The following is a 109503-nucleotide window of genomic DNA, read 5'->3' as shown; positions in this document are numbered from 1 at the left end:
CAGAAATTCGAGGTGGATATTGCCGTTGATAACAATAACTAAAGGCATTGAGATAGCGGCTACGTTGTTGTGCAAACTTTATGTCTAGGGAAGTATTCGGAGACGGCGGTGCGAACAGCTCTTCTTCACTGTGAGTCAAGGAACCCACCCCAATAATAATATCTTGACTGCCGGTTGATAAGCGCACCGGAGTTTGCTGTGCCGTCGGACGAGTTGGACAAATCTGTTCCTGAACCGAGCGAGCTGTATTTCTTCGAACATATTTATAAAGGTGATCCATTTCGATCAACCCTTCTGGATTCGCTGCTTTTCCCTTTAGTCCCTCCACTAAATAATGGGTGAAAATCCCCCCCAATCCTGACACTTCCCAGGATTGCTGTCCTTCTTCACAGGACAGTAGCGCGAAAAAATCCTTGCCCGTGCTGCTCGCATATTGATTGAGATTTTCCGTGAGCTTTTGCCCAATGCCTGGATTAACCTCCAGACCATCGTCATGATTATCGCCTAGGGGAGGGTCTTGATCCAATCGCTCCAATCCGGCAGAACCTCGACTCCTTGCCCTAAATTGCCCAATCGTACTGCCACTATGACAAGCATCCATCACAACCACCTGACGGCTAGCCTTCGATGCATTGAGTTGACTGAGCAGATGACGAATTCCCAGACCTGTTTTCTGTAGGTTATCTGTTTGTGTGGTACTTAGGCAGAGATAGAGCTGATCATCCGACCCGATTTCTCCGTGACCAGAGAAATACATGAAAAGTGTATCCCTCGGCTTTACGGACTGGACAATAGTCGCGAGTTCTACTTCTACATCTTCCTTCGTAACAGGGCGATCGCCGCTTGCACCGTAGAGAGATCGAATTTCCGATGCCTTAAAGTCTTGAGTTGCTATTTTTAAAGCATCTTCCAGCTTTTGACAGTCAGACGCAGCGCAGGATAGAGGTTTCAATCGAGTATCTGTATAGGCATCAATCCCAATCAGCAGCATCCAGATGCGTGCCTTCCCCTCTTTCAGGAAATCTAGATATTCAGTTAGATCATCTCTCATAGCCCTCTGCACCTCAATACTACAACCTAAAACCCTGAAGACGGTCTTTTATCATCCTAAAAACGTTGTTATGAGCTTAGAGTAGCTCGGAACTACATCCATGTAACGGCATTGACCCAGTGTTCAACTTCCTTGCATTTGCTTAACAGGCCGTCTCTTCAATGTTGCCCGGATCCACATCGACGGGCATCAGATAGTCGTGACCTTCATGCAGTTTGCCATGGTCGGCAAAGAAAAACCAGACATTGTCTCTCGCCTCCAAAAACGGCTTCTGAAACTGCTCTCGGAAAAAGCGCCTGAGGTTTGCATAGGTGGGCAGCGATCTCATCTCTCCCCGAGGCGTCTCGATGGGCGGCGAATCATCGGCAAAGTAGAACACCTGCTCAAACTTGACCGTGGGGAGAAAAAAATCTCGCACGGCCGCATCCTGCACCGCATACTGAAGCGGCTGGAGGTTTTAGTATTCATTAATCCCAATGCAGATAGCCCAATTTTTACTCATTGTCCACATCTACAAGTCTGCCTGTTGCTACCAAACCAACCTTGTTCGTAGAGTGTTGCTTCGAGGATGGATCATCTCTTGAACATTAGTAGAATGAGCACTTACTGCTAAATACTCAACTATCAACGTCGTTACGATATAGTTCGAGCCAATGGCTTTTGTGAGTGGTAACCATTCACTCCCCCCTGGCTAAACCGCTACAACCGTTAATTTCTTGTTCAAAAGTAGGGGGTGCGAAAGATTGTAAGTCATCCCCACCACATTCTGGCAGTTTTCTGAGGGATTGCAAAGCGCTACTTGAAGGTTTCCCACTAATTGGGCTGCCATCTAGGCCTCCATGGCCTATTTGCGATGAAACCCAGTTGCCATAAGCACATTTGATGTCAGTATTCTATTTCCGCCGTTTGAAGCTTTAGATCTCGCTTCAACTCCTGCCGAATCAAGGCAAACCGCTGCACATCTGCCTGGGTCAACCAGGACTCAATCTCGTAGAGTGTCTGTCCATTATCTCGCTGAGTGCGCAACGTCAGAATCGTCTCCGGCAAGTGGTGAGCATCGCCCCTGAACTCGATATTTAGGTCGCGCCCCCGCTCCACAATCGTGTAAAACTGCTTGCCCTCGAAAACCCGCTGCCCCCGAACTTGGTCGCGGCAAAACCGCTCTAGGAGCAGCACCGCCGTCCCCGCAATTTGTTCCTGGGTCTGACGGTCAACGGGGATCGGTGTTCTGGGTCGTGGCGAGTTCACGTCAAGTCATTGATGAAAGGATTCAGCCCCGCCATGATAGCGGCATCATCACCCAAGAACTCTCGCAGCGGCTGATCCACCGGCCCTGAATCAGTCAGAGTTGTGACGGGTTCTGTTGGGATAGATGCCATGGAGCCCTTGGTTGATGGTGACTGGCGTGGATGTGGCTCGCCCCCTGGGATCGCTACCCTAGGGAGCATGACCGGAGCATGGAGGGCCTCTAACTCCGGCAGGAACTGTTCCTTGATTTCTAAAATCTGGGATGTCAACTGCTGAATTGATCGCATCGCCTGCCGTCGAATTTCATCCTGGGGAGCCTGAACTGCTGCCATCGCGTACGGCCCATAGCAACCATTCAGCGCCGATCGCATTCGGGCATGGAGGTCATGGCGCGATCGCCCCCGGCAATAACCAATCACCGCCACATCTAGTTCATCCCGACTGGAGTATTGAATTCGGGCTTTCGTTTCTGACATTTGGGTCATGTTTCTGAGTCCTTATCTCTGGTGGCTTGGCTTGGCGCTGTACATAAACGTTTTGAATAACCCATAGACATCGGCCCAGCGGACGCTGGTGATCAGGTCAGGTTCAGCCGTGCCATCCTGATTCCGCAGCACGTCGGTGATCTCCTGTCGCAGGGTCTCAGCCCAGGTGATTTGTTGAGCGAGTCCGCGCTGGTCAAAAAACTGCTCCAGCTCTGGGCGAATGACATAGGCAGCACCGCCGCCCACAATCACCTCCACCTCCGCCGAGGGCAGCCACTCTACCAGAAATTGATGCACCCGCTCTAGATAAAACTCTCGGGCATAGCTACAGACCTTCGCCAAGTCGAGGGCTTCCTTGCGTCCTGGGACGTGAAAGGTAGGGTGCCCCTGCAACACCGCTTCCAGCAGAGCCGGATCATCCGGGGCGACACCCGGCAGTTCAGTGGCACACTGCTTCAGGTATTCCACAAACCCTGGCCCCTGGGAGGTGCTGTTGGTTTCCTGGGGCGTGCTGCCCTTCTCGAAGGTGAGGATGGAGAGATTGCGGTGACCAAACATCAGGACGACGACGGTGGAGTCTCGAATTCCCACCCCAGATCTGGCTAACTGCAACCCCTTAGCCAGGTAAAGCCCAGCCCCTTCTGGCTGCATCTCGATACGCTCTAGCTGTCCAGACAAAGACCGGCCCCGAAAGTTGAAGTCGGCGATCGCCCCCAGAATCTGGGTCTTCAACTCCTTACGGTCTTGCCAGTATTCCTCCAGCGGCAGCAGCAGACCCAATTGAGCGGTGAACTCACAATGTGAGCTATCGGAGTCCTTAGCTGCCAGAGTTTTCTCAGCGATCGCACCCAGGGTAGCCAAGATCTTGTAGACAGCGCGATCGCGTTTGGGTAGAGCCAGACCCGAGTCACCTTTTTGAGCGATCGCTAACGCCCCAATGGCATAGGCACTATGGCCCACCATCACATAGGCACTGTCCTCCGGTTCCTGGCTAGTTAGCCCGCCTAGCATCAATCGGTCGAGGCGCGAGGGGTTCAGGCGAGCCACTTGCGGGTCGAGGTGCAGCAGGTAGGGCTGGTTCTGCCAGTAGAGGCACTTGGTGGCAGAGCTGCCCATGTCGATATAAGTCTGGATCATTTGGGTCATAGTTTGAATGCCAATGACAATATTGAATCAACATCTTGAAGTTGCAAGAATGCTTCTCAGTTTGTGGATAGATATCTGTATTCTGAATCGCTAGCTTTATTCACGACTTAATAACGACTAAATTGTTATCTTCAGCAATGTTCATCATCGTTTTGATAGCTGGTGAATTTTATTCACGACTTATTCACGACTTTTCTATTTAGCCTTTGGTAAAGCCTTAGAGTCACTGAGTCATAAACGACTTGATCACGGCTTATTCACGACGTGCCGGTTAATATCTTCCATGAGGGACGAGAATTCATCATCTAGGTGATGAATAAAAACAAACTTTGCAGCTTGCCAGGCTGAGCAAACGTAATATTGTCTGTGGGCTAAAACAGAGATACTTGCTCCCTATCCCCTTGCACAAAATGCTCTGACAGCAGCCTGATGGGCTGCCCTTGGGGGCTACGCCACTCCACTGCGTTTCGTTGCTCCGCGTTCCACACACCACGCCCAGCCCTGGGCAGGGGATTGCTGAAACCCAGCATTATCAGAAGTTCCAGATATGGGAGCCAGTGTTTAATCATGGACGACTCACTAACGAATTCACGGAAAAGCTCATGGGTAAAGGATTTAGCGTCTCGCTGCCCCTCGAAGAGGCGGCAATGGTCGAGAAAGAGGCTAATCGGCTGGGTCTACCTGCCGCCAGCATTATTCGCCTGATGATGCGCGATGGTCAGCAGCGCCGCGACCTGGAACGGCAGGTGGATGACCTGAAGGCTCGGATGGAGTTGCTGCAAGTGCAGTTTCAGGGGCTCCAGATTTTGCTGGAGACCATCGCCCTAGAGCAGGCCAATGCCCGAGGGCCGCAGGCGCTGGAAAATCGCAAGGCGCTGATTCAGGAAATCCGCAAGCGCCAGGGTTTGGTGGAAGGCTAGGAGGTCAGCCATGCTCAGCCTAACGGTGATCAGCGCCAACCAGGGCGAAACCTACTACACCGCCGAGAACTACTACACCAGCGAAGAGAACCAGGCCCATTCAAGCTGGTGGGGCCTGGGGGCCAAGGGCCTGGGGCTAGCGGGCCAGGTGCAGGGAGGCGACTTCAAAAACCTGCTCCATGGTTCCCATCCTCAGGGGCACCAAACCCTATCGGGTCGAAAGATCGACCCAGAGCGCCATCGAGCCGGGTTGGATTTGACCTTTAGTGTGCCCAAGAGTATCAGCCTGGCGGCCCTGGTCGGCGGCAATGAAGCGATCGAGCAGGCCCATCGCACAGCGGTTGTGCGAACTCTGGCCATCATCGAGGAGCGCTATGCCCAAACGCGGGTACGGACGCCGGAGGGGCGGAAAGCCATTAGCACCGGCAACCTGATCGTCGCCCAGTTCCACCACGACACCTCCCGCAAGAAGGATCCGCAGCTGCACACCCATTGTGTGGTGATCAATGCCACGCAGCTAGATAATGACCGCTGGCAGTCGATCCACAACGACATTCTCTTCAAGCAGCAAAAGCTGTTGGGGATGATGTACCAGAACGAGCTGGCGGTGGAGGTGCAGAGATTAGGATATGCCATCGAGCCCAGGGCAAATGGTCAGTTTGAACTCCGGGGATATCGACCTGACGACCTCCAGACTTTCTCCAAGCGGCGGGAGCAGATTTTGGCGGCGGTGGATGAGGACGCGACGGCCCAGGAGCGAGAGCTGGCCACCCTGATGACCCGTGCGCCCAAGGGGAAAGAAATCCCTAGAGAAGAGCTACGAATCTACTGGCAGCAGCAGGCCCAGGCGCTGAATCTGGAGCACCCTCAACCCCAGCTAATCGATTGGCAGAGCCAGCCGAAGCAGGCTACCCAAGCTGGGCTCACCCACTGCGCTGAGCGAGAGGCGGTGTTCCAGCGCGAGCAGGTAGAGCGCTTTGCCCTAGAGAACCATCTGGGGCAGCAGTACTTTGATGAGGTGCAGCAAACCTTGGATACCGATCCAGAAGTGATTCACACCCATGACCAGAGGCTGACCACTCAGACGGCGGTACTGCGGGAGCTGGAGACTATTCGCACGGTGCTGGATGGGCGAGGGGATGTGGGAGCTATTGCCGCTCCGATACTGGTAGAAGCACATCTGCGTGATCAGGAGCTGACCGAGGGCCAGGTGCAGGGGGTGATGTTGGCCTCTACAAGCCGCGATCGCTTCATTGCTTGGCAGGGAGTGGCTGGGGCGGGGAAAAGCTACGCCCTAAACCAGTTTCGCCAAATTGCCGAGTCTCAGGGCTACACTGTCCGAGGCTTTGCCCCCAGTGCGGAGGCGGCGAAATCCTTGGGCGACTCGGCCCAGATTCAGCCGGTGGAAACGGTGGCGGCGTTGCTCTGTGCTCAACCGGCGGAGCCCAACCCAGCTCAGCCTGAGGTCTGGGTGATAGATGAGGCCGGGCTCTTGAGTGCCAAGGATGCGCTGGCCCTGGTGACCAAAGCCCAGACACAGCAGACCCGAGTGGTTTTGGTGGGAGATACCCGGCAGCTGTCGGCGGTGGAGGCAGGGAACCCGTTTAAGAGTTTGCAGCAGGCGGGGATGGCGACAGCCTACCTTACCCAGTCCTTGCGGCAGAAAAACCAGCAGATCAAGGCGGGGGTTGACTTGATTGCTGCCGGGGAGATTGCGGCGGGAGTGCGGCAGTTGAAGCCCTACATTCAGCAGGTGAGTAGTCAAGAGGCAAGGGCAGAGGCGATCGCCCGCGACTATCTTGCCCTGACCCCTGACGAGCGAAAGAAGACCCTACTGCTGGCTGGCACCAACCAAGAACGGCTTGCGATTACCCAACTGGTACGAGAGGGCCTAAAGACAGAAGGAACTCTGGGCCAGAGCCTGACGATGAAGCGGCTGAAGGCGAGAGATTTGACGGAGACCCAGGCGAGCTATGCCCACCATTTTCAGCCGGGGCATGTGCTGATTCCCCAGGCCAGCTACAAGCGACTGGGGTTGGAGAAGGGGCAGCGCTATGAGGTGCTGGCGACGGATAGCCACAGCAATGGGCTGATGCTGCGGGGACAATCGGGGGTGGCGTTGCAGATGGATCCAACTCAGATCCGGCGGAAGTCGGTGTATGAGGTGGAGGAGATGGAGATTGCGGTGGGCGATCGCCTGCGGTGGACGCGCAATGATCATACTCTGGGGCGGCGCAATGGCCAGGAGTTTGAGGTGGTGGGTTTGGAAGATGGACAGGTGCTAATTCGCTGGGGCCAGAAGGAGGTGGGATGCTTCGAGAGTTCGGAGCTGGCGCATCTGGACTATGCGCTGGTCAGCACGACCCATGCGGCCCAGGGCAAGTCGGCGGAGCGGGTGATTGGGGCGCTGGATCGCTATGTGGGGCGGGAGAGCTTTTATGTGGCAGTGAGCCGGGTGAAGCAAGAACTGCGGCTGTATGCGTCGGAGGATCTGGAGCGGCTGATTGAGCGGGTGGAGCGATCTAGGGCGAAGGAAAACCCTAGTGATAGTCGGCTTTCAGAAATTAAGCTGGAGCTCAGCGTTCAGATATCAGGCTCGTCACCAGAGAAGCATTTAGTCCAGAAAACGACAAGCCAAGTTGATTTAGAGCTCTAGCTCTAGAACATTTTGACTGGTTTGTGTACTTCATTAGGGTTTGTCCCAATAATCAATGCATGTATCAGTCATTGGCTACGCCTTTTTTCCTTCTCACCAGAAAGCATACCTGACGAGTTGGTACTTCTAGCACCAGTCTTGTAGTCGGTAGACGGGATACAGTTAATCAAAGAGTCACAGCTATCTATCTGGGAAAACAGGCAGTTAAAGACTGTGATGAGCCCAAAAGGCAGATGGTTTATAGTATGCAGTATATTTTCCCTATGGCTATGTCTAAAATCTTGATTCTGGCAGCAAACCCCAAAACTACCTCTCACCTGCGCCTAGATGAAGAATTGCGCGATATCCAAGAAGGACTGCGACGTGCCCACCATCGGGATCGCTTTACTCTAGCTCAACGATTAGCCGCCCGTCCCCGCGATATCCAACGTGCCATGCTGGATGAAACCCCGCAGATTGTACACTTTTCTGGACACGGAGAGGGCGAAGAAGGGTTGGTTTTTGAGGATGAGGTTGGACAGGTCAGGCTAGTATCCGGTGAGGCTTTAGCAAAACTATTCTCTATATTTGCCAATGCAGACGAATTTCCTGAGCCGATTCACTGTGTTGTACTCAATGGCTGTTATTCCCAAATCCAAGCTAAAGTCATTGCTGAGTATGTTCCTTACGTGATCGGCATGAGCCGTAGCATTGGAGATCGCGCCGCCATCGAGTTTGCTGTGGGCTTCTACGATGCGTTAGGGGCTGGACGTTCTGTAGAGTTTGCCTTTGACTTGGGCTGTGCTGCCATCGAACTGGCAGGCAAATCCGAATCCGCCATCCCCATTCTACTCAAACGCTCTACTCCCTTTCCCCTTTCTTTTGGAACACCCCGCAAGCGGGAAGACACTATCGAATCTAGGTTCCATTCCCCTCTTCCCTCATTATCCCCATCCCCCGTCCCCCAAACTCGCACTGAACTTTATCAATTCCTCCTCGCCCTTCCCACTCCCCAATTTGAAGCGGTTTTATATGCCCTCAACCCACCAAGGGGTAATATCTCGCCCGCCAGTGCCCCTCAAGGTCAACGGATACCCGAATTATTGAACTGGTTAGAAAGTCCCATAGGCCCAGGGCTAGAATCGCTGCAAAAAGCCATCGAACCAGTCCTTAAACCCTCACCACCCCTTTTAGACATTGATGATCCACGTCTAAAGGGGCCAGCCCGACGGCACCTTCTCCAATGGGGCTTAAAGCGGGGTGCTGTGGTGGCGATCGCAGTCACCATTGCAAGAATTTTGGGTGGTTTTGAATTTTTGGAGTTGAAAGCTTACGACCACGTACTTACCGCCAGAATGCCGGAGCCGATCAGTGATCGCATCATTGTTGTAGAAGTCACTCCGGAAGATGTAGAAACCCAACCTCCTAATAAACCTAGGACGCTAGCCGATGATGTCAATGACGAAGTGCTTATTAATGCAATCAACCAACTACAGGAATATGGTGCACAGATAATTGGCGTTGACTGGTATTTGCCACCAGATTTGGAAACCTGGACTGAACCAGCCTTAGCAGCGTTCCAATCACCAGTCAACAGCAATCTGAATTTAGACCCACTTACTCAGGCTAACCCTGCACCACCAGCCATCATCTATGGACTGTGCAATCAACCCTACTACAGTTCTACTAAAGAATGGCAAGACTCAGTACCACCGCCATCTGCCGAGGTTATTCCCCCAGAGCTTGTTGGCTTTAGCAACTTTGCAGTCGATACCGATAGGGTAATGCGCCGCCATTTAGTCGGTAATGGTTTGCCTGAATTTGAAAAGGCGACCTCTGCATGTCAAGCAGAGGTCGCCTTTAACGCCTTGATTGCGCTCCACTATCTCAACGGTGAACCTGCAACCATCGAGCCAGTCATTCAAGATGATATTGAAGCTGCTCAGACAGACAGCCAGGTAACAAGAAGCCAACCAATCACCCTTACTGACCTACCGGATATCTTTGATCCAACTCTCATCGAGCGTATTAACGCTTACATGTACGGCGGATATTCTGCTATCGATCCAGGAGCCTTTGAGCTGATGCTCAACTATCGAGAACCAGCAGGCAACAATTTGCGGGCAGCATTCACTCATGTTTCTATCGCGGATTTACAGCCTGATGTGGAGCAGCCAAGTACTTTTACAGAGCAATTCGAAGACAAAATAGTTCTGATTGGTCTCACCGATGAAGACCGCGCCAGCGATAAATTTTTGACTCCTTACGGCGTTACTGTTTCTGGCGTGACGCTGCATGCTCATATGGTTGATCAACTCATTAGTCTTTTTCTGGGAGAACGGCGGCAAATTTGGGTGTGGCCTCAGTGGGGGGAGTGGCTCTGGATAGCGGGCTGGGCGATCGCGGGAGCGTTGCTAGGAACTGTTGGGCGAGAGCACCCTCGATGGCTAGTCACTTCCTTAATAGGGGGAGGACTATTAATTTATATAGTTTGCCGACTCACTATGGGGTTAGCTGCAGGATGGATTCCGATGATTCCTCCCATGGTGTCTTTTATTTTGTCTAACGGAATAGTGGTTTATACTGACCTCAGGCTTCGAGACCCATTCGTAGAACCAGCAAAGTCCAATCGACGAGGCACTAATCCATGATGAGTCGTACGCGGTTGATTTTTCCAATCTTAGTTTTGCTTGGATTGATGTTGGCGATATCTCCTACGATGGCCAGTCCTGATTTTTCTTCACCACCCTTATATGCTCAGTCTGACAGTCAAGAAGGGTTTTGGAGTGATCTGTGGCGACGGCTAACTTCTCGACCCAGCCCCACAGCCACTAGCGGTTCTACTAGCCAAGGCGGGGCTAATCATGATCGCTGCCTCTATACAACCGAAGAGTTGCTCGCCATTGTGCCCGTCTCAACGGAAACCGGCATTCCCTATCTGGAACCTGTACTATCTGGCTACCCCACTTGGTGGTTCTATGTACCCTACGAAGGTAATGGCCGGTTGCAGGCAGAGTTTGTGCTGATCGACGACGACGAGATTATCCTATACGAACATAAAACCTTGGTACCATCGACCTCAGGATTAATGCCTATCTCTTGGAATGAGGATCAACCACCTCTCACGCCAGGGCAACGCTACCGTTGGGTTTTCTCTATTCTTTGTAATCCTGGGAATCGTTCGGGTGACGCTACTGTTAATGGTTGGATTCAGCGCGTCACTGCAGACGAAGCCGCCGCACTAAGGGATGATCTAAACGATACTCAGCCCACCTACTTAGCGTTGGTAGACTCCCTTTACTGGTTTGACCTGCTAGCGGAGGTAAATACTCTCAAAACATCAGACCCACAGCAGTTTGCCCCACTATGGGATTCGCTTTTATGTCAGGTTTATGCCCAGTCCGATCGTCTCACTAACCTGTCGGACAACTGCCCTGGCTTATTTACCCCTTCCCTACCAGAACCCAATTAACGCTCTTTCCAATCTCCTTGTAGATCATCTGTCTCTGTTGTTCAGACTATTATGACCAAACCACTGCCCAAGCCCCCATCTCGTCGCTCAAGTTCACTATGGCTCAGAGCCTGCGGAGTACTACTGTCTCTGTTAGTCTGTTGCTATTTACTCGCCGACGTGGCACAAGCCTTTAACCCTGTTCCACAGCGAACCATTCAGTCTTATTCCCATACTGGGCCGTCCCTGCTCAATCACACTAATTCCCAAACCCTGGCTCTTACAACTCAAGGTCGCCTAAGCCCCACTCTTTCCAACGGTCTAGAGGGCAGAGGGCTCGATCAAGACAGTCAACTGTTTACCCAAGATAAACAAGGCATCCCAACTGGAGGTGAGGGCGAAACCACCGAAACGAATTCAGAGACTCCGGTGTTAGTTGCTGAGGTGGTCATAGCAACCTCCAACGGGGAATTGCCTTCCGAACTAAGGGATTCAATCTATGAGGTCGTGCAAACCCAGCCAGGTCAAACTTCTACCCGTTCCCAGCTACAAAACGACATCAACGCCATTTTTGAAACCGGATGGTTTTCTAACGTGCGCGCCGTACCATCCGATACACCTCTGGGGGTTCGGGTGACCTACGAAGTCACCCCCAACCCAGTGCTGCGATCGGTGCAGGCCCCTGGCACCCAGGTGCTGCCTCCTGAACAAATCGATGAAATCTTTGGCGATCAGTATGGCACGACCCTCAACCTACGCCGTTTGGACGGCGGCATTCGCAGACTCAATGAGTGGTATCAAGCCGAAGGCTACATTCTGGCTCAGGTTGTAGATGCACCGGATGTCAGTAGCAACGGTGTCGTTATCCTAGATATTGCCGAAGGGGTGATTGAAGATATTCGGGTGCAGTTTATTGACGAAACGGGTGAAACCGTTGATGAAGATGGTGAGCCGATTACGGGCAGAACCCGCGACTTTATCGTCACCCGAGAGCTAGAGGCCCAGCCCGGTGATGTTTTCAACCAAAACCAAATCTCCCAGGATCTACAGCGAGTCTTTAATCTTGGCATCTTCGATGATGTGCGGCTAGCGCTTGCCCCAGGCAATGATCCTCGTAAGGTCGATGTCATCATCAACTTGATTGAAGGAAACATGAAGTCATCTGCCCTAGGATTGGGTTGGAGTAGCTCATCTGGAGTCTGGCTAGCATCAGAATTTCAGGAAAATAATTTTTTGGGTCAGGGGCAAACAGCAGTACTTGATGCCCAACTTGGCTTACAATCAACGACATTCTCCGCATCACTGACAAGTGCTGGTAGTACAAATGGAAATCCATCTGTGCCAGCCAGTATGATTGATGCTGTAGAAGCGTTCCAGAGTGCAAAAAATCGAACATCAGATCGCGCTGAATTCTCTGTTGAGATTTCTAGCAATATAAACACAACCTCGATAGAGACATCCGAGAGTGCCCAAAGTCAACCACAGGAAAATATATTCTCCATTGAAAACTGGCAAAGGAGGCTTAGCACATTAGAAGAATTACTGAATCTATCTCGAATTGAACAAAATAAGCCATTGGAAGTCTTGACGCTTGCTAACTTAAGTAAAGTACTTTCTGTATTAAATGGTCTTCCGGACAATTCAGATGATTTATCTGAATTGGTAGCGGAAAATAATGAAGTAGCTCTCTCCATTTTGCAAGACCTAAAAAGCCCTGGACTAGAAGCATACTTTCTACTAAATCAGTCTGCACTTACCAGAAGACAAAGTGAACCTCAAAAAGCCCTAAAGAACTATATAAAATCCTTGAGTCTATTAAGAAGTAATCAATCTCAGTTAAGTTTGGCAGATTTAATGGGTCAGGATTTTCTTGCCGCTCTATCGGATGAGTGGCAGCTTGATCAACCTAGAGCTGAGGCAGCTGACGTGAGTCCTATTTTGGAAGCCGTTAGGATCGGGCTCTTACTAGATACAATTTTCACTTACAGTGTTCTTGGTGACTATCAGGCAGGCATCTATGTAGCTAATTCTCAAGAGCTGAAAAGACCTGCTCAATACTTATCAAGCTCTTTCAGCAATTTCTTGAGCAATCCAGAAGAAATTAGAAGAGTTCTAGGTCTAAATGAGACGAGTTTGAATCTTCAATCAGATTCATCTTTTGTCGAATTGCTTGGAAATTGGTTTATTCCCGATGGTGTTCAATTAGCGCGTAGAGTCGCAAACACTATACTTCAGTCCATTCCAGAATCTTATCGGCTTCAGGCGTCTAGGCTTCTTTTCTTTGACTTCAACGAGTTATCGACTGCTGCCAACTATGAAGCTGAGCTTGACGCTTTAGAAATCCTTGTTCGAAAACAAGCAAATGATCTCGTTTATCAATGTTTACTTTTCATTACAAGTGATCCCATACAAAATGAGGTTGCACAAGATGAGTTCTTTGATACTTTTCCAGAGATAGTTCCACTTCTGCAAGAAATCAACTCCATCTTACCTTCTGCATATTACGAAGAAACTCAGGAATGGAATCTAGAGGGTGTTGAAAGAATTATTGACATATCAATACCTGCCCTCCTCAATTTTTGGAATAAGGTAGAGCTGGAAAGTTTCGTTGAATTCGATTTCGGGGATGGGACTGAAAGAATAAGCGGAAATCAGCCAGAAGACATAGAAATTTTTGTTGAAAGCCTTGATATCTATCTGGAATATATCTTGGAGGGCATTATTTTGGGTCGTGTCTTGGATGAAGATACTCCTGAGTATCAGCAACAGCAGTTGGAGTTAGCTCAGACAGCTTTAGATAGATGGAATAATCAGACTAGGACAAGAGCATTTGAAGGTTTGGAGTGGATCAACGGTCTTTTCCTTAAAAATATTGCGGACTCCTATTTCAAGTTAGAAAATTTTTCAGCGGCAAGTGAGGCTTATAGTTCCGCTATTCCTATGCTTTATGAGGCTGAAGAATTTTATCGGTATCTTCAGGAAGGTAGTAATGACGTTACTAGTAGTGCTGTTCTTAGCTTTTTGAGTCGCTTTTTGCAAACAGCTGAAAATACTTTGAGTCCCGAACTAGTCGATGGATTTATAGTTAACTATCTGGTAGATTCTCAATTTACCGCCTCACTAAATTCTGCAGATGCGCATCTCTTTCTAGAGCAACCTGATGTAGCGAGGCAGCTATATGTGGATGCCCTGAATCTGAGCGAAAAAATTGGATCAAATCAGCTAGGAAGTTTAGTTTATCAGCAAACTGAACGAGCAGAGATTTTCTATGGCATTGCCCTGGCAGAATCAATGCTAGGAAACCAGGAAGATGCTAAAGCGGCCATCAGCGAGGCTATTCAGTCTAATGAGTTATCGTTCCCAAATGAATCATTGTCGGGCGGATCGGGAGTCGTCTCCTTGGGCTTTGAATATGGATATGGCATTCCGTACGAGGGGTCTATATCCGCTAATCTGAACTTTGAAGCTGAAAATCCTTGGCTGTCAGTTTCTGCCGATGACAAACCGTTGGCCGAACGTCGATGCGCAACAGTGACTCGGTATTTTGCTTGCAGGCAGAGATATTTTGATTTGTATATCAGTTTGCTCTTGCAACAGCACCAGGAGAATCCTAATGCTGGCTTCGATATCCTAGCGTTTGAGGCAAGTGAGCAAGCTAAGGCATTCAGTTTCGAACGACCGTCTATCAGTGATTCTACTCAAGATAGGTTTGCTCCTGCACAGTCTCTGCCTGATATCCAAGCGGCGATCGCAGATGACGATACGCTACTCTTACAGTTTTTCCTGGGGGAAAACGACAGCTATCTATGGTTATTGAACGGAGATGGTGATCTACAAACTCATGTCCTTCCGCCCCGTGCAGTGATCGAGGAAAAGGCTCAGGCGTTTTACGAGATGCTGACCTCCCCGATTGGGCGAGTTCGCCCAAAAGCCACTACCGAGATCGGTACGGAATTGAGCGATATGCTTTTTGCTCCAGTTGCCGACCAACTCGGAACCCAGCGCTTAGTTATTGTCGCAGATGGCTTCTTACAATACCTTCCTTTCAATGTTCTGCCCAACCCTAACCCCGACAATAGTCCTTCTGAATCTGCTCGTCTGGGTGAATATGGACAGATTCTCAATCCTCTCTTGCTCGATCACGAAATCATTCATCTTCCCTCTGCTTCAGCTTTGGTAGCGCTACGGCAAAATGCTCCTAATCGCCCTCAAGCGGACAAAGAATTGGCTTTCTTTGCCAATCCTGTCTTCAATCATCGGGATACCCGGGTGAATGAAGTCAAGGCTTTCGACTGGGCTGCGCCGATGGCTCCATCGGAATTATCTGAGGTTGAGGTTCTCTACAGCCAAATTCCAGCTACTGAGCAGGAGATCGATGCGGTTTTAGAATCTGATTGGATTCCCGCAGACCAGGTTCAAAAATTCTTTGGGTATGATGCTAGCCTTGAATCTGCGTTAGATCCGGCATTAGGTGACTTTCGCATTGTTCACTTTGCCTCCCACGGTATCTTTAATAGCAAAGCGCCAGAGCGATCGGGTGTTGTTTTGTCAGGGATTAATGAAGATGGGGTAGTACAGGCCGGGTTGTTATCGCCAACCTATGCGTTCAATGAAATGGACTTATCCGCTACAGAGTTGGTGGTCTTGAGTGGCTGCCGCACCGGACTCAGCCAAGGCCAGGTAGGACGAGAGGGCGTGACCGGACTCACTAACGGTCTGTTCGATGCCGGAGCTGAGCGCATCGTCTCCAGCCTCTGGAGCGTGCGCGACGATGCGACTCGCGAGCTGATGAACCGCTTCTATCGGCTCATGCTGGATCCTGATAGTCCGATGCGACCCGCTGAGGCGCTAACCGAAGCCCAGCGATCGATGTGGAACGAGCCCCGCTGGCAAACGCCTTATAACTGGGCTGCATTCACCTTACAAGGGGTTTGGGAATAACCGAGTGATCTCTTCTCATGGCGATAAATCTTCCACACATGGAGGTGAGGTAACTTTCGTAGCTCTATCCAATCGATAGCGATTTTGAATCCGTGACACTTCAGCGCAAAACCGACTCAGATCATCCCTAGTCAAGCATTCTGAAGTGACCGTATCCCCCTGAGCCTGCAAAATAACACCCCGGCCACGAGCCTGTACAGTCAGCTCATGCTCCTCAGCGACGATTCGATAAATGTGTCCCTGTACCCAAATTTTGGGCTCTACCACTGAGCCATCTCCAGCCACCTTCCCATACGTTAGCTGATAGGCATGAGCCAGAATTTCTCGGGACTGGCGAACGAATGTTTGAATCTGAGCCGTTGAGATTGCAGGATTATGGATTCCTGAAGCTTGGATGACAGCATTTTGCCTCTTTTGAAGCTTGCTTCTGGTTAGAACACGATGGTTCTCCCTAGCGGTAGCCTGGATAGACTGCCTGATACTGCTAGGACACAGCTCTTGATAGACTCCTCGGTCTAGTTTCCACACGCGCTTCCAAGCGCTAATCTCACCCCCAGCAAAAACCGCTGCCGGGGTGCAACTGCCTGGATCGACAATACTCTCCATAATCCGCTCCACCCGCTCAGCGTCAATTCCCAAAGCAGCCCCTGCTGCTCGCGTCAGTTCCTTGGTATTGCCGCTAATCGGCACTCGGTTCTGGGCAGCCCAGTTCTCCCAGCCATAGAACTCCCGCAGGGCATAGGTCAGCGAGTGCGATCGCGATTCTAATGGACTATCTCCATGCAGCACAGCCTGGGCCTTCGCTGTGGCTAGATCCTCCAGCCGCAAGACTCCCGGTTGAGCAGGCTGAGACTGGATTCGAGGTCGAAACTGGCGGGATTGGCTTTGCTCTCTTCGACCACTCACCGGGTACAGCCCGATCGCATCCAACCGCTCCACCCAAACCGGCGGTACCCCCTGCACATTGACATAGGCGTTCCCACTGGGGCCAACCGTCGGCGCGAGCACCGTGAAGCGCCCCTGCCCCAGAGCCTCCCCCATGTGTTGGCCACCCACCCCATCCAGCGAGAAGTTGGTAAACGTCTTTTCATGCACCCGCACCGCTAGCCGCCAGCCGCTGCTGTGGGTGCGCTCGGTAAACGTCTGCTGTAAGAGCGGGTATTGGCTGAGCCAATCGGAAATCCGCTGGTCACAGTCCTGCTGCGACTCAAACTGCTTCACATCCACATCGACCCAGACAATATTGTGCCAGCCACCTAGAGTGCCGATGCCATTATCGGGGTTGGCAAACCAGGTCTGAAGCTCAGCCTGAGTCGGCAACTGATTCTGGTAATAGGTATGCCGGATCAGATGGGGCATCCCACACTGATCAAGAAAACTGGGGTTCTTGCCGGTGAAGGCGGGCACCAGAGTCCCGTCCTTGTCGCGTTTTAGGCTGCCATCCCGGTTTCGGGCCGGGTAGCACATTGGGTCTTGGGCTGGGGCCACGGGTAGCGGCGGCAGCCCCTGCTCCCGGAGCCAGTCAAATGTGGCGCGAAGGGCTGGGTTCATCGACTTGTCCCGCTGGGGTTTGAACGATCCATTCCATGGGGTGGACAGCACCCGTGACCAACTCCAGGCGGTTGACTGTGATCTGCTGGTTCACCTGGGCATAGACCAACACCCCATCCCAAAACATCTCCAAGCGATCGGGTTCGCGCTCTGCCGTCCATTCCACATCGAGCTGCATTTCATCGCCCTCCACATGCACGGCCTTTTGCCCATCGCACAAAATCACGATGGACTGGGGGCGGTAGTCAGCGGGCAAGGGGGTAAGGGTCATCATCGTTCAAGTCCTCCTGATGTCGGGGTGGGAATACGGTCTGATTCTAGGCGCTGCACAAATCGCTGAAACCGCTGGCAGTCTTCAGCCGTTACCGCCGTGCGCTGAATCTCCCCCTGGGCCATCTCCAAAATGGTCTGGGGTTGAGGCGTCACTCGGCGGACGGTGAGTCGGTCAGCGGTCTGCTTCAGGTCGTACACCTTGCCGCGAAACTGGGTCTGCCCGATCACCGACAAGATTTTTTGGGAAGCTTGGGCCACATATTCGCCCCGCTGCTGCAACGCCTGATATTGGGCTAGATCTTGAGCCATTGCCTGCTGTAGGTTTGACGCGAGGTTAAAGCCGTTGCCATTGGCTTGTTTGGCTGAGAGGCCCAACTGCTTGATCTGTTCTAGGTGCAGCGGGTCGTGGCCTAAATCGCGGGCAGCTCGGTACCAGTCGCGTAGGGTCTCGACGGCTGAACGCGGCAACGGTTTGACTATAGTCTCCAGCGCTGGATCATCTGCTACTGCTTGCTCCTGCTGGGCGATCGCTGAAACAGTTGAGGCAGGTAAGGGTTGTGTTGGCGGATCTACATTCACCTCTGAGGATGGCGCAGTTGGTTGAGCTTCTCCCGCCGAGTCAATCCAGTCTGGATCGGTGGTCTGGTGTTCCCTATGTCCATTTTGGTTTTCCCCATTGAACTGGTCGAGGTCCAACAGGTTTTGTACCTGAAATTCAGGCTCCTCAGACGCTGATGCTGGGGTCTGGGGTTGAGGAATCGGCTCAACAGGAGCTTGTCCAGGTACTTCTAAAGTTGGTTCCGAGCGTTGATGGGGATGTACCGAGATCGCCCCTTCCCCATCTGCAATCACCACCTCCCCCTGCTGGGTCAGCCTGTCCAAATACTTGTGCAAACTCTCCACCGGAAACCCCGCCACCGGCACCCGCCCGAGTTCCTTCACCCCAGACTCCATGCTGGTACCAATCATCTCCAGATGCTCGATCAAGGGCCGAGCCCCCTCAAAAAACGCCTCATAGAACCGCTGATCTGGCGACTTGACCAGTGCGATCGCCTCGGGATACTGGTCTTTCACTTCCAGATACTGCCGCATATCACTCGGCATCCGCGATCGCTCATCCCCCGTTTCCTGTTCCACGGCGGGTGCTGCCTGGGCCTGTAGCTGAGCCTTAGCAGCTTCTGCAAAACCCTGCTGCACAATATTTTTCGAGAAAATCCGGGCAAAGGCGCGGTCGGGCAATCTTGACTCTCCACCTTGCAAACTCTGTACCGCCGTCTCCTTAAACTCAATGTGCCCCTGGCCCCGCACCTGAAATACCATCTCCGAGTCGATGAACATATCTCCATTCTGGGTAAGGTAATGGGTCAGGTACAGCTCATCCCTCTGTCGTTCCACCACCAGCGGAATAAAGGGCTCATTCTCGATCCGCAGGTGAAACTCCTGGGAAGTCATGACCTCCTGCTCAATCCCCGCATTCCTCAAAAATCGCAGAATCCGCTTTTCCAGCTGCCCCATTGGGGGCGGATTGGGCATAACTGGGGACGATTCGGCAGCTACAGGCACAGGTTTAGGCGTTGCTTGAGATGGCTCTCCCTGAACTTGATTCCCTACGGTTGAAATAACTGGCTGAGCAACAACCGGAGGTTTTGCCGCTTCCACCTTTTCCAGCGTCGGCAACGACACCCCCATCAACTGTCGCGCCACCTCCTTAAACTCAAACGCCGCCAGGGTGTAGTTCCGCTGATGCATCACCACCCCCAGCACCCGCTCCAGTCGCTCGGGTGGGATAACAACTTCCATGCGATCCGCTACGGAATAAAAATCCGACCCCGCCGCCGCAATCAAGTCTTCATCCAGGTAGTACCGCCCCCCAGCTTCCTTTGATTTTGGCGCTTGCAGAATAAACCCGTCCCCCGCCTGCTGCGGCTTCAACAAGAACAACTCATCCAGCGTCTTCACCGTTCCCCTCCGGTTAGTCAATTCCGTGAGGAATCGAAACACCTGCTGTGGCTCCTTCAAGGCCACCGGCTCCTTAGTCAGCTCCGACTCAATATCAAAGCCCTTGGGCATAATCAGCCCTTGGCAGACCTCACCCCGGTAGTCGGTATAGTTCACCAACTTACCGTTAGAGTATTTCTCGAAGGCCTTGATCAGGTTGCCGGTAAAGATTTGCCGGTTGACCCGTCCTGCTTCCTGTTGTTGATCAAACAGGGAATAGACGCTATTGCCAAACCAGTCCTCGGTCTGAACTGTGGCAGCGATCGCCCCCGATCGCCCGGTGTTGAACTTGGAGAAGGGCACCGTAATTTGCCGAGCTGAGTCTGCCACCAAAATCCTCAGCTTCCAGCGATTCGGTGCCGCCGGGCTCCCGGATCGCTTTTTGACATCTGCCCCCGCCACCACTCCATAGAGAATGGTCTTACTGGCAGGCGTCACCAGCCGCAGCGGTGTCCCCGGCACAAAAGTTTCCAGAACACCAGAGATATGCATGAGCTGCTGCTCGATGCGGTCATTGAGTTTCTCAATCGCTTTACTGTCTTGCTTTTGGGCTACTGCCGCCTGCCGGTAGCGGTTGGTCTGCACTTCCAACTCTGTAATTGTCGTCGCTACCTGCTGTCTCGCCTGCGCGGCTACAGCGTCCGGGTCGTGATCCTCCAACGACCTCACCTCCGCCACCCCCACCGATTCCCGCACCACATTGATCGCCTGAAGCTGGGTCAGCGGCTTGCTCTCACTCTTGGCCTCCACCAACTCCAAATACACCGGCCCCGTGAACTCGCTGGCCGTCTCACTGTCATCGGCCATCACCTCCATCCGCGCCAAGGGACGAGCATCCAGATCCAGCTGATCCGCCTCCAGAATATTCTCCCCCATCGCCCGCGCCTGATCCACGAGGTCGCGGTACTCCGACTCAATCAAGCTGTAGACGGCTTCTTGTTCAGCGATGGGCAGCAGCGGAATCCGTCCCGTCACCTTTTTAATCAGCGCAATATCCGAGGCATCATTCTCGGCTTGAGCAGCAGGAAAATCCAGTTTGGCGTTCAGTTCTGGATCATCCGTCAACAATTCCGTCACCACCTGCTCACCGTAGGAATTCATAAAATCCACCACGGTGTTGAGGGAAATGTCGGTCTCCCGTGCTGCTGTGGTGTTGGCATTTAGGCTGGCCATCTTGCGACAGAGGATCGCCCCCGGTCGCTTTTCCGCTGGGAGATCCCCCATCAGCAGCGTGTAGTTGGGTAGCGCCACCTGCCCCGTGCGATGCACCCGCCCCAGCATTTGCATAAACACGTTGATGTCCCGCTCCGCCTGGGCCACAATCATGTGCCGAGGCCGCTGGTCAGCAAATTTCTCTGAGGCATGGAGCGAAATCCCGGTCGAGCCTGAACAGTTCAGCAAAATGACATCCGCATCGCCGGCATTGAACTTGGCCACCGCATCGATCTTGCCTTTGGCGGTGGTCTCCTCCCCCAGCCGCACCTTGTAAGCCATAGAGCCATCGGCCCCATACTCAATCCCCGATTTCCGCCCGGTAACTTCCGTGACCCGATACCCGGATCGCTCCAACTGCTGCTCAATGTAGTCGATAGGACTGATAGGAATGCCGCTGAAGTCACTCTCGCGGATACAGTCCAGGGCTTCTTCATAAGCCAAAACAGCATCAGCTCCAAGCTGCCCATCGGTGAGGCGAAATCGGGTAGCCTTGCCCCGGTAGTCTTTGATGATCACATCCCTGGAGCGCTCTAGATACCGCTCCAATAAATCCCCAAACGATAGACTTAGCCCATCACCGGGCGATAAATCTTGGGACTCCGCATAGGCTTGGATGAAGCTGCCCATGGTGTTAGCAACGGTAATCACCGGCTTTTCACCCCGATTTAGGGCCGCAATAGCCTCCTGCACCGTGGCATCGGCCTTTTGGGCCAAGAGTCCCTGCTCAATGCAGTTGTGCATCAGCGATGTGAAATTGGTACTTTTTGCCCCCACATCCCCGATCGCCCCATCCTCCCCCAACGCTTTCGCCTCAGCTTTCATCTCCTTACTGATCGCCTTCACCGCCTTCTGCTTAGCCCGATCAAAATCCTTGATGGCCCGCATCGCCGCTGAAAACTCATCGGCCACCTCTCGGTCAACAGGGACAGTTTTAGCCTGAAACGAAATGCCCTCGTAAGACCGCTCCCGCCTGAGCATCTGCCCCGAGGCCACAAACTTGCTAGCCACAATCTGCTGAAGCGGCACCCCACCACGAGTCAAGATGTTCTCCAATGTCGTCATACTGCTAACCCCCAGCCGCAGGTCAGTGCGACGAGCATAGAGATCCATCACATCAGCCCGCTTGGCATAGGTCGCCGACGAGTAAAACACTCCTGACGACAGGTCGATCAACTCCCGCACAAAGTCAGCCCGATCCGGTGGCCCCGCTTCTTTCCACCCGCCCTGACTGCCCCCTGCCTGGTGGGCCTCATCCAAAATTAAGATGGCATTAGGAGCCATTTTACGGAGAAAGTTTCGGCGTAATGGTTCCTTCTTCCCCACCGTTTGGAGCTGGCTATAGGTAGTGAATACGGCACTGTAGCGGCCTAGGTTGCCCTGCTGAATCATCGCCTGCATTTCCGCCTTCTGCTTAGCGGCTCCTGCTGTCTTCAACGACGCCCCATTGGCCAAGGGAATCTCGGTGCTGCTATCGGTAATAAACGGTGTAAACCGTCGCATTCCGATATCGTCTACATCGCGCATCATGTCGGCGTAGAGCGGTTTGTCTTTGGTGATGAACAGGGCGATCTTGCCCTGCTGCTGGGCGTAACGCATGATGCTGGCACAAATCCGGCCCTTGCCAATACCAGTCTGGTCACCCGTAATGAAACCCGCTCCCCGCTCGATATTGCTAATTGCCAGAGCCGATGCATCCACCTGCTCTGCGCTGAAGTAGCCGTGCAGTTCAGCCATGGAAGCATAGCCCAGGCGGATGGCCAGGTACTCGTCAATATCGCCGTGGTGCTGCTCGAATCGCTCTAGCGCCTGCTGAGCTGCACTGGCCATGTTGAATGGAATCAACGTTTGGGTCGAAATGCCTTTGCTCTTCGGCACATAGACCACCTGCCGGGGCTGGACATCATAGGTGTCTGCCGACGGAGTCTCAGGGCTATCGGTTGAAAGGGAAGTATTCATGATGGAATCTGCCTGAAGTGCTACAGATGCTACAGAGTCAGTTCGCTCAGCCACGCTTCCAGAGCGGTCTCGTCGTGGAGGCTCAGCCAGTCCAGATAGTCTGGATCGCTGGTCGTCACGGGCATGGCTGGAAAACTTGCCCCGTAGTGACTCAGCCGTTCCTGAAACCGCCAGTTGCTCAGAATCAAGGTCTCCGCCCACTGCTGTCGCCACTGTTCCAGGGCGAAGTCCGGATCGTCGTCCAGCTCCAGTAACGGAATCTCCTGGGCCGAATCCAAGTCGCTGAGGGTGCTGGCCAGGAATTGCTGAGTCTCCGGCTGAGACGTGACGGACACCCAGTCCTGAATCATTTCGTCCAGCCGAGTTTGCATCAGCTCCAGATAGGTCGCTTCGCTCAGCTGCTCCAAATCCGACGGCACCTTGACGATGAACAGCAGCCCCAGACTCTCCAGCGTCCAGAGGTTGGGAAAACTGGGGTACTGGCTGTTCATGAACGGGTACGTCCAGGGTGAAACGGGCGTGGTGGGTAGGTTCATGGGGAATTAACTCCTTCAGTTCAGTAAACGACCTGTAGATAACCGGAACATCGGCAGCGGGTAACGGGCGTTCTGACCGTCCTCGGCCTGCAATCACAATCAAGTCAATGGGAAAGCCTGCGCCCTGCTTGCGGTACAGATCACCCCAGATAGAAATGTGTTGGGTAACGACGTACTGTTGGTACAGGGCATAAAAGAAACCTCGACTTTCCAGGGTGTTGTAGCGCTCAGACCGCAGTTCTTCGTCTACGCCCAGCTTGCCGCCCAGGATCAGAACGGCGCGACCATGGTCTTTCATCGCCCCTAGAGCTTGGAACGAGATTGCCTGATCAATCTGAGTCGTTCCCCGCAGATTGCTCGGCAACCTGAACCGTCGTCGCTGACCCTGCACGTCTCGCACCACACCAAAGGGAGGGTTAGCGATCACCACATCGTGCAGGCATTCTGGCTGGTACTCTGCCGCGTCATGCTCCGTGACGGTGTAGCCTTGAGCCCGCAGGTCAGCGGCCCGGTCTGGATTGAGTTCATTGACCGTCACCAGGTTAGGGTCAGTGCCCACCAGCAATGCGCCGTGACCAGCCGAGGGTTCATAAACGGTGGTCTCTGGGGTCATGCCCGCCAGGGTAGAGGCTAGAAACGCGATAGGGATGGGCGTGCTGTAGGCCTGCTGCAGAACGCTGGTCGAGGAGCGCACATTCAGGGCTGGTTGGCGATCATGTAGATCAATCAGCCGATCATAGGTGTCGTGAGTTGTAGCCGAGGCTTGAAGAATCTCCTGGGCTGCTCGCACCACTGCCCCCTCCACCGCTTCATCTACCTGCTTCGCCAGTGCCGTGCCAGGCTTGACCGGCTTGCCCAACACCAGCGCCGCCTGGTGTCGAGCGGCGGTGATTGTCGTAAACCCTTCACCTCCCCGAAAGTGGGAGGCGAAGTGGTTCACGAGCTGCTGTTGGGTGTCCTCGACCATTCCTACTCACCGATGGACAAACCCACGGCGCGGCTACGTTGTCGGCTGTGCAGAGGTGTCACTGTCGCCGGTTGGTGCATCTGCAAGTCTTGGCTAAGTTCCCGGTCAATAAAGCGAAAGTAGGCCACATCCTTAGATGTGAGATCAGACTTGATTTTGCCGTTGTCGATACTGAGAATCTGCCCCCGTTCTCCCGCCTGAATTTTCAGACGATTGGGCGTCTCCTCAATCCGGTACTGACTGCCTCCTTGGAAGACTCGCTTGCCCTGTATATTGGGGCGACTACCGGTGACATCCAGCAGTTTGCGGGCAGTTTTCGCTAGGGCCAGGGCCGTGAGATCGCGGGTGATGCCCATATCGCCGGCTGGCGCGAGGTTGCCCAGCTGCCGCACTCGCATGGGAGGCTCTGGGGACAGACCCTCCACTCCCTGGATCTGGATTTGCTGACGGGCTCGCATGAAGTCGGCTTCTTGGGATGCCACCATATCGTTTTTAAGAATGTTCAGCCCCCAGCGAGTTTTACGGGCCGTCATCAGTTCAATGCCCTCACGGTCTGAGACGGTAACCATACGACCCTTGCCACTGATCACATAGTTCTCAGCCACGTAGAAGCCTCGACCAGGGCTGTGAGTGGTGCCATACTTCTGGAGCAGATCCACCGCCGTGGAGGCAACCTGCCGACTGCGGATATTGGCCGCCAAGGCCACCACCCGTTCAGTCAACTGCTGAGATGACCGCCGCATCACCCGTGTGGTCTGCTGCATCCATTTCTGGGTAGCTTTTTCCACTACCTGCAGATTCTGGCGTTCCAGCACGTCGAGGATAGAGACCACCTTGGGGACAGCCATAGCGAGAGGCTGAGCGGCAACTCGGGTGGATGCAGGCTGGCTAGCGGGTTGTTGCTCTGGTTCTGCATCTGTCACAAGAGCCGGAGTTTCCCTAGGCTCAGGTTCCGTTTCTGCCTCTGCTGAGGACATAGGCGACGGTAGAGGAGCTACAGCCTCATCCGCCAGTTTGGGATCTGCTGCTGTTGATGCCTCCTGGACGACCTCAGGGGACGACTCTTCCATCGGGCGGGATTGAGGCATCTCTGTTATTGGTTCCTCCTGAAGAACCTCCGAGGGAGCCCCTTCTACCTGATGGGCCAGATCCGGCCCTAACCGGTTGGTCTCAACCGCCCCCTTGCTCATCCGGTAAACCAACTCATCTCCAGCCTTGATGTTGATCGTCCCCTTGGCTCCGGTAGTTGCCTCAGCACCCGCTTGCTGAGGTGCGTCTACCGCTGCCTGGAGCAGCTTCAGCATATTGGCATTGAGCTTGTTGATAGGGTCTTTATTGGCATAGCCCTCACGGTAAACAATCTCGCGACCCATCTTGATCTCGATAGGCTCGGCGACGGCTTGGGGCAAATCCACGGCATCCTCGGGGTGAGCATTTTGTGCTTCAGGTTCGGGATCTTGCTCCTTGTGTTGAACTGCCTGTAGCCGCTCGCGCAGCATCTGGATAAAGGCCTGTACAGCCTCAGCGGTTGATTGAGCTGTGGCCGCTGCCATTTCGCTAGAGGCCAGGGTAGTGTGAGCATAGTCCTGCTCAATTTGTTTGGCTTCTCCGGGATTCACTACAGCTTGCATGGCTCCTCCTTTAAGAGGTCTAGGTTTTCTAAATCCATTAGGGGCATGGTTTTGATGCGGTTCATCACCTCTAAACCTTGAACTGAAAAGTAGGCAGTGTCGCCATCGATCAACCACTCCACTAGGGTTGGTGTGTAGTCGGCATCCACATCGGGGTACTGGTACTGGATCTGACCATCTCGCCAGTACAAAACCGTCACATCGTCGTACAGCACTTCAATCTCGCGGGGCACGTAGTCAGCACCCAGAGGCGGCTGATCGAGCACCAACGCTAGGTCAGCGGCGATGGTAGGGCAAGCCAATAGGGCCGTGACCGTCTCCACGGGCAGCTTCTCCCGTAGGGTTTGGGCCAGCACGAGATCAGGGGATTCAATTGTTGTCGTCATCAGGGTTCTCCTAAAGTAAACTGCTGTACTTGTCGATCAGACCAGCGGGGTCGGGGTAGGCCGAATGAACCGGAGCTTGAGGTTCAGGTAACAACGCTTCCACCATCTGTCTTCGCCTTTCTAAATCAGCGGCAGTGGGCATCCGCTGGGGGCTGCGGCGCACCAGGCGAGTGTGGATTTTGGCCCACAGGGCTTCGCTGCCCTCACTGGCCTGCACATCGGCCTTAGGAATCTTGATCGCCTGCAGAATCGGGATGGCGGCTTCCCCTCGGGAGGTAAAGCCGGGGTTGATCAAGATGCATTTGCCCGGCGGCAGGCGCAGAAACTGGCTAGGTTCAAACAGCTTGCGGGTGCGCTCCTGGTCGGAAATGGTGGTGCTGGATTTACCGCCGCCGCGATTGCGCGACTTTTGCTTATGCTGGATTTCTTCGTCCCCCAGAAAGTCGGAGAACATGCGGGCTGCTTCGTATTCCTGGGGGTTGAAGACCGCTTTGGTAGCACAGGCTCCCAAGATGGCGCGGGCCAGCTCACGACCGTAGGTTTTCTCTAGCTGCACCAAGTTTTGAAAGCCGAGAATGACCGCCAGCCCGTCCTCTCGGTTTTCATTTAGCCACTGCACCAGGGTGGGAAGGTAAAGAGTGGGCAGCTCGTCAATGGCGACAATCAGGGGATCTCGCCGACGCTGGGCCACATTGCGGGTGACCAGCATGTGCAGCACTGTGGCCACCAGCGGCCCCACCACATCCCGTCGCTCCCGATCCATCCCTAGAATCAGCAACTGCTTGCCGGTTAAATCGAGAGGGATAGAGGTTTGACCGCAGAAGGCTCCCAGCACCCCTTCTTTCATAAAGCGGGTGAAGGTCTCGCTGGCGCTGCCCACAATGCCGCTGGCGGTTTTCTCGGCATCTTTCACCCCAATCAGCTGGTTAAAGGAGACTCGAATCCAGCTGTTCATACCTTGAGCCGCCGCCACCCGGTTGCCCAGGTTGGTCAGCCCGAGCACCGCCTGGGCGGTCATGATGTCGGGATATGGGGTGGACTTGGCCAGCATCAGCAGTGCCTCTGTCAGTTGGTCACCAGCGGCGGAGAAGAAGCCGTCTTCGTTGCTCTGGGTCATCAGGCGAAAGTTTTTGTTGAGCACCGTAGCGATTTGCCGGGCCATCTCGGCATCGGACTCACTGCGCAGGAAGTCGATGGGGTTGCACACCTCGGATTCGGGAAAGCCGGGGGCCAGCACCCGCACGTCGTAGCCCAGCTTGGCGGCATAGGCGGCATGGCGAGCGCTTTGGGTCGGATACTTGAAGTCATACATCACCACCGGCAGCCCCTGGTCAAGGGCGGAGCGAATCAGCGGGTCAATGACGCTGAAGGTTTTACCGGAGCCTGGCCCACCGCAAACAGCGATGCCTCGCTGGAGGTCGGGCAGGTATAGAGACCGGGTATCTTGCTTGCGAGTGGGCTTGCCGATGTAGAGGGAAACTGCGTTGCGCTTTCGCTCCTGAATCTGCCTTGCCGCACGCTTGCGGGCAGCGGCTTTCTCTGGGCCGCCACCAAAGCGACTGGTAGCGAGCTTCCCTTTCTTACCTTGACTCATCAGGGAAAAGGCAGCAATCAGTACCGCACAGCCCAGTAGAGTAAGCCCTTGGCGAGACTGGAGTGAGGTAAGAAGCTGAGAGATAGACTGAGTAGATGATGAATCAACCTGCCCCAGACGTAAAGGTTGTTCTGTGTAGTAACGCATCAGCGCAGCACCTCATAGCTATCGGGGGGTAACTCAATGCCCAGTTGCTCCAGCGCCCAAATGTATTCCTGGGGAAACTGGCTGCGGGTACCGTCGGGTGCCGCCGTCAAATATTCAGTCAGCTGCTCCTGATAGGCATCTCGCCCGCCCTGTTCTTGCAGCACTTGGGTGTAGCGCTGCAGGGCTAACTCGCGGGCCACGTTCAGTGGGATATAGTGACTGAGCACCGGGTCATCCTCCGGCAGTAGCGACCGGCAGGTGGCTTGAGTATCCAGGTAAATCAGCACCTCCTGGTAAGTTTCGCCTTCACTGACCCCAATCAGGGCGTAGCTGCCAGCGGTCGTCTCCACCAGGCCCCAAAGGTTTGGGGCTTGGGTTTGGGCAGGCAGGCAGTCATAAACCGCCTCTGGAATGGGGTCAGATGCCCGAACCAGATTGATGCCCACAACCGAGATTAGACTGACCAGCAGCAGGCAGAGTCCTGCTAAACCCGCAAAAACAGTACGGTTAAGTCTCATCGCTACACTCCTTAACTGAGATAAGTCATGGGGTTTTGGGGCTGACCGTTCTGGCGCACCTCAAAGTGCAAATGCGGCCCGGTTGACCAACCGGTACTGTTGGCGCGACCGACCGGATCGCCTTGGGCAATGATGTCGCCCTCACGCACAAAAAATCCTTGCAGATGGGCGTAGTAGGTCTCTAAGCCATTGCCGTGGTTGACAATCACGAGCCTGCCATAGCCACTGGTGAGGGAGCCGCTGATATCCGCGAAGGTGACCTGCCCGCCGTCCGCCGCTCGAATAAGGGTGCCGGTAGGGGTGCCAAAATCGGTACCGCTGTGGAGACGGCGATCGCCATGGATGGGATGGGTACGATAGCCAAAACTACTGGTGACTTCATAGCCCGGTGCCGGGTGAATCAACTGTCCGGTAGCAGTTCCAGGCGATCCTGAAGCTCTAGGTGCTGGCGTTGGTGTGGGTGTGGGTTCTCCAGTCTGCGGGTCAATTCCTTTTGCCGCTGCAACGTCGGCTGAATCGGTAGTGGAAAGACCTTCCTGGATTTGACCCAAAAAGACCATGCCCTCTTCCTGCACCGGCAGCCAGGGAATGGGGCCGATGAAGTAGGGGGTACAGCCTAAGTCCGCCAACAGGTTGCGAACGCACATGCGGAAATATAACCCGGTTTCAGCGGTACCGGAGGCCTCATCGGTGTCGAGCACCGCCACCTTGAAGGCATTGCCAAAGGGATGGCGACCGGTAGGTTCTAGACCACCGTTGGCGGCAGCTAAGGTTCCCCGCCCGCCGCGCACCTGCTGGTACTTGCCGGAAACCCACTGGGTACCTTCCACCAGGGTGGGTTGACCAATTTCCAGGTGGGCGCAGTTAGCTTCACAGGGCACATTGAACCCCTCCACATAGCTGCCGCTGATGGTGTTAGTTCGGTTGCCTTCCGCCGCGCCAAGCACTACATCCACCTGGCCTACCACCACGCCCTGCTCCACGATGGGGTTGGGAAAGTTGGCGAAGGGGACATCGGCCAGGCCGGGCACCTGGTTGATAACCGACTGCTGCCAGTCACGGAAGCGTTCCAGCGGAGCCTCCATCAACCCTGGAATGTCGGACAGACCGTACTGCTCTAGGTTGAGGTTTCCTAGGCTGAGGGACACTAAGTCCTCATCTTGAAGCACCTCAGCGATCGCAGTTTGTGGATCGACGTCTCCCTGAAGCAGGTCAGCGATCGGGGGCACAGATTCCACTGGGCGACTGGTTAGATCCGGCACCGCCTGCACCAAGTCCTCCAGGGTTTGCCAGGCCACTAGGGCAACATCCGCTAGCCGTAGGGCAGGCCAATCCAGCCCTACCAGGGTAGCAATCTCGTACAGCGAGAACTGCTGGAGTTGGAAGCTGTCCTGAAAATCACCCAACTGCATGTACTGGTCTGCGGTTTGCCCTGCCTGCCAGACTCGCGATGGGTCGTAGCCCAGCAGACGGATCAGATCCGCTGGAGCCTCGAAGGAACCAGACTCCAGCACCGCAGGCAGGCTGCGCAGAGTAATCTGCACCCAGTCGGGCTTGATGCCCAACATCTGATCCTGAATCACAGGCACCGGTGTTCCTGGCTGGAGGCTGGAGTAGGCCGGTGGCACCCGCCAGCTATGGAGGCAGATCGCCAACATGAAAACAAAGATCCCGATTACAGACGTCCATCGCCGCCTACGCCTAAACAAGTATGGGGTCATGACGTTTACCTGAGTAGAGAAGCTAGAGATCGGTAGAGTTCAAAGGCGGGTCATCGCGGGCGTTAGCTCCCCACTGCGCCAGACGGGTGATCAGGTCAGGGGAAACTCCAGCTTGGTCTGCAGCAGCAGGCACCGCTAGACCACCCTGGGCTAGCCGCAAAAAGGTTTGCAGCCGGTTCCACAAGTCCTGGTTTTGAGCGATCAGTCCTCTGGCTGCAGCCACCTGCAGCCCTCGGCGCACATCTCCCGGACTCAGCAGTGGATCGATGGGGGAGGTGGGGTTAACCACGACGGTGTGGTAGTCGGGTTCGCCGGTACTAAAGGCAATGCGAAATTCGTAGAGACGGCGATCGCCCTCAGTCGTCTCGGTGATCACCGTCAGCAGCGTACCGCTGGCCCTAGGCAAATTCTCAAAGGCAAGCCCCTCAATCCGTCTTAGATGAACCACGGAAGGCCGCCCCGAGACACAGTCTGAGGCAGCAGCGGTAGGGCAAAGCGGTTCATCAAAATCCAGGGCCACTCGGGACGGATCATCAATCCACACCCGCACGATGCTTTCATTTGTCGGAATAAAGCTCAGGTTAGTGCCATAACCGGGCCAAAGGTGAATGACAGGAGCCTGACTGCCGGTTAACCCTTGGGCATGGCTGGCAGAAATAGAATAAGCTGACTGAGCTTGGGCGGGGTAAGGTAAAATACCTGTCAGAGAAAGCGTCCCCACGACCATCCAAGGCGTCCAACGTGTGTTCATAGCGCCACCGTTTGATTCACGTACACATCGACCTCAGTGCCGGTTGGCAAATGCCAGATGACAGGGCGATTCAAGAGTTCATCCAGGGCCGCCTGATTTCGGGTCTCCATCTGCCCCAAGAGCTGCTCAAAAGCACCTTCCAGCATCCCAGCCAGAAGATTGGCATCTCCAGCATCTTGGGTGATCGCGCTACCTCCGGCAGAGGTAATGACTGAGGAGGTTCTGGGTCGATTCACTAACGCCATCGCCCGAGATAAGCCAGCCATGGCCGCCATCGTGGCATCCATGCGAGCGATGTCCATTCCTGGGTCGTCATACTTCTGGGCTATTAGAGGTGTGCCTTCTACCCCTCGCAGTTGAAGGGTTCCAGCGGGCAGAGGGGTTTCTTGCCCACCCTGAATGAATGAGACCACCGTCAGCTGCACTAGGCCGCTGTCTGCCACCGATGTCACCTGTACCACCAGTGATGTGTCTGCTGGTAAGCCGATGTCTCCAGTGGCGGTCAGCAGGGGTTCGGTCAACTGCACCACGAACTGAGACCTGTCTGTCTCGGCTGCTTCCGCCCAGATTAACGGCGTTTCCAGTACAGCTGAAGCTTGGCTGCCAGTCAGCACCAGGGGCGATGTCGGGAAAGATGTCACCGGTTGACCCTGGAGAATGGCCGCTTCTTCGACATGGTTGATGTCAGGTGGGGATGATCTGCTGACTTGAGCTACTGCCCCAGGAACGGACATTGGAGTCGTTGTCAGAGGTGGTGAAGAAGGTTGAGTGTCCACCTGGGGTAAGGGGCTCCCTTGTCCATAGCTGCCCACCTGGGACAGCGCTAGCCACCGTTCCATGGGATCGACTGGATCAACGACTGCCTGGGGCACCGGTTGGGCAGCGACGGGACGGGTTGAACTAGGAGGGGCTGGAGTCGGTCGAGGCAGGGGCGGGGCGGGTTGAGTCGCCACAGGCTGGGGCGGCGGGGATGGGGGTGCTGAAGACAACTCGGGCGTTTCTCTAGCGGTTGGCGCTTCCGGTGCAGCCGTTTGCTCTTCATTGGCTAGGGCCTCCAGTTCAGCCTGTTGACGTCCCAGTGCTAAATCCGTTAGCAGCTGCCCCCGATCATCGGTGGCACTCATCTCGGTTTCTTCGACCATAGGGGCTGGAAAATCGGCTTGCGCTTCTTCAGTCGGTGGAGAGTCATTCTTGATCACCCCGCTGGTGAAGACCGCTAAAACCCCAATCACCAGACCGGTTCCAGCAGCGACAACACCTAGCTTGGTGAAGGGGTTAGCCGCCAGGGATAGTCTGGGCTTTGGATCCCTTAAGGCCTGTCCGTTGATATCTTCGGCATCCAGTAGAGGTTCCGTTTCCGATACGGTGTGTGCAGATACAACCTCCTGTCCCGGTTCAGAGGCCGGTTCGGGTAGGTGGAGACCCACTAGGTCAGCCATCTCTTGGTCGTCCCATGGATGGTTAGGTATGGTCATGACAAGTCCTCCCGTTCAAGTTCACGGATGGCATAGATTTGCAGGCCGGTTTGGCGAATGCTGTAGATGGCCTGCTCCAATGGGGTATCGCCATCGGGCACAGCTGGCGCGGTGACAGCTTCTACAAACACCTCCCGGTTGAAGGGAATCGCCTGGCCCAGGGCATTGGCGTCGTTAAACACATAGAGATGAGCCACCACCGCTACCTTCCAGCGGCCCTCCCCAACTACCTCGGGACTGCCGACGTGGTTGATCACCATCACCACCTGACTGGTGCCGGTGAAGACGCCTGGCGGCGTTAGTTCAGCTACCCGCTTCAGAAAGTCCTGGCGGAAATCTTCCGAAAAGGCGAAGCTGGCCTGCCAACTGGCGGTGGCAATGTTGCGTCTGCCCCGTTCCACCTCAATTGGTAAACCAGGGTCAGCCCTGGGCTGAGTAGCCTCGTCTGCCGTGGTTGCAGGCAGGCTGCCGCTCCAGTTGAACATCAGCACCAAGGTGTCGTTGACGAAGCGGCGGATCGTGTCTGGTGTACGCTCCCGAGATCCCATAGTGCCGACTCGAATCGCCTGTCCGTTCTGTAGCTGCACCAGAGTGGGGGCATCCTGGCGGCTGAGACGGCTCAGGGCACCGGTTTGGACAAACAAGATCACCAGTATCACCAGCTGCAATCCCACGCTGCCCAAAACAAAGAGGGGCAGGTAGTTTGTGTTGCGTTTTTCAATCAACTGCACCATGGGGCATGTCCTTCGGAGTGAGGGATGAGTGAGATCAGCGACGCCTGCGGTAGGCCCGCCGTCGGGCCGAGGAGCCAGGGGCACGGGCAATGCCACCCATGGCACCCGTCCCCGCAATTACCCCAGCGGTACTGGTCAGGGCTCCAAAAACCGTCATGCCACCGCCGGACGCCAGGGCTAACGAGAGAATGGGAGCCAGCAGGCCGAGAAAGAAGGGGGCAATCAGCGGATGGGAATCCCCGGCATTCAGCACCGCCAGGGAGACCAGACCCGAGAGGATGTTGAAGCTAAGTTTGGCAATGGCCAAAGAAAAGAAGCCTGTGAGCCAGGCGAACAGTGGTTTGGCTCCCACCGGCAGTAAGGAGCCGCCCACGGCGAGTGGCCCTAGGGTTGCTGTTAGCAACAGCGAAGCTTCAATCAGCCACTGAAAGGCGATATGCAGTGCCATCAACAGGCCTCGGGTGACGGTCTGAACGCCCGAACCCACCAGCGCTCCCCCAAACCGCAGACCTGAGTCGAGGGGATTATCTCCAGCCTGAGCCGCCTCCAATGCACGGGATAGGGCATTGGGATTGCCGGTTCTAGCGCGGTAGTCTTCAATGAACTCACGGGCTTCAATCGCTGCTAGCTCAATGCAAGTCGCCCGCTCTTCGGGGTTTTGCAGTTCATAGCACTGGTTGCGGCGCTGGATGATGGTCTGCTCCACCGACCCTTCCAAGACCGCCGCCTGGTAGGCCTCTTGTAGGCGGATATCGGCTGCTGCGTAGGACAGGACGTCTTGATTAACCTGGTTGATGTAGTTGCGGATGTCTAGGGTGATGGCCGCCAAGCGATCGCCGTTGTTGGAGAGCAGCACAATCACCAGCAGCGGCCAGATGAAGTCGGCGTAGGCGCGGCTGCTTTCCCCTTCCACCATCTGCCGCGTCCACTGGGTCATGAACAGGAGCAGGGTAGCGACGGCAAACAAAACCCCCACCCGAGCCAGGGCAACGTACAGGCCCCCCTGAAGCACACTGTCCCAGAGCTGGTTCCAGCTTTCAGCCACCGCTTCAGATGCAACCTGACCGCCTTCAATGATGTCGGCGGTGTCGCGGGGTAGCTGAGCAATGGGTGACATGGGCCAGTCCAGCAGCATAGTGATTTACATCCAAGTTGACGTCATGACGCACAGACGTCTAGAACAAACGAGCCTGGGCACTAATTTGCAGCGTATCGAGGGCATTACCCAATGCTTGCAGGCGACGGGCACGGGCCTCTTGATCCAGGTTTTGCGACATGTTGGCCAGGTTGAGGTTGGTCAACTGAGCATCCTGGCGAGACTGCAGCAGTTCTGACTGCACCGCCCCTAGAATCTCTGTCTGACGGGCATTTTGCTGCGCCATCTGTTTGATTGCTGCCTGGGTGGACACAGCGGTCTGGGCCGAGTCAGCGTGCTGCTGCACCTGGCCGATGGTGTCTTCAATCCAGGTGATTTTGTCGCGGGTGGCCGCTTGCCCGGTTTGCCCCAGAACTGCATCGACCTGGGCGCGGGTGATCTGCCGGTCAACTTCATTGGCAGTTTCAATGCCTGCATAGATGCTGTCAGACTGGGCTAAATCGCCCTCCAGGATGGTCGCCAGTTCCGTCGAGATTTCAGAACGTGCCCGATTGGGGTCAACCAGACCTAGATCACCCAGAGCGTTTTGGATGACGCCCTCTAGATCGCCGGGCAGCGGCGTGAGCAGGTCAGAGATGGTTTGTTCGACATAGGTTTTGCTGGTCTCAAAGGCCTGGCGGAAAATGCTGAAGATATCGGTCAAGGTGGTATCCACCTGGGAGGCGGCGGCAGGTTTTATGGGTGCTACCAGCAGGGTGGTAGCCAGGATGGGAACAAGGGCAATGCGAAGGCGAGGGTTCATGAGTGACCTCCAGTGGGTAAAGAGTAAAAGGACGACAGGGGCACTTCAGGGTGGGGATTGTGCTCGGCAAACCAGCGCTCGGTGATCACCGATAGGGGTTCCCCCGACTGAATCGAGAGCACCAGCAGTCGGGCAAATTCTGCTAGGCCGGTGAAGGGATCGGGGGCATGGCGCAGCACTAAGTCTCGGGTCGCCTGCTCATCGGGGTTGTTGGCCACGGCGGCCAGTTGGGCGAAGGCAGGATAGTAGCGGCAGTAGGTATAGAGGCCGTTGTTATCGAGTAGCCACTGGCTGTAAATGCCCTCCCGTTTGGGAAAGAAACTCTCGCTGGCATTGCGGCTGATGACGGCCTTGGGATATTTGAGAATGCACTCAAAGCTATCCACCGCCATGGGCTGAATGCGACCAATCAGGCGAGTGGTCAGGTTTTGAAAAATCTTGGCGCTGGCGGGCGATTTATGGACGGTATCGGGATCTTGAGCTGAGATGATCACCCGAATCCCGGCCTTGGCTCCGTTGGCGCAGAGTCGGCCAATCAGGGCTCCAATTTCGTCAAACTCAAACAGGATGGGGGCTTCATCGATGAAGAAGATAGACGCCGGAGCTTCTAGGGCACGCCGCAGGGCAGCGGCATAGGCGGAAAGCGCCAGCACGGCAGCATCTTCTTCGTTGGATAGATTGCGCAGGGCAAAGACCAGCAGTTGGGCATCGGTGGGAAAGCTGGAGGGAGCAGAGATAGCCCGTCCTACTCGGCTGGAGAGCCAGAACCGCAGCCGCAGCTCAATCATGTTCAGGGCTGCCTCAATGTTGCCGCCCACCTGGTTCAGATCCAGCTTTTCAGGTGTGCAGAAGGTGAGAAAATCTGCCAGGGTGGGCATGGTGCTCCAGGCCGCTGAACCCAAGTGTCCTTCCATCGCTTCCAGGTAGCGTCGCTGAATCAGGGCATCAGCAAAGAAGGCATTCAGGGCCAGCACCAGAATCGAGCGAATGGTCTGGGTCATCACCGAGCTATTGGCCCCGGAGCCCACAATCATGGTCAGCAGTGCCGACTCTAGGAACGACTGAAAGTCGTCGAGGCGTTCTTTGCGCTCGTCACCCGGCAGGTGACGGAGATCGGGCAGCTCGAATAGATTGTTGGACTCACGGGAGATGTCGAAGTAGGCCCCGCCCACCAGCTGGGTGTAGTCGGTGAAGGTGGAGGAGCCATCGGGCTTAGGAAAGTCGAGGGCTACCACTGGAAAGCGGTGGGCCAGGGCTTGAGTCAGGATGCCGGAGACCAGTACCGATTTCCCAGCTCGGGTGGTGGCAAACAAGCCTAAATTCTGATGCTGGTTGAACAAATCCAGGTGGATGGGTTGGCCGCCTTCTTCAGCAATCAATTCAAAGCCGCTCCTATCGCAGGGCTGGGTCACCACCAAGGGCATCAGCCCCGGTGCTTCGCCAGTCAGATAGAGCTGCCGTCGCCCAAAGGGCTTTGTCATCAACGCTTCCCAGACAATCGGCAGCGTCTGGAGCCATACCTTCCAGGCGTAGTCCTGCTCGCGCTCCACCCAGGCGGGACGGCGAAAACAGCTCTGAATATAGCGGCAGGCTTCATCTAGCTGCTCTAGATTGGGGCGATGCACCAGAAACACAACGGCGGTATGAATCGGCAACGCTCCCTCGAAGAGTTCTTCCTGGGCCTCAATCGAGCGCTTCATCTTTAGCTCAGCGGCTACATCCACCGAGTTGCTGTCTTCAGCTAAGGCAGCCGTTAGGTTCGACTGCTTCAGCATCCGCTGCACGGTGGTCTTCACCAGGGTTTCATTGGCCCGCGTTAGCTGGCAGAAGATTTCGGTATCGGCGACCGTCTCGCGGGAGAGGATCTCCCATAGGTAGCGCAGTTGGGCCGACTCACTGGCCCAGCCTCCTGGCTTTTCGAGGAAGGTGAGGGGAGCGGCATACTGGCCTTTGACCTTGACCCAGGTTTTCCCAGCCGTGGGTACTCCTTCCCGCGTCAGTAGCGTAGTACTGTGAATATCGGAGTTGACCTGCTCCTGTAGGCCGTCCTGATCCAGGATGATCAGCTGAGGGATATCGATGGGGTCGCTAGCGTTAAAACGATTCCACAGCAGGCTCCACAGATCCCCTTCTCCCAAAGGCTTCACCGAGAGTCCCATCTTGGTCGAAAGCACCTGCTCCCAGAGCAGAAAGCCATCGGTAAAGGCCTTAGTGATTACCGTTTGCAGGCGCTGATTTTTGGCTTGGCGCAGCTCACCCGTAAATGACTTCCACAGGGTTTCGCCCCGGCTGATCACCTTCTCGATGATGTCCTGGGCTCCTTCAGCGCCCGTTTGGACGGTGTAGGTAACGTACAGCCGCAGAAACTTGGGTTTGCGCAGGCCCTGCTGGGTAAGTTGCTGGACTCGGGCACGTTCAGCGGTGAGCAGGAACTTGAGAGCCTTGTTGGGGGCAGTATGGGTGAGTTGGGCTAGATCCTGCTGTCGCCTGCAGTCTGCCGAGAACGACCCCAGATGGATCGTCAACCGCTCACCGTTGGGCAGATCCTTCAGCCCCGATTCCAGTTGACTCAAGACCGTCTCTACCTGGTCATCAGTCAGGGTATTATGGATGCCCCGACAGTCAAAGCCAAACACAAAGCAGAGGTGTTCGCGGTTCTTACCTTTGGCCAAAACGTAAGCGCCAACCTGTCGCCCCCGCAACTCAATCCGCACCATAGCGGCAAGGTTGAGCGCATCTTCAAAGGGTGTCAACGTGCTGACGAACTGACTACCGAGCTTGAGTCGGTGTTTGCCGATGGTCTGTTTCATCGTGGGTAAACCTCAGATATCGGGCATAGCCGCGACTCCAGGTGGGAGTCGGCACAAATTTTGCGGTGAATGTCCAGCTCTGCCCCCCGGTGAGAATCCACCAGGTAGACATGCCCCAGGCAGCTATGAATCCAATCGAAATCCAGCTAAGGCTGAACCCGCGACCCACCAGGTAGGACGCCCCCGTAATGCAGAACCAGGGAATAATCTGGTCGGCTGGAATCGGGCCTAGCCGGGGTTGCGCCCCCAGAATGGTGTTAACGGGACGAAACTTAGGTGCCATAAGCCGCTAGCAATCCTGGAAAGACGGTATAGAGCTGAATGCTTGATCTGAATGGCCGACCAGCGACAACTAGCCGGTAATCAGCGACGTTAGAATATCGCCAGCAGTGACGGCAATGATGATAATCAGCGGCGTGCGGGCAATCGTTTGCCAATCCTCATCGTTGCGAGCGCTGTTGATCACCCGCACCAGCGAGATGCCGACGTAGAGCAAAAACAGACCCCGCAGGACGTTAAACACCAGGGGAATGGCGTCGCCAGCAGCGGTGCCGAAGTTGGTGGTCATCCAGGTTTCAGCATTGCCGAAGAACTGGGCCTGGGCGGGATAGGCCAGCAAGGTCATTAGCCAGAGCAGCCCTAGACCCAGGAGCCGACCAGCCTTGCGCGTAATCCCTCGGACTTTAGATGCCCGTCTAGACCAAGGATGGGAGGGGAAGGTATGCCGCCAGGCAAGGCTAGTCAACCCTGCCACAGCCGGTACTACCAGGAAGGTGGGGCCGTGAATGAGAACATTTAGAACAAGACACGAGAGCGCTACGACCAGTAGCGACCGATTTGGAAGAGGGATGACCCGATCTACCATCCGTTCCATCAACGGAACAATGTAGAGAGTTTTCATAACTTAAATGGGTTGAGTTTGACAGATGATGGAAGCTTTTTGAATCAGCTAGGTTAAACGACTCGTATTCCCACTAAGGAGTGATCCACTCCACCGAAACCGCGAAAAGATTTGACCAATATAACAATATTTTCCAGTGATGGGAAAATGAAAAGCTAAATTTTAAGTCGAGATTAGATCAATCGAAACCCATGCCTAAAGCCTATACAAGACAGCAGATTTCGTGCCTAGTCCTGTAATCTTGTGTGATAGTCATCAAGCTATTGAATAATGTCTAAAATAGCTGAAAGAGGGAATACTTTTTATACCTAGTTCATCTATAACCACTATTGCTTGAATATTTTAATGTTAATGATAGACACCATTAATTACAGGCAAGAGCTCTATAGTTGCAGTCGAAATCTATCTATAAAAATTGTCACCCGTGACGTCATCCTATGTTCTTTGTTTCCCCTTTTCCGCAGATAGATTCAGCTCAAGAGTCAAGCTTTAACTGACGAAATAATGTGACGACGGATGAACAGGCACAAATATAAACGTATTGACGTCAATACGTCTTAACGTCTCTAATTTCGTCAGCTTCAATGGCGGTAGGGGCTCGGATGAGTCCGAGGCATTGAGCAGGGATTAGGGGCTGAGCGTTTACGCGTTGGTCATCGTACTGGGAGTGAAACACATCTATGAAGACAGTGAGTTGTTTATCACTCTCTGGGGGACAAGGGAAAACGTCGGTCTCACTGCTGCTAGGCAAGCTCTTGGCGCACCAGGGACAGAAAGTGTTGATGGTGGATGCTGATCCGCAGGCGAATCTGACCTTTTATCTAGGCCATGACGTTCAGGCAAGTGAGCCTACGCTGCTGGAGGTGCTGAAGCGTCAGGTGGAAACGGCAGATGGCATCTATCCGCTGGCGGCAACCAATCTGTTTCTGATTCCAGCCGATGAGGGGCTGCACAAGGCCCAGGAATACCTGGCGACCAGCGGGATGGGGGCTTTGGCGTTGCGCTATGCGTTGGAAGCGGTAGGGAATGTGTTTGATGTTTGCATCATCGACTCGCCGCCTCAGCGTACCCAGATTTGCCTGTCGGTGGTGGGAGCCTCGGACTGGGTGCTGATTCCAGCGGAGGCATCAACCAAGGGGGTGAATTCCCTATTGCGCAGCTTAGAACTGCTGGAGGAAATGGGGCGACTGCGGGCGTTTACAGGGCAGGTGCTGGGAGTGCTGCCGTTTCGCGATAAGTGGTTTGGCCGGTCTCAGGCAACCGATAGCCGAGAGGCGATCGCCGCCATGCAGCAGGTGGCAGGCTCACTGCCGGTGTTGCCGTCCATTATGGAGAGTGAGCGCTACAAGCAGGCAATTCGGCAGGGGCGGCGGCTGTCAGAGATGGGGCACGCAGACCTAGAATTTCCGTTGTATCGGGTGATTGAGGTGTTAGAGCAGGAGGGAGACAATGGCTGAGGATGCGCTGGAACGGTTGATGCAGCGGCAGCGCCCGAGCGTGCCGCCCCGTACCGATGAATTAGAACCGCCTATGAAGTCTCTTCAACAGTCGGCATCTGGGGGGCATGGGTCAGGATATAGTGACTCTAGCAAGTCTACAGGTGTTGACGTCAATATGTCTGTGAGTCGAGATGATGAGGCGGAGTTGCCGCAGCTCGTGCGGACAACAACCCGGTTGGAAGAAGAGATTGATAAGGCCCTGCGCCATCTCTGTATGGATGAGAAGATCACCAAGGAGGTGTGGTTTGAGGCAGCGTACCTTTACTTGGTGGAGCATCCCAAGGCGATGCAGGCGGTGAATGGAATGGCGAAGGAGCGCTACCAGCGGCGGAAGCGAGCAGCGGATTTGAGGAAGTTAGAGACGATGCAGAAGCGGTTGAGGGGCTAGACGATTACGTCGGAACTTGCTAAGCGAACAAATGGGAGCCAATGAGGAGTGATGATTTTAGAATTCAGGATTTTGATTACCCCGGAGCAGGAGGAGGTGTTTAGTCTGCTGAGGCGCGATCTTAAGTGTAGATTAACCAGGAAAGTACCAAACTTACTAAACAGTGTCTATCTTTTCAAATTCTTGTAGAGAAAGTCACTGTTTAAAGTAGGAATCTTTTCAAGACTATTACTCCCATACCATAGGGAAAAACATAAAACATTCATCAGTTCAAGATGCACTATCCATAACACTTCGTGAAGTGAAGCTACCAAGATTACATCTAATTAACGCTGACCTTTACGCTTCATGCTTAGACCGTATAGATAGAGTTCAGCAACTGCATAAACTCTAGGAGGCGGATCCCTGGGACGAGAACGTTCCTTCAAAATCCCAGCTTCCACCATATCTTTGATCAGAAGAGATAACTCGCCTCCTGACACACTCAAAATTTCGGCCAACCTCGTTTCGTCGATAGGAGATCTCTCATCGCGCATTCTGCTTAGAAAATCGCGAAGTTCTGGATATTCATTACGTACTTCATCAACTCTTTGTTCTGAAACATAAGGAAAAGCCTCAATGAGAGATTTTGGGCGCAAAACAATTTCAGGACTATACTGTGTGGAAAAACTTGATTCCCTGTTTACTGCTTCTTGAAGTAATAAGATTAAGCTCCGAGGAAAGCAGTTTTCATTAGTGTCGGAGATGCGTGTACGCACCCAATTATATGTATAGGCTTTTTTCCCACTTCCCATGCGCTCTCCCCAAAGTGGATAAAGGCCTTTTCGCAACTGATCCAGACTAGCTATTTCAAGTCTTTCTAATGTTAAACCTAAATCTTGTTCTAAAGTACAGCTCAGGCTTGAAGAACTTTGTAGTGACTGACGTAGGACAAGCTTCCACAAATCAGACTCTTCCCACTTGAGTTGAAGTGATCGACCTGCATAATGGCCTTTATTCACAAAATTAAGATTGCTCCAGATATCTTCTCTCAAAAATATCTTCGGAGAAATGCGCTTCAAAGCTGTCCCGCTCTCTAACCACCATGCTAAAAGAGCTTCGAGTGCCCGTCTTCGGCGCTCGTAGCTCTCTGCACCAGATCCAAACCCTACATCAAGTTCATCATATAAAAGCCATACATACTTATTGTGTTCGTTTAGCCAGAGGTCAATAATTCTTAAATCGTCAATGGCTTGTGGAACTGAAAGTGGAGACTGAGTCCGTCGAACAAACCAAGAGATAATAGCAGACTGAGTAAGTTGTTCTTGATTGCTAAAACGTATTAGGTCATCATCTATTTGAGTAATATCAAGCAAGTCTGGACAATTAATACAAAGCTGTAAAAGAGCATAATTCAACCAAAAAACATCCCAAGAACTTTCGCCAACTGCTTGTTCATAGCTAGCAAGATTTTGACTATCTAAAATTGAGCTCCCTAATCTCGACTGACCATGGCCCGCCATAAAAATATGATCATTTAAGCCGAATTCATCATTTGAAAGTTCTCGTGCTTCATTAGGGCGCTCAACGAAGAGCCTAAACAAAATACTTTTACCGGTTCCCTTAGCACCTCTAATTAACCAGGTGCGATCACGAAGAAATTTAGGGAAGTCTCCTGTACGTTGAAAGATTGTTGGTATATGCTCTGCTTGAAGCTCTTGTGCTGTGGATGCAATAAATGTTAATTCTTCAAGAATTAATTCTCGATTGCCAGCAACTATTGGAGGTTCCAAATTTCTTGGCTCTGGTAAGCTTGCGTCAATAGCATCTGCAATTGGCAAATAATCACTAGTAAGACTTGCTTGCGCTCCAATCAAGTTTGGTAGAACAGCGATACCAGGATTGTAGAGAATTTTATAGTAGAGTTCTCCAACATTAATGTCACCAGGCAAACCCCAATGATCAGTTATCCAATCTTCAGCTTTAGAGATCCAACTGCTCAGTTGATCTTCGGGAAGAGCAGGCATTGGTGTCAGCAGAAAACGAAGATCAGGCTTGCCTCGATATTTGGATTGTTTTCTAGCAGCTTTTATTACCCAACGTAATCCATCGAAGCTTTGATCAGTTGGTGAAAAGCACACTATCCCAGTATCTGCCAAATCCAACAGAGCAACTGCTCCTGTATCATTGAAACCAGGTCGAGCATCAATCAAAATAACGTCAGGGTCTATGTAGTTTTTGATGTCATCCAATAGTTGTTTTACTGGATTCACCTGCCTTTTATAAAAAGATTGCCAAGCTCTACGATCTAACTCAGCCAATTTGTGTACATAGTTTTCATCATAATCGCCAGCTGAAACCAGGAAAAGTTCACCGCGACTAGCTAATTCAACCTGACGAATACAGTCTTCAATTAAAGGGACATTTTCTTCTGGGGTCAGAAAACGTTGATATATATAGTCTAGAACACCATATTTCTGTTCATCCAAAGAGTCTGGCTGAAGTAGAACTGAAATGCCAGGTGCTTCAAGATCAAAATCAATGATCACCACTCTGCGATTTCTTTGAGCTAATAAAATTCCTACTAGTCCTAAAGCTGTAGAGCGACCAACTCCGCCTTTGAAAGAGTAAAAAGTAACGATTTGGGGACGGTCTGGCACGTCTTTATCGATGCCAACTTCCTGCTGTAGATCCGGCGCATCTAAAATGTCAGACCAAAGAGGTAACCGAATACTAACAGATGGCTCGTCTTCGAGTTCCTTTGGGGTTAGCAGATTATAGCTAGCAATGGGATACTGACCAAGATTCAGATTAACTAAATCAAGTATAGTGTCTACTTTCTCTTCGCGTTCTATTTGAGGCTTTCCTTCAAACGCATTTGTAGTTACTTGAATTGTCAGCCATCCTAACGACGATTCTTTGACGGAGACGCTTGCCTCTAAATCTTCAGCTGATAAAGCCTGTAGCAATTCACTTTCTATTTCTAGCGGCGTAGGTTTATTACTTATCATGAAGCTTCTCCCTGCTTACTCAATAGCAACTTATGCCAGATCTCAACTGCATGAATAAATTTTGTGCTATCTACCTCATAGCCTAATTTATCAGAGTATCTTAATTCATTATTAATCCACTTTGAAGTAATAATATGCCACGCGTCTTTATACTTGTTGGTTATATCTAGGCTTATTGTGCGCTGTAGGCCAGGCACTTTACCAAATAAATTGTGCAGGTTATGCAGACTTGCTCCCTTTACACCTTGCTTGAATACAGAAGTGTCTTTAAAGTTATTTGCGTTCTCCTCGTAACATATGAGTGACTTCAGCGAGCATTCAATAGCATAGCCTCCCATATATACCGCTCCTCCCCAACGCTGACAACTATGTAATGCAGACGCATCTTCGAAACGACGTCTTGATGCTCCTAATTGACAGCGTCTGTCGTAAGTGTCTGGCAAATTTGGTACTCCTTTTAAATCAATAAGCAGGTGATCAGTAAAACCTGGCAGTACTTCAATGAGATTTGTATGTGACAAAATCTTCAATGCCATATTTTATAGTATGCCTCAACCTCACAGCCTGTTCTTGAGCTACACGTTAGCTCAATTAGGCCATATGCTCGATGGCATCCTAGGTGAAGATAGCCACCTGATCCGAATCCGCCTGTTGCTGCACCTGGCCGATAGTGTCTTCAATCCAGGTGATTTTGTCGCGGGTGGCCGTTTGTCCATCCTGGCCCAGCACCGCATCGGCCTGGGCACGGGTGAGCTGCCGGTCAACTTTGTTAGCCCGAGTCAGCTGGCAAAAGATTTCGGTGTCGGCCACCGTCTCGCGGGAGATGGTCTACCAAACGTGATCATTTCCTAGTGTTAGGCTTAAAGTCAATAGCGGTTGCTTTCCTCCATCTTCCATGCAAATCGTCCTTCCCCCTGAACTAGAGCAACTCATCCAACGCCAGCTCGCCGCTGGCAAATACCAATCTGCCCTAGAGGTCATCACAGCAGGCATACACCTGCTCGACCAGCAAGACGACATCTATCAAGGGCGACTCCCCGAACTCCAGCAAGATGCCCAGATCGGCTGGGAAGCAGCCCAGCGAGGCGACCTAGTCGAAGGCCCTTCCGCCATGGCCCAGATTCGAGAAAACCTGCGGTCTCGCCACGCCTCCGCCGAATAATGACCCCTCAGTTTTACCTGACCCAGCCCGCTATTCAATACATTGAGGCCATTGCAGACTACATCGCCGGTCAAACTGGGCTCCAACAGGCCGAGCGCTTCCTCTCAAAGCTTGATGCCAAATTCGCCAGAATTACCCAATTTCCTAATCTGGGGCGGCCACGCGACGAAATCCTCCCAGAGCTGCGCAGCCTCTCAATGGAGAGCTACCTCATTCTCGGCGTTGCTTAACGCAAGTATAATTTGCCCCCTCAGCCCCCCAATTTTGGGGGGAGCCAGAGTCTCAAAGCCCCCCAGAATTAGGGGATTTAGGGGGCCATGCGGGGTGCCCTGGTTGTAGCCTTTTAACTCAAGGGCTAGGTCAACTTCTTCACCTCTGTAGATGTTGTTGACCTCGTACCCATCGTGCTTGTTGCCCAAGACATCGTATGAGAAAGTCTCCCAGCGGGTCATAATTTTAGCCATTACTCCTCTTTGCTCTTGCTAACACTAATGGCTTGCTGCAGTTCTCGAAGCAGGACAAGTACTGTTCGGTCCTCACTTGATAAAAAGGCTTGGTCACTCAAAGCCTTCACTGACTTATCTACGGTGGGTACTAAATGGTCGGGAAATTCGATCTGCATGTGATCTCTCCTACTTGAGCAGTGGTCATTGCATCATTGAGAGCGCGTTGTCTCGCATCCTGATGCTCTTTTGTGCAGCCGTATACTACGTTCAGCCTATAACCTAACTCTTCTAATTCTTCTTTGAGATTAGTGAACTCAGGCTCTGTGCACTCGGTGGTCATCAAGAAGATTGCTTTAAGGCTGCACGCGCCGTGTTGGCCTACGTGCTCGTAGCTTAGGCGGTGTTGCTGAATGGCAGTATGAATTTGCGAAATCCGGAAGGAGTTTTCAAAGATTTGAGCCGTCGCTTCATACCCTGAATCAGCAACGCCTCATTCTCCATACCGTAACCGAATCTAGAGTAGACATCTTGCGAGTCGTCAGTGGCTACCGAGACCTAACGAGTTTGTTCACAGACAACGACGAGGAGTAATCGACTTTCGGTAGACACGGTAGACGCCCGGTAGACAGGGTGTCTACCGGGCAAAAGCCTTTATCCACAAGCTCTTCAGCCATTTCGGTAGACGGTAGACACTTTCCTAGCAATTCCCCATTGGCAAACCCTGTCTACTTGTCTACCGTTTCGCTATAACCCTTGCCCATCAACACTTTCAGCGGTAGACACCCCGTCTACCGTTTTCTCAAATCTGTCTACCGCGTCTACCGTTGCCCGCCACCGCAGCCGATTCCCTATCCCCTGGGTTTCCCCATACCCCATCGCCTCCAGCTCCAAAAAATGAGCGCGAATCACCTCCACCCCCACCTTCCGTAAGCTGCGCTCATAGTTGCGCACATCCTTCGCCCGCAGCCAGCCCCGCACCCGCGATAGCTGAATCAGCTTCGTATAGACCGGCTCCAGCGCCCCATCCACCGTATTCCCGTCCGCATAGAGCAGCTTCACCTGGCCAATGAACCAACGTCCCAGCTTAATCGCAGCCCTCATCTTCTCGGCATCTACCGCATTAGCCGGTAGCCCCCCGTCCATCACTGCATTCAGGCAGTGGAGAATTAGCGCCAGACGCCCCGTATAGCCCTGCATTTTGGAATACACCGCCTGTAAACCTGGGTGGGTCTCCGTCACCCGCAGCTGATCCAACTGGTCATACCAGTCTGCAAATAGAACCTTAGCCTCAGGCGTCAATCGGTAGCACTGGGGAGACAGCCCCTCCAGCTTCTGGTAGAGGCTATAGAGCCGCTCCGACACGTCATAGCGAACCGTCCGCCTGGGAAAGGGCGCAGGCTTCAGCGGCAGCAAACACCACAAAAACCTAGCCCACTGTCCACTGGCATCCGAGCAATCCCCCATCATCTCCCGCAGAATATCGGGCTGAATTGTCCCCGTCAGACTCAAGCTGGTGCGCGGTAGGCTGATGCGCAGGCCACTGGCCCGATCCACTTTCAGCCCTGAGCCATCAAAGGCTGTTAGTAGCGATTCTTTATCGTTCCCTCGGCCATTGCGGTATTGGTTCTGCCCCTTGAACAGACCTGCCAGCTCATCCGGCGTCACCAAAATGCCCCGCTCTGGTTGTTGGGCTTGAATACGGGCGATCGCTTCCCGTGTTGCATCGGAGGTGTGATACTCCCGTGGCATTGGCTTCCTGGGACGAAGGCCCCTCTCCTCTGCTCGGGTCTGTTCCCATTCCCGCAGGTCAATCTCATACTCCGAGGCGGCATACTCATACTCCTGATCCGCTTCCACCTGGAGTAGTGAGAGCGGCCCCAAAATCTGCCGCTGAATTGGGCTCTTCTTACTGCCCGAAGGGGCCACCAATCCTGTGAAGATAATCGGTGGCACTGAGAACCCCATCCCGGCATCAATCTCTAGCTCTGTGCCTACCCGTAGCAAAGATGCCGCAACTGGCAGCAACGTCACCAGCATCGCCGCTGGCGTCGCGCCGATCCAGGCAGCAATCTGCTCCAAGGGTTCTGCTAGATCAGGATGAAGGTAATCCCGTAGTGCCAACTGGTAGTCACCGATTTTGAGCAGCCGGTGAATCTCGGCTCTGCGGTCGTCCCGCTCCTCGATTTGCTCCAACTCCATCTGCACCAGGCTAACCAGGTTACCAATATCCTTGGCCGATAGCTCCGTCTCCTGATGCCACTGCACCACCTGCGCGGCCAGGGCTAGTTCGGTGGGACTAGTGCCCAGATAGGTACGAATCTGGTCTTGTAGGACTTGTACCGACAGTCGCTTGGGGTCTTGAGTTGAGATGACCTCCAACTGCCGTCGATCTTGCACCGCTGCCCGAATCTGCTCCGCTGTAGCCCCATCGTGAATCCAATCCACCACATCCAACCCACCATGCTTGGGCAGGTTGTGCCAGCGTAAACTGTCTGGGTAGGGATAGCACCACTGGGCCAAGGGAAAGTCTTGGGCCACGTCCTCCATGTGGGCCATGCCGACCTGATCGCGATCCGGGCACAGCACCAAGCTCGCATCCTGCAAATCCTGACGGTAATCGCCATAGCTGCGGTACTTCTTGGAACCGCCCAGAGTCGTGGTTGCGGGAATGCCGATCGCCCACAGGGCATCAGCACAGCCTTCCCCCTCCACCATCCAGATGGGTTGACCGATGGATATGGCATTCTGAACATCCCGGTAGCGGTAGATCGGCACCTGGGCTTTAATGTCAGGGGTTAGTCCTTTGATCCACTGTTGCCCGTTCCAGTGGTACTGCACAAAAAACTTCGCACCGTTGCCCCGATCTACCCGCGTCACTTTCACCAACGGCTGCCCGACACGGCTGGGATAGAAGTAATCCTGCCGCTGCTGGGGTCGAACCGGCTTCTCGGGGGAGGCGGTGGCTGCAAAGTATTGCCCCCACATGCCATCGGCTGTTGCACCCCGATAAACGTAGCCATCTACCGCTCCATCCTCGTCTACGTAGGTGTGGCAGAACACGACCTCCTCATTCCAGCGGCAGTCTTGGTCTTTGGTGCGTCCACAAATTGGACAGGGGCGCGATCGCCCCGAGTAAATGTACTGTGCCATGATTAGCTCCTCAGGTTAGGAGCCGGGCCATCACCATCAACCTACTATTGGGCTCAGTAGATTGCCCAATCAGCTTTTTAGTCTTGGATATTACCCATGACTTTGCTATAGTTGAAAACAAATATTTCAGTAGCAGGTTAATGGAGGAAGTGATTCTGACCAACCACTTCAAGACGTTGATTAACCCGGCTGCAAAAAGTCAAAAAAGAACTCGGCACCCTGGCTAATAAGTAGTTAGGGTGTTTTTTCAATCAATCTTGAGCTTAAGGAATGAGGCTAGAAAGCTATCAACAACTTGACTAAACTCTGAAAGCCCTATTTGCTGTTTTTCAGCTTCGATGAGTTATTTCGAGTACCGGGCTGAGATGGTTTTTTACGATTACTCAACAAGCTGGACTGGTAAATTCTAATGGCCCGCTGGTGAGCGATTGGGTCATGACGATTGTGTAGCCAGTCTTGCATCAGCTCAAGGTTGTAGCGAATGCAGCGGCTGTTAATGCGAACCCAATGGATGCCCTCGATCAGCACCCCCTGCAACCGATAACGCTTCAGTGTCGTATCGCTGAGCTTGAGGTACTGGGTAGCCTCCTGCTTGCTGATGAATTGGGCCATGGTTTACTCTTCCTCGCTTATACCGCTGGGGCCAAATCTCATGGGGAGGCAGGCCAAGTTTGCTCGCCACCACTTGCTCAATTCGGCGCGATCGCTGTCGAGTCAAAGCATGGGAGACTGCTGAGGTACCGATATTCAGTTCTTTCGCGATGCTAGTCAGAGTCCAGCCCTGCTTGCGCAGAGCTGCTTTAATATCTTCTACATGCATAGAATGGTCTAACTCCATCAATATATCGATGACGTTAGCAATAAATAAATTGCATGTCAAGCGCTATAAATTGCGATCGCAATTAATGAATGTAATCCTATGACTAATCCATTACCTAATAAGGCGCAGGTGAATACCACAGACCTTGATCAGTTTCCTGCTCGCCTGAAGCAAGCTGTTGGCGACAAAAGTATCCGAGGCTTTGCCAGAGATTGTGGCTTTTCTGACACTGTGCTCCGCCAATATCTCAATGGTCAAAGTGAACCCACCCGCCCGGCATTGCTCGCTATAGCACGCACAGCTAATATCAGCGTAGAGTGGCTGGCAACAGGCCAGTGTGTGACGGCTCCTCATGACTTATCTCAAGCGTTAGCTGAGAAGTACACTTATAAGGAGCCACTGGCATTTGAGACGGATTGGCTACAGACAGAGTTCCCTGATTCATTTGAGAATCTGATGCTAGTCCAGATGGTTGATGACAGTATGGAGCCTACCCTTCCGATAAAAGCGCTGGTGCTTGTAGACACCACAGATCGAGATCTGGGGGCGGTAACCCATGGCATCTATCTGCTCAAACTGGATGACCGAATTTTGGTTAAACGCCTGCAATATGTTGCGGAGAAGACGATTCGAGTTCTGAGTGATAATGCGGCTTATGAAACTTTCTCCCTCGTCTTGTCGAGCCCATCTAGTGGATTAAGCCTTATGGGTAGAGTTATTTGGGTTGGCCACAAATTACATCTCGTATGACTTTTGTGAGAGTTGACATTTACTTATTGATGTCTGTCAGGCTGAATATTATTCCTTCTAATTCTGCCAAGCTAAGATCTTTTGTCGTGCAGCATTGGCTTTTGCCTGTGCCACCTGAGCTTGAGTAACGCCTCCAAGCACCGATGCCACAACTACACCCATTGCTCAAAACTAACGCTGTCGAAAAAACGTGAGTCTCCAACGGAGGGGGCGCGGTAAGACGTAGCCTTTGCTCCCTCCAGCAAGTGCTTGCCAAAGTTGGTGTCTAGGTCATGACAGATAGCGCTCCTCGGCAACCATCAACCCCTAAAAGAACGTTGGCACCTCAATCTGACTAATTAAGCCAGCATAGTGCTCCAACAGAATTTTAGGATCATGGCCAGTCAGCTTGGCGACCTCAATCACCGACATCCCCTTCGCCAGCATGTGGCTAATGAACGTATGCCGGGTGTTGTACTGGGTACGATACAGCCCGTTTTCTTGAGTCATGCCGCACTTCTTCAAAATGCTCTGCCAGGCCCGATTTAGGAAGTTGGTCGCATCAATCGGTTTGCCCTTGGGACTGGGAAAGACCAGAGTATCGGGCTTGTAGTCTTCAGGGCGAATGGCTAACAACAGGTTCTGTAGATCAACATTGCACGGGAAAAACCGCGCCCGATTCGTTTTGGTAGCTTTTCGCAGGCGAGCCGTTCCGGTGCCCTTACGTACCAGGGTTTCGTTAAACGTGATTTCAGTACAGTCGCGACGAATATGCTTCCACTGGAGGCCTATGGCCTCACTGGTTCTACAACCTGTCATAAATAGGAAGCGAACATAGTTAGTGTAGTGAGCATAGTAGCGGTCGTCGCGAAAGGTACCGATAATCTGCTTGATTTCTGCCTCGCTAAAGGGAGCAACTTTGAGCGGTGGCACCGGGTGACACATCTCCGTCAGCCCGGTAAACGGGTTTTCCCAACTTGCTTCCACCAACTTATTCTGCTGCACCCAGTTGCCAAAGTCATTCAGGATGATCACCTGTTTCTTAATGGTGGCAGGGGAAGCACTTTGTAGCATAAACGTGACGAACTCTTGAGCTTCCCGGCGGCCAAGGATCTTATGCCCGAAATTACGCACTTTTTTGGGAATAGGATTATACATGCTCACGATGGTGAAGGGGCTCTCTAGCCGCTGCCCCTTATCTTCTACAAATTTGTCCCAGTGCTGCTGAAAGACATCGGTATAGATCTGAGACGTCTCAGATCTAGGCTCAAGCACTGGAGGTGGATCCTCAGGCTTGTATTTTTGCAACGTGGGGTCAAAATTGCCGCTCAGCATGTCTAACTCAATCTGCTGGGCCTTTTGTGTTGCGACCTTGCGGTTGATGATGCTATCTGGCAAGCCAACCGACAGGCAGTAACGCTGGCTCTGGTAACTCCACCGCAGCCGTAAGCGCTCGGAGTAAACTTCGACTTTAACTTGTCCTTTAGCCATAGTTCAGAGTGGGGGTCATGTACATCGCCTGTACCCTTGCCGTTATTTACGGTGATCCCAGACCCCATCAGTCCGCCTTTCGTGCCCGGAGGTTTATACCAATTTCGTACCAGTTTTTACCTCTAAACTGCCCCAAAGTGACCCAACATCACGGCCGCGTTGCTAAAGAGCAATCAACATCTTGATGGCTGAATCCTTTTCGGGAAGAGCGTTTGAGACTGAAACGCTTGAAAGCGGGTGATGGGACTCGAACCCACGACATTCAGCTTGGGAAGCTGACGTTCTACCACTGAACTACACCCGCGAAAACTGCCGCGTCTAGCATTATGCCATGTTTTTCTAGGCTTTGGGTGCTGTGAACCTACATTTTACGATCGCCCCTGCCCAACCCGTGCGCGAAAACAATACAAAGGTTGTCTCAGGTCACAGCCAAGCACCATCGGCTGCGTTAACGTGACACTATGTAATGCGTCCGTAGCCCCCTGCTTTCGGATTGCCATTGCCAATTTATGAAGTCGAGGGCGATCGCCTTTCTTGAATGATTCCGTGGTTTTTTGCCTTGTTAGTCTGTTTTTCTTCTATCCTTAGGAAAAGCGATCGGATAGTCACGGCAGCTAGCCTCTTGGTCACCAAGACAAGGATCCCGATCACTCACCTCACTCATTCACTGACGTCTCTCTTCATTGGTGGGCATTCAGGATGTTTAACGCTACCGAACTGCTAATTGACAGCTTCGTTCAAGATCTAAAAGATGGGTATCGTCGGGCTTACGGCAGCCTCAATTCCGACTATGAAGACATCATTGGTTGGGTTGGGTCGATGGCGCTTGAGAATATCGCCAACAGCGATGCTCTCTACCACAACGTCGAGCATACGATTTTGGTAGCCCTCGTAGGACAAGAGATTCTACGGGGTAAGCACATCCGTGAAGGTGGCGTTTCGCCCAGCGACTGGCTGCATTTCATCATCTCCTTGCTATGCCACGACATCGGCTATGTGAAGGGTGTATGCCGGCAAGACAAAGAAGGCGTCTATGCCACCGGGCAGGGCGGCAAGATGGTCAAATTGGGCATGGGTTCATCCGATGCATCTTTAACGCCCTACCACGTCGATCGCGGCAAGCTGTTCGTGGATGAGCGGTTTGGCAACAACAGCAAGATCAGCGCTGAAATTATTAAGCGCAACATTGAGTTAACCCGCTTTCCGGTTCCCAACGAGGCGGATCACCAAGACACCACCCACTATCCCGGCCTCATTCGAGCTGCGGATTTGATTGGGCAGCTCAGCGATCCCCGCTATCTCAAAAAAATTGGGGCTCTATATTACGAGTTCCATGAAACCGGTGAAAGCAAAAAGCTAGGGTATGAACATCCTGGCGACCTGCGGCGCAACTATCCCAAGTTTTACTGGAACGTGGTCTATCGCTACGTCAAAGACGGAATGCGATATCTAGAACTCACCCAGCAAGGGAAGCAAGTCCTAGCCAACCTGTATTCGAATGTGTTTGTTGTTGAACACGACATCCATGCCTTAGAGGACGTGATTTCGGCAAGCTAGGAGAGGATTCTAGACAGCATCGGGTTACATCCAGCGTTGCAAGCCGGCCCCCTCCCCCAAAAGGCTCCTACCTACCCATCCCACACCTGTGACCACAGTCCTGAAACCCCTGCCTAGTAGGGTGCTGCACCGTCTCATAAGGCTTGGATGTGCGCCGCCGCTTTAGCGGAGCCATACCGCAGGCTCCGCATCTTGCTCACTAGGGCGCTACAACAACGATGGTGCCCAGTTGCACCAATCGAAAAATCTCATCAATGTGGTGATCCAGCATGCGGATACAGCCATGGGACGCTGCTTGGCCAATGGAGCTGGTGTCGGGGGTGCCGTGCATGCCTACCCAGTTATAGCCATCAGTCCAAAAGCCAATCCAGCGATCGCCCAGGGGGTTACTGGGATGCCCACTGCGTACCACCTCTCCGGTGAGGGGGTTCATCCAGTCTGGGTTGGCAATCATTTGCGTCACCTGAAATTGACCGACGGGCGTTTGCCAGCCCTCTCGCCCTACGGCAATCGGGTAGGTCTGTAGGGCAGTGCTGTTTTGGTAGAGCGTCAGCCTGCGATCGCTGAGGCTAATTTGCACATGGGTGACTGAGCCTGGGCCATAGCCATCCAGCCCATAGCCATCCACGTTGATAGGGGGTGGAGGTGCCACCTCGGGCGAGGGCGTCGTTGGCTCATTCAAACCAGGCTTGCCCGCATACCCAGCCGATCCGTACAGGAGAAGGGCGATCGCCACCCCGAAGCTCAAACCTATGCGTTGTCCAATAACCATACCCGTTTCACGACTCCAGGGATACTCATGCGATGCAGTGGCAGTTTTGCCTCTCTAAAGATATACTTTGCTGGCCGGCGATCGCCAATAGTTGCTCTTGAGACCCTAGGTCTAGGCTGCATCCTGTTGTCCACCGCAAGTTCCTGTAACTATCATTAACCTATTGGGAATGCTAATGGAGAACCATCAGGAGCGATCGCTAACCCAATATCCCAACCCGGATTAACGCGCACATTTTTATAGTGAGGAAGAGTCAATGGGTATGACGACAAACGTATGCATGAGCGTCTGCACCCTTGCGGCCGCATCTGTTCTCTTTGCTGGCCCTGCTGTTGCCCAACAAACAGGTGAAGTGGTGGTGGTGTATCCCGAAACGATTCCCGAAACCTACAACCGCACCTTCTTCCGCAATAGCCCCAGCTTTTACGTCAATCGCGGGGTTCTTGAACAAATCGACAGCTTGCTGGGCGTTGGTCTCCCTGGAAGCGGCTTCATTGAAAATGAAATTGCCTCTGATGGTCGAGCCATCAGCAACCTCACCCAAGATCTGTTGCGCCAGCAGGCCAATGATTCACCGCTGATTCGTACGGCAGACCTCGTCAGCCCCTACGAAACATCCCTGCAGCTCCAGCCCATTGTGCCCACCGAGCGCTTCGACCCAGCCCCTCCCTACAATCCCCCCATCATTCGCCAGCAGCCCTCCGCAGCCCCCGTTCCTGGTCTTTGGTAGAGACGGGTTCGGATCATCCCTGGGAGCGATACAATTCTTAATGAATTCGCCTACACTTGAGAGGAATCACCTAGTTTTAGGATCAGACTCTCGGTGCTATTAGGACTTGATAATCTCGGGGAAAAAACCCTCAATCGAATTGCAGAGCTAGCCCTTTCTAGCCAGTTAGATCACATCGATGATTTGACCGTCCAGATCAAAACCAATATGGATCTGATTGCCCAAGGGCGGCTAGAGTCCATGTTGATTGATGGCAAAGGGCTAGTCATGCAGCAAGATTTGCGCATGCAGCACATGATCATTCGCATTGGGCAAGTCGCGGTTAATCCAATGGCGGCGCTGATGGGCAATATCCAACTCACCCATCCCACCCAAGGCAGCGCTCACATTACCCTCACGGCCTCCGACCTCACCCAAGCCTTCAACTCCAGCACTCTCAATGCTCAGATGCAGGGCGTGGTGATTGAAGAGGATGGGCAAGAGGTGGTTTTAGATGTGCAGTCGGTGAACTGCCAGCTTTGCGATACGGGGGAGCTGATCATTCAGGCAACGGTGTGCTTGCGTCATCAAGACAAAGCTCAGCAGGTTGAATTTTACGCAACACCCCAAATTATGGATCAGGGACGACGGGTGCAGCTCGACCAAGTGCGCTACACCCAGGGGCAAGATCTGCCGCCAGCCGTCACCCAAGCGTTGATCGAGCGTGCAACCCAAGTCTTAGATCTCAAGAACTTTGAGATGGACGGCATCCATCTAAACTTGGAAACATTGACGGTAACCGCAGAGACCCTCACCCTAGAGGCGATCGCCCATGTCATTCGGTTCCCTAAGCTTTAGAGGTCAAGGGTTTGGCTCGTCGGCTGGATCCAATCAACTCGGGCTGACTGCCATCAACTAAAAAAAATTTGTCTTGCCTCTATGACGTAAGCGCAAATTATGTTAATTTAATTAAGGCGATGAGGGCAGCCAACTGGCCTTGTCAACTATGGTGAACGTCAAGTTATCCCATTCGGCTCAATAGCTCAGGGGTAGAGCAGGGGACTCATAAGCCTCGTGTCGGTGGTTCAAATCCACCTTGAGCCATTTTTAATCATTGCTTTGACTAACTCATCCCGTACAGGTGTACTCTCTCATGCAGGTATGAGTTGAGTGAATGGCGACGACGTCCCTTCTCCACTCATGGCAATCGGCTTGACTCTCTCTTAGAGAAAGCCATATGCAGACTATGAGAGGCGATCGCACTGATGGATCAGGGATTGCGGGAAACAATGATTTCACCAGTTGATTTTGAGGACGAGCGTTTATGGTGTTGAGGCGATGTCTTACGCTGCACCAACTACAAGGTCAACGATCGAACTGCAATCAATATTTTTCATTCTATCCTATTTAAGATATGAACGTGCCCAACCATAATGCAAAGGGTCTTTGCTGAGAAGATATTCTGCAACTTCTTTACGTTTGTCCTTGTCTTTCGTCATCCTGACAATTTTTTTAATTTCATCGTCTGGATCATCCGCCCCACGTTCCACTGCCATCCCAAACCACTTATCACCCTCTAAATATTCGCGGCGGTCATAGTGAATTGCCCCCATTAAGGTGTAAGGCTGGTGGCTCTCAGGCTGACACTCCATTGCTTGGGTAGCACAGTGTTCTGCATTATCGAGCTGCTCAAGATCCCGAAACGCAGCACCTCTCGTTACCCAGAGAGCTGATTTTAGGTCAGATTCCTGAACTTTTTGCCAGTTTATGTTGTCTGTAACCTTTAGCGCATTTTTCGGCTCATCTGCCTTACGCCAATTACTACTAGCACTGGGTAAGTTCCACTTATTGCCAGTTCGTTGATAGTCTTTCTCATAAAATACGGCTTCTAATCTGTAGTAGGCAGTTGCTATTTTTCCATGTCGGGAAAGACGACCTTCTTCCATAAGTTGAATTACTTGTTTGGGATCGAGTCGCTCTCCTCGCTCAATCTTGAGCATGATTGCGTAAAATGGATCAACTTCTAACTGACCCACAATCTGATAGCTCACTTTCAGTATCTTAAAGTGGATTTCTTTAGCAATTTCTGCTGTTTCAAGCAGTTCTTCGTTGATCAGCCACTGAATATCATCTTCAGTGACGTCAGATTCTATGTTTCTAAGGATCTGAAATAATTTACTTGAAGGATCACTATTTTTGTATCGAGTAGCTTGATATCTAGTTTTGAGTTGCTTGAATAGCTTTATGTCCTTACGTTTCCTGTCAATTTCAATAAGCTGAGTTAGCTTCTGTTGTTCAAGCCACTTGCATTCACTATTGTCAAGATCTTGTTTCTCTTTTATTTTCTTTAAAATGCCATAGAGTGGGCTAGAAATAGAGGTGTCGGGGAAAGAATCAATACTATATTTTGCTTTTAGATCTAAAAACTCAGTGATAGCTTCCCTGTCATGCTCCTGCTGCCAATAAATTTTCAGCGTTTCTTCAAAATCATGATCTAGAAGCCAATTAGCGTCAAAGTCAGATAGTACCTCTCTTGAATCAAGTTTTTTCAGGATTGAGTAGAGAGGCTCTTCAGGGTAGTGATCTAGATACCTAGTTGCTTTATAGCTAATTTTCAAGGCTGCAAAATTTAGGATCTCTCGAATCAAGGTAGTTGTTGCCACAAGATTATGACTATTTAAGACCTCAAATTCTGAACTTGTGAGAAAAACTCTACTCTCTAATTTCCAAAGTATTGAGTAAACTGAACTAGTAATTGGAAGGTCTAGCTCTTCTGGAATTTTGTACTTAGGTCGTAGATTCAAAGATTCAACTTCTAGTCTTTTGAAATCCTCTGCCTGATATTGTTGCAAAGAAATAGTTTCAATGGTTTTGAAAAGGCGATTGTCAGTCAACCATTGAAACTCTAGGTCTGTAAGTTGTATGCTCAGTTCAGCCTTTCTCAAGATGAAATATAGGAAGCTATTAAATTCAGCACCTTTATGCTGACCTATCTGATATTTTTCTCTGAGGGCGGCAAAGTGCTTTTTCTGTAGATCACTACTATTCATAGTTGTGTAATATTCCGTCCAGATCACCTAGGATCATCTTACCCACTCCATAGTCAATCTGCTACAGTCTGCCAGTTGGAAAGTATCAAAGCCACCTAATTTTTAGCTTGTATGTTCCCTGACCCATCTTTGTGGTACCTCTTGCTAGCGATGAGCTAGATCTAATATTGAATATTATTTTTCCAATAAAAATTAGGTTGAAATGCTCTGCATGCTGATCTGATAGGTGTGTTATTGGGCTTTTGAGTTGGCTTTATTGCTTATAAGGATTTGATAATCTGCCAACGCACTTTAACAAGTTGACTATAGCCAATCTCGAAGATAATCTACCATCACAACAAGTTTTGGCGATCGCTATCTGCCATGACGATGCAAAACCTTGCTAAGGGGTTGAAACCTAGAAGCGGTTACTTTCAGGTTGCAGGTCGCGGAGTTCAGGTTGCGTGAGGAACAGGTTCCGGGCAATGTCGTTTTGATAACCTCACCAAAGGATCAAAGCGATCGCCTCCTAGCTACCCATCTATAAAAGTCTCCCTGGTTTGCCCTGAGGGATGGGACTCAGAGGTTGAATGATCGGGAGGTGTGGATCTCGGGTGAAAGGAGCGACTTGGCATCCTAGTCCCCGAATGCCCCAAGAAATGCAACAATGGTTTACATAAAAAATGATTGTGAAAGCGATCGCTCAAAGCTGTATCCATAGCTAGATGCTCGGCATCTCAGTGAAAGGATAACCTGTCTACCAAGGGCATCTTAAGCATTCACTCCTACATGTTTCAATTACTCACGTTTTGATAATCCGCCGTGGCTTCTCAACCTTCTCTCAATCTTGTCGCCCAAGCTAGACCCATCAAGCGATCGCTGGCTGGCAGCATCTTCTCAGACAGCCTGACGGTGTTTTGGGGAGACTGGCTAGACTTGCGAGTTCGCGTGATGCAGGTGGTGGCCTCGGGTCTCGTTTCGCCCCTGATCTACATTCTGGCCTTTGGTCTAGGGTTGGGCAGTGCTCTAGATACCGTGGTTACGCCCTCGGCGGGCGAGACCTATCTGCAGTTCATCTTGCCGGGCATGGTGGCCCTTTCCTCCATGACCATCAGCTTTGGCGGCACGACGTTTTCCATTTGCGGTGAACGTCTTTATAGCAAAACCTTTGAGGAAGTTTTGCTGCTGCCGGTGCATCCCATGGCCCTGTTCCTAGGCAAAATGCTGGCGGGGGTGGTGCGGGGGCTAATGACATCGGCATCGGTGTTGGCGATCGCCCTAGTGGTGACCGGAAACTGGCGGTTTGTCAGCCCGCTTTTCTTGCTGGTGCTGGTGCTCAACTGTGCCGTATTTTCTGGGTTAGGGGTGATTGTGGGATTGAATGTAAAATCCCTAGAAAGTGTGGGATTGCTCAACAACTTTCTAATTGTGCCCATGTCCTTTTTGGGCGCGACCTTTTTTGATCCCCAAACCCTGCCCACTGCCCTGAAGGTGATTGTCTACCTGCTGCCGCTGACCTATACCAGCACGGGGTTACGGGCTGCCACCTACCTACCCTTGTCTGATTTTCCCTGGATTAGCCTGCCGGTCTTGCTGGGGGTGGCGATCGCCCTCTGTGCTGTCGGCGCTTATCAATTTGCCCATCAACAAGACTAGCCCTGGATGGGGGCGATCGCCGGCCCATTCCTTGGGCTATGATTAGAAGCTTGTTGACTCACTTTTTGCCTCAGCCATGGCTTCCGACGATATTCGCGCAACCCGTCTTGAAAAAGTTGCCCAACTTAAGGAGCTGGGGATCAACCCCTACGCCTACCGTTGGGACTCCACCCACTGTGCTGCCGAGCTGCAGGAGAAGTATGCCGATCTGCCCAATGGTGAAGCAGTAGAGTCGGCGGAGGTGGCGATCGCTGGGCGCATTCTCACCCGCCGGGTCTTTGGCAAGCTGGCCTTCTTCACCCTGCAAGATGAAAGCGGCACCATTCAGCTTTACCTGGACAAGGGCAAAATCCAAACCCACATGGCTGAGGTCGATGCCGATGCCTTTACCCACCTCAAGCAGTTGACGGACATTGGCGACTTTTTGGGCGTGCGTGGCTCGATTCGCCGCACCGATAAGGGAGAGTTGTCGGTCAGCGTTGCGAGCTACACGATCCTCACCAAAGCTCTGCTGCCCCTGCCCGATAAGTGGCATGGGTTGACGGATGTGGCCAAGCGCTATCGTCAACGCTACGTAGATTTGATTGTCAATCCAGACGTGCGGGAAACCTTCCGTCGCCGTGCCCGCATCACCGCCTCAATTCGCCGCTACTTAGATGACCAGGGGTTCATTGAAATTGAGACGCCGGTGCTGCAAGCCGAGGCAGGAGGAGCCGATGCCCGACCGTTTATCACCTACCACAACACCCTAGACCTAGAGCTTTATCTACGGATTGCCACCGAGCTACACCTCAAGCGGTTAATTGTGGGTGGCTTTGAAAAGGTGTTTGAAATGGGGCGCGTGTTCCGGAATGAAGGCGTATCTACGCGCCATAATCCGGAATTTACTAGCATTGAGGTGTATCAAGCCTACGCAGACTACCACGATATGATGGATCTGACGGAAGCCCTGATCGTCAACGCCGCCAAAGCGGTACTGGGAACGCTGACCCTTGACTATCAAGGCACGTCCATTGATCTGACGCCTCCTTGGCGACGGGTTACCATGCATGAAGCGGTGCAGGACAAAACAGGCCTGGATTTCCATGGGTTCACGACGGTGGATGAGGCCCGAGACGCCGCTACTGCCGCTGGGCTGCATCATTTAGATGACTGTGCCAGTATTGGGCATGTGCTCAACGCGGCGTTTGAGCAAACGGTGGAAGAAACCTTGATTCAACCCACCTTTGTACTGGATTACCCCGTGGAAATTTCCCCTCTCTCTAAACCCCATCGCGAGAAGCCAGGTCTGGTAGAGCGCTTTGAGCTGTTTATTGTCGGACGGGAAACCGCCAATAGCTTCTCGGAGCTGACCGATCCCGTGGATCAACGCCAGCGCCTAGAAGCCCAAGCTGCTCGCAAAGCAGCAGGGGATGTGGAGGCTCAGGGTGTGGATGAAGACTTCTTGACGGCTCTAGAGTATGGGATGCCGCCCACGGGGGGCATGGGTCTGGGCGTCGATCGCCTCGTCATGCTGTTGACCAATTCTCCCAGCATTCGAGATGTAATCGCGTTTCCCTTGCTGAAGCCAGAGCGATCGGATGACGCTGCTGACGACTAGAGGGGTTAGGCTACCCAGCATCTGTTGCTGTCAAACCGTTGGCCGACAAGCGATCGCCTCTGGTGTGCTTTTCAATGGGCTTGCATTCTAAAGAGCGGGTTAGCGATCAAATCTGATGGGCGATCGCTATGATGCACTAGTATTAAACGCGAATAATCTACAAGAATTAGCCATGAAATACGTTTCTGCTGTTACATCCCTTCTGCTTGTCTCAACCCTAACCTTGGCTGGCTGTGGCGGTAATGACTCGACCGCCGAGGATCCGACTACCGGCGACAGCACCACGACGGAAACACCGACTGAGACCCCAGCAGGGGAAGCTCCCACGGCAGATGCTCCTGCCGGAGATACGCCCGCTGAGACACCCACGGCGGAGGCACCCGATACCCCTGCTGCTGAGGCCCCGGCTGGTAGCCAAGTTTATGAAGAGCCGAATGGCTTGTTTGAAGTCGCTTTTCCCAGCGGCTATGAGTTTCAAGAAACGGGCAGTGGCGTTGTCTTTGTGTCTGCCGATGATCAGTTTGGTGGCTCTATAGACTTTGGCCCAGCGCAAGGGCAGCAGCTCACCGATGAACAGCTTGAGACGGGTCTAAAGCAAGAATATGAAACCCGCTTAACCGAAGTTGAATGGCAAGGAACAGAGGTTCAGCCGGATGGCAGCTTACGGCTCGATTGGATCGGTACCGATCCCCAGGGCAATGTGTTAGATTCCGTGAGCTTTGTGGAGCAACGAGGGGATAACATTTTTATTCTGAATCTCCACGGCATCAATGCCCAATATGCCAACTACAACACCGATGCTCAAACCATTGTGAATGCCTACCGCATCAATGAATAGGGTTTGACGCGTAGGGTTTGACATAGACGGAGCGGCGGATGCACTTTCAACTACGTTGGCATCTGCCGCTCATAACAGTTAGGTAACGGTTTCGTTAGAAACGGTTCAGTGGCGGTTAAGCGATCGCCTACACAGGAACGCCAATAACACTGCGGAATACCCAACCAACGATGCTCATGACAATGGCCATGAAGAATGCGCCCAAAATAGCGCTCCAAATGCCGTGTCTCAAACGAAAGCCCACGACTAATTTAGCTGCTAAGCCAAAGACAATCGTGTTGAGGATCAGTCCATAGATTCCGAGAGAGACCCAGTTCAAAAGAGCCGTTGCACTCAGCAACCACTGACCAATTGCGTTGAGTAGCCCAAAGACAGCCCCAGAAATCAGAGCTTTTCCAAAACCATCAATTTCAACGCCGAGCAGCGGAATTTTAGACACGATAATCAGGCTAATCGTGACGAATAGCCAGATGATAATAAGCTGTGTAATGTCCATACGTTTAACACGTCCTTCAGGTGACAGGTGTACCGAGATTGATGAAGAGCCGGGCTAAGAGACGATCGCCCGTTAGGAACCATAGCTCCTCGGTTAGGTCATCTACAGGTCGCCCTTATCTTCAGTTCACCATGAACAGACATGCTCATGGCAAGTATCCGCCAAAACTGTATCATTTCAGCGGCTCTTTATAGAATCCTGTATAAGGGTTCTTCACGGCTCAGTCTGAAGGACGAAAGTGTCGAAGTTTGCCGCTCTTCCCTTAGGGTGATTTTGTCCCGGAGGGAGCGCTCGGAGAGGTTGACCGTTCTGGGCTACTGGGGGGCGTGAGGGGATCAATATCTCGGGGATCGATCAAGGGCACTTCGTCTGCCCTCGATGGCCCGTCAGGGGTCAAACGATTCAAATCATCAAACTCTTGATTGAGCAACTCATCGAGATCAAGGGATTCGTTTCCATCAAGGGCACTGCCGCCCTGGCGATCGGGTAGGGTGGCTAGGGCAACGCGATCGCTCCCCGTTGAGCGCAGTAAGTCTAGGACGCTCACCACTTCGTTGTAGCTGGCCGAACGAGACGCATAGAGCACAATCAACCCGCTGGGGCTACTGACTTGATAGGTGAGTAATTCGCGAATTAGCTCTTGTTCGTTCACCGGCTGGCGATCGACATAGAGTTGACCAATGGGATCAAGGCTGACAATCAGCATTTCGCGCATTTGACTGGTGCCCGAGCTAGCCCGCGGCAGGTCTACGTTGATGCCAGCTTGGCGGGTCAGCCCCATGGCTGCCAAGATGAAGAAGGTCAAAATGCAGAAGATCACGTCGATCATCGGTAGAATCTCGATGCGTGTTTCTTCGTCGGGAGAACCCATGTTGATTTTCATACGCCGTGCCCCTTCTCGGTCAATGTAGTTCAGTAGGTTGAGGATTCTTCGCTAGCCGGTTCGTCTGACGATGGGTCAGAGGAAGAGGGGTCTGTAGCGGGATCTGTGGCTAGATCTTTAGCTGGATCTGTGGCTGGATCTTTAGCTAGACCGTCACCATTGGCTGGCTGTGCTTCTTGGACGTTGGCTACAGCCGCGGCGGCTAGATGGGAGGGATGGGCCGATGGATGGGCTGGAGATGTGATGAACCGATGTTCTGACCAATCTTTGCGGTAGAGCAGTTCTAGCTCGTTGCCAGCCTTGCGAAAAATCTTGGATTGTCCAAAGACAAAGCCTTGAAACAGGCGATAAAAAGCCAAGCTAGCGATCGCAATGATTAAACCCGTCGCGGTGGTAATCAACGCCCTTGAAATCCCGAAGGTCACACCGGCGGTGGAGGTGGTACCAATATCCCCAAGGCTAATGGAGCCTAAGGATTCCATCAGCCCTAGCACGGTGCCGAGGAGTCCCAATAAGGGAGAAAGGGCAATCACGACTTCTAAAATTTTGTCGCCTCGGCGCATAGCCGTCAGCTCTTCGTCGGCCGCCGTTTCTAAAGCAAGCTGGAATACTTCTGGAACAGGCTGGTAGAGGTGGAGGGCATTGTAGAGAAAACGCCCAATGGGTTGATCATTGGCTCGGCGGGCAATATCTGCTGCGGCCTGCCAGTCTCGCCGTGCCGCTTCGATCACCCGTCCGGCAATCTCCCGCTCGCGAGTCAAGATTTTTGACCAAAACCAAATGCGTTCAATAATAGTCGTCAGTGCCAAGATGGACAGCACCAACAGCGGCCACATGGCCAAGCCGCCCTCTTGAAATAATTCAGGAATGTTCACAATGGCCTCTCACTCTGGAATGATCCTCACACCTGTCGTTGTATCCAGTTTGCATTCTACAGAGATACTGCACCAGTCACCCAGTATCATCCGCAAGAAATTCTGACGGATGTCTACACCGTTGGTCTAGGAATGGGGGTGAGCTACGACGAGAGTCAAGCGCGATCGCCCCCTAGTCGATACAATTCTAGGGTAATCGTTGGCAAAATGCCCCGCACTCATCATAATGGCACCCAGCCATAGTCTAGGCTAGGAAGGGCTGCCTTCGGGGTTGCTCACGAAACATGCATAGGAGCTTATGTGCTCCGCAACTGTTCTCGCCGTGAAGGTTTTGTACAAATGTTGAATAGGTGGTACCGCCAGATTCTCAATCATCCAACCTATCGCTGGATTTTGATTGTTGGCACACTGGTTTACTTTTTGAGCCCCATTGACCTATCACCAGACTTTATTCCCCTTTTAGGGCAGGTGGATGATGCTGTCCTCATGACGCTGTTAGTGTCGGGTCTGTTCCAAATGATCAGCGATCGCGTTCGGCCACCCGAGCCCGCCTCGCCGTCAGAGTCTGAGCCTGATGCTGCTGAGGTTGCTCAAGCCATTGATGTGGATGCCGTATCTATCGACTGAATGCGTCGCCTGCATCCATCGCCTGCATCCATTGGGAGAATCTACTCGCCAGGTTTTGGGCTGTAGCCTGGGAGACCAAGCATCTTAAGGGCAGGTAGTGCCTTCTACAACAGGCACAAGCCCCACGGATCCCTCGCACATCAGCGTAAAGGTGGTGCCTGCTCCCCCTGCCAGGCCAATCCAGACTTTGCCTAAATAGCCACGAATGGTGTTGTCGGTGGGGGTCGCCGTGGTTTGGGCGATCGCCTCCATGCCAACACCTTCTGGCTCCGTGGTGTAGGTGTAATGCTCGGTGAAGGTGCGAATGCCGACTTCCAAATCCGGTAATTCACCAAACCGTCGGTGCTGCAGATAGTGGGCTTGCTGGGCTCGATTGACTGCGCCAATGTACGACTGCGCTTCCGACTGCCGCGCCTTGGATACCTGGTTAATAAACGATGGGTAAGCCAAGACAAACAAGGTGCCTATAATCACAATGGATACCATAAGTTCCATCATGGTAAATCCAGCGTCTGTAGGTGGACTGCTATCTGCTAGGAGCGATCGCCTCGGTTGTGTCCGGATGGGTAAGGTCATCATGGGAATAGAGCAGGGCTAAGGTGGGCCTTAGGAAAATCAATCTGCTATGTCCCATCACGGCTGAGCGTGAAGCATCTCCAGCACCTGTTCACTATCAAGTTAGGTGTTGGAAGATCCAGGTTGGGTGGGGTTGCAGAAAGACTTCCCAGATGGATGAGACTGGGTGTATCTCTGCTCAAGTTTTCTAAACGGGCGATCGCAATCCGGAGGATGGGGTCAGTATCCTGTATCAATTGTGTCAAGACTTCCGTGAATATTCGATGAAGGGAAAATGCCCTTAGTAGTCTCAGGCGGACGTAACCCGCCTATGTGCTGAGGCGGGAAAACTTGTGTGTCCTGGAAGTCCTTGTCGTTCTTCTCTCTTCGTTCTTCTCTCTTACAGTACTAGGAGGGTTCAACAGCTTTGATTCGTTCCCACCAGCGGTTGAGCGGATAATAAATGACGGGCGACCACATACTGCTGAGAATGGCTGAACTAAGGGCAATGCGCTGGTGGTAATACCAAATTCTCGATAGCGAGTACTGAATCGAGTCGCGATCGTTGATCCAAGCATGAACACTAAACTGCAGGGCGGTAATGGTTTCAGACAAAACAGCCATGCCGAAAACAATCAGCGCAATGGAAATAAAATCTTCCTGCAGGAAACGCTGCTTTTGAATGCGGGCCGTCAAGACACCAGCAATCACCAGGCCGACGGCATGGGACGGCGTGGTGGCGGTCATGCCATCTTGGATGAGTCCTAAAACCAAACCAGCGATCGCCCCCTGCCATGCCGGCCGCTTGACGCTCCAAGCCACAACCCAAATTAATAGCCAATTGGGGCCAACGCCGAGCAGCTCCATGCCCGGAAAGCGAGTCGGCAACATCAGCACACAAAGCACCACCGACAGCACCGTAATGCTCCAGTTGGCGATGCGGGGCCCTTGCTTGCTTCCTAGATTGAGGCGATCGCTTAAGGTCATCACTCGGGTCATTGGAGTATCGCTGAGAGGAATCGCTGAGAAATATTACTGAGATTCATTAGAAGATGGAGCATCGTCAGGCATTACATCTTCAGGCATGGGCATCCGCGAATTGGGGGTAATAATCACCCACTCCAACCGACTAATGGGCGAGGTGAGCTCAATCACCGCCTCAGGAGCCGGGCTGCGGTTGAGGTTCACCGATTCCACCACCCCCACGGGTAGGCCTGGCGGAAACAGTTGGCTCAAGGAAGATGTGGACACCGCATCCCCTGCCTGCACCTCCGGTACCTTATCAAAAAATTCCATGACCACGCGGCTTTCAGACTGACCGCGAATGTAGCCCATGGAGCGCGATCGACTAATCGTGACCCCCACCTGACTCGATGGGTCGCTAATCAACAGCACGCGGCTGGTGTTGGGAGTCACCTGTACAATGCGTCCTACTAGCCCACCCGTGCCCGACACCACATCGCCCACCGAGACGCCATCACGACTGCCCTTGGCAACGGTGAGCTGTTGCCACCAATGATCGGAGCTGCGGCCAATAACGGGGGCAACAACGCCCGCCTGGGATGTATTCTCACGATAGTCGAGCAGTTCTTGAAGCCGACGATTTTCGCTTTCCAGCTCCACAACTCGCTGCTGCAGCTCTCGGGATTGGGCTGTTTCCAGCATGTCAACTTGGTCTGGCGTACCCTGGAACGGGCGCGACAAAATGCCGTACAGCTCCAAAAATATGCCAGCATTCGTTTGCCGGATGCCCCAGGCCAGACTTAACAGCAGACCCACCATCCCGGCTTTTAGTGCGTACTGACCCCACCAACGGCGTAAAGAATACATCTAAGTGATTGTGTAGATAGGATGTCGCTACCCTGGGGGTAGCCGAACCTGGGACTATAGCTGTGATAAACGGTGCAGGGGCTGAAGTTGTTGGCTAGCAGCACCTGCAGAGTTCATGCTACAGCAATCGTCAGAGCGATCGCCCTAGAGATTGCGCGATCGCCCACTGAAGACCCGCTCAAGCTGCTTGAAGTTCTCCAGCACTCGTCCGGTACCGAGGACAACACAACTCAGGGGATCAGCGGCGATATGTACCACAATGCCCGTTTCATGGCTAATCAGAGTATCTAGCCCGCGCAGCAGTGCTCCACCGCCAGCTAGCATAATGCCCCGATCGATAATGTCGGCGGCTAATTCGGGAGGCGTGCGCTCTAGGGTGCGCTTCACGGCTTCCACAATCACCGATAGCGGTTCCGACATCGCTTCTCGGATTTCCGGGCTCTTAACGGTGATGGTGCGAGGTAGACCAGACAGCATATGCAGACCGCGCACATCCATCAGGGTTTCATTATCGCCATCGGTGGGATAGGCCGAGCCGATGAAGATCTTGATTTCCTCTGCCGTACGTTCCCCAATCACCAGGTTGTGAACCTTTTTCATGTACTGGGTGATGGCTTCGCTCAGCTCATCTCCTGCCACCCGCACCGATTCACTCAGTACCGTGCCCTGCAAACTCAAGACAGCTACCTCGGTGGTACCACCGCCGATATCGATGATCATGTTGCCGGTCGGTTCTGCCACAGGCAGCCCAGCGCCAATAGCTGCAGCCACTGGCTCATCAATGAGGTAGACATCTCTAGCGCCGGCTTGAGAAGCAGCCTCCATCACCGCGCGCCGTTCAACCCCGGTCACGCCGCTGGGAATACCAATGACAATGCGGGGAGAGACTAGCGTTCGTCCCTCATGCACTCGCCGAATGAAATGCTTGAGCATGAGCTCAGCCGTATCAAAATCGGCAATCACACCGTCCCGCAGGGGACGTAGGGCAACTACATTTCCGGGAGTACGACCGAGCATTTTTTTTGCATCTTCCCCGACGGCAAGAGGCACTTTGTTTTCTTGATCCATCGCCACGACCGAGGGTTCTTGAAGAACAATTCCCTTGCCGGAAACGTAAACCAGTGTGTTAGCGGTACCCAAATCGATACCCATATCTCGTGAAAACGAGAAACGACTGAAGAAGCCCACTCCTTAACTCTCCTGCAACTAGGACGGTGCGATTGCTAAACAAATTGATCAAAGGTTAACAATGGTGCATACACCCGATGGGTGTTGGGGCTGGGAATAATGAATGAACCCGTTACCTGGCCCCGTTTTACGCTGGTCGTTAACACAGTGAGCGGCTAAGGCCTTAGCCGAACAGGATTCTATTACGTTTTCTGACCACAGTCTAGATGAGTCTCCCCAACTCGGCTGGATTGGGTGAGATTCGTCGATACAGCATAACGGTCAGGATTCCTTGCGGTGAATGTCATGACAAGGCTGGATAGCCCATGGTTAAAGCTAGCTGGCTGAAGTTGTGAGTTCAATGAACAGTTAATTCATCCTCAACCATTCGATGCGTAAGACCTAATTGTATGACCTTACTCATGATCTTGCCTAATGAATCATTCCTATGCTAAGACGTCTATTGGCTTAGACGACATAGCGATCGCCCTGTGCGGCTACTCTGGTTTGTTGATACAAGGCATTGGGGAAGGGGTCAGAAGAAAGTGAAAAAATTGTGGTAAAGAACTTTGCGATCGCTCCCCATGCCTGCCCAGAGATCAAGGGGCGATCGCATAGGCAGGGCAGTCCGTGAAGGCTCATGGCTAACGGTTTCAGCAATCTTCAGATTGTCCTAGCCCTAAGCTTATATCGAACTATAAGGTTTACCGTGGATGAACCAAGCTGCCATGGATGGGATCTATGTTCAAAATCGGAGACGTTGCTCAGCGCCTAGCCCTAAATCCACAAACGCTGTATTTCTATGAGCGCATTGGCCTCATTCCTGCACCGCAACGGACTGAAGCCGGTTATCGGCTCTTTAGTCAACAGGATGTTGACCGGCTAGCGTTTATCACCAGGGCCAAATCTTTGGGGCTAAGCCTAGATGAAATTAGGAGCATTTTGGCGCTGAAAGACGGCAAATCCCTCACCTGCCAAGACGTTCACGATCGCTTGGTGAGCAAGCTAGACCAAATTGAAACCCAAATTCAGCAACTGCAGCGGCTGCATGATGAACTCCGCCCCCTGATTCAGGAATGCCGCTCTAATTTTGATCCAGCTCATCCAGACAAGGTCTGCATTGTTTTAGAAAACTATCCTGCTCCGCTCTAGGCCGCTCCAAGGGGCTTGATGCGCCATGATTGCTCGGATAGTTCCCAGTGCAGACGAGTACTCTGAGGCGTCAGTAACCCGCCTATGTGCTGAGGCGGGAAACCTTGTGTGTCCTGGAATTTCTTTTCGTTCTTCTGTCTTCGTTCTTCTGTCTTCGTTCTTCTATCTTGCGATACTAGGGGCTTGACCTTATACCTAGGTATAAGCTTTAGGATGCAGCTAGATGCATAACCAACCGCTGGCAAAGCCTGATAAGCGAAGCGGTTGATGGATCTGGCTGTATTGATTTTGGAGATTCGGATCATGGCAAACCTCACCGTTGAAATTTTGGGAACTGGCTGCAAGAAATGTCACCAACTGGAAGCAAATGCTAGAGAGGCGATCGCTGCCCTCGATTTGGATGCAGAGGTTCTACACATTACGGATCTGATCAAAATTGCTGAGCGGGGCGTGATGAAAACGCCGGCCTTGGTGGTGAATGGCCAGGTTGTCAGCCAAGGCAAGGTGGCAACGCCGGAGCAGATTCAGCCTTTGTTGACGGCGGAGTAGCTGCATTCCGGATCATGACCAATGCGATTCATGGTCGATTGCCCAGTCTCAACAATCGAGGTTGAAATCATGCACGTTTCATCGTTTTGGCGAGAGCAGTGGAAAGCACTGGCTCTGATGGTGATGGCCTTTTTGCTCTGCTTCTACCTGCCGGTGGAGGCGCTGCAGCAGTCGGAGCGGCTGCGGAATGCGGTATGGGAATCGCTGTATCTGGTGCGCTGGTATGCCCAAGAGCATGTCTTGCTATGTCTGATTCCGGCTTTCTTCATTGCCGGAGCGATCGCTGTCTTTATCAGTCAAGATGCGGTGATGAAGTATCTGGGGCCCAAAGCCAATCAGGTGCTGGCCTATGGGGTTGCGTCAGTGTCGGGCACCATTTTGGCGGTTTGTTCTTGTACCGTCCTGCCGCTGTTTGCCGGTATTTATCGCATGGGGGCGGGTCTGGGGCCAGCGATCGCCTTCCTTTATTCTGGCCCGGCGATTAATGTGCTGGCGATTATTTTGACGGCGCGCGTCTTGGGGCTGCCCTTGGGAATTGCCAGAGCGATCGGTGCCATTGTTTTCAGCGTCGTGATCGGTCTAGCCATGCAGTTCATCTTCCGCAACGATGCCTTGGAACCGGTGAAAGCTGCATCGATGCTACCGGAGGGAGATGAGATGCGTCCCCTTTGGCAAAATGGGCTTTTCTTTGCAGTGCTGGTTGGCATTTTGGTCTTTGCCAACTGGGCTAATCCTAATGTGACCACTGGCATTTGGTTTGCCATCTATGCCCTGAAATGGTGGCTGACTGGGTTGCTGGGCCTAGCCCTGGCAGCAATTCTAATCGCCTGGTTCCATCTCAACCCCGGCAAGGTGATGCTGATGGCGGGGTTGACGGCTGTCCTATCTTGGCAATTTCACCAGCAGCCGCTGGTGCCCTTCTCTGCTGCTGTGCTGGGCCTATCTTGGCTGACCAGTACCAGTAAGGGCGAAGCTGGCGAATGGTTTGAGGCATCCTGGGACTACGCTAAGCAAATCCTGCCCCTGTTGTTGATTGGGGTGTTGATTGCCGGCGCGCTCCTCGGTCGCCCTGATCAGGAAGCCCTGATTCCTGCCTCCTGGGTCGTCTGGGCCGTGGGGGGGAATTCTGTCTGGGCAAATTTCTTTGCCGCGATCGCTGGAGCGTTTATGTACTTCGCGACACTGACTGAGGTGCCGATTCTGCAAGGGCTGATCGGAAACGGTATGGGGCAGGGGCCAGCCCTAGCACTGCTCCTGGCGGGCCCTGCCCTATCTTTGCCCAACATGCTGGTCATTCGCAGCATTATTGGCACGAGAAAAACCGTCGTATTTGTAGCCTTAGTGGTGGCCATGGCCACGCTCTCCGGCACCATCTACGGCGCGATTTGGGGATAGGCTACCCATCCCGATAGAGATTATTCAGCAGCGGCCGGCGGATCTCCCCCAGCCGCTTCTTCCTTCAGCAGGGTTTCCTTCGAATCTCCCCAATAGGCGCTGTAAGTCCACACTTCCATGCGCCCCGACTCTTCCATCGCCCAGCGGTAAATCGCCGCCTTGGGGTTAATGCCAACCTCAATCAGCTTGGCACCCATGTAATATTCCATCTGACCTTTGGTACGGTCTTTGAGGGGTTGGGGCTGATTCTTTTCAATCTTGCGGGTGAGGTGAGCTTGGGTTGGTTTGGCCATGACGCTATCCTTAAATCATCCAAAAATCATTCAAAAACGGTCGATTAGCGCTGAAACATGGCTAGGCCATGACCATGCCACCATCCACATTGAAGGTCTGCCCGGTGATGTAGGCTGCGGCCGGGTCGGCGGCCAGGAAGCGCACCATGCCGGCGACATCCTCCGGTTGTCCATAGCGGCCGAGGGGAATGAATTTTAAGATCTCGTCGGAATTGAGGTCATGGGTCATGTCCGTGCTAATGAAGCCCGGCGCGACGGCATTCACCGTCACCCCTCGGCTAGCCAGCTCCTTGGCAACACTTTTGGTAAAACCAATCACGCCGGCTTTGGCCGCACTGTAGTTAGACTGTCCAGGATTACCCATCTGCCCAGACACCGAGGCAATATTAATGATGCGTCCCGATCGCTGCTTCAGCATCAGTTTGCTGACGGCTTTGGTGCAAAGGAAGACGCCGGTGAGGTTGAGGTCAATCACGGCCTGCCAGTCTTCGGGCTTCATGCGCAGCAACAGGGTATCGCGGGTGATGCCAGCATTGTTAACCAAAATATCCACCCGTCCCCAGCGCTCTAGGACAGCACCGATCAAGCCATCCACCTGGTCGGCTTGGGCCACATCGGCCTGGAGGGCGATCGCTTCTCCACCCGCCGCCGTAATCTTCTCGACGACCTCATCCGCGGCCTGGCTAGAGCGAGCATAGTTGACAGCCACCTTCGCGCCTGCTGCCGCCAATGCTAGGGCGATCGCCCGCCCAATCCCTCGGGATGCCCCGGTAACCACGGCAACCTGTTCATGTAGTTGGGACGCTGTCGTCATAGTCTTAACCTCTCTAGCACTAAGCGTTTCTGAATGATGTTCGAAGGATGTAGGCGTCTGTCGGCTGCGGGATGGGTCGAGCTAGACCACGGCGATCGTTTTATGCGGATGGAAGCGATCGCCCCCCGAAGGGATGACCAAGGCGTCACGCTGGGGCAGACCCTATATCCCGCATATCCCGCTGGCTTGACTGCCCGTCTTCGATCCATTATCTTACGCCTTTGCGGCCCCTAGTCTGCGGTCGCGTAGAGGCTCATCCGGCACGGCCCGCCGACTGGCGGAGTGCATCCGCGGTCAAACTCCTGTAAACTGACCGCCATTGGTATCCAGCAGCATGTTCGGTCTATGACAGTTAAACTCACCAATGCCCTGACGCTATTCTTTAGCTTGCTTGTGGAAGCCATGCCGTTCCTGCTGTTAGGAGTATTGCTATCGAGCTTACTGCTGCTGTTTGTGGATGAACGTCGGCTGATTGCCGTCATGCCCAAACATCCGCTTGCCGGAGCCTTGGCCGGCAGTCTGGCAGGGTTTCTCTTCCCGGTATGCGAATGTGGCAATGTGCCCGTGGCACGCCGGCTGTTGATGCAGGGGGCTCCATCATCCATGGCGGTTGGCTTTTTGCTAGCGGCTCCCACGGTGAATCCCATCGTCTTTTGGGCCACCTGGACGGCGTTTCGCGATCAGCCAGAAATTGTCTTCCTGCGAATTTTCTTTTCCCTAGCGATCGCTGTCATTGTTGGCTGGACGTTTAGCCGACAGGTGGATCTACGGCCGATGATGCAGCCGTCGGTAGCGCGGTTGATGCCCACCCCCGTGCCGTCGGCTCAGGTAGGACAGTCGGCCCTCCTACAGTCGGGCACCTTCTTGCTAGACGCCGCCGGGCAGCCGATTCGCCTGGATAACCTAGTGGCGGCTGGGGGCACCGTGATCTCTCGCCCCTTTCCAGAACGGCTGCAGCTGATGATTGATAATGTGACCCAAGAATTTCGGGAACTGGGGGGCATGTTGGTAATTGGTAGTGCGATCGCTGCCGCCGTGCAGGTCTTTGTGCCTCGGGAGATTATCCTCAATTTAGGACAGGGGCCGATCACGTCTATCCTGGCGATGATGGCCTTAGCTTGGGTGGTCTCCATTTGCTCCACGGTAGACTCCTTTTTTGCCCTCGCCTTCGCCTCCACCTTTACGAGTGGCTCCTTGCTAGCCTTCCTCGTCTTTGGCCCCATGATCGACCTGAAAAATATTGGGCTGCTGCTGACGGTCTTTCGAGGACGCACCATTCTCTATCTCTTCATGCTGGCGGGGCAGCTCACCTTCTTGTTTTCCCTTGTGATGAACCTCTACATTAGCTAAGCGCGGCTGGCGCTACACCTGAGCGATATCTTCCTCTCCTCACCCGTTTTGAACCATGGCTGTCAACGTAAAATCATCCGCCTCCCGCCGCCGCCGCCGATCGCCCTATATTCCCTGGCAGATGATCTTCGACCTGCTGGCGATCGCGGCTTGGAGCTGGCTGCTGCTGAAGTATTGGATTACCGGCACCATGAATGTGCTGCTGCATCCGGACTATCACTGGCTGGCGATCGCCGCCGGTATCTTCCTAGCCATTCTCGCCGTCGTTAAACTGCAGCAAATTATCCAAGGGATGCGATCGCAGCGTCCCCTGCCCAAAATGCCCCACTCGACCCTGTTTCCCGTGGGCGTCAGCAGCACCCTACTGCTTGGGATTGCCATCTTAGGCTTCATCGTCACGCCTCGCCCCTTTGCCAGCGATCTCGCCGTGCAGCGCGGGGTTGCCGATACGTTGATCATGACGCGATCGCAGCCCCAGTCGTTTCGCACCAGCACCCGTCCCGAAGATCGCTCCGTGATTGACTGGGTACGCACCCTCAATGTCTACCCTGAACCCGATGCCTACGCAGGGCAGCCGGTGCGGGTGGAAGGCTTTGCCGTGCATTCCCGTGAACTATCGGACGATTACCTCACCATCACCCGCTTTGTGATCACCTGCTGCGCTGCCGATGTCTACCCGGTCGGCTTGCCGGTAAAACTTCCTACCAGCCGCCTAGATTACCCAGCCGACACCTGGTTTCGGGTGGAGGGCGACATGATGACAGAAACCTTGAATGGCATCCGGCAACTAGTGATCCAAGCCACGGCGTTGACCGAAATTCCAGAACCAGCCAATCCCTACGACTATTAGTACCGCAAGACAGAAGAACGAAGACGGAAGAACGAAAAGAAATCCAGGACAGGCAAGGTTTTCCGCCTCAGCAACTAGGCGGGTTACTAACGCCTGAGAGTACTGGGGGGCGATCGCTACCTGGATCACCCAGACTAGACCCTAAGCCCAAACCTCAGACTGGGCAAGCTTGACACGCCCCGGCATCCCCATGCCAGAAGGCCTGTCTAAGGCTACCTGGGGGATATCGCCGCCGGTCGTAGATCAGAAGGCTCAACGTCCCATGTGGCTGGACTAGATCTATCCCGTCCATCCATCGCCATAAATCGCCGCCAATCGCCATCAACATCTAGGGCAAGGATGCCGAGCGCAGGTTAAGAACCATAAAACAATCTGAATCAAGTGCTTTCTGTAACATTCACTACAGAAATTTCTTGTTATATTAATGTCATAGGATACTTTTTCCAGTACCCCACTTAAATACACCTTTGGAGGTCTCAACTATGTCTGCACAAGATCAAGCTCGTGCGCTCATGCACCGTCACCACCACCTCGTTAAGCAGCGTCAGCAATCCTTGCTGAGCCGCAGTGCAGCAGAAGTTGGCTTGCCCTCTGAAGCCGCCCACTATTGGGGACATATTCAAGGCAAAGCGCAGCCGACGTTCCGAGACAGCTACGATCGCAGCCACGCATCCCTAAGCTAATCCACGCAACCGCCCACCGTAGGCATGGACTGACAGTGGACAGTATGACCTCAACAGGTGATCTTGATGCGTACGCCTTCTGGCCCTAGTGCAAGCTAGGCCAGGAGGTTTTTCTTTGGCTTGCGACGCTGCAGGCAGAGGGGTGGCTTTTTAACGGCTGAGGTTAGCATTACGCCCATGATCCAACTTGCTAGAAAATCTTAGAAAAGATGGCAAGCATGGATAGCTCTCATGCTAAGATGTAAAACCACGGGCGATTAGCACAGTGGTAGCGCACTTCCTTCACACGGAAGGGGTCACTGGTTCGAATCCAGTATCGCCCATATTTTATGGTTCAGTTTGATCTAGGTTTCATAGACACCTAGGTCAACTTTGCACCAACTTCAATCTTAGAAAAAAGACTGGCTATCAACGCATCTTACTCGGTGTTGTCGCCTTCAGTCGTAGCCATACCAATGCACCGCTTAGCAATCCACAACGGAGTACTGGCTGTCGTACTCCGCTTGGATGTTATCTAGCACTATGGCTTCTCCTGAACCTCGTCTTGCTCTCGGGACAGTCGATCTAAGCGATCGTTGGCGTCACGAGACAGTTGCACACAGCGATGGCCGACAGCGGTGGAGGTCAAACCGCCTAGGGTGGCGTAGCTGCCCTGGGGAAGCTGGCCGGTGGCGAGGAGAACAACACCTGTGACGGTGATGACGGCGCTGAGGCTGGTGAAGACTAGGGAGAGGTTAAAGCCCCAATGTGCCTGCCGGATGCGTTCGCGCAGGATGCTGTCGTCGGGCTGGTTGGGCTGGAGATGGAGGTTAGTTGTCATCGCGTTTACGTGGATAGTTGGACTCTTTTAGTATGAATCCAAATCCTTGTATCGCTGTTCAGGCAATGGTTTCAGACTGTAGAACCTTTGTTTAACCTTTGTACAACCTTTGGTGATCTTGGTTATAATCGGCTCACCCCTCCGGCAGTTGAGCGATGGCAAACCGAACAAAGCAAACAATGGCAGCCACACCAGAAGGGGTGAAGCTGATTGAGGAAAAGCGGCGCATTATTGGGAAAAGCGCTGAGGTAATTGGCGGCCAGGTGGAAGTGTCGCGTAGCACAGTACAGAAGTTTTTTAAGGGAAGACCGATCGCTTCTGCCAACTTCAAGGCACTTTGTAAGCAGCTTGATCTGGATTGGGAGATAGTGGCAGATTGGAAAGAGATCGCCCCTCCTCCAACTCCGGTTGATGTGGCCCCAGACCCGGATGAGCTGGATGAGCTAGTGCAGAAAGCGCGATCGCACGGGAGCGCAAACATCGAAAAGCGCTGCGGGGAAATGAGAGTGCTGGATATGGTGCAGCCCATTGGAGTTGGCGCGATTTATACCGATGTCAATATTCTGGAAAAAATTACGGGTAGAACCCGGCGAGAGTTAGACGAATGTATGCAGGGGCAATCGCCGGAGACCTTTGACCGCTTTCTGCTGGGGGCAGTGCGTGAACGACGAGTGGATGGGCTGGAGGCGGTGCGGGATAAAAAGCAGCTCATGATTTTGGGGCGACCGGGGGCGGGTAAAACCACATTCCTGAAGCGGCTGGCAACGCTATGCAATCAGGGCGAGGTTCTTCAAGACCAAGTGCCTATCTTTGTCACACTGAAGGAGTTTGCGGAAACGGTGGATCGCCCTAATCTATTGCCATTTATCACCCGCTATTTCTCGCCCTCCCTGTCCACAGAAGCCGTTAGTAGTCTTTTAGAACAGGGTCGAGGATTGGTGTTGCTGGATGGCTTAGACGAAGTGTTGGAGCAAGACCATGACCGGGTATTGGGCGAGATTCGAGCGTTTGCCCACCAGTATGAAGCGTCTCACATTGTGATCACCTGTCGCATTGCTGCACAAGAGTACAGGTTTGAGCAGTTCACGGATGTCGAGATGGCTGATTTTAACGATGAGCAGATTCAGGATTTTGCTGATAAATGGTTCAAAGCTAAGGAGCCAGACAATCTAGATGAGGAAGGCAACTCCGCTGTGGCCAAGCTTTTCTGGGAGGCCATCAATGAGCGTGAGCCCATCAAAGAACTGGCCATTAATCCCCTGCTGCTCACCCTGCTATGTCTGGAGTTTGAGCAATCTTCGGAATTCCCGCAAAGCAGATCTGAACTGTATCGGCGCGCCCTAGAGGTGTTGTTGCGTAAATGGGATGGGCAACGACGCATTAAACGAGAAAACGTCTACAAACGCCTGCCGGTTGAACGCAAAGAAATCTTACTCGGTCAACTCGCGAAATACACCTTTGAGCGAGGGAATTACTTCTTTCGAGAGGATGTAGCCAAGCAGCGGATTAGCCAATACATTCAGAATTTACCCGATGCTCAGACCGATCCCGATGCCCTATTAGTCGATAGTCATGCCGTATTGAAATCGATTGAAGCTCAACATGGCCTGCTGACGGAACGAGCTGCCGGGATTTATTCCTTTTCTCACTTAACATTCCATGAATATTTTACAGCTAAGGCTATTGTGGATAGCCCGGATCAACCTACTGCACTCCAGTCCTTGGTGATGCACCTGCATGAACAACGCTGGCGAGAAGTATTCCTGCTGGTCGCAGAACGGATGGAATCTGCTGATCAGCTCTTGATTCTGATGAAGCAGCACATTGACCAGATGCTGGCGAACGATGAGAACTTACAGGAATTGCTTACCTGGGTAGACCAAAAATCGAGATCGGTCGAAGCACCCTATAAGGTGGCGGCCATTCGCGCATTTTATTTTGCCCTCGCCCTCGACCTCGCCCTCGACCGCGCCCGCGCCCGCGCCCTCGACCTCGACCTCGCCCGCGACCCCGCCCTCGACCTCGCCCTCGACCTCGCCCGCGCCCTCGCCCTCGCCCTCGCCCTCGCCCTCGACCGCGACCTCGCCCTCGACCTCGCCCGCGACCGCGACCGCGCCCTCGACCTCGACCTCGACCGCGACCGCGACCTCGCCCTCGCCCTCGCCCTCGCCCTCGCCCTCGACCTCGACCTCGCCCTCGACCTCGCCCTCGACCTCGCCCGCGACCTCGCCCGCGCCCTCGCCCGCGCCCTCGACCCTGAATTGCAGCACAAGCTGCAAGAGCTGCAAGACCAGTTATCAGAGGCTGCCAATGCAATGGAGGAACAATTCGAGCAGTGGTGGCAAACTCAAGGAAAAGCCTGGGCTGAGGCCCTGAGAGCCGTGATGATTGAACATCGCAACATTGGCCATGATTGGCAGTTCAGTGATGAGCAAGAAGACCTGTTGAGTCAGTACAACACCGCTAACCACCTCTTGGTTGAATGTCTCAACACCAGCTACGTCCAAAAAGAAACTCGGCAACAGATTGAATCTGAATTGCTCTTACCCATCAACCGCCTCCAAGGCAATTGAGCTATCAGCCTCGCATCCCCTCAGCCCAGCGCCCAAACCTTGACCCCAATAACAGCAAAGGTAAACCTGAGGGCGATGGTGAGGCGGTAGGTAAACCAGGGCAACCTGCGGAATATCGGTCGGGCCAGCGCCATCTATGCTGGGCAAACTAGACCCAGCCGAATCCCAGATTCATCTGAATCCAAACGCACTTGCCCAGCGATACGTTATCTACGTCATGCCAACCTTAGAGTATGGGGGTTAGCGCTTCACTTGGGGGGTGACACCTTTGCTTTCGACGCAGTTTAGGTAGGCAATTTCGGTTTCGTCGAGCTTGTAGTCGTCGTAGTTGTCTTTGACATCAAAGACCTTCTCTAAAAAGTCGTTCCGAGATTCTCTTAAGGCACGGGCAACATTGCCCTGGCTGAGCTGTTTGGGTAAACACTGGGCCATGGCGGTCAGATCGGTACCATCGGCGGCAATATAGCGCTTAGATGCGGGCGAGTCGTCGGCGTAGGCAGGGGCTGCAAACAAACTAGAGCTGAGCCACATCAGCCCAGCAAGGAGTGTCAGAACAAGACGCTGAACAACGCCACGGGTAGAACGTCGAGAATTTGACATGTTGGTTGAATTTGTGTGGTTGCATTCCAGTTTCATTGTAAACAAATAAAAAGTAAAAGCAATTGGGTGGGTAGGCAGCAACTAGCGCACACTAAGTCCAGCAACGCAAACTTTATGAAGTTTAGAACAAGAATCAGTAGCTTAAGATACCGTTAAACACTTCTTTACCGACCTACAGCTAAGCCTCTGATATGTTCTTTATGTAGAAATACTGGCATGTCAGCGACACTCCATCCATGCTGCTCGGCGCAAGCTTTTGAGTCTGCATCGATGGATAGGGAGTGACGTGTAGAAACTCAGCTTAGACCTGGGTTCACAATCTGGTTGACCAAGGTTTTCCTCAAAGCGACAGGTAAGTAAATCTTATCCAATTTCAAACGTGGAGATCTACCTGTGGGAAAACTACAGATTCCAAGCTTGGCCTGCCTTTGAGGGTTACCAGGATCATTTAAATCAATAGAAACCTGCACAGAATTCAGGCTCCATGGTTCATGGGGCTAGCTTTGTGCGGGAAAAAATTGCGCGGTAAAACATCGGTCTTCTTGGAGTTAATGATCTCGCATGGCTACTTCGGTTTTTATCAATGAGTTTCACTACGACAACGTCGGCACGGATGCCGGCGAATTTATCGAAATCGCTGCGCCTGCAGGCACCGATTTAACTGGATGGAGCCTAGTGCTCTACAACGGTGCCAACGGTGGTGCATACAACACGACCTTGCTGAGCGACATCGTGGCCGACCAGGGTAGCGGCTTTGGTACCGTCACCGTTAACTACCCCGCCAACGGCATTCAAAATGGCGCACCCGATGGCTTTGCCTTGGTCAACAATCTGGGGCAAGTGGTGCAGTTTTTGAGCTATGAAGGCGGATTTACTGCGGTAGGTGGGCCAGCAGACGGACTAACCAGCGTCGATATTGGCGTGGCAGAAGCGGGCAGCGAACCAGTTGGCCTTTCTCTACAACTGACGGGGACTGGCTCGACCTACGAAGACTTTACCTGGGTGGCACCCGCTGCTCAAACCCCCAACACAGTCAACAATAACCAGATCTTCAACGCAGTGACACCTGGGGTGAATGCATTCATTAGCGAGCTGCACTACGACAACGTGGGCACGGATGAGGGCGAGTTCGTTGAAATTACCGCCAACGCGGGCGCGGATCTCAGCGGCTACAGTGTGGTGCTCTATAACGGCAACGGTGGCGCGCCCTACAACACTATTACTCTCAGCGGCGTAGTAGCTGACCAAAGCAACGGTCAGGGCACGATCGTGATTGATTTCCCCAGCAACGGCATTCAGAATGGGGCTCCCGACGGCGTAGCGCTGGTCGATGCCGAGGGCAATGTAGTGGAATTCCTTAGCTACGAAGGCTCTTTTACAGCCGTGGGCGGCGCAGCAGATGGTCTCACCAGTGTTGACATTGGTGTAGCCGAAGATGGAACGACGCCAATTGGTGATTCGCTACAGCTCATCAATGGGGCCTGGACTGGCCCTCAAGCTGCCACCCGGGGTATCGTGAATGGTGGCAATAACGGCGGTGGCGATAACGGCGGCGGTGATAACGGCGGTGGCGATAACGGTGGCGATCTTGACCTAACCCGCATTGGTGACATTCAAGGAGCAGCCCACATCTCACCGCTGGTGGGGCAACGGGTGGCCACCACGGGCATTGTCACCGCTGTCGATACCAACGGCTTTTATCTGCAAGACCCTGTGGGCGACGGCAACCTAGCCACCTCCGACGCAATTTTTGTCTTCACCAGCAGCGCCCCTGGAGTGACGGTGGGCGACGAACTGCGGGTGGAGGGCACCGTCTCTGAATTTACCCCTGGCGGAGCATCAACCCGCAACCTGTCAACGACTCAGATCGGCAGCCCCACACTGACCACACTGAGCATCGGCAACCCCCTGCCAGCAGCCACCATCCTGGGCCAGGGCGATCGCGTTCCTCCCACCGAAACTATCGACGACGATGCTTTTGGCAGCTTTGACCCACTGACCGACGGCATTGACTTCTTTGAGTCGCTGGAGGGCATGTTGGTGACGGCTCAAGACTTCCGGGTTGTTGATGCCACCAATCGCTTTGGCGAAATCTTTGGCGTCATCGACAACGGCGTTGGAGCTACGGGGCTAAGCGATCGCGGCACCCTTAACATCAGCCCCGACGACTTTAACCCCGAGCGCATCCAGCTTCAGTTTGACAGCGGCGTGTTTGACGTTGCCTTCCCCGAGGTGAATGTGGGCGACACCTTGGGTGATGTCACCGGAGTGGTGGGCTACGGCTTCGGCAACTTTGAGATTGTCGTGACCGACGACTTTACCAACCAGATCGTGGCGGGCGGTCTCCAGCCAGAGGTCAGCACCCTAACTCGCGGCAGCGACCAGCTCACGGTAGCCACCTACAACGTCCTTAACCTTGACCCCAACGACAGCGACGGCGACACCGACATTGCCGATGGGCGCTTTGATGCGATCGCTCAGCAAATCATCAACAACCTCAACGCCCCCGACGTCATCGCTCTGCAAGAGGTACAGGACAACACCGGCTCAGCCAACGACGGTGTAACAGCGGCAGATGCGACCCTGCAAACGCTGGTGGATGCGATCGCAGCGGCAGGCGGCCCCACTTACGCCTTTATCGACAACCCCTTTATCGGCAACAACACCAGCGGCGGTCAGCCGGGATCCAACATTCGCACCGCCTACCTCTACGACCCTAGCCGGGTCAATCTAGTAGAGGGTTCGGTGACCACCGTGGGCGGTCAGGGCAGCGGCGAAGCCTTCCAAGGTGCGCGCCTACCCCTCATTGCCACCTTTGAGTTCAATGGCGAAGCGGTGACACTGGTCAACAACCACTTTTCGTCGAAGGGCGGCAGCGCTCCGATTCTGGGCACCGAGCAGCCCTTTGAAACCCGCCAAGAAGATGTCACCGTCAACGGCTCCCTCGACGAGCGCCAGATGCAGTCTGCAGCAGTGCAGGACTACGTCAACGGCCTGCTGGGTGCCGACCCCAACGCCAACGTGGTGGTGCTGGGTGACCTCAACGAGTTTGAGTTTGTCTCGCCCGTGCGCGACCTCGTGACCAACAGCGGCCTCACCAACCTAACCGAGACCCTGCCCGAAGATGAGCGCTACTCGTTTATCTTCCAAGGCAACTCCCAGTCGCTCGACCATATTTTGGTCAGCAATGGTCTAGCCACCGGGGCTGAGTTTGATATCGTACATACCAATGTTGAGTTTGCCGCTACCCCCCAACGGGCCAGCGACCACGACCCGCTCTTAGCGCGGTTTACCCTGAACGGAACACCCAACGAAGGTGATACCAATACCATCATCGTTGGCGATGGGGACAATATCGTTAGCCTAGATGGCAGAAACAACGTTGTGACCACGGGAGATGGCAACAATTTCATCTATATTGATGACGCTGCTGCTGCCAATGGCGGTACAAACACCATTACAACCGGCACGGGCAATGACAACATCTGGCTGCCCAGTGGCGATAACACTGTCGATGCGGGTGCTGGCAATAATTTGGTTGGCATTGGATCGGGTGATGATACGGTCACGGCAGGTGATGGAGACGACTTCGTCTATAGCGTGAATGGTGGTGGTGGCACCAACACGTTGACCCTGGGGAATGGCAATAACACCATTTGGCTGGAAAACGGAGATTACGACATCTTCACCGGCAGCGGCAACGACTCGATTGGCTTAGGCACTGGAACAGATACGGTTCGAGATGCAGGAGGCGATAACATTATCTACATGGTGGATGCGGCTCAACCTGCTGGCAATAAAGATATCCTTACCGGTAGTGGAGACGACTACGTTGCCACGGGTTCAGGAGATGACCTGATTGACGGCGGCTTAGGCCTCAACACCCTGTTGGGTGGAGCAGGTAATGATACCTTTATCCTACGTGCAGGTGCCTACAACTTCATCGGTGACTTTGAGATTGGCAGCGATGCGCTCCAGCTCACAAGCCTAAGTTTCGCTGACCTCAGTTTCTATCAAGGAACAGGTACGGTGTCTGCTGATGCGTTTATCTTTGACGGTGAAGAAGCGATCGCTCAGATTGCTAACACAACGGTCAATCAAATCAATAATGTCAGCAACTTTGTTTAAGGTAAGCTTCCTTGAATAACTAGCTGAGGTTTAATGTGGGGCGATCGCTTTTCTCTGAACTAGGGGGGCGATCGCCCTCAGAATTTTGTCTCGACACTTATAGCAACTAACGTTTTGGTGCAATAGTTTGTTAGATAGCCAGGCACTCTTATCTAAGAAACCAGAGCTTTGATCGTTTCCTGGTAGGTTGGCTCTAATGTTTGCCAGCCTTTAACATTATTCAGATCCATCTTCATTTTTGCAACTTCTATCAATGAACTATCAATCGGATATGCTTTGACTTCGCGTAGCCAGTCTAGGATCTCTGCTAGATGCCAAATCGAAGGTGTACCCTCATAGATAGGAGGCGGAGAGCTAGGTTCACCTGTTACAATCAGCTTTCTAACATTTTGCCGAGTACAGCCAAGAATTTTAGCTGCATCTGTTAAGCCTGCATAATCTGGTGCTGCTTCAATAAGGCTGGCATGGGGAATGACTCTTTTTGCATCAGCGATCGCAGTGGACATAGCTTCATAGGCGAATGGTGCTTCGCGAATAAAATTTAATGAAATATATCCCTTTTTTCCAATTCCAATTAAAGCATCATCGCAGCCGCCTGCATACAAAGCTTCGACATAAACACTAGGATCAACTTTTGGCTGCTGAAGGTTGAATTTTAGGGTGAAGTCATAGTCTTTCATGGCTCAGTTTTTAGGGCAACACCTGCACTGTCCGCGCCCATGATGATCCTGCTCTAAAATTCAGCATACTGGGGTGGACTTGCGCCAATCCGCTCAGTCACCCGTGGATAGCGAACCCTCGCTCGGGGTTCTGTAATAGTCACGACGCCAACCTGATGCCACCAATCATCACCAAAATCAAACCAGTAGCCAAACACCTCTTCAGCGACCAACCCCAACGCCCCAATTTGCGTCTTGGCAACATCCCCAGCCAACCCATCTGACAGGGCAACCGCTAACCCATAGCGATCGGCATTTGGATCGTGCGGGCCCATCCCTTTGAGTTGAAACTCGTACATGTGGTCATCTTCACGGTCAAATGCTGCAAAAATTATCCTGTGCAACTCTGCCAGCGTCTGATCGCCCCGAATCTCGATGATGCGGATAACTTGAGGGTTTTCCTCAACAAACGCTTCAGTTACAGGGCCATCTAGTAATACCACCTCCAAGACATACAGCGATCGCAGTGCCTCTGGAGAGGGCGCTTGTGGAGGTGTTTTGGGGTTTGCAGTGCGACGCTTACGTTTTTGGCGATCGCCAGTTGGTACTGCCCCCCCCTGAACAAGAGCGGCGATCGCATCGCTGTCTTGTTTGTGCCCTGGAATATAGGGAATGAGTCCCTTGCGATAGGCTTCCACCTGTGCGCCTATCGGAGCGAGCCGGATGTCCATAAGAGACCCATTCACCGACAGTATCCAGATGAGTGGATTGTTTTCAACTAGACTGGGCAAGCACCAATCTGGGTCGAGCTGATGCATCTTCAACGTATCACGCACCAACTTCGATTTGCTCTGTCCAGTACTGTCCGCTACACCAAACCACTGATAGATGCTTTTGGCGCTAACATGGGGCGTTTGAGAACTGTCGAAAAGAAAATTGACCATCCCGATCGCATGGGTGATTCCACAAGCCCATGTCTTTGTCTGTCCCTTACTGAGGGGGGAAGGACGCTTACGGCAGAGGGTAGCTGTAGCTTGACGAATCAGTTGGGCGTACTCGTCGTTGAGATGTTGCCGCGCAAACTCATCGGTCAGTTCCACAATACTGTTGAACTTCGCTTCCATTGTCTTGGGGACATCTTCGGATTTTTTGGATTTAGCCATGATGCTAAGAGAGTGGAAAAACAGGTCGGGGAGTAGGTGAGGATTCGCCGATGCAATCATTGTTGGGGCTTGATGCAGTCTACTCAATGGGTTGAACTGAGCGTTCTGCTGTGCCCATATCGGATCTATGTGCTGGGAATTGCCTCGCTTCTCTCATACTACATGCAACATCGCTTGCAAACACTAACAAGCAGCGTCGTTTTTCCTCGGAGTAGCTATAGCTTTAATCACGCCATGGCTGTCCGGCTGATTTAACCTATTGTAACGCGGCATAACAAATTGACGGAGCCGACCACCAAGAGGCTCTCTGTTGGACAGTTCAGGTTATCTGAATTCATCTCAACGGCTAACTAGCTCTACACAGAGGTGTTGCACTCGTCCTTTGAGATTGTGGTGAAAGGCGATCGCTTTTCTCTAAACTAGGGGGGCGATCGCTTTTCTAAAGTGGAGAGTTATGCTGCTGCTACCTCTTCATGGGATCATAGCTCTGTACGCTTGAATCGATTGTCACAGATGGCGAAACTCTACTATCGCGGTATGGCAGAGCACCATGGCAAACCTAGGATTGGACGAAGCGCCCGGCTTTTAGGAGTCAGACCCAACGTTGACATCGATATCGAGCAATTGCCCGCTGGCTGTATTGACGAGCAAGGCTATTTGAAACCGGAAGCAGAGCGCAGAGGTACGGGGGAACCTGTAACCGTTGCCATCAAAAATGTGAAAGGAATGTCAGTTTCGCTTGCTATTGAGGGGTTGCCAGCGTTTCGTAAGCCAGCCAAGTTTGGCGGTACGGGTCGAGTCCGCTTTGGCAGATCGACGATAGCAAGATTACTGGTGATCTGGAAGCGGTTCAGGATAGCCCCACCCATGTCAGTATCTTGCCAAGCGCTACAATGCTTCTAGAGACCTATGAGGCAGCCCTGGCAAATACTCAAAACCACTGGGAAAGAGTTGAATAGTCTGACATCGATACCTGGAGTCTATTGTGATGGCATGGATATTTGGTCTATCGGCAGAATGCGGTGTAGATGAAAGCAAGGCAAAGCTGTTTGCCCAGTATTTTGAGGGAGTGACGTGGACGCTCTCCAATGAACGCCTATGTCAATGCCGAACTGACGTTTTTCAGGATATTGATGAGAATTGGTGGTGCCGGGTCTATCCTAACAATATCAGTGAGATTGGAATCGAGTCTCCTGAAAGTGCCTACTTGATGACAGAGTTGGGAATTCTCTTTTACCAACATTTGCGAACGGCTTCCGAGTTCCGATATGCCCTAGTTGGTATTGAAGTTGATGAATTTAGGACATACAGCGAGTTGGTGCAAGATCCTTCTGCACTATCCATTCCAGGGTTAGTTGTAGCTGAGGAGGTTGGGCAGGCACTGGGGCTGTCTTCAGCGTATCGCCCCTTCTGTCATGGCTATATTTGGCTGCCTTATGAAGGTGAAATTTACAACCCGCTGATGGCATCCCCAAGTTTGAAAAACAAGCTCAACGAATTATTGCTGGCAAGCTGATTTAGCCTCGCTTTTCTCTAAGCTGAGGGAGCGATCGCCTCCAAGATCCTGTCTCGACACTATAGCAACTAACGTTTTGGTGCAATGGTCTGTTAGATAGCCAAGCACTCTTGTCTAAGAAACCAGAGCTTTGATCGTTTCTTGATAGGCTGGCTCTAATTTTTGCCAGCTTTTAGCATTATTCAGATCCATGTTTATTTTTGCAACTTCTATCAATGAACTATCAATCGGATATGCTTTGACTTCTTGCAACCAGTCTAGGATCTCTGCTAGATGCCAAATTGAAGGCGTACCTTCATAGATAGGAGGCGGAGAGCTAGGTTCACTAGTGACAATAAGCTTTCTAATATTTTGCCGAGTACATCCAAGAATTTTGGCTACATCTGTTAAGCCTACATAATCTGGTGCTGCTTCAATAAGACTGGCATGGGGAATGACCCTTTTCACGTCAGCGATCGCACTGGAAATGGCTTCATAGGCGGATAGTGCTTCACGAATAAAGTTTAATGAAATATATCCTTTTTTCCCAACTCCAATCAAAGCATCATCGCAGCCGCCAGAATACAAGGCTTCGACATAAAAACTAGGATCAACTTGTGGCTGCTGAAGGTTCAGCCCTGGCGAGGTAGGATTCGGATTCACTAGATTTGAATCGTTTGGCCCATGAATCAGAACTTGGACTTCATTTTCATTGTGCAATAGATCAAGAATCCAGTCGGACGAATGATGGGGGCTTTCACGGTTATTTTTTGTCCTAACTTTATCACTTTGACAGGGCTGCCGCTGAAGGTTAAATTTTAGGGTAAAATCATAGTTTTTCATGGCTCAGTCTTCCTTTTCGTAAGCATCATCGTTACTGCCATGTCTTGTGCAGTTATCGACTATACGACGAAGCTGCTTCGCATGATTGCCTGCATTTTTTGGAGTGCTCCAAATACTTGAGATACAAAACGTTCCACATCTGCACTCTGAATCATTGTAGGGACAGTAGAGTTTACCCCAGGCATGAGATCCACCAACATCAACGCGCCAGCCATTTTGCTCAGCATACTTCAGTGCAGCCTCAATCTCTTGTTTTGGATGCGATCGCCTACTCATATTAACGTTTACTTTTACAGGTTAAATCTAAACCACTTGGTTGTCAAGTGACAACTGACTATGTGGCTATCGACAGGTTAGTCTGCCCAGGTTTTGGGCTTGAATACCCAGTTCCATGGTTAAGGGATAGTGAACCAGAGGGGCGATCGCCCCTTGAGATTCACAGAGAGCGATCGCTTGTTAGATTGAGTCGAGATTTCTCATGACACCCCCATTTGGACAATCACGCGTGTAACGTTGGGTATAATGGCTTTTGGAGGTGGTGATAGTCTAAGATCTGGCTAACCCTTGATTGGAGGTGTTATGCAACATTAAGCGCCGCTGGTCAGGCTCAGTAGTCATTAGGTCTCTTGCCATTTGAATTCTCATTCCCTATGCCTAAACTAACGCTTCAAGTCCGCACCCATGACAACTTGTTAGAGCTACTGGCTCAATCTGAGTCGGCAGCTTGGGTTGTTGCAGAAGAAAAAGTCGAGAAAATCACGCATATTCAAGTCGTAAACTTTGAAGGCACACAAATGATTGAGGCAATATTTGACCGAAATGCTAGTTATAGAAGGGATGACGACAGGTTAGTGGTCAAGTTTCTGGACGGGTACATTATGAATTGCAGTGTTCAGTTTGATGGTCAAAACCCTGTTCACTATATTTAAGGGATACGCACTATCAAATATTTTGCTCTGAGGTTTCTGTATGGATATTGCAGCTACGCTGAATGAAATTGCAGCTTTAAGTATTAAGGATAGAATTTTTTTGGTGCAAGCGATTTGGGATAGTATTGCAGCCGAACAAGCTTATCCTGATCTGACAGAGGCGCAACAGCACGAACTGGATAGCCGGATTGATAGCTATGAGAGCGATCCAGACAACGTCCTCACGTGGCAAGATATCAAAGCATCAGTCAAGAAACATACATGAAGTATGTACTAGTATTTCGGCCCGAAGTCCGTGACGACCTCAGTGATGCATACGATTGGTACGAAAACCAACAAACGGGTTTAGGGGATGAATTCATTGATTGTGTAGATGACCTGCTCAATCGAGTCTGCATGATGCCAGAATCCTATGCAATCGTGTATCGGGATATTCGACGAGCGGTCATCAAGCGATTTCCATATGCTGTTTACTATCGAGTGATTTCAAGTCGGGTTGTTGTGACCGCTATTTTCCATGGTCGGCGTGATTCTAAATTATGGCGATCGCGAACCTAACAATCCCCATTTCCCTGACCGCTGTGGTGTAGTTTGAGATGGTTTGTTGTGTCTCAAACTACTTAGGGGGCAGTGGTGAAAGGCGATCGCTTTTCTCTAAACTAGGGGGCGATCGCTTTTCTCTGAGCCAGGGGGGCGATCGCTTTTCGGATTGAGTCGAGATTCCTCATAGCATAGCTATTTGGGCGGCTATACGTTTAATATTGAGGATAGCTGCCCTCTAAGATGGTGATGTTTTAAGACCTGATTAACCACTTGATTGAATGTTTTATGCAAAATTAAGCGCCACTAATCAGACCAAGTAGCAGTTAGACGCATTATTCATGTTTTTTGAGGTACTGGCATTGAATAAGACATTTATGAAGCTTACGCAGCGGTTTGAAGAATTAGAGGAGCAAGTGTCTCAAATAGAAGCTTCTACATCTTTTCGCGACAGTATGTACGGCCGCGGCGAGTATGTGAATGATGAATCGCTTTTGAACTGGAAGGTAAAGGTAAGAAGCTTATTATCAAAAGTTTGTGGAGAAGAATCCCAGCATTTTAAGCAATTTGAGATAGCAGAAGATTATGGGATTGTTGGAACAACAAACCTTGAAATACTAAAGAGGTTGAAAGCTGTATTCATAGCAGCAAAGGAGGATTTTGAGAGCGGCTATCTGCTATCAATAAAAACACTGGTACAAGCTGAGGTCTTTGACTCTGAGCTTGAACAAGCAAACGAGCTTTTTTCTAGTGGCTACTCCACTGCTGCTGCCGTAATTGCAGGAGTTGTTTTAGAGACAGCATTGCGAGAGCTATGTGATAGAAATGGGATTTCACATGGAAAGCTAGATAAAATGAATACTGATCTAGTAAAAGTTGGCGTATATAACAAGCTTAATCAAAAGCGAATAACAGCTCTTGCGAGCATACGTAATAGCGCTGCACATGGAAAGCAAGATGAGTTTACGGATCAAGATGTTTCTGACATGATTAGGGATGTAAATCAATTCCTTGCCAATCATCTTGTAGATTAGCTAGCCTAGCAAAGGTGGGGCAGCAAATTTTAGAGGTTCTGGTTGCATTATAAAGGTTACTCGTAACTTCTGACCGCAACCGTTAGCTGACTCCGCATAGAGATGTTGCACCCGTCCTTCGAGATTGCTGACAAAATCGAAAGTACCCAAGAGATAGTTTGTTATGGAGTAGTTTGAGATAGTTCAGTGAGCTCTAGATAAAAGCCGCTAGGTTGCTGTGGGTAGGCAAAATCGGAATGTGCTGCCCTGATCCAGATCACTCGTAACCTCAATCACGCCACCTTGGAGTTCTACCAGGCGGCGGCAGATGGCTAGACCGATACCGCTACCCCCAGAATGGCGATCGCGGGAGCGATCGGCACGCCAAAATCGTTCAAAAACATGGGGCAAGTCTTCCGGCGCAATGCCGATGCCTGTATCTATGACAGCAATCCATACCTGGGTTGCTTCAGCAGTCACCTGCACCGTAATCGTGCCAGCAGGGGTATAGCGCAGAGCATTGCCAATCAGGTTGCCAAGAATTTGCTCCACCCGTTCAGCATCCGCAAGCACCATGGGAATATCTGCGGGATAGCCGAGAGATAAGGTCGGACTATCGTCAGTGAGTTGGCTGGAAAATCGTTCAATCACCGTAATCAGCAGCGGCTGTAGATTCAGCGGGATAGCGTTAATGGGCAGAGAGCCAGCTTCTAGCTTAGACAATTCTTGTAGATCATTGATCAGTCGCCGCATCCGCCGCGTTTCTCGGGTAAGTTTTTGATAGATATCATCCGAGGGAGATAAGGTATCATCCGCCAGTCCTTCGAGGTAGCCTTCCACGATGGTCAAGGGCGTGCGTAATTCATGGGCCAGGTCGCCAACTAGATCCCGCCGCCGTTGTTCGACCCCTTCGAGATCGGCAGCCATGCGGTTGAAGCCTGAGGCGAGACGGTCGAGTTCAGGAATTTCGCTAGAGGGCACGCGGGCATCCATCTGTCCGGCAGAAAATTTCTGGGTGATCCTCTCCATCTGTTCCAGCGGTTGCATGATGCGGCGAGATGACCAGTAGCTTAGCCCGCCAGCGGTGGATGCTCCCACCACCACAGACCACAGGGCCCCCCGACTCCAAGCGGTTTCAAAACCTTGGACAAGCTGGGTCACGGTGTAACCCTCACCTTCAATTTGCCGCAGGTAAATGGTGAAAAAGCGCGGAGATGAAAACTTGCCCATGATAATCAGGACGCTCAGTCCTGTCACCATGACAATGATGTGAGAGAAAAATAGGCGCGATCGCAATCCCCAATTAGCCATCTTCAAATTTATACCCCACGCCAATGACAGTTTTGAGGAACGTGGGCTGGGCAGGATCCAGCTCAATCTTTTTGCGCAGGCGGGCGATGTGGGTATCCACAACCCGCTCATCACCGTAGAAATCGCTGCCCCAGATGCGATCGATAATTTGGCTGCGGCTCCACACCCGCCCAGGGTAGCTGATGAACATAGACAAGAGATCAAACTCTAGGGTGGTGAGATCGAGGGGGGTGAGTTGACCGTCCTGCTGTCGCTGGGCTGAACGTTGATCGAGATCAACCCAGAAGTTGGGCGTTTCATAGATCTGCCCCTGGGTTCCATGGCGGAGCGATCGCCGCAATAGGGCCCGCACCCGAGCCACGAGTTCCCGAGGGCTAAAGGGTTTGACCATATAGTCATCTGCGCCGGTAGACAGGCCAATGATCCGATCGAGTTCTTCCCCCTTGGCCGTCAGCATGAGAATGAAGGGATCCTTGCTACCGGGCTGCTGGCGAATTCGGGCACAGACTTCTAGGCCATCCAACCCCGGAATCATCAAATCGAGAATAATCAAATCAGGCTGCTGGTCTTGAAAGAGCTGGATGGCGGTTAGCCCATCCCGACAGTCTGCGCAGGTAAAGCCCTCTTTCTCCAAATAGAGTCGGATCAATTGGCTAATATCTGCCTCGTCTTCAACAATGAGAATGTTCATACCAAACCTCTAAAACGCCGCATTCTCCTGGGGTAAACCTCGTGGTCTCTCACGGTGGAGCGCTGAACAAGGTTACCGGAGCCGGCCGGTCGTACTCTGATACCACCCTAGCCTCCATTCCAGGTGAGAGACGCAACTATGGGTGAGAGAATAGGCTAGTGGCAGTTTTGTGAATGAATGTTTAAGCTGAAATGGGTTCGAATTGAGTTTAGTATATCGCTCGCTGGTGCGTCTTCAGCTCTGCCCTTGTATCCTGATAATGGTTGGATTCTAGGGGTATGAGAGGTATGTTTAAGTATCAATGGTCTCCCGCTGTCGCTGGCTTAACGTCGTAGGTTTAGCGTGATGGAAACGGCATCTTACCAATCCCAACTGCGATCGCTCGGTCAGTACCTCCAAGACAGTCTGCAACAAGAGGTGCCGGTACCGATCGACGTTCGATGTGTGATCAAACAGGACAAATTATTGGTGCTGGCTCAGCATCCCCCAGATATCTCGCTGGATGCTAAGCGGGCCTTTTCGACTTTGCGCAAAGCCCTCACTGCCCAGACGGACGATTTACTGCATCCGTTCCTGGCCGATGTCTCTACCCTGGCAGTGCAGCTCTACTTGCGGGTGGAGGAGCAGCCCCAACCCTATGCATTCCATCCCTTTCAGATCGAAGCGATCGCTCCGGTCGAAGCACTCACAGACGACGAGACTGATGACCTCCTCTCCGAGGATGAGCTGTCGAACTGGTCGTCCGAGTCTGCCATGGAAGACGAGGAGCCCTTAGATGAACCCTCTTCTCCTCCTCAGCGCCCCGCTAAGCGATTGTCTTGGCGGCTGGGTGCTGCGGTGGCGGGGGTGGTCGTAGTGGCGGGGGTGGCGGCCTATGTGCTGAGCCGTCCCTGTGTGCTGGGAAGCTGTCGCCCACTGCTGCAGGCTGAGGAGCTATTCACCCAGTCCCAAGGGCAGATGGCGTCTGCCACATCGGCTGCGGATGTTAAGGCGATCTATGAGCAACTGACGGAGGCTAGCTATCTGACGACGGTGGTGCCTCATTGGTCTGGCTATTACGAGGATGCCTTGGCCCAACGCGATCGCTATGATGACCACGTCAAGGCGGTGAGTCGTGTGGTCGATGCTCAGGCGGATGCCTTTGCAGCGGCTCAGCGGAGTCAGAATCCGCCCCATCCGATCGCAACCTGGGAAGAAATTCGCGACTTGTGGGAATCGGCGATCGCTCAGCTAGAGGAGGTGCCGGCCGATAGTCCCATGCATGGGTTGGCGCAGCAAAAGCTAGAGGAATATCGCGGCAACCTGGCGGCCATCAACCAACGCATTCAGATGGAGCAGGAGGCCCAGAGTCGGGTGCGATCGGCGAGGGAGATGGCCCAGCGCGCCACGGAACAAGAAGCTGGGAGCGATTCCCCAGAACAGTGGCAGAGTGCCTATACGGCTTGGCAAATTTCTATGGAAATGTTGCAGCCTGTGCCAGCTCACACCATGAGCTATGCCGAGGCCCAGCAGCTTCTGTCGCTCTACAGTACCCGCATGGCGACCCTGCGCGATCGCCTCAGCCAGGAGGAACTATCCACCACGGTCTATCGACAATCGTTACAACTGGCCGATCAAGCAGCAACCTACGAGCAGCAAGAGCAGTGGTCTCAGGCGGTGGCGGCCTGGCAGAACGCGCTAACCAATGCCCAGCAGGTGCCGACGGATTCGGCTTACCATGACCAGGTGCAGCCGTTGGTCAATTCCTATGCCCTGGCCCTAGAAGATGCCAGGCAAAATCTCCGGTTGGCGATCGCTGCCCAAACGGCCGAAGCTGAGTTGAATAAACTGTGTGGCGGAGATACGGCCCGCTGCACGTACCAGGTTAGTCGCGAAGAGGTGCAGTTGCGATTAACGCCTGCCTATCAAGCCACTGCGGCTAGTTTTCCCCAGCCAACCGCCTCCTCGATCCCCCTATCGGTTTCCATGGACACCATCCTCCATCAAGTTGCTCAGGTTGGGAATGCGGCTAGGGTCGAGATTAATGTATACAATGCCGACGGTACCCTGTTTGGGCGCTATGTGCCGAGTCTGTCTGGTTATGTACCCCCTGCCTACATCGAGGTCTTGGATCAAGAGCCAGCCCCGCCTCCCAATCAAGACGATTGACGTCCCAAGGTACCGATCTTCAGGCTAAGACCCGTGGGATGATCTCTGGAAGACTCAGCGCGATCGCCAGATTTCTGGCATGATCCAATAGCCTGTGGCTGTCTGATACAACGTGATTGTGGTGTAAACGAGTGAACTATATTCCACCGTTAGATTTAACGCAGCAATATCAAACTTTAGAGCCCGACATCCGCCAAGCAGTGACGGACGTTCTCGCCTCTGGGCGGTATATTAATGGCCCTGTGGTACAAACCTTTGAGCAGCAGTTTGCCGCTTATATCGGTACGGCGGATTGCATTGGCTGTAATTCCGGCACCGATGCCCTACTGTTGGCGCTGCGTGCCTACGACATTGGCCCCGGCGACGAGGTGATCACGACGCCCTTTACCTTCATTGCCACGGCAGAGATGATCAGCGCGGTGGGGGCCACCCCTGTGTTTGTGGACATCGATGCCCAGACCTATAATCTGGATCTCAATCAGGTGGCAGCCGCCATCACCGATCGCACCAAGGCCATCATGCCCGTGCATCTGTTTGGGCAGCCGGTGGATATGACTCGGCTGATGGCGATCGCCCAAGCCCATGGTTTGATTGTCATTGAAGACTGTGCCCAGGCAACGGGAGCCACCTGGCAGGGGCAGAAGGTGGGCAGCTTTGGCCATGTCGGCTGTTTTAGCTTCTACCCCACCAAAAATCTAGGAGCCTGCGGCGATGGCGGAGCGGTGACCACCTCTGATGGGGCGATCGCTGAAAAAATCCGCCTCCTGCGCAACCATGGCCAACCCCAAACCTATTGCCATACGGTTGTGGGGATTAATAGCCGCCTGGACGCCATCCAAGCCGCGATTTTGACCATCAAACTGGGCTATCTCGATAGCTGGAATGCTCAACGGCAGGCGATCGCTGACCGTTACTACAGCGCCCTGTCTCAGATCGATGGCGTAGATCCGCCGAGGGCGATCGCTGGAGGACAGGCCGTTTGGCATCAATACACCCTGCGGCTCACGGCCAAGGCTGCGGACTCTGACCTGCGCCAAGCCATCCGCCAGCAGTTACAAGCCCAGGGCATTGGTTCAATGATTTACTACCCCATCCCGCTGCACCAACAGCCGGTGTATGCAGCATTGGGCTATCCAGCGGGACAGTTGCCCGTGGTCGAACAGGTGGCCCAACAGGTGCTATCGTTACCCATGTTCCCTGAACTCACCCCAGCCCAGCAAGATCACGTGGTCAGCGGCGTGCGATCGGCCTTAGCCGACGTCGTCACCCAGGTTCTCAAGACGCCTGCCTAGGGTTGCTGCAGCATCGGGTAGGTTCCACTCTGCGCTGCAGGGATGCCATCAGTCTGTCGTTTCATCACATAACTATGAGTTCTGTTTCTTCCTCAGCCGCTGTTGACTGGTCATCTTGTTTATCCCAACTCCTCGATCGCCAATCCCTCGATCGCCAGCAGGCGGCGGCGTTGATGCAGGGATGGCTGGAAGATGCCATTCCGCCGGTGTTGTCGGGGGCCATTCTGGCAGCCATTCAAGCCAAGGGTGTTTCCGCCACAGAGCTGGCCGGCATGGCCCAAGTGCTGCAGTCCCAGTCCATGGGCGAACAGTTCACCCTCGATACTCTACCAACGCCCCGTATTGATACCTGCGGTACAGGAGGCGATGGCGCATCGACGTTTAACATTTCCACCTGCGTGGCCTTTGTGGCGGCAGCAGCAGGCATTGCTGTGGTCAAGCATGGTAATCGGGCCGCATCGAGCAAGGTGGGCTCGGCGGATGTGCTAGATGCTTTGGGAATTAATCTGGGAGCTGACCTCAGCCGAGTACAGGCAGCGGTGCAGGAGGTGGGCATCACCTTTCTGTTTGCTCCAGGCTGGCATCCGGCGATGAAGGCGGTGGTACCCATTCGCAAGACCCTAAAGGTGCGCACGGTCTTCAACCTGCTGGGCCCCTTGGTGAACCCCCTCAAGCCTACGGGACAGGTGCTGGGGGTATTCGACTCGGCGCTGGTGCCGGTGATGGCGGAGGCGTTGAATCAACTGGGCATGGAGCAGGCGATTGTCCTACACGGCCGGGAAAAGCTCGATGAAGCCGGTCTGGCCGATCTCACCGATCTAGCAGTTGTCAGCCAAGGACGGGTAGAAACCTTGACCCTCAATCCCCAAGACCTGGGTCTAACGGCAGCCTCGACGGCGGCCCTGAAGGGGGGAGAACTTTCGGATAACGTGGAGATTCTCTCGGCAGTACTCCAGGGCAAAGGTACGGCAGCCCAAATGGATGTGGTGGCGCTGAATGCGTCCTTGGCGTTACAGGTGGGGGGAGCGATCGCTGCGGAGAGCCCTCAAGCCGCCTACCGCCAAGGTATTGACCATGCGCGGGCCATTTTAGAAAGCGGCGCTGCTTGGGAGAAACTGCAGGAACTGGTGGAGTTTCTCAAGGGCTAGGGACAACGGTTCTCGGGTTCAACGGCAAGAACGCCAGCCAGTAGCCATACCTAGACAAGCTCAACGGAGATGCCGCCGGCCCAAACGGTCGCATCTCCTGTAGGGTGCAGTTGGGCGAAGCCGTAACGCACCCTCTTCTGCATGGAGACAGATACTGATCGAGACTAAGACAAGCTGAGATACTGGAGTTTTATATCGGGACTTCACGATTGCGGTTGACCAGACGGTGAAGGGATGTCAGGTTCAAACCTTGGTTTAAAACAAAGGTGACCCGGAGTTCACGCCTATTACAAGCATCCCGTATTGCTGCTGCCTTCCGGCCCTGACAAAATTGAGGCGTTGTAACTGCATGAGTCCGAGTCATCTCTAGCATAACATAGGCGGTGGCCTATCGCAGCAGCGATGCGATCATGCTGTTGGCTTGAGACTCATAGCCACCACCAAAGAGGTTGAAATGGTTGATGACGTGATACAGGTTATACAAGGTTTTGCGGCGATCGTAGCCGGGGTCGAGAGGATAGGCAGATTGGTAGGCGCTATAAAATTCGTTGGGAAACCGACCGAAAAGTTCCGTCATGGCAATGTCCACCTCGCGATCGCCAAAATAGGTGGCCGGGTCAAGGATCACCGGTTCGCCCTCGACGGTAACCGAGGCATTGCCTGACCAAAGATCGCCATGCACAAGAGAGGGTTGGGGATCATGGCCTGCTAGCAGGTCGGGAATGGCGGCCATCAGCGCGGCCTGCTGAGGAAAATTGCCCCCTCGGCGGGCGGCTAGGCGGAACTGGTGCGCCATACGATGCTCAAGGAAAAAGTCGAGCCAGCTCTGGGTCCAGGGATTGGGCTGGGGAGTTGCGCCAATGGTGTTGGATTGATCCCAGCCAAAGCCGCGATCGCTACTCACACGATGCATTGCCGCTAGATTCCGTCCCATATCCTCCCAAGACTGATGGGTACCATAGCCAAAATTCAGCCATTCCAACACCAGGTAAGACCGACTATCGGTAATTCCCCAGCAGATGGGCCGTGGAACGCGCATGGTTTGGGACTGGTAGATTTGCTTGAGCCCCAAGGCCTCGGCCTCAAACATGCCAATTTGGCTAGCCTGGTTGAGCTTCACAAAAAAGGCGCGATCGCCCCCGTCGAGGGCATAGGCCTGGTTGATGCAGCCCCCGCCTACAGGACGGTGGTGCTTGACCTGAAAGGGGCTATCGGTAACTTGACTAATGTGGGTGGCAATATCAGTCCACATGGGGCTAGGAGGCTGGTTTGGAAACAACAATGCCGCAGGCCTGCGGCGAGAGATACTGCTGCGCGGCACGCTGCAGGTCGATGGCATCCAGGGCACGGATGCGGGCCGGATAGTTCAGCGCTGGGGTAAGGTCGCCCACGAGGGTGTGGTAGTAGCCGTAGAGCCCAGCGCGATTGCTAGGGGTTTCATTACCAAAAATATATTGATTGGCAACCAGGGTGCGCACCCGCTCTAGCTCTTCGTCTTGAATAACATCCGTCTGCAGCGACTGCAGATGTTGAGCGATCGCTTGTTCAACCTCAGGAATGGCTGCTGCCGGCAACTGCACGGTGATTTGAAAGATGCCTTGCCGCGCATAGGTCATGTTGGTGGCGGATACGCTGGTCACCCATTTCCGCTCTTCCCGTAGGTCGCGTACTAGGCGCGCCGTCCGCCCCTGGCCAAGGATATAGGCGATCGCATCTAGCGCATAGGTGTGATGCACCTCATCCATGCCGGGCACCCGCCACATAAAGCTTAGCCGAGCTTGCTGCAGCGTCGGATCTTCGTAGTCGTAGCGCTGGATGGTCTCAAAGGGTTGTTCGGCGGCTAGGTAGGACGGCCGAGTCAGGGAGGTTTCGATTTCTAGGGGATGATCCTGGAGCGATCGCTCTGCCAAAGCGGTGTCAAAGCCATCGGCCACAATACTCACCAAGTCCTCCACCGGCAGATTGCCCACGGCCACAGCGGTGATGGACTGGGGGCGATACCAGGTGTGATGGAACTCGCGCATCTGCTGCGCTGTGAGCGATTGGACGACCTCTTCGCGCCCTAAGACTGGACGGCGATAGGGTAAGTGCTGAAATGCAGCTTCCATGGATCGGTAGAAGCTGCGGCGGCGAGGATTATCGTGGGAACGACGAATTTCTTCGAGAATGACCGATCGCTCTCGCTCAAAGGCATCGTCGGGAATGGCGGCATTCAGCACCATCTCGATTTGCAGAGGAGCTAGGGTGGCAAAATCGTCGGGGGCGGCGGTGATGTAGTAGTGGGTATAGTCTTGACTGGTGGCGGCGTTGGTGGCCCCTCCACACTGTTCAACGGTGCGTTCAAAGAGCCCGGTCGGCAGTTGCCGCGTGCCTTTGAAAATCATATGTTCTAGGTAGTGGGCGATGCCATTGATGTCATCGGACTCAACGGCTGACCCAGCTCCTAGCCAAAGACTGAGATTGGTGGCCTCAACGGGCATTTGCTCTGCCACAATGGTTAACCCGTTGGATAACCGATGAACCGTTGGAGCAGTCAAGCCAGTCATCGAATCTGACCCAGTTAGCGTAAACGTCATAAACACCTATGGAGCGGTACCGCTTCATCTATCTTAATCGTCAATGATGCGTCCGCGCAGTAGGCTGGCTGACTAGATCATCAGAAATCCGAGGATTCTGATCCAACCGGGAGCGATCGCATCTTTTACCTTACACACCTAGATGGGGTCATGTCCGATACATCGGCAACCAATTCCCCTGCATCTTTGCTCTCTTGAGCTAGCTTGCCCTGCAACGCAGCAGATCTTTCTCTGATCTATCAAAGGTTTGCAGTCAACGCTCGAATCTCGTAGGATCAAACTATTAAGGAATGTAAATCATCGTCTCATTATCAACCGCCCTGCCATGCCTCAGTCTTCCCGCGATCGCGATTCTATAGCTCCATCCCCAGAAGACCCATCCACAGACGGTATGTCAACCGGTGATGGATCCTCTGAGGCCCGTGTGGTGGTGATTGGTGCGGGCATCGGCGGCTTGACGGCGGCGGCGTTGCTGGCCCATCGAGGCTATCGGGTGCGGGTGTTTGATCAGGCGATCGTGCCGGGGGGTTGCGCTTCAACGTTTCAGCGGCGCGGATTTACCTTTGATGTGGGGGCTACTCAGGTGGCCGGGCTAGAGCCTGGGGGGATTCACCATCGGATTTTTACCGAACTAGGTATTCCCCTACCGGAAGCAACTCCCTGCGATCCCGCCTGCGCCGTTTACCTGCCAGGTGAGACGGAGCCCATTCAGGTGTGGCGAGATCCCCAGCGATGGCAGGCCGAACGCCAGCGGCAGTTTCCTGGGAGCGAACCCTTTTGGCAGTTTCTCAACGATTTATTTCGCTATAGCTGGGCCTTTCAATCCCGAGATCCCATTCTGCCGCCGCGTAGCGCTTGGGATGTGGCCCAGTTGCTGCAGGCAGTACGTCCCGACACGTTGTTGACCGCGCCCCACACCTTCTCTACCGTGGGTCAGGTGCTGCGTCGCTATGGGCTGGGAGGCGATCGCCGTCTGAGAACCTTCCTAGATTTACAGCTCAAACTTTACTCCCAAGTCAACGCCGAGGAAACCGCCGTTCTCTATGCTGCAACGGCTCTGGGTGTATCCCAAGCACCCCAAGGGCTCTACCACCTAGAAGGCAGTATGCAGGTGTTGAGCGATCGCTTGGTGGAATCCCTGGAGCGGGATGGCGGAGAGCTACAGATGCGCCATACGGTAGAGAAGATCCACACCCGTCACGGTCGGGCCGTGGCGGTCGAGATCCGTAACCAGAAGACCGGCGAGGCGTGGATGGAGCCTGCAGATCAGGTGGTGGCGAACGTGACGGTGCAAAATCTGGTGCAGTTGCTGGGCGATCAGGCTCCCAGCGGCTACCGGCAGCGGGTGGATAAGCTCCGTCCTGCCTCCGGTGCCTTTGTGGTGTATTTGGGGGTGAAGGCCTCAGCCATTCCCGAGCCCTGCCCGCCCCATCTCCAGTTTCTCTACGACTATGAGGGAGCGATCGCTGAAAACAACTCCCTCTTTGTCTCCGTCAGCCATCCCGGCGATGGCCGCGCACCCGCAACCTGTGCCACTATCATCGCCTCGTCGTTTACCGACCTAGGGCTCTGGTGGACAACCCCCGACTACGATCGCCTCAAGCAAGACTACACCAACGCAGCGATCGCCCGCCTAGGACAATTTTTCCACCTAACGCCCGACACAATTCTTCATTGTGAAGCAGCTACCCCCAGAACCTTCCAGCGCTACACCGCCCGCGATCAAGGAGCCGTGGGTGGATTAGGGCAGCGAGTGCCCACCTTTGGCCCCTTCGGTTTTGCTAACCGCACGCCAGTGGATGGCCTATGGCTGGTGGGCGACTGCACCCATCCCGGTGAAGGTACCGCAGGGGTGAGCTATTCGGCGCTGACCGTCGTCCGACAAATTCAGCAAGCATCCTCCTAGATTCCGTTGTTCCAGACAACAACGGTTACACAGCACGGTTACACAACACGGTTACACAACACGGTTACACAGCGATGGCCATCGTTCTCACGAACGTGATGGTGGCCATGGCGATTGTGCGCTCTAAACGTTTTGGTACGACAAGGGCGATCGCTGTTCACGACCCTACGTCAGCCTATTCAAGCTACTGCTTCAATCTCTATTGCTTCAATCTATTGAGAATCTATGTTAGTCCATAGATTGATCGGTCTCCAAGCAAGATCAGGTTGACAAACGTACGATTGGTCGTTTATGGTTCTTGTTGGACAAATTAATTGATAATCAATTGCATTAAGTTGGGCTCTGCATAGACAGTATTAGGAATTATTGCAGGCTAGCTTTCTTATCCCTACTAAGGACTACTAAGATCCACACGCCATGATGAAACTCAAACGACGGACGCTTTTTGCTGGATTGACCGGAGCCGCTATGGCGATCGCAATTGGCTGTGCCAGTCAGTCTACCGATACGGCAACCGATACAACGACTGATGCTGCTTCCGACACCGCCAGTACCCCCGCTAGTGATGGTGAGGTTGTCAACCTATATTCATCTCGGCACTACGACACCGATAACAGCCTGTACGAAGGGTTTACAGAAGAGACAGGCATTGAGGTAAACCTGATTGAAGGGGACGCTGATGAACTGTTGGAGCGCATCAAGAGCGAAGGGGCAAACAGTCCGGCTGATGTCTACATGACCGTGGATGCAGGACGGCTCTGGCTAGCCGAGCAGGAAGGATTGCTGCAACCGGTAGAATCAGATGTGTTGACAGCCGCCATCCCTGAGAACCTGCGCCACCCTGATGGTCTCTGGTTTGGGCTAACGACCAGGGCGCGGGTCATTGTTTACAACAAAGATACGGTGGATCCATCTGAGCTTTCCACCTACGAAGACCTAGCGGATCCCAAATGGCAGGGGCGCGTCTGCATCCGTAGTTCGGGCAATATCTATAACCTTTCCCTCGTTGGCTCCATGGTGGAAACCATGGGCGAAGAGGCGACTCAAGACTGGGTAGAAGGTTTGGTGAGCAACTTGGCCCGTGAGCCTGAAGGAGGAGATACGGATCAAATTAAGGCCGTCGCTTCGGGACAATGTGATGTGGCGATCGCCAACCACTACTACTGGGCAAGACTAGCTAAGTCTGAAGATGCGGCCGAGCAAGCGGTAGCAGAGCAAGTGGGTATCTTTTTCCCTAACCAAGACGATCGCGGTACCCACGTCAATATCAGTGGTGCCGGTGTGCTAGCTGCAGCTCCCAATCCCGAGAATGCGATCGCGTTTATTGAATATCTAGTTAGCCCCGAAGCGCAGGAAATCTTTGCAGCGGGCAATAATGAATACCCGGTGCTAGAAGGGGTCAATGTCGATCCGATTGTGTCGGAACTCGGTAACTTCAAGGTTGATGCGGTGAATGTAGCGTCTTACGGCCGCAATAACCCCAAGGTTGTAGAAATTGTTGACCGGGCAGGTTGGAAATAATCCTGATCGCCTGAAGCTACATACCTGTAATTGTTCGTGGCAAACTCGCGGGGGATACATCTTTAGAAGGTTTGATGTATCCCCTTTTTTTGCTGGGTCTAGATCTGTCGTTGGGTTGCCTAGGCTTAATCGATACTGACGCCTTTAAACGTATTGGGGCGTTTACGACTAGCGACAGGAGCTTGATCGGCAGCACGCGATCGCAGTCGATGGGCTTGAAAATGTTTCTGCCATTCAGCGGGTGCATCTAAGGTTTCGCCGCCGTGCTGGGTAAGCCGTTGCCGCACTTGACACAGCACAGGCGTATTCACACAGGCTCCAGAAATAATCACCTGCCCCTTAGTCAGAGCCGGCAGTTCTTTCAACAAGTCGCGCCCAGCAGATTCCACGCCATACTTCAGGCTTTCCTGATCCACCGGGTTGACGATGCGCATTAAGAATTGACTCATGCATTGAGATAAAACATCCGAGTCGATCTTGCCGGGACGCTGGGTGATCAACCCCACGCCGAGACCGAATTTACGTCCCTCACTCAAAATCGTTCGCAGGATGGTTTTGCAGCGAGAAGGTTCGTGGGCAGGAGCGAAGCGGTGGGCCTCTTCCAGCAAAATGAAGACCGGATAGGGCAGGTAGTTTTCGTCATCCGGCAAGATATATTCCTTTTGCGTATTCATGCGGGCTTGGTTGGACTGGCGCAACACCGCCGCGCAGATCACCTGCTGGGCTTCTTGAGACACCTCGTTCATCTGCAAAACCGTCACCTGCCCCGGTTCAAACAAATCCTTGGGGGCCAGGTGTTCCATGGGATGGAAGTAGGGCATGTCGGCTAAGCGATCGAGCTTCCAGGTAATGGCGGGGGCGGAGGAGCCTAGCTTTTCGTTGCCCTCATCATCCACGCTGGTGTCTGCCTCTTTCACCATTTCGATCAAGTCACCAATGCCCCAGCGGTATTGCCCTTGCCGATGGCGTTTAATCAAGGCAAAGGCTTTATTGAGGATGGCCTGCTGGCGATCGCTCATTTCTGGTAGCAGGGTGAGGAAATCGTAGTAGTCCAACGACGAAATACGAATGCGCACATCATCCGGCGTCAGCACTTTAACTTTGGGAGCATAGCCATCCTCGGCAGTGAAGGCTGGATGCCCCCGCAGTTCCGACAGGGTGCCATATTCCCCGTGGGGGTCAAAAATCAACACGGCGGCGCGGTTATGGGGAGCCAGCAGTTCCTCTACCAAAACGCCAGCGGTGTAAGACTTTCCCGACCCCGTACCCGCCAAGATCGCCATGTGGGTACTCACCAGTTCTTTAACATCCAGGGCGATGGGAACTGCCCCTTGGTCGCGCAGGAGGAGAGAACCAATGTGGGCGGAGCCGATCGCTTGGGGCTGGCGCTTGTTCAGCACTTCCCGCAGATAGTCATCATGGGCCAGGTACACCTTTTCCCCCGGATCCGGCGTGCGGCGGGGATTCATGAACCCCAAGCGCGGATCAAAATAGCCCACCACATCGACGGTGACTTGGTAAATTTCTGGATTGGGATGGGAGAAGCCGACCAGGGCCGCAATGGTTTCCGGGCTAATTTCCGTATCGGCAAAAATGCGATCGGGTAAATGATCAATCAGCGATCGCGCCGAGATCTTGCCCAAAATATTCAGCGATCGCACCGTCCCATCCAGCCCCGGCAGTTGAACGGTGTAGTAGACAAATTCACCAATTTTGACATGGCGATTATTGCTGGTGATGAACACATACTGGTTGCCGTCGTCACCGGGGCCTTTCACCGTACCAATGGCTGGAGACTGCGATCGAGAACTTACCATAGATTTATATTGATGCTCTTCGTCAGGGACTTCTATCGATAGCAACCTAGAACCGTCGGTTGGATGGGGGGCAGCAGGAACTTCTAGACGAGATCTATGCGTCAGAGGAGTAGGCAGATCTCGATTGGATCTTGGTCGTTCAACGATCGCGCCCTGCCTAAACCGCTCGGTGTTCATGCTCAACGAACAGGTTACGACCTAAATTCCTTTTCATCCTATCCGCATTCCTCCCCAAGTCGCTGGAAAATTGGTTTATATTGGGGCAGATATTCTAGACTGTTGGTCATCCAATGGTTAATATCGACCGCCAACGTCCTAGACTCAATGTGGTCTAAGACGATGAGCGATCGCCCAGCCTACATTAAACGCCTTCACCTGATCAACTGCTCCATCAAGAGTTGGGTTTTTCGTCCGTGTTGTGAATAAATCGTCTCCTCTGATTGCTATGAACCTAAAACTGAATGCGATCGCACCCCAGCGCCTTTTGGCTCCTATTCTCACCCTAGGACGGCATCTGAGCCTGATTTCTCTCTTGGTTGGTGTTGGCACCTTGGCCAACTTTGCCGTTATGGCCCTGCCCGCTCTAGCGGCGTTGGAAATGCGGGTGGCCATCGAGCAAGATGTTAGCCAAGTGACCATCGGTAGTTCCACCAACGCTGTGCTCCGCGATGGCTCAGGACAGGTCTTGGCAGAAATTCCCGCCATGGGAGCCCTGGTAGCAGAGTCGAACGGCGGGCGGGTGACGGTCAACCGCTGGACGGCAGGGCAAGTTTGGGTGGAGCCAGAGGCAGATGGCTTTGTGTATATCGGTGATAAGTGGTATCGCGGTCGCACCTTGGTTCTGCCGACCAGTGGCGGCATCACGGCGGTGAACTATGTGGATCTAGAAGAATATCTCTACAGCGTTGTGGGTGCAGAAATGCCCACCAGTTGGCCCCTAGAAGCGCTGAAAGCTCAAGCCGTATCGGCTCGCAGCTACGCCCTCTATCAACGACAAACCAGCGGCAACACGGTCTTTGATGTGGGAGATACCACCTCCTGGCAGGTCTATAGCGGTCTAGAGAAGGAAGCCACTAGCACACAGCAAGCGGTTCGAGAAACCGCTGGTCAGGTGTTGGTGCATGAGGGACGCATTATTGAAGCCGTGTTCCACTCTGCCTCGGGCGGCTACACCGAGAATGTCGAAGATGTTTGGACAAGCTATCGCCCCTACCTGCGGGCGGTGCAAGATTTCGACCAAAATGCTCCGGTCTATCAATGGACAGAAACCTTTAGCGCCGATCAGCTCAGGGCAAGAATTACGGGCGTCGGCAACATTCTCTCCTTACAACCCGAGCGCCGTACCAACCAAGGTCGCATCATCACCATGCGCGTGGTAGGCGATGCCGGAACTCGCACCCTCAGCGGCAATGAACTGCGCCAAGCACTCGACCTGCGCAGTACCTTGTTTGAGGTAACCCCGAGTCTGCCCAATGTAGCCAGTACGGGCAATACGGTACCGGTGCCCACGTCGTTCCAAGTGCAGGGTCGTGGTTTTGGGCATGGGCTAGGTCTCAGTCAATGGGGAGCACGAGAAATGGCCAGCCAAGGGCAAAACTATCAGCAAATTGTTTCTCACTACTACACAGGAGCTAACCTAGCCGTCATCCAGGTAGAGTAAGTAAGCAAGGGCGATCGCTTTTCGGTTAACCAAGAGAGCGATCGCCCTTAAGATAGCATCTGCAAGATAACAAGCGTTAATACGATAAAAAACCTATACTAGCAAATAAGTAAGCATCTTTCCACAAGGATATAGTGATTAAAAACGTTAAGACTAGTCTCAAGGTAGTGCTAGGGATCGCGCTCATCGTCGCAGGACTGAACCACTTTCGCTCAGCCGATTTCTATCTGCGGATGATGCCACCCTATTTACCATGGCATCTAGAACTGGTCTATATTAGCGGCGTGGCTGAAATACTCTTGGGCATCCTGCTACTGGTGCATCGCACTTCAGCGATCGCTGCCTGGGGGATCATAGCGTTGCTCATCGCCGTCTTCCCTGCCAACCTCCAGATGGCCTTGGAGCCTGATCAATTTCCTAACATTCCCGAGATCGCGCTCTGGATAAGGCTGCCACTCCAAGCGGTACTCATTGCCTGGGCCTATTGGTATACGCGATCGCCCTCCCGCCGCAACATCCATCATCCCTAGATAGAGATGTAACCTTCACTGACTAGGCAGGGACGGAAGCCTCATATCCAGTCTGGGTAAGAAGAATGGATCATGTAACGTTTTAACCCGAATTTAAGATGACGACTGCCTGTTTCCTTCATCACCCTGAACTATACTGAACATAGTTTCCTCCCTAAGAGCACAGCGTATGGTTCACACCACTGGCAAATCCCTCACCCTAGATGAGTTTTTTGCACTGCCTGACGACGACAAGACCTATGAGTTCGTCAATGGACAAGCTGTGCCGAAACTATTGCTCTCTACTATGTCTCCTAAATTTTTTCATAGTGCAATTACGGGCGCGTTGTTTACCTTACTCAGTCAATGGAGCCAAAATCGAGGGCGAGTGTGTATTGAATGGGCACTGCTCCTGAGATGGCAAGATAAACCTTGGGTGCCTGTGCCCGATCTTACCTATCTTTCCTACGATCGCCTCCCGAAGACTTGGGTGAAGGATGAAGCTTGTCCAGTTTGTCCTGATCTAGTCATTGAAATTATTTCTCCAGGACAAACCTTTGGTGCCATGACTGAAAAGTCAACCAATTATTTGCTGGCAGGTATTTCCTGTGTGTGGGTTGTGGATTCTGCTGCCCGAAGCATCACCCTGTTCAGTCCAGATTCTTTGCCGCAGACTTATCGAGGCGACAGGGCGATCGCTACTCCCTTGTTGCCTACCTTAACGATCACGCCCAATCAAGTTTTTCAGCTCGCTGGACTATTGGATAACTAAGCTTATACTTTGGGGTGGATTAGGTCGCTGATGGGCGATCGCCTCAACTGTAGTCTTTTCAATCCCTGCACCTTTAATTCAACCTCAAATAAATTTAACTTCGACAACTGCTGTCTATACAGTTAGACTTTGGATAGAATTTCTTTTATCTAAGCTACCCTTTATGTCAAAGAACCTTGATCTTTTCATTGATTTGAATGAGGCTGGGCTGGACTTGGAACCAGAAGAGCTAGAAGCCTATTCCCAACGTTTGGTGCTTGACTTGAAAGATGGGCTAGCAGAGGATGCCGTTTTGGCGCGCTCCGCTGATATCCCAGAGGGCAGCAAAGCTGGGGAGGGTGGGTTTGATTTGGGCATCCTCAAGGCAGAGGTGAACCTGAAAAACATCCTAGCGGTGTTGCAGTGGCTGCGGGAGAGAATAGCAGGGGCATCACTGGAACTTGAGTATGGCGATGTGAAGCTGAAATATCGCACCGAAAAGGAACTGGAACAACAACTGCAAGCGCTGGAGAAAATTTCGCATCTGACGGTTAGAGTAGTAAAAAGCGATACCAGCAAGGATTAATGGCAAGAGTTGCGCTGTTGATTGGTACAGGAACCTACGGGGACGGATTTAAGCCTCTCCCGGCGGCACCCAAAGATGTGGAGGCGATCGCCGCTGTCCTTCGCGATCCGGACATGGGAGGCTTTGATCAGGTGGAGCAACTCATTGACCAGCCCCATAGCACCGTTTCTGAAACGATTGAAACTTGGTTGCGGGCAAGGCAAAAAGACGATCTGGCGTTGCTCTACATCTCCGGGCATGGAGTGAAAGATGATCAACGAGATCTCTACTTTGCGGCGTGCAATACGAAGAAACAAAAAGAGAACTTAGTCCGAGCAACGGCAATTCCAGCCAGCGTTGTGCGCGATCGTATCCGGGAGAGCAAAGCTAAACGGCAGGTGATCATCCTGGATTGCTGTTTCAGTGGAGCCTTTGGCGACCTGCTGGCCAAAGATGACAACACGATTGATCTAGAGACCCTGTTGGGGGCAGAGGGGCGCGTTGTTCTCACGTCCTCTAGTTCGTTGCAATATTCCTTTGAGCAACGGGATGGCGCGCTCTCCATTTACACTCACTGCCTAGTGGAAGGCATTCGCACTGGAGCTGCCGATGTGGATGATGATGGCGCGATCTCTGTCCAGGAACTGCATGACTACGCCAAGCGAAAAGTGCAGGAAGAATCTCCTGCTATGACGCCCCGCATTATCGTTTTGAAAGATGAGGGCTATCAAATCCGCATTGCCAAAGCCCCCCTAGGCGACCCCAAGGTGAAATATCGCAAGGAAATGGAGGTGATCGTTCAGGAAGATGGCGACACCATTGATGAGATTCTTAGTCGTTCTGTGTTGGAGGAATGGCAACACAAGCTGGGCTTGTCTGATGGGGAAGTACAGGCGATCGAATCAGACATTTTGGAACCGATTCGGCAACGGCAGAAAAAGATCCAACGCTATCGAGAGGTGTTTACCCGCGCCCTTCAACACAAAAATCCATTGGGGGAACGAGAACTGAAGCGGTTGCAGCAGCTTCAGCACATTTTGGGCTTGAGGAATGAGGATATTCAGGCGATCGCAGTAGAAGTCATGCAAACAACTCCCCACCTACCAGACCTGCTCCTGGAATCGGAAAAAGGGATAGACTACTGGGAATTGCAAATACTACTGCAAGTAGGGCAATGGAAAGAAGCTGACCTGGAAACTGCCCGACGAATGCTGCAAGCAATGAATAAAGAGGAGTGGTTGGATGTTGAGACTGATGATTTACTTAACTTCCCCTGCAAAGACCTGGAGACGATTGATCGCCTCTGGGTGCATTATAGCAACGGCAAATTTGGCTTTAGTGTCCAAAAGCAAATTTATGTGGAATGCGGTGCCAAGCTAGACGGCAAGTATACAGGCGACAAAATCTGGGAAAAGTTTGGAGATCGCGTCGGTTGGCGCAAAGCAGGCAAATGGATGAGCTACGACGATCTCACCTTCGACCTTTTTAGTATAGGCGAACTACCTGTTGTAGTAATCCAATTGGGTGGGGGGCATTACCATCTTTTTTCTC

General features: G+C 52.9%; 91 protein-coding genes, 3 tRNA genes, 1 other RNA gene and 2 pseudogenes (1 of these 97 cut by a window edge). 45 read left to right on the top strand and 52 right to left on the bottom strand.

Translation table 11 applies throughout. The annotated features are described in order from the left end of the window. From JUJ53_RS10980 to JUJ53_RS10960, 5 genes are all read right to left on the bottom strand, one after another. Positions 1–1051 (bottom strand): caspase family protein (locus JUJ53_RS10980; protein ID WP_204152042.1); only part of this gene is annotated, 1051 nt, incomplete at its 3' end. A gap of 142 nt (positions 1052–1193) precedes the next feature. Continuing rightward, positions 1194–1469 (bottom strand): hypothetical protein, encoded by a 276-nt coding sequence (locus JUJ53_RS10975; RefSeq protein ID WP_204152041.1) that lies wholly within the window; start codon positions 1467–1469, stop codon positions 1194–1196. A 467-nt stretch (positions 1470–1936) separates the two neighbouring features. After that, the gene (locus tag JUJ53_RS10970) at positions 1937–2299 is read right to left on the bottom strand and encodes a hypothetical protein (RefSeq protein ID WP_204152040.1); all 363 of its coding nucleotides are present in this window, start codon (positions 2297–2299) and stop codon (positions 1937–1939) included. Further along, positions 2296–2784 carry a hypothetical protein gene (locus tag JUJ53_RS10965; RefSeq protein ID WP_204152039.1) on the bottom strand — a complete coding sequence of 163 codons (489 nt, stop codon included), beginning with the start codon at positions 2782–2784 and terminating at the stop codon, positions 2296–2298. The genes JUJ53_RS10970 and JUJ53_RS10965 overlap by 4 nt, the downstream gene beginning before the upstream one ends. A 12-nt stretch (positions 2785–2796) precedes the next feature. Then, the gene (locus tag JUJ53_RS10960; protein WP_204152038.1) at positions 2797–3930 is read right to left on the bottom strand and encodes a ParM/StbA family protein; all 1134 of its coding nucleotides are present in this window, start codon (positions 3928–3930) and stop codon (positions 2797–2799) included. Positions 3931–4532: 602 nt separating this feature from the next. Here JUJ53_RS10960 and JUJ53_RS10955 point away from each other — a divergent pair. The 6 genes and pseudogenes from JUJ53_RS10955 to JUJ53_RS10935 all read left to right on the top strand — a co-directional run bounded on the left by JUJ53_RS10955 (position 4533) and on the right by JUJ53_RS10935 (position 15877). Then, entirely contained in the window at positions 4533–4850 is a 318-nt protein-coding gene (locus tag JUJ53_RS10955; RefSeq protein WP_204152037.1) for a hypothetical protein, read from the top strand. Positions 4851–4860: 10 nt separating this feature from the next. After that, positions 4861–7506, top strand: coding sequence for a MobF family relaxase (mobF, locus tag JUJ53_RS10950; RefSeq protein ID WP_204152036.1), 2646 nt, complete (start codon positions 4861–4863; stop codon positions 7504–7506). A gap of 269 nt (positions 7507–7775) precedes the next feature. Beyond that, positions 7776–8309, top strand: a pseudogene (locus tag JUJ53_RS25485) (CHAT domain-containing protein); the annotation flags it as partial. Between the two features lie 441 nt (positions 8310–8750). Next, a complete protein-coding gene (locus JUJ53_RS25480) occupies positions 8751–10136 on the top strand; it encodes a CHASE2 domain-containing protein (RefSeq protein ID WP_343327933.1) in 1386 nt (461 codons plus the stop codon). Then, on the top strand, positions 10133–10957 hold the full coding sequence (locus tag JUJ53_RS10940) for a DUF928 domain-containing protein (RefSeq protein ID WP_204152034.1): 825 nt from the start codon (positions 10133–10135) through the stop codon (positions 10955–10957). The genes JUJ53_RS25480 and JUJ53_RS10940 overlap by 4 nt, the downstream gene beginning before the upstream one ends. A 159-nt stretch (positions 10958–11116) precedes the next feature. Further along, the gene (locus JUJ53_RS10935) at positions 11117–15877 is read left to right on the top strand and encodes a CHAT domain-containing protein (protein WP_204152033.1); all 4761 of its coding nucleotides are present in this window, start codon (positions 11117–11119) and stop codon (positions 15875–15877) included. A gap of 15 nt (positions 15878–15892) precedes the next feature. Here the strand turns inward: JUJ53_RS10935 and JUJ53_RS10930 are convergent, their stop codons facing one another. From JUJ53_RS10930 to JUJ53_RS10855, 16 genes are all read right to left on the bottom strand, one after another. Further along, complete coding sequence (locus JUJ53_RS10930) at positions 15893–17428, bottom strand: bifunctional DNA primase/polymerase (protein WP_204152032.1); 1536 nt, start codon at positions 17426–17428, stop codon at positions 15893–15895. Continuing rightward, positions 17400–17702 carry a hypothetical protein gene (locus JUJ53_RS10925; RefSeq protein ID WP_204152031.1) on the bottom strand — a complete coding sequence of 101 codons (303 nt, stop codon included), beginning with the start codon at positions 17700–17702 and terminating at the stop codon, positions 17400–17402. The genes JUJ53_RS10930 and JUJ53_RS10925 overlap by 29 nt, the downstream gene beginning before the upstream one ends. After that, entirely contained in the window at positions 17699–24373 is a 6675-nt protein-coding gene (locus JUJ53_RS10920) for a strawberry notch C-terminal domain-containing protein (protein WP_239124971.1), read from the bottom strand. Before JUJ53_RS10920 ends, JUJ53_RS10925 begins: the two co-directional genes overlap by 4 nt. A gap of 2 nt (positions 24374–24375) precedes the next feature. After that, entirely contained in the window at positions 24376–26004 is a 1629-nt protein-coding gene (locus JUJ53_RS10915) for a hypothetical protein (RefSeq protein ID WP_204152030.1), read from the bottom strand. After that, a complete protein-coding gene (locus JUJ53_RS10910) occupies positions 25992–26390 on the bottom strand; it encodes a hypothetical protein (protein WP_204152029.1) in 399 nt (132 codons plus the stop codon). Before JUJ53_RS10910 ends, JUJ53_RS10915 begins: the two co-directional genes overlap by 13 nt. A gap of 10 nt (positions 26391–26400) precedes the next feature. Next, positions 26401–28131 carry a type IV secretion system DNA-binding domain-containing protein gene (locus JUJ53_RS10905; protein WP_204152028.1) on the bottom strand — a complete coding sequence of 577 codons (1731 nt, stop codon included), beginning with the start codon at positions 28129–28131 and terminating at the stop codon, positions 26401–26403. Further along, complete coding sequence (locus JUJ53_RS10900) at positions 28131–28649, bottom strand: hypothetical protein (protein WP_204152027.1); 519 nt, start codon at positions 28647–28649, stop codon at positions 28131–28133. The genes JUJ53_RS10905 and JUJ53_RS10900 overlap by 1 nt, the downstream gene beginning before the upstream one ends. An 11-nt stretch (positions 28650–28660) precedes the next feature. Beyond that, positions 28661–30307 carry a M23 family metallopeptidase gene (locus tag JUJ53_RS10895; RefSeq protein ID WP_204152026.1) on the bottom strand — a complete coding sequence of 549 codons (1647 nt, stop codon included), beginning with the start codon at positions 30305–30307 and terminating at the stop codon, positions 28661–28663. Between the two features lie 85 nt (positions 30308–30392). Next, entirely contained in the window at positions 30393–31121 is a 729-nt protein-coding gene (locus JUJ53_RS10890; protein ID WP_204152025.1) for a hypothetical protein, read from the bottom strand. Beyond that, positions 31118–32596, bottom strand: a complete 1479-nt coding sequence (locus JUJ53_RS10885; RefSeq protein WP_204152024.1) for a TrbI/VirB10 family protein — start codon at positions 32594–32596, stop codon at positions 31118–31120. Before JUJ53_RS10885 ends, JUJ53_RS10890 begins: the two co-directional genes overlap by 4 nt. Then, a complete protein-coding gene (locus JUJ53_RS10880; protein ID WP_204152023.1) occupies positions 32593–33330 on the bottom strand; it encodes a hypothetical protein in 738 nt (245 codons plus the stop codon). Before JUJ53_RS10880 ends, JUJ53_RS10885 begins: the two co-directional genes overlap by 4 nt. A gap of 34 nt (positions 33331–33364) precedes the next feature. Next, positions 33365–34465, bottom strand: a complete 1101-nt coding sequence (locus JUJ53_RS10875) for a hypothetical protein (RefSeq protein ID WP_204152022.1) — start codon at positions 34463–34465, stop codon at positions 33365–33367. A 40-nt stretch (positions 34466–34505) separates the two neighbouring features. After that, positions 34506–35228: a hypothetical protein gene (locus JUJ53_RS10870; protein ID WP_204152021.1), complete on the bottom strand. Its 723-nt coding sequence runs from the start codon at positions 35226–35228 to the stop codon at positions 34506–34508. Next, on the bottom strand, positions 35225–38038 hold the full coding sequence (locus JUJ53_RS10865) for a hypothetical protein (RefSeq protein WP_204152020.1): 2814 nt from the start codon (positions 38036–38038) through the stop codon (positions 35225–35227). The genes JUJ53_RS10870 and JUJ53_RS10865 overlap by 4 nt, the downstream gene beginning before the upstream one ends. Then, positions 37998–38321, bottom strand: coding sequence for a hypothetical protein (locus tag JUJ53_RS10860; RefSeq protein WP_204152019.1), 324 nt, complete (start codon positions 38319–38321; stop codon positions 37998–38000). Before JUJ53_RS10860 ends, JUJ53_RS10865 begins: the two co-directional genes overlap by 41 nt. Before the next feature lie 69 nt (positions 38322–38390). Then, entirely contained in the window at positions 38391–38792 is a 402-nt protein-coding gene (locus tag JUJ53_RS10855) for a hypothetical protein (RefSeq protein WP_204152018.1), read from the bottom strand. 827 nt (positions 38793–39619) lie between these two features. Here JUJ53_RS10855 and JUJ53_RS10850 point away from each other — a divergent pair. Together JUJ53_RS10850 and JUJ53_RS10845 are read left to right on the top strand one after the other, a co-directional pair. Then, positions 39620–40396, top strand: coding sequence for an AAA family ATPase (locus JUJ53_RS10850; protein ID WP_204152017.1), 777 nt, complete (start codon positions 39620–39622; stop codon positions 40394–40396). After that, positions 40389–40826 carry a hypothetical protein gene (locus JUJ53_RS10845; protein WP_204152016.1) on the top strand — a complete coding sequence of 146 codons (438 nt, stop codon included), beginning with the start codon at positions 40389–40391 and terminating at the stop codon, positions 40824–40826. Before JUJ53_RS10850 ends, JUJ53_RS10845 begins: the two co-directional genes overlap by 8 nt. A 326-nt stretch (positions 40827–41152) precedes the next feature. On the opposite strand, the gene JUJ53_RS10840 is transcribed toward JUJ53_RS10845, so the two are convergent. From JUJ53_RS10840 to JUJ53_RS10830, 3 genes are all read right to left on the bottom strand, one after another. Next, complete coding sequence (locus JUJ53_RS10840) at positions 41153–43816, bottom strand: AAA family ATPase (protein ID WP_204152015.1); 2664 nt, start codon at positions 43814–43816, stop codon at positions 41153–41155. Then, positions 43813–44352, bottom strand: coding sequence for a hypothetical protein (locus tag JUJ53_RS24645; RefSeq protein WP_239124970.1), 540 nt, complete (start codon positions 44350–44352; stop codon positions 43813–43815). The genes JUJ53_RS10840 and JUJ53_RS24645 overlap by 4 nt, the downstream gene beginning before the upstream one ends. Before the next feature lie 79 nt (positions 44353–44431). After that, positions 44432–44626 (bottom strand): hypothetical protein, encoded by a 195-nt coding sequence (locus JUJ53_RS10830; protein ID WP_204152014.1) that lies wholly within the window; start codon positions 44624–44626, stop codon positions 44432–44434. Between the two features lie 85 nt (positions 44627–44711). Here JUJ53_RS10830 and JUJ53_RS10825 point away from each other — a divergent pair, with 85 nt between their 5' ends. Both JUJ53_RS10825 and JUJ53_RS10820 read left to right on the top strand, forming a co-directional pair. Next, a complete protein-coding gene (locus JUJ53_RS10825) occupies positions 44712–44978 on the top strand; it encodes a type II toxin-antitoxin system ParD family antitoxin (protein ID WP_204152013.1) in 267 nt (88 codons plus the stop codon). Continuing rightward, positions 44978–45208, top strand: coding sequence for a type II toxin-antitoxin system RelE/ParE family toxin (locus tag JUJ53_RS10820; RefSeq protein WP_239124969.1), 231 nt, complete (start codon positions 44978–44980; stop codon positions 45206–45208). Before JUJ53_RS10825 ends, JUJ53_RS10820 begins: the two co-directional genes overlap by 1 nt. 960 nt (positions 45209–46168) lie before the next feature. Here the strand turns inward: JUJ53_RS10820 and JUJ53_RS10815 are convergent. Further along, entirely contained in the window at positions 46169–48574 is a 2406-nt protein-coding gene (locus JUJ53_RS10815; protein ID WP_239124968.1) for a DUF3987 domain-containing protein, read from the bottom strand. Between the two features lie 315 nt (positions 48575–48889). Next, entirely contained in the window at positions 48890–49186 is a 297-nt protein-coding gene (locus JUJ53_RS10810) for a hypothetical protein (RefSeq protein ID WP_204152012.1), read from the bottom strand. Between JUJ53_RS10810 and JUJ53_RS25080 the strand changes: the two genes are divergently transcribed. After that, positions 49185–49310, top strand: coding sequence for a hypothetical protein (locus JUJ53_RS25080; protein ID WP_275415753.1), 126 nt, complete (start codon positions 49185–49187; stop codon positions 49308–49310). The two genes, JUJ53_RS10810 and JUJ53_RS25080, sit on opposite strands and share 2 nt — an antisense overlap. Before the next feature lie 183 nt (positions 49311–49493). Then, positions 49494–50144, top strand: coding sequence for a S24 family peptidase (locus JUJ53_RS10800; protein ID WP_204152010.1), 651 nt, complete (start codon positions 49494–49496; stop codon positions 50142–50144). A gap of 306 nt (positions 50145–50450) precedes the next feature. On the opposite strand, the gene JUJ53_RS10795 is transcribed toward JUJ53_RS10800, so the two are convergent. Both JUJ53_RS10795 and JUJ53_RS10790 read right to left on the bottom strand, forming a co-directional pair. Then, positions 50451–51614 carry a site-specific integrase gene (locus tag JUJ53_RS10795; protein WP_204152009.1) on the bottom strand — a complete coding sequence of 388 codons (1164 nt, stop codon included), beginning with the start codon at positions 51612–51614 and terminating at the stop codon, positions 50451–50453. A gap of 232 nt (positions 51615–51846) precedes the next feature. Next, positions 51847–51918, bottom strand: a tRNA-Gly gene (locus JUJ53_RS10790). Positions 51919–52313: 395 nt separating this feature from the next. Between JUJ53_RS10790 and JUJ53_RS10785 the strand changes: the two genes are divergently transcribed. After that, positions 52314–53171, top strand: coding sequence for an Npun_R2479 family HD domain-containing metalloprotein (locus tag JUJ53_RS10785; protein WP_204152008.1), 858 nt, complete (start codon positions 52314–52316; stop codon positions 53169–53171). Positions 53172–53370: 199 nt separating this feature from the next. On the opposite strand, the gene JUJ53_RS10780 is transcribed toward JUJ53_RS10785, so the two are convergent. Beyond that, positions 53371–53943, bottom strand: a complete 573-nt coding sequence (locus tag JUJ53_RS10780) for a L,D-transpeptidase (protein WP_204152007.1) — start codon at positions 53941–53943, stop codon at positions 53371–53373. A 262-nt stretch (positions 53944–54205) separates the two neighbouring features. Between JUJ53_RS10780 and JUJ53_RS10775 the strand changes: the two genes are divergently transcribed. The 3 genes from JUJ53_RS10775 (at position 54206) to JUJ53_RS10765 (ending at position 55756) form a co-directional block, all read left to right on the top strand. Beyond that, positions 54206–54673 carry a hypothetical protein gene (locus JUJ53_RS10775; RefSeq protein ID WP_204152006.1) on the top strand — a complete coding sequence of 156 codons (468 nt, stop codon included), beginning with the start codon at positions 54206–54208 and terminating at the stop codon, positions 54671–54673. 93 nt (positions 54674–54766) lie between these two features. Continuing rightward, positions 54767–55510 (top strand): DUF2993 domain-containing protein, encoded by a 744-nt coding sequence (locus JUJ53_RS10770; RefSeq protein WP_204152005.1) that lies wholly within the window; start codon positions 54767–54769, stop codon positions 55508–55510. Positions 55511–55684: 174 nt separating this feature from the next. Beyond that, positions 55685–55756, top strand: a tRNA-Met gene (locus JUJ53_RS10765). 299 nt (positions 55757–56055) lie between these two features. On the opposite strand, the gene JUJ53_RS10760 is transcribed toward JUJ53_RS10765, so the two are convergent. Further along, the gene (locus JUJ53_RS10760; protein WP_204152004.1) at positions 56056–57702 is read right to left on the bottom strand and encodes a hypothetical protein; all 1647 of its coding nucleotides are present in this window, start codon (positions 57700–57702) and stop codon (positions 56056–56058) included. An 846-nt stretch (positions 57703–58548) separates the two neighbouring features. Between JUJ53_RS10760 and JUJ53_RS10755 the strand changes: the two genes are divergently transcribed. The 3 genes from JUJ53_RS10755 (at position 58549) to JUJ53_RS10745 (ending at position 61775) form a co-directional block, all read left to right on the top strand. Continuing rightward, positions 58549–59337 carry an ABC transporter permease gene (locus tag JUJ53_RS10755; protein WP_343327932.1) on the top strand — a complete coding sequence of 263 codons (789 nt, stop codon included), beginning with the start codon at positions 58549–58551 and terminating at the stop codon, positions 59335–59337. 76 nt (positions 59338–59413) lie between these two features. Beyond that, positions 59414–60937: a lysine--tRNA ligase gene (gene lysS, locus JUJ53_RS10750; protein WP_204152003.1), complete on the top strand. Its 1524-nt coding sequence runs from the start codon at positions 59414–59416 to the stop codon at positions 60935–60937. A gap of 172 nt (positions 60938–61109) precedes the next feature. Then, on the top strand, positions 61110–61775 hold the full coding sequence (locus JUJ53_RS10745; RefSeq protein ID WP_204152002.1) for a hypothetical protein: 666 nt from the start codon (positions 61110–61112) through the stop codon (positions 61773–61775). Positions 61776–61902: 127 nt separating this feature from the next. On the opposite strand, the gene JUJ53_RS10740 is transcribed toward JUJ53_RS10745, so the two are convergent. The 3 genes from JUJ53_RS10740 to JUJ53_RS10730 form a co-directional block, all read right to left on the bottom strand. Beyond that, positions 61903–62271 (bottom strand): phage holin family protein, encoded by a 369-nt coding sequence (locus JUJ53_RS10740; RefSeq protein ID WP_204152001.1) that lies wholly within the window; start codon positions 62269–62271, stop codon positions 61903–61905. Between the two features lie 262 nt (positions 62272–62533). After that, positions 62534–63154 carry a biopolymer transporter ExbD gene (locus JUJ53_RS10735; RefSeq protein WP_204152000.1) on the bottom strand — a complete coding sequence of 207 codons (621 nt, stop codon included), beginning with the start codon at positions 63152–63154 and terminating at the stop codon, positions 62534–62536. A gap of 29 nt (positions 63155–63183) precedes the next feature. Further along, positions 63184–64029, bottom strand: coding sequence for a MotA/TolQ/ExbB proton channel family protein (locus JUJ53_RS10730; RefSeq protein WP_204151999.1), 846 nt, complete (start codon positions 64027–64029; stop codon positions 63184–63186). 339 nt (positions 64030–64368) lie between these two features. Here JUJ53_RS10730 and JUJ53_RS10725 point away from each other — a divergent pair, with 339 nt between their 5' ends. After that, entirely contained in the window at positions 64369–64656 is a 288-nt protein-coding gene (locus tag JUJ53_RS10725; protein ID WP_204151998.1) for a YkvA family protein, read from the top strand. A gap of 84 nt (positions 64657–64740) precedes the next feature. On the opposite strand, the gene JUJ53_RS10720 is transcribed toward JUJ53_RS10725, so the two are convergent. The 5 genes from JUJ53_RS10720 to JUJ53_RS10700 all read right to left on the bottom strand — a co-directional run bounded on the left by JUJ53_RS10720 (position 64741) and on the right by JUJ53_RS10700 (position 68850). Continuing rightward, a complete protein-coding gene (locus JUJ53_RS10720) occupies positions 64741–65232 on the bottom strand; it encodes a type IV pilin-like G/H family protein (RefSeq protein ID WP_204151997.1) in 492 nt (163 codons plus the stop codon). Between the two features lie 387 nt (positions 65233–65619). Next, positions 65620–66210, bottom strand: coding sequence for a rod shape-determining protein MreD (gene mreD / locus JUJ53_RS10715; protein ID WP_239124967.1), 591 nt, complete (start codon positions 66208–66210; stop codon positions 65620–65622). A 33-nt stretch (positions 66211–66243) separates the two neighbouring features. After that, positions 66244–67041, bottom strand: coding sequence for a rod shape-determining protein MreC (gene mreC, locus JUJ53_RS10710; RefSeq protein WP_204151996.1), 798 nt, complete (start codon positions 67039–67041; stop codon positions 66244–66246). Positions 67042–67185: 144 nt separating this feature from the next. Continuing rightward, positions 67186–68229, bottom strand: coding sequence for a rod shape-determining protein (locus JUJ53_RS10705; RefSeq protein ID WP_343327931.1), 1044 nt, complete (start codon positions 68227–68229; stop codon positions 67186–67188). A gap of 447 nt (positions 68230–68676) precedes the next feature. After that, on the bottom strand, positions 68677–68850 hold the full coding sequence (locus tag JUJ53_RS10700; protein ID WP_204151994.1) for a hypothetical protein: 174 nt from the start codon (positions 68848–68850) through the stop codon (positions 68677–68679). Between the two features lie 99 nt (positions 68851–68949). On the opposite strand from JUJ53_RS10700, the gene JUJ53_RS10695 reads away from it, so the two are divergent. The 3 genes from JUJ53_RS10695 to JUJ53_RS10685 all read left to right on the top strand — a co-directional run bounded on the left by JUJ53_RS10695 (position 68950) and on the right by JUJ53_RS10685 (position 71304). After that, positions 68950–69360 carry a heavy metal-responsive transcriptional regulator gene (locus tag JUJ53_RS10695; protein WP_204151993.1) on the top strand — a complete coding sequence of 137 codons (411 nt, stop codon included), beginning with the start codon at positions 68950–68952 and terminating at the stop codon, positions 69358–69360. 303 nt (positions 69361–69663) lie between these two features. Beyond that, positions 69664–69909 (top strand): thioredoxin family protein, encoded by a 246-nt coding sequence (locus JUJ53_RS10690; RefSeq protein WP_204151992.1) that lies wholly within the window; start codon positions 69664–69666, stop codon positions 69907–69909. A gap of 69 nt (positions 69910–69978) precedes the next feature. Beyond that, positions 69979–71304 carry a permease gene (locus JUJ53_RS10685; RefSeq protein WP_204151991.1) on the top strand — a complete coding sequence of 442 codons (1326 nt, stop codon included), beginning with the start codon at positions 69979–69981 and terminating at the stop codon, positions 71302–71304. Between the two features lie 20 nt (positions 71305–71324). On the opposite strand, the gene JUJ53_RS10680 is transcribed toward JUJ53_RS10685, so the two are convergent. Together JUJ53_RS10680 and fabG are read right to left on the bottom strand one after the other, a co-directional pair. After that, positions 71325–71597, bottom strand: a complete 273-nt coding sequence (locus JUJ53_RS10680; protein WP_204151990.1) for a hypothetical protein — start codon at positions 71595–71597, stop codon at positions 71325–71327. A gap of 61 nt (positions 71598–71658) precedes the next feature. Next, a complete protein-coding gene (fabG, locus tag JUJ53_RS10675) occupies positions 71659–72411 on the bottom strand; it encodes a 3-oxoacyl-[acyl-carrier-protein] reductase (protein WP_204151989.1) in 753 nt (250 codons plus the stop codon). A 345-nt stretch (positions 72412–72756) separates the two neighbouring features. Between fabG and JUJ53_RS10670 the strand changes: the two genes are divergently transcribed. From JUJ53_RS10670 to JUJ53_RS10655, 4 genes are all read left to right on the top strand, one after another. Then, complete coding sequence (locus tag JUJ53_RS10670) at positions 72757–73761, top strand: permease (protein ID WP_204151988.1); 1005 nt, start codon at positions 72757–72759, stop codon at positions 73759–73761. A 55-nt stretch (positions 73762–73816) separates the two neighbouring features. Further along, positions 73817–74611: a TIGR03943 family protein gene (locus JUJ53_RS10665; protein WP_204151987.1), complete on the top strand. Its 795-nt coding sequence runs from the start codon at positions 73817–73819 to the stop codon at positions 74609–74611. 482 nt (positions 74612–75093) lie between these two features. After that, positions 75094–75294 carry a hypothetical protein gene (locus JUJ53_RS10660; protein ID WP_204151986.1) on the top strand — a complete coding sequence of 67 codons (201 nt, stop codon included), beginning with the start codon at positions 75094–75096 and terminating at the stop codon, positions 75292–75294. 251 nt (positions 75295–75545) lie between these two features. Further along, a tRNA-Val gene (locus JUJ53_RS10655) sits at positions 75546–75617 on the top strand. 197 nt (positions 75618–75814) lie between these two features. On the opposite strand, the gene JUJ53_RS10650 is transcribed toward JUJ53_RS10655, so the two are convergent. Then, positions 75815–76114 carry a hypothetical protein gene (locus tag JUJ53_RS10650; protein ID WP_204151985.1) on the bottom strand — a complete coding sequence of 100 codons (300 nt, stop codon included), beginning with the start codon at positions 76112–76114 and terminating at the stop codon, positions 75815–75817. A 155-nt stretch (positions 76115–76269) separates the two neighbouring features. Here JUJ53_RS10650 and JUJ53_RS10645 point away from each other — a divergent pair, with 155 nt between their 5' ends. Continuing rightward, positions 76270–78687, top strand: a complete 2418-nt coding sequence (locus tag JUJ53_RS10645) for an NACHT domain-containing NTPase (RefSeq protein WP_204151984.1) — start codon at positions 76270–76272, stop codon at positions 78685–78687. Positions 78688–78927: 240 nt separating this feature from the next. Here JUJ53_RS10645 and JUJ53_RS10640 read toward each other — a convergent pair whose 3' ends face one another. Further along, the gene (locus JUJ53_RS10640; RefSeq protein WP_204151983.1) at positions 78928–79287 is read right to left on the bottom strand and encodes a hypothetical protein; all 360 of its coding nucleotides are present in this window, start codon (positions 79285–79287) and stop codon (positions 78928–78930) included. A gap of 561 nt (positions 79288–79848) precedes the next feature. On the opposite strand from JUJ53_RS10640, the gene JUJ53_RS10635 reads away from it, so the two are divergent. Continuing rightward, on the top strand, positions 79849–83415 hold the full coding sequence (locus JUJ53_RS10635) for an endonuclease/exonuclease/phosphatase family protein (protein ID WP_204151982.1): 3567 nt from the start codon (positions 79849–79851) through the stop codon (positions 83413–83415). Positions 83416–83567: 152 nt separating this feature from the next. Here the strand turns inward: JUJ53_RS10635 and JUJ53_RS10630 are convergent, their stop codons facing one another. Together JUJ53_RS10630 and JUJ53_RS10625 are read right to left on the bottom strand one after the other, a co-directional pair. Further along, on the bottom strand, positions 83568–84095 hold the full coding sequence (locus tag JUJ53_RS10630; protein ID WP_204151981.1) for a DNA-binding protein: 528 nt from the start codon (positions 84093–84095) through the stop codon (positions 83568–83570). Positions 84096–84148: 53 nt separating this feature from the next. Next, positions 84149–85237: a plasmid pRiA4b ORF-3 family protein gene (locus JUJ53_RS10625; RefSeq protein ID WP_204151980.1), complete on the bottom strand. Its 1089-nt coding sequence runs from the start codon at positions 85235–85237 to the stop codon at positions 84149–84151. A 513-nt stretch (positions 85238–85750) separates the two neighbouring features. Here JUJ53_RS10625 and JUJ53_RS25475 point away from each other — a divergent pair. Further along, positions 85751–86196, top strand: a pseudogene (locus JUJ53_RS25475) (hypothetical protein). Between the two features lie 29 nt (positions 86197–86225). Then, positions 86226–86753 carry a hypothetical protein gene (locus tag JUJ53_RS10620; protein WP_204151979.1) on the top strand — a complete coding sequence of 176 codons (528 nt, stop codon included), beginning with the start codon at positions 86226–86228 and terminating at the stop codon, positions 86751–86753. Positions 86754–86867: 114 nt separating this feature from the next. Here the strand turns inward: JUJ53_RS10620 and JUJ53_RS10615 are convergent, their stop codons facing one another. Further along, entirely contained in the window at positions 86868–87575 is a 708-nt protein-coding gene (locus JUJ53_RS10615; protein ID WP_239124966.1) for a hypothetical protein, read from the bottom strand. Between the two features lie 3 nt (positions 87576–87578). Then, positions 87579–87851, bottom strand: a complete 273-nt coding sequence (locus tag JUJ53_RS25470) for a hypothetical protein (protein WP_343327930.1) — start codon at positions 87849–87851, stop codon at positions 87579–87581. A 374-nt stretch (positions 87852–88225) separates the two neighbouring features. On the opposite strand from JUJ53_RS25470, the gene JUJ53_RS10610 reads away from it, so the two are divergent. From JUJ53_RS10610 to JUJ53_RS10595, 4 genes are all read left to right on the top strand, one after another. Then, the gene (locus tag JUJ53_RS10610; RefSeq protein ID WP_204151978.1) at positions 88226–88504 is read left to right on the top strand and encodes a hypothetical protein; all 279 of its coding nucleotides are present in this window, start codon (positions 88226–88228) and stop codon (positions 88502–88504) included. Positions 88505–88544: 40 nt separating this feature from the next. Continuing rightward, a complete protein-coding gene (locus JUJ53_RS10605) occupies positions 88545–88769 on the top strand; it encodes an addiction module protein (protein WP_204151977.1) in 225 nt (74 codons plus the stop codon). Continuing rightward, complete coding sequence (locus tag JUJ53_RS10600) at positions 88766–89062, top strand: type II toxin-antitoxin system RelE/ParE family toxin (RefSeq protein WP_204151976.1); 297 nt, start codon at positions 88766–88768, stop codon at positions 89060–89062. Before JUJ53_RS10605 ends, JUJ53_RS10600 begins: the two co-directional genes overlap by 4 nt. A gap of 323 nt (positions 89063–89385) precedes the next feature. Continuing rightward, complete coding sequence (locus tag JUJ53_RS10595) at positions 89386–90078, top strand: DUF4145 domain-containing protein (protein ID WP_239124965.1); 693 nt, start codon at positions 89386–89388, stop codon at positions 90076–90078. 207 nt (positions 90079–90285) lie between these two features. Here JUJ53_RS10595 and JUJ53_RS10590 read toward each other — a convergent pair whose 3' ends face one another. After that, the gene (locus JUJ53_RS10590; protein ID WP_204151975.1) at positions 90286–91368 is read right to left on the bottom strand and encodes a HAMP domain-containing sensor histidine kinase; all 1083 of its coding nucleotides are present in this window, start codon (positions 91366–91368) and stop codon (positions 90286–90288) included. Continuing rightward, positions 91361–92059, bottom strand: coding sequence for a response regulator transcription factor (locus JUJ53_RS10585; protein WP_204151974.1), 699 nt, complete (start codon positions 92057–92059; stop codon positions 91361–91363). Before JUJ53_RS10585 ends, JUJ53_RS10590 begins: the two co-directional genes overlap by 8 nt. A gap of 345 nt (positions 92060–92404) precedes the next feature. Between JUJ53_RS10585 and JUJ53_RS10580 the strand changes: the two genes are divergently transcribed. From JUJ53_RS10580 to trpD, 3 genes are all read left to right on the top strand, one after another. Further along, positions 92405–94207, top strand: coding sequence for a hypothetical protein (locus tag JUJ53_RS10580; protein ID WP_204151973.1), 1803 nt, complete (start codon positions 92405–92407; stop codon positions 94205–94207). Between the two features lie 131 nt (positions 94208–94338). Beyond that, positions 94339–95499 carry a DegT/DnrJ/EryC1/StrS family aminotransferase gene (locus JUJ53_RS10575; protein WP_204151972.1) on the top strand — a complete coding sequence of 387 codons (1161 nt, stop codon included), beginning with the start codon at positions 94339–94341 and terminating at the stop codon, positions 95497–95499. 74 nt (positions 95500–95573) lie between these two features. Further along, positions 95574–96647 (top strand): anthranilate phosphoribosyltransferase, encoded by a 1074-nt coding sequence (gene trpD / locus JUJ53_RS10570; protein ID WP_204151971.1) that lies wholly within the window; start codon positions 95574–95576, stop codon positions 96645–96647. 265 nt (positions 96648–96912) lie between these two features. On the opposite strand, the gene ffs is transcribed toward trpD, so the two are convergent. The 3 genes from ffs to JUJ53_RS10555 form a co-directional block, all read right to left on the bottom strand. After that, positions 96913–97009, bottom strand: an RNA gene (gene ffs / locus JUJ53_RS10565) — signal recognition particle sRNA small type. A gap of 26 nt (positions 97010–97035) precedes the next feature. Continuing rightward, positions 97036–97899, bottom strand: coding sequence for a fructosamine kinase family protein (locus tag JUJ53_RS10560; RefSeq protein ID WP_204151970.1), 864 nt, complete (start codon positions 97897–97899; stop codon positions 97036–97038). 4 nt (positions 97900–97903) lie between these two features. After that, complete coding sequence (locus JUJ53_RS10555; protein ID WP_204151969.1) at positions 97904–99193, bottom strand: pitrilysin family protein; 1290 nt, start codon at positions 99191–99193, stop codon at positions 97904–97906. A 421-nt stretch (positions 99194–99614) separates the two neighbouring features. Here JUJ53_RS10555 and crtD point away from each other — a divergent pair, with 421 nt between their 5' ends. Both crtD and JUJ53_RS10545 read left to right on the top strand, forming a co-directional pair. Continuing rightward, the gene (gene crtD / locus JUJ53_RS10550) at positions 99615–101129 is read left to right on the top strand and encodes a C-3',4' desaturase CrtD (protein ID WP_204152051.1); all 1515 of its coding nucleotides are present in this window, start codon (positions 99615–99617) and stop codon (positions 101127–101129) included. A 420-nt stretch (positions 101130–101549) separates the two neighbouring features. Continuing rightward, positions 101550–102650 carry a Fe(3+) ABC transporter substrate-binding protein gene (locus tag JUJ53_RS10545; RefSeq protein ID WP_204152050.1) on the top strand — a complete coding sequence of 367 codons (1101 nt, stop codon included), beginning with the start codon at positions 101550–101552 and terminating at the stop codon, positions 102648–102650. 125 nt (positions 102651–102775) lie between these two features. Here JUJ53_RS10545 and JUJ53_RS10540 read toward each other — a convergent pair whose 3' ends face one another. Continuing rightward, a complete protein-coding gene (locus JUJ53_RS10540; protein WP_204151968.1) occupies positions 102776–104467 on the bottom strand; it encodes an ATP-binding protein in 1692 nt (563 codons plus the stop codon). Positions 104468–104885: 418 nt separating this feature from the next. Between JUJ53_RS10540 and JUJ53_RS10535 the strand changes: the two genes are divergently transcribed. The 5 genes from JUJ53_RS10535 to JUJ53_RS10515 form a co-directional block, all read left to right on the top strand. Continuing rightward, positions 104886–106127: a SpoIID/LytB domain-containing protein gene (locus JUJ53_RS10535; protein ID WP_343327929.1), complete on the top strand. Its 1242-nt coding sequence runs from the start codon at positions 104886–104888 to the stop codon at positions 106125–106127. Between the two features lie 134 nt (positions 106128–106261). Then, positions 106262–106657 (top strand): DoxX family protein, encoded by a 396-nt coding sequence (locus JUJ53_RS10530; protein ID WP_343327928.1) that lies wholly within the window; start codon positions 106262–106264, stop codon positions 106655–106657. Between the two features lie 169 nt (positions 106658–106826). Further along, entirely contained in the window at positions 106827–107408 is a 582-nt protein-coding gene (locus tag JUJ53_RS10525) for a Uma2 family endonuclease (RefSeq protein ID WP_204151967.1), read from the top strand. Positions 107409–107571: 163 nt separating this feature from the next. Next, the gene (locus JUJ53_RS10520) at positions 107572–107973 is read left to right on the top strand and encodes a hypothetical protein (RefSeq protein ID WP_204151966.1); all 402 of its coding nucleotides are present in this window, start codon (positions 107572–107574) and stop codon (positions 107971–107973) included. Then, positions 107973–109503: the 5' portion of a GUN4 domain-containing protein gene (locus tag JUJ53_RS10515; RefSeq protein WP_204151965.1), read on the top strand. Its footprint extends 41 nt past the window's final position; the window shows 1531 of its 1572 coding nt (coding positions 1–1531); it begins with the start codon at positions 107973–107975; the stop codon falls past the right edge of the window. Before JUJ53_RS10520 ends, JUJ53_RS10515 begins: the two co-directional genes overlap by 1 nt.

The organism is Leptolyngbya sp. CCY15150 (assembly GCF_016888135.1).
In the GTDB taxonomy this organism is placed as follows: Bacteria; Cyanobacteriota; Cyanobacteriia; order RECH01; family RECH01; genus RECH01.
This window is presented reverse-complemented; position numbering and strand designations above follow the sequence as displayed.

Excerpts from the sequence above, each read along its gene's own strand:
- JUJ53_RS10965 (WP_204152039.1), bottom strand. The coding sequence starts at position 2,784 with ATGACCCAAATGTCAGAAACGAAAGCCCGAATTCAATACTCCAGTCGG.
- JUJ53_RS10960 (WP_204152038.1), bottom strand. The coding sequence starts at position 3,930 with ATGACCCAAATGATCCAGACTTATATCGACATGGGCAGCTCTGCCACC.
- JUJ53_RS10955 (WP_204152037.1), top strand. The coding sequence starts at position 4,533 with ATGGGTAAAGGATTTAGCGTCTCGCTGCCCCTCGAAGAGGCGGCAATG.
- mobF (WP_204152036.1), top strand. The coding sequence starts at position 4,861 with ATGCTCAGCCTAACGGTGATCAGCGCCAACCAGGGCGAAACCTACTAC.
- JUJ53_RS10940 (WP_204152034.1), top strand. The coding sequence starts at position 10,133 with ATGATGAGTCGTACGCGGTTGATTTTTCCAATCTTAGTTTTGCTTGGA.
- JUJ53_RS10930 (WP_204152032.1), bottom strand. The coding sequence starts at position 17,428 with ATGAACCCAGCCCTTCGCGCCACATTTGACTGGCTCCGGGAGCAGGGG.
- JUJ53_RS10925 (WP_204152031.1), bottom strand. The coding sequence starts at position 17,702 with ATGATGACCCTTACCCCCTTGCCCGCTGACTACCGCCCCCAGTCCATC.
- JUJ53_RS10920 (WP_239124971.1), bottom strand. The coding sequence starts at position 24,373 with ATGGTCGAGGACACCCAACAGCAGCTCGTGAACCACTTCGCCTCCCAC.
- JUJ53_RS10915 (WP_204152030.1), bottom strand. The coding sequence starts at position 26,004 with ATGCAAGCTGTAGTGAATCCCGGAGAAGCCAAACAAATTGAGCAGGAC.
- JUJ53_RS10910 (WP_204152029.1), bottom strand. The coding sequence starts at position 26,390 with ATGACGACAACAATTGAATCCCCTGATCTCGTGCTGGCCCAAACCCTA.
- JUJ53_RS10905 (WP_204152028.1), bottom strand. The coding sequence starts at position 28,131 with ATGCGTTACTACACAGAACAACCTTTACGTCTGGGGCAGGTTGATTCA.
- JUJ53_RS10900 (WP_204152027.1), bottom strand. The coding sequence starts at position 28,649 with ATGAGACTTAACCGTACTGTTTTTGCGGGTTTAGCAGGACTCTGCCTG.
- JUJ53_RS10895 (WP_204152026.1), bottom strand. The coding sequence starts at position 30,307 with ATGTTGGCGATCTGCCTCCATAGCTGGCGGGTGCCACCGGCCTACTCC.
- JUJ53_RS10890 (WP_204152025.1), bottom strand. The coding sequence starts at position 31,121 with ATGAACACACGTTGGACGCCTTGGATGGTCGTGGGGACGCTTTCTCTG.
- JUJ53_RS10885 (WP_204152024.1), bottom strand. The coding sequence starts at position 32,596 with ATGACCATACCTAACCATCCATGGGACGACCAAGAGATGGCTGACCTA.
- JUJ53_RS10880 (WP_204152023.1), bottom strand. The coding sequence starts at position 33,330 with ATGGTGCAGTTGATTGAAAAACGCAACACAAACTACCTGCCCCTCTTT.
- JUJ53_RS10875 (WP_204152022.1), bottom strand. The coding sequence starts at position 34,465 with ATGCTGCTGGACTGGCCCATGTCACCCATTGCTCAGCTACCCCGCGAC.
- JUJ53_RS10870 (WP_204152021.1), bottom strand. The coding sequence starts at position 35,228 with ATGAACCCTCGCCTTCGCATTGCCCTTGTTCCCATCCTGGCTACCACC.
- JUJ53_RS10865 (WP_204152020.1), bottom strand. The coding sequence starts at position 38,038 with ATGAAACAGACCATCGGCAAACACCGACTCAAGCTCGGTAGTCAGTTC.
- JUJ53_RS10860 (WP_204152019.1), bottom strand. The coding sequence starts at position 38,321 with ATGGCACCTAAGTTTCGTCCCGTTAACACCATTCTGGGGGCGCAACCC.
- JUJ53_RS10850 (WP_204152017.1), top strand. The coding sequence starts at position 39,620 with ATGAAGACAGTGAGTTGTTTATCACTCTCTGGGGGACAAGGGAAAACG.
- JUJ53_RS10845 (WP_204152016.1), top strand. The coding sequence starts at position 40,389 with ATGGCTGAGGATGCGCTGGAACGGTTGATGCAGCGGCAGCGCCCGAGC.
- JUJ53_RS10840 (WP_204152015.1), bottom strand. The coding sequence starts at position 43,816 with ATGATAAGTAATAAACCTACGCCGCTAGAAATAGAAAGTGAATTGCTA.
- JUJ53_RS24645 (WP_239124970.1), bottom strand. The coding sequence starts at position 44,352 with ATGGCATTGAAGATTTTGTCACATACAAATCTCATTGAAGTACTGCCA.
- JUJ53_RS10825 (WP_204152013.1), top strand. The coding sequence starts at position 44,712 with ATGCAAATCGTCCTTCCCCCTGAACTAGAGCAACTCATCCAACGCCAG.
- JUJ53_RS10820 (WP_239124969.1), top strand. The coding sequence starts at position 44,978 with ATGACCCCTCAGTTTTACCTGACCCAGCCCGCTATTCAATACATTGAG.
- JUJ53_RS10815 (WP_239124968.1), bottom strand. The coding sequence starts at position 48,574 with ATGGCACAGTACATTTACTCGGGGCGATCGCGCCCCTGTCCAATTTGT.
- JUJ53_RS25080 (WP_275415753.1), top strand. The coding sequence starts at position 49,185 with ATGGTTTACTCTTCCTCGCTTATACCGCTGGGGCCAAATCTCATGGGG.
- JUJ53_RS10810 (WP_204152012.1), bottom strand. The coding sequence starts at position 49,186 with ATGGCCCAATTCATCAGCAAGCAGGAGGCTACCCAGTACCTCAAGCTC.
- JUJ53_RS10800 (WP_204152010.1), top strand. The coding sequence starts at position 49,494 with ATGACTAATCCATTACCTAATAAGGCGCAGGTGAATACCACAGACCTT.
- JUJ53_RS10795 (WP_204152009.1), bottom strand. The coding sequence starts at position 51,614 with ATGGCTAAAGGACAAGTTAAAGTCGAAGTTTACTCCGAGCGCTTACGG.
- JUJ53_RS10785 (WP_204152008.1), top strand. The coding sequence starts at position 52,314 with ATGTTTAACGCTACCGAACTGCTAATTGACAGCTTCGTTCAAGATCTA.
- JUJ53_RS10780 (WP_204152007.1), bottom strand. The coding sequence starts at position 53,943 with ATGGTTATTGGACAACGCATAGGTTTGAGCTTCGGGGTGGCGATCGCC.
- JUJ53_RS10775 (WP_204152006.1), top strand. The coding sequence starts at position 54,206 with ATGACGACAAACGTATGCATGAGCGTCTGCACCCTTGCGGCCGCATCT.
- JUJ53_RS10760 (WP_204152004.1), bottom strand. The coding sequence starts at position 57,702 with ATGAATAGTAGTGATCTACAGAAAAAGCACTTTGCCGCCCTCAGAGAA.
- lysS (WP_204152003.1), top strand. The coding sequence starts at position 59,414 with ATGGCTTCCGACGATATTCGCGCAACCCGTCTTGAAAAAGTTGCCCAA.
- JUJ53_RS10745 (WP_204152002.1), top strand. The coding sequence starts at position 61,110 with ATGAAATACGTTTCTGCTGTTACATCCCTTCTGCTTGTCTCAACCCTA.
- JUJ53_RS10740 (WP_204152001.1), bottom strand. The coding sequence starts at position 62,271 with ATGGACATTACACAGCTTATTATCATCTGGCTATTCGTCACGATTAGC.
- JUJ53_RS10735 (WP_204152000.1), bottom strand. The coding sequence starts at position 63,154 with ATGAAAATCAACATGGGTTCTCCCGACGAAGAAACACGCATCGAGATT.
- JUJ53_RS10725 (WP_204151998.1), top strand. The coding sequence starts at position 64,369 with ATGTTGAATAGGTGGTACCGCCAGATTCTCAATCATCCAACCTATCGC.
- JUJ53_RS10720 (WP_204151997.1), bottom strand. The coding sequence starts at position 65,232 with ATGACCTTACCCATCCGGACACAACCGAGGCGATCGCTCCTAGCAGAT.
- mreD (WP_239124967.1), bottom strand. The coding sequence starts at position 66,210 with ATGACCCGAGTGATGACCTTAAGCGATCGCCTCAATCTAGGAAGCAAG.
- mreC (WP_204151996.1), bottom strand. The coding sequence starts at position 67,041 with ATGTATTCTTTACGCCGTTGGTGGGGTCAGTACGCACTAAAAGCCGGG.
- JUJ53_RS10700 (WP_204151994.1), bottom strand. The coding sequence starts at position 68,850 with ATGAGCCTTCACGGACTGCCCTGCCTATGCGATCGCCCCTTGATCTCT.
- JUJ53_RS10695 (WP_204151993.1), top strand. The coding sequence starts at position 68,950 with ATGTTCAAAATCGGAGACGTTGCTCAGCGCCTAGCCCTAAATCCACAA.
- JUJ53_RS10690 (WP_204151992.1), top strand. The coding sequence starts at position 69,664 with ATGGCAAACCTCACCGTTGAAATTTTGGGAACTGGCTGCAAGAAATGT.
- JUJ53_RS10685 (WP_204151991.1), top strand. The coding sequence starts at position 69,979 with ATGCACGTTTCATCGTTTTGGCGAGAGCAGTGGAAAGCACTGGCTCTG.
- JUJ53_RS10680 (WP_204151990.1), bottom strand. The coding sequence starts at position 71,597 with ATGGCCAAACCAACCCAAGCTCACCTCACCCGCAAGATTGAAAAGAAT.
- fabG (WP_204151989.1), bottom strand. The coding sequence starts at position 72,411 with ATGACGACAGCGTCCCAACTACATGAACAGGTTGCCGTGGTTACCGGG.
- JUJ53_RS10670 (WP_204151988.1), top strand. The coding sequence starts at position 72,757 with ATGACAGTTAAACTCACCAATGCCCTGACGCTATTCTTTAGCTTGCTT.
- JUJ53_RS10665 (WP_204151987.1), top strand. The coding sequence starts at position 73,817 with ATGGCTGTCAACGTAAAATCATCCGCCTCCCGCCGCCGCCGCCGATCG.
- JUJ53_RS10660 (WP_204151986.1), top strand. The coding sequence starts at position 75,094 with ATGTCTGCACAAGATCAAGCTCGTGCGCTCATGCACCGTCACCACCAC.
- JUJ53_RS10650 (WP_204151985.1), bottom strand. The coding sequence starts at position 76,114 with ATGACAACTAACCTCCATCTCCAGCCCAACCAGCCCGACGACAGCATC.
- JUJ53_RS10645 (WP_204151984.1), top strand. The coding sequence starts at position 76,270 with ATGGCAAACCGAACAAAGCAAACAATGGCAGCCACACCAGAAGGGGTG.
- JUJ53_RS10640 (WP_204151983.1), bottom strand. The coding sequence starts at position 79,287 with ATGTCAAATTCTCGACGTTCTACCCGTGGCGTTGTTCAGCGTCTTGTT.
- JUJ53_RS10635 (WP_204151982.1), top strand. The coding sequence starts at position 79,849 with ATGGCTACTTCGGTTTTTATCAATGAGTTTCACTACGACAACGTCGGC.
- JUJ53_RS10630 (WP_204151981.1), bottom strand. The coding sequence starts at position 84,095 with ATGAAAGACTATGACTTCACCCTAAAATTCAACCTTCAGCAGCCAAAA.
- JUJ53_RS10625 (WP_204151980.1), bottom strand. The coding sequence starts at position 85,237 with ATGGCTAAATCCAAAAAATCCGAAGATGTCCCCAAGACAATGGAAGCG.
- JUJ53_RS10620 (WP_204151979.1), top strand. The coding sequence starts at position 86,226 with ATGGCATGGATATTTGGTCTATCGGCAGAATGCGGTGTAGATGAAAGC.
- JUJ53_RS10615 (WP_239124966.1), bottom strand. The coding sequence starts at position 87,575 with ATGAAAAACTATGATTTTACCCTAAAATTTAACCTTCAGCGGCAGCCC.
- JUJ53_RS25470 (WP_343327930.1), bottom strand. The coding sequence starts at position 87,851 with ATGAGTAGGCGATCGCATCCAAAACAAGAGATTGAGGCTGCACTGAAG.
- JUJ53_RS10610 (WP_204151978.1), top strand. The coding sequence starts at position 88,226 with ATGCCTAAACTAACGCTTCAAGTCCGCACCCATGACAACTTGTTAGAG.
- JUJ53_RS10605 (WP_204151977.1), top strand. The coding sequence starts at position 88,545 with ATGGATATTGCAGCTACGCTGAATGAAATTGCAGCTTTAAGTATTAAG.
- JUJ53_RS10600 (WP_204151976.1), top strand. The coding sequence starts at position 88,766 with ATGAAGTATGTACTAGTATTTCGGCCCGAAGTCCGTGACGACCTCAGT.
- JUJ53_RS10595 (WP_239124965.1), top strand. The coding sequence starts at position 89,386 with ATGTTTTTTGAGGTACTGGCATTGAATAAGACATTTATGAAGCTTACG.
- JUJ53_RS10590 (WP_204151975.1), bottom strand. The coding sequence starts at position 91,368 with ATGGCTAATTGGGGATTGCGATCGCGCCTATTTTTCTCTCACATCATT.
- JUJ53_RS10585 (WP_204151974.1), bottom strand. The coding sequence starts at position 92,059 with ATGAACATTCTCATTGTTGAAGACGAGGCAGATATTAGCCAATTGATC.
- JUJ53_RS10580 (WP_204151973.1), top strand. The coding sequence starts at position 92,405 with ATGGAAACGGCATCTTACCAATCCCAACTGCGATCGCTCGGTCAGTAC.
- trpD (WP_204151971.1), top strand. The coding sequence starts at position 95,574 with ATGAGTTCTGTTTCTTCCTCAGCCGCTGTTGACTGGTCATCTTGTTTA.
- JUJ53_RS10560 (WP_204151970.1), bottom strand. The coding sequence starts at position 97,899 with ATGTGGACTGATATTGCCACCCACATTAGTCAAGTTACCGATAGCCCC.
- JUJ53_RS10555 (WP_204151969.1), bottom strand. The coding sequence starts at position 99,193 with ATGACTGGCTTGACTGCTCCAACGGTTCATCGGTTATCCAACGGGTTA.
- crtD (WP_204152051.1), top strand. The coding sequence starts at position 99,615 with ATGTCAACCGGTGATGGATCCTCTGAGGCCCGTGTGGTGGTGATTGGT.
- JUJ53_RS10545 (WP_204152050.1), top strand. The coding sequence starts at position 101,550 with ATGAAACTCAAACGACGGACGCTTTTTGCTGGATTGACCGGAGCCGCT.
- JUJ53_RS10540 (WP_204151968.1), bottom strand. The coding sequence starts at position 104,467 with ATGGTAAGTTCTCGATCGCAGTCTCCAGCCATTGGTACGGTGAAAGGC.
- JUJ53_RS10525 (WP_204151967.1), top strand. The coding sequence starts at position 106,827 with ATGGTTCACACCACTGGCAAATCCCTCACCCTAGATGAGTTTTTTGCA.
- JUJ53_RS10520 (WP_204151966.1), top strand. The coding sequence starts at position 107,572 with ATGTCAAAGAACCTTGATCTTTTCATTGATTTGAATGAGGCTGGGCTG.